The following is a 114,770-nucleotide window of genomic DNA, read 5'->3' as shown; positions in this document are numbered from 1 at the left end:
CCGATGCGATAGCGCTGCGTATCGGAATAGGAGAACAAACGGCCCTGCAAAAGACGGTCGGGAGAAGCTTCGATGCCAGGGACCATCACACCAGGTGAAAAAGCGGACATTTCGGTTGCCTGGAAAAAGTTCTCCGGCACACGGTTGAGCGTCATGGTGCCCAGTTTGACCTCTTCAACACCTGGCCAGATCTTCGTGGCGTCAAAGGGATTGAAATCCAGCTTCTCAATGTCTTCCGGTTTGAGGATCTGGGCGTAGAGATCCCACTTGGGAAAATTTCCGTCTGCAATGTTTTGATAGAGGTCCTTGGTCGCGAAGTTAAACTCCGCCGCCGCAGCTTCTTCTGCAGTCAGGGTCTTAACACCCTGTCGGCTTTTCCATTTGAACTTGGCAAAGACGTAATTGCCCTCGGCGTCAACCAGCTTCAAAGCATGCACGCCGTGTCCATCCATCTCACGCAGGGATGCCGGCGTTCCGAGATCCGAATAAACCAGGGTCAACATGTGTGTTGACTCGGGGATGTGCGAAAAGAAATCGAAGAAGCGATTGGGGTCCTGAACATTACTGACAGGAGACGGTTTCAAGGAATGCACCATGTCCGGAAACTTGATCGCATCGCGGATAAAGAAGACAGGCAGATTGTTGCCTACCAGATCCCAGTTACCTTCGTCGGTATAAAACTTCGTGGCAAACCCGCGGGGATCCCGCAGTGCTTCCGGAGAGCCCTTGGGGTGAATCACGGTGGAAAACCGCACGAAGACGGGTGTGGTTTTGCCCGTTTGAAACAGCGAGGCTTTGGTGTATTGGGAAAAATCGTGACTGGCCACGAATTCGCCATGAGCACCGGTACCACGCGCATGAACAACCCGCTCGGGAATCCGCTCCCGGTCGAAGCGCGCCAGCTTCTCAATGAGATGAAAGTCCTCGAGCAACACACCACCGAACGCACCGGCAGTTTTGGAGTTTTGGTTGTCGCCGATCGGTGCGCCGCTGTCCTGGGTCAGGTTGGGCAGGGCTTCGGCACCGGCCTGCCCCGGCATTGCGAACAGCATTCCTGCGGCGAGTAATCTGGATATCTGTTTGACGAACATGGCTCATCCATTTCCTGTTGGGATTATGGGGAGCGGCCAACGTTATGCGCCATCACTGGTAGAGTCTACTTTAATTCGACTAATTCTAAACAATATCACAGTTTATTGATTATAAATACTTTTAAAATATAATTAACTATACATTTTAATAATTGAAACCAGTGTAAGTAGAAATATCCTCCCGTGAACACAGCGATGATCACACTGGGTTTAAAGGCCAAATAACACTCTTTGGTTGCTTTTTCTTCACGCTATCCCGTGATCGTATTGAAAGAAATGGACCGCAATCACAATGCCATGTGATGAATTGTCGTTGACCGGAACGCCATTTCTATTACTGACCACGAGCTGCATAAGGAGCCGATTTTGTAGGAACAACGTCACGACGCCAGAGTCGAAAACATAGATTCATCGAAAAGGAATGACGCGAAAATTCTTTTATAATTACTCTTGATGGGTGCTGTTCATGTTGCGATCCGACCTGACGGTTTGTCTCACGTGCCAGTGGCGAGTGACCTCGGCAGCAATTTGGAAAGCAGGTGCGGCGAGAAGCGTTTTGCGGCAACCTCTCACACAAGAACAGGTGAGCGACAACAGCCGGATTTGCCCTCACGGTCGCCGAAAGCACCCGAACCTGCACCAGAACAAGCAATTTGGGGGTTAACGCGTCAAAAACACAATTTCAATTCAGGTGAGAACTACGCGAAGCGTTAATGCACGGATCGGGAGGATCTGACAGCTTTCCAACAGCAGCCGAGATAGGCGCGCGCAGGAGATGGCGGCAGGAAGGAATCGGCCACTCCTCCCAAGATCGAAGGCACAGACTTCTCATGGTTCCGATCTTGGGTCCCGCTAACTATCGACAAGCGAACGACTTCTCACCTCGCGGTAGGTATCTGTCGTTTCGTTGGCTTTCGCACTGTCGATGCCGAGGATGCCTAAGCGTCCTTAGACCGATCAATTGGGAAAAGACAATTCCATCACCTTCTCTATCCCCCAGAGACAGTGCATCAATATACAAAAAATAAAGCGATAATTTTCTCTATCATGAGTTTGAACTACGTAGAATCCCTAAGTTGTCTTCGGTCAGGAGCTCTATCGACTATGGCCTCCAAGAGCTTCGACACCCCCTGCACTGCCGGTGCAGAGGAAAGTCGTTGTCGAGAGGTATTGATGGATAAATATTGCCCGGGCCCACACGACATGAAATCGATGGACGCCATCATTGGCCATCAGATGAAATACATTCGTCAGGTGTTCAAAAAGACGCAAAAGGACGTCGCTGAACACCTCGGAATATCTTTTCAGCAACTCCAGAAGTACGAAACCGGATATAATAAAATTTCAGCCAGCCGCCTGCTCAAGGTGGCGCAGTTCTATAACATCGACATAAAGTATTTTTACAATCTGGATGATTCCATCTCCCGTAACCAGTCGACACCGGTCACGCTTTCCCTGAAGGAAATCCGACTCGTCCAGGCCTTCAACAGCATCGCGAATGAGGATCTGAAGGAAACAACCTTTCAACTGGTCCGCGCGGCCGCCTCGGTGAAGTAACCCGTTTTTTTAGATCCTCACCGTTTTTCATTGTTTCAAGGACGAACTTGAAACAGCACACCCGAAGGTTCAGCCATCAAACTGCTCCCGGGCGATGATATTCTCGACGAAATACCGCGCATTCTCTTCCATGGCAAAACGCTGCAGGGGGCCGAAGTACCAGGCCGGATCCAGCAGACGACGGTAACTGATCGTCAGAGCGATTTCCGTGAGTCCTTCGCCGAGATCGGTAAAACGGATCTCTGTCCCCTGGACTTCGAGATAGTTGGCCAGATAGCTGGTGTTTTCGATGACCCTGGTGCGTATGTCGCGCTCTCCCACATGCTCGATGAGCAGGCGCAAACGGCCACGATGGAGGTTGGTGAAAAACCAGCGCTTATAGACAAAGTCCAGTTCGTGGACGTCACCCGATGCCAGGGACCCAGCCCTGATGTCGACCGGCAACGGGAAGATGGAGAGAAACCAGTTGCGTGGCGCGTCGAACCGGATCGGCCGTGCCATGTTTTCCTTCAGCTGGCGGATATCAGTCTCAACCACGGCTACATGCGTCACCGCATTCAAACGCGGCAAGGATGTCGTCGGCACAACACCCTCCAGCGACAGAACCATGACAATCAGGGGAACAGCATAGACCCCCACACGGGATTTGCGCCGCCTGTCCCGCCTCTCGTTGTAATCCGCGTACACAAACCCGATCGTTATCGCTAGGTAATAGATCGGCATGAACATCAAGACGCAAATAAAGCCCTCGAAAAGCAGGGCCGAGGAGCCAAGCATCACGACGGTCGCATTTCGCAGATGGTTCAGGTAGCGGCCAAGAGCCGACTGGTTCTTCGAATACCCGATGAAATGATGGAGCATCAGGGAAATGACGAAGGGAAGACCGAGATAAAGCAGGGAGCTGTTTGCAAAACCGGATAAGAGAAGGCCCCGCGCCGTAAGCGTCGCTGCTCCGATCAAATATATCAGATAGATCCACTTTGGCGCTCTCGGTTGCAGCAGAGACACAACAGATTTCATGAACTTCTAGGTCTCCAAGAGAGCTATTCCTGAACGATCGCACAGGGCAACAGACAGATAGGTTCTCATCACACACCGCATTTTTTCTTCAGACATTGCCGACTCCAGCGAGCTGGAAGCGCGGCATGGATTAGAAGGCTTTCCTTCCAGCTTATCCATAGTTATTTTCCTAACAAGGAAAATATGAAAATACAAGTTAAATCGAAATACTGATTTGGAACAGCAACTTAATTGAAAAGATGGTGGACAACAGAATTGGCTTCCTGCCGCCCCGTCAGCGTGTCAGCCCTTCGGATAGCTGACCAGAGTCAGGATATTGCCGTCCGGATCAAAGAAATGAGCGGTCGTTCCGCCCCAATCCTGACGAACCGGCAGATCCTCGAACCGCACGCCGAGCTGCTGCAATCTCTCATAAGCTTGAAAGGCATCCGGAACCAGGAAGGATACACCAACGAAACGCCCCGTCAGGCTGCGGACTTCAAGATCACCCAGATCCAGGTGCTCCAGAACCAAGTCGCAGTTACCGGTCCCAAACACTGCAACGCTCTCGCCTTCATGCAGCAGGGCAAAGTTCAGAGTATCCCGGTAAAAACTCAGAGCCTCATCAAAGCGCTGAGAAAAAACCCGCACCGCCGCGACCGGACCCAGAAGAGCCTCCGGAAGTGCCGCTTCACTTCGCGACCCCGGGTCTTTCTTCGACTTCGTCTTTTTGGCCTTCTTGGCTTTCATCAATCCCCCTTGGCCGCAGGCCACACCACGGCCACTCCAACGCCGGCTCCATCGATCCTGCAAAAAGACCGAATGGGCTAGAACTTCAGTTTGCGGCCTTCGACCATGGAAAAGGGTGAGTGATACCCTTCCCCGACCCAGTAGTAACGGGTGCCATCGGTTGTGATGTCATAACAAGCCCAGCCACCGCGCGCCCAGAGTGAGCAATACTGGTTCTTGGCATCATCGACCCGCCATTTACCGGGATCCACCTGACCGCCACGCTCGACATAGTCGGTCCGCCCCGAAGCATCGAAATACTGTCGCGTGTCTCGTCCCCGGTTCTCGCCAAGTGCGGTCTGCCCCGTCAACAATGCCGTAATCTCAGCAGCCTCAAGCCTGCGTTCTTCCACGGCCCAGCCTGACGTACCCGACAGCACGCAGGCAACCGCGAGAAGCATCCCGGTCATCACAAACCAGCTTCTTACAGTTCGGCTTCGTGCATTTCCAAGCTGCATTCGCTGAATTCCCTTCAAACCGCCGTATCCAACTTGCATGACAGGGTGAACGCCCAATCCACGCCCCGAATCAGATCATCTTGCCAAACAGGAGGCCGAGGCGCGATCCTTAATGTCGCTTCGATTCGAAATTTGTGCAGGCCCATGTCCAATCCCCCCTCCAACGATCATTCCGCAGTGGCAGCAGCTCCGTTCTCTAATGCCGCCTCGCTTTCCAACAAGGAAGCCCGACGTATCGCCTTGACTGCTCAAGGCTTCGCGCCTGCAGAGCCCAAACGCAAACGGCACGACCGACGGCATCTGGATTTGGTTCTCGACAAGGTCGGCCTGCTGCAGATCGATTCCGTCAACGTACTGGCACGGGCACACTACTTGCCGCTTTTTTCCAGACTGGGTCCCTACGCAACGGACATCCTCGACAAAGCCGCTTTCGCGCCGGAAAAGCCTGGCGCGGCGAAAAAGAACCGCCGCCTGTTCGAATACTGGGCACATGAAGCTTCGCTGCTCCCTTTCGATGTCCAACCGCTTCTGCGATGGCGCATGGAGCGTGCCTACAATGGGGACGGGGTTTGGAAACGCATTGCCGAGTATGCCCGTGCCAACCCGGACCAGATCACATCCATTTTGAAACAGGTCACGGATCGAGGGCCGATCAAGGTTTCCGATCTCGACGAGAAAAAACTGCAGAACGGTCAAAAACGCGATCGCGCCTGGTGGGGTTGGGATGACTGCAAGCAGGTGATGGAGTGGCTGTTCTGGACCGGTCAGGTCACGGCTGCCGGACGGCAGAACTTCGAACGGCTCTACGATCTGCCGGAGCGCGTCTTGCCTGATCACGTCGCTGCAGCCCCGACACCCAGCCAGGACGAAGCCCAACGCGGCCTGCTTCGGATCGCATCCCGAGCCCTGGGCGTCGCCAGCGAACCTGACCTGCGTGATTATTTCCGCCTCAGCGCAGTCGATTCCAAACAGCGGGTCGCCGAACTCGCCGAAGCGGGCGACCTGATTCCGGTTACGATCGAGGGCTGGGATCAGCCTGCCTTCCTTGACCCATCTTTCACCGACTTGGACACCCTTCCCCGGCGCATCCATAGCCGCGCCCTGCTGTCGCCATTTGACTCCCTTGTCTGGGACCGTCCGCGCACCGAGCGGCTGTTCGGCTTCCGCTACCGTCTGGAGATCTACACGCCGGAGCACAAGCGCCGTCACGGCTATTATGTACTGCCCTTCCTGCTTGGCAACCAGCTGGTGGCGCGGGTCGACCTGAAGGCCGACCGGCAGTCAGGCTGTCTGAAGGTTCAGGCGAGTCACGCGGAAAAGGGCGCCAAACAAGGCGCAGTCGCAAGCGCGCTGTACCGGGAACTACAGTCCATGGCTCACTGGCTTGGTCTGGAGCGGATCGAAATTCGCAATCGCGGGGATCTCGCGGCAGCTTTGAAAGACGCTGCCGAAGTTCGCTCGAGTTAGAGGCCGCTGATCCAGAGTGGATTGCGTTTTTCTGGAATCGCTGAGCCTCAGAACTTGCGCCAGGGTCGCCGGGCGGGATCAGCAGCTTGCTGATTGAGAGGCGGCGCATTTTGAGTCCGTTTAAACGTAAAATGCCTAACGTCCTGGCAATTGACCCTCCAACTGCGCATTGAACTTAGCCGGATTGCCGCTGATAGTGCCTGCGCGCCTTCGCGCGGTTACCGCAGGTCTCCATTGAACACCAGCGCCGGCGCCTGTTCTTGCTCTCGTCCAGAAACAGCCAGCCGCAATCTGCAGATGGGCAGATTTTAATCCGCGCAAGTTCCTGCTGCGCCGTCAGGACGCCGACCGCGGACAGCGCGAGGATCTGCTCAAGCGATGTGTTTTTACTGAAAGATAGCTTACCCTGACGCGTTGCCAGCGGCGTCTCGTCTGCGCCGCTCTTGAGCACCCGGTTCAGGTGGGCCAGGTCCTTCTTCTTTGGCTTTTCACCCGTCATGGCCGCCAGGAAAACTCGGCGCAGGCATCCCCTGAACATAAGGATTGTTTCCGTCGTAGACAGTGCCTTGGGACCGCTTTGACTGCCCAAATCAACCGCCCGGCACCAGGTCGAGAGATCCTGGACATCACTCAGCTTTTCGTGAAGCACCTCTCCTTCGGCCGACCAGTCGGCAGTGTTCAGGAAATCCAGGCAGAGGCGGCCGCCTATAAGCCTGACGGGAGTGGAACGATAGCTCATGAAAAATTCTAACCTGTGTTCCGGTTGACGCTCATTGCCCAACAAAGTAATCTAACCACTATACCAGTTATATCGGATTGAATCGATGCTTAATGCTGAGACCCCCAAGGTCCAGTTGACGATGGCCGGCGTGATGAAGGGCGCAAAGGGCCTCGGGCCGATTTCGCTTTTCACGATTCCTTTCGGCATTGCCTTCGGCACCGCCGCCATCGAGCGCGGTGTTACGTCCGATCAGTCAATCGTCATGAGCCTTTCTGTCTTTTCAGCAGCGGCACAGTTTGCCGCTCTGGACTTCTGGGAAGGACCGCTGCCGGCGATTTCCCTGCTGCTGACGGTCCTCGCGGTCGGCACGCGGCTTATCCTCATGGGCGCAACACTGGCGCCCTGGCTCAATCGTTTGCCTCGCCCAAAACGCCTGCTTGCTCTTTCCGTCCTCAGCGACGTGAACTTCGCGGACAGCTATAGCGCCCTTCGCCGCGACGAGCGGGATATAGGCAGGCTTGCCGGGGGCGGACTGGCGCTCTGCACTTTTTGGGTTATCGGCACCGCTATCGGTGTCATCGCCGGCGCCAACCTCGGAGATTTAGGGCGCTTTGGGATCGATGTCGTAATGGTTGCCTTCTTTACGTCCATTGCGGTCGGGCAGTGGGAAGGCCTCAAGGATATTTTGCCTTCGATCGTCGCGGCGGCCGTTGCAGTCCTGGGCCTCACCTTGCTGCCACCGGGATGGAACATCGTTCTTGCCGCCGTCGCAGGCGGTATAGCAGGAGTCCTTTGGCATGAGCGCTGAAGCCAACGCCTATCTCACCATTTTCCTCATGGCCGCTGTGACCTACGGCACACGGATCGCCGGGGCGGAGTTGATGACCCTGATCCGCATCACGCCCCGGATCGAAGCCTTTCTGAAATCCATGGCGGTCTCGGTGATGGTTGCTATTGTCGCCTCTGCCGTAGCCCAAAGCGGATTTCGCGAAAACACTGCGACCCTTGTGGCAGCAGCCGTCATGGCGGTCACGCGCAGTTCCATCGCCGCCGTGACCGCGGGCATGGTTGTCGCTGCCGCCTGGAATTGGCTGGTGTGAACTTCGAATAGGCCCCTTTGCGATTGTCAGCTCACAGCTTTGATGGCATCCGCGATATGGAGCAAGGCCAGCCGCGTCGTTTCGTCGGCCGGAAACATCAGCTCGATTTTCAACTCGGCCAGTGCAATATCTTCGGCGGTACCGAACTGTGCGATGGTCGAAAAGAGCGATAGTGTTCCCTCACTTGCCAGATAGCGTGCGGGAACAACGGCCGGCAACACCCCTCGAAGTCCCGGTAGCTCATCACCGAGACCCCTGGCCAAGCGACGGGAAGCTGCATCTAAAACCTCGTCGCCGCCGAAATGACTGCTCTCTGTCTTGAGACGGATCATCATATGCGCCGCGACTTCCTGCCAGTTTTCGAACATGGCTTTCATCTTCTCGATATCTGTCAAGACTGAGAGCAGGCTGTCTCCCTCCGCCAGATCGATTGCACCTAGCAGAAAGCGCGCCGAATCGTTCACCTTGACCAGCGTCCAATGCCGATCGAGCGCCATGGCCGGATAGGGGTTATGACGCTCCAGGGTCCAATCGACGGCTGCGCGCACCTGTGTCATTTCGGCTTCGTCCAACTCCCGCTGCCGATAGGCCGGTGCCAGACCCGCTGCATTTAAAAGCGAATTGCGCGTCGACCGCGGCGCCTGCAAAACTTCACAGAGCTGCAGGACCATCGAGCGGCTTGGCTTTGCCCTCCCGGTTTCCAGAAAGGAAATATGCCTGGCCGAGACATTGGCGGTCAGGCCGAGTGCAAGCTGGCTCATGCGCCGCTGGTTGCGCCAGTCCTTCAACATGACTCCGAAGTTCTTGTCCATACTAAACCATCATTGCTGGGAAGCCGTTGCGTCATCATACGCACAAGCGCAGGCAAAACACTTACCTCCGAGGTAATTGAGAGTAATCCGGCACGGCGGCATGCTCCGATCATTCCAGACAATACGGGAGATCAGCTAATGCCCCACGAGAAAACAATGAACCGGCTTAAGATTGCGTCAGCCATCGTGATCGTTTTTGGTATCGCAATGGTGTCGGCCGCAATCCCGGCAACCTCGGCATCGACAGCGTTTCTGCTCGACCTGATCTTTTGGCCGCTCGACGGTCAGCAAAGCGCGGCACGACCGGAAGTCCACCTGCTCTTCGCGATTTCCGGCGGTATGCTGATGGGATGGGGCCTATTGCTCTGGCAGATTACGGCGCGCCTTTTCCCGCGGGATCCAGATCTTGCCCGCAGCCTCATTCTGACCAGTATCGGCACCTGGTTCGTCTTCGACAGTCTCGGTTCCGTCGTAGCAGGCGCTCCTCTGAACGCCGTCTTCAACATCGGCTTTCTGTTGCTTTATGTCGTTCCGCTCTGGCGGACCGCAAGACCGGCGCACGGCTGAAGGATTGCGAAAGGACAGATTCAGGCGGGAACTGGGCATATACGAGGCAGCCCGCTTCCCGCCTTTTTTAATTCATTCCGGCAAGCCGGCCTCTCGCAACAAGCCGACAAAGCGATCAAGATCTTGCGGATTTTTGAAGGGCGTGTAACGCGGCACATGTGCGAGCGAGAAACTCGGATTGACTTCCAACAGCGCCGGTACGACCTGACGCGCCTCATCGGTAAGTCCAAGCGCCGAATAGTTGGCGATCATCTGCAAATAGCCCGGCAGCGTTTCGACACCGGAATCGATCAGCCTTCGGAGCAGCGGAAGAGTCTCGCCATGGCGCCCTAGAAGATAGAGAGAACGGCTCCAGGGCAGCAGGTACCAGTCAGGGTGGTGCGGATTGAGGCGGACCGCCAGTTCGATGTTCGCCAGGCCTTCTTCAGGGCGATCCAGGAAATTCATCACCACGGCATAGAGCGCGCGCATATCGGCGGAATTCGGACCTAGCGCTACGGCGCGCTCCAGCGCCGTTAGAGCGCGGTCATGATTTCCCAGCCAGAGTTCCGCGCCGCCAAGCGCGCCGAAGCTCCAATAGTCGTTCCGGTCAGTCTCAATGGCTTTCTGCGCTTCCGCCCGCGCCTGTTTCAACCGCCCCAGGGGATCCGCTTGCTGGCCGAGAAACACCCGGTGAATATGCGCCCAGGCCATCGCCACATGCCCACGGGCATAGTGAGGATCGGCGGCAAGGGCGGCCTTGGCCGATTCCTCCGCCGCATCGATGTCGGCGCGCGTCAAACGGTACATCAATCCGAAGGCCCGCAGAGAATGGCTGTAAGCATCCATATCTGCCGGCTTCTGGCGCACCGACTGCTCAAGTCCCAACCCCATCAGCTTTGTCAGCAGCGTGCTGTAGATGGCTCCGGTCAATTCGTCTTGAACTTCGAAGACATCTTCGAGGCTGCGGTCGTAGCGTTCCGCCCAGATGTGGCGGTTCGTCTCGGCATCAATCAGTTGGGCAGTCAGCCGGACGCGGTTGCCAGCGCGCCGCACGCTGCCTTCAAGCACATAGCGCGCTCCCAGTTCGCGCCCGACATCCTTGATGTTCTTAACCTTGTCCTTGTAGACGAAGCTGGAATTCCGCGCGATTACGTAAAGATCCGGTTCGCGGGCCAGTTCCGTGATGATGTCTTCGGCCAGGCCGTCGGCAAAAAAGTCATCGCCGCTCCCACCCGACATGTTGTCGAAGGGCAGGATTGCTACTGAGGGTTTATCGACCGAGGAGCGCAGGGCGACCTTTCGCGCCGTCTGGAGCATGGCATCGGCCCCCGAACGGTCTGTCGACCATTGCCAGGCCCGGATTTTACGATCGATGTTTTTCAGCGCCAGCTCGCCCAAATCGGTAAAGCCAAGATCGACTTTCTTCAGCAGGCTTTGATAAACCATGTCGGAGACGCAGATGCCGCCGGGCGCCGATACGCTTTCCAACCGGGCGGCGACGTTGACCCCGTCTCCCAGAATGTCATCGCCATCGACGACGATGTCGCCCAGATTGATGCCGATACGATAGCTGATCCGCAGGTCATCGGGCACCTCGGCCTCTTGTGCCACCACCACCGCCTGGACATCGGCAGCACATTGCACCGCGTCCACCACGCTGCCGAATTCGACGAGCACGCCGTCACCGGTCGTCTTGACGATACGGCCGCCGAACTGCGCGATCTTCGGATCGATGACAGTTTCGCGAAGTGCTTTTTGACGCCTGATGGTCCCCGCTTCGTCGGCTGCCATCAGGCGGCTGTATCCGACCATGTCGGCGGCTAGAATCGCGGCTAAGCGACGTTCCATCCCATTTCTCCCCTATGCGGGAAGATAGCGGTGTAATGCTGTGGAATCTATGTGAAAAGATCGGATTCAACGGTCTTTCCTCTGCAGCGCCCACCAACGGTAGCGCTGTTTCGGCGCGTTCGTGGTTTTCGCGAATCTCTCCGCCTGAAAAAGCGAAACGAATCGGTCGTCGGACCCGCCGAGGTTTTACAGCCGCGGCGGACTTACACTAAGGAGCGTTGATAACGCCCCTTGGTATTATCCTCCGATAGACAGAAAGCAGACCTCGGGTGGGCAGTTGAAACGCAGAGGTATCCCGCTGGTGCCGAGGCCGCGCGACACGAAAAGATGTCGTCCATCTTCAACAACGTGGCCTGAGGTCCAGCGAAGCGGTGCCCGGCTGGAATTGACCAGGGGGCCAACAAACGGCAGCCGCACCTGTCCTCCATGGGTATGGCCACAGAGCGTGAGGTTTGGGCCGGTCGGTATATCGGCAAAGGTCGCCGGATCATGCGCCATGACCAGTTTCAGCGCGGCATCAGGTATAGGTTCCAGGGTCTTTCTGGCTTCGGGACGACGGGTTTGATCATCTGCCAGTCCAACGAGCCAGAAATCACCAGTCTGATCCTTGATCTCCAGGCTGTCGTTTTCCAGTACCGTAATACCTACAGCTTCAAGTGCCCGCCAGACGGCGCGGCCGTCGTAGATCCAGTCATGGTTTCCAAGGATCGCGTAGGTTCCCAGCCGGGCCTTCAGCGGGCCCAGGACATGTGCAATCACATCGGGCGGGATATGACCGCGACCGAAAATCTGGGTGTTTATGAAATCACCCAACAGCAGCACGATATCCGGCTGCCAATCATTGACTTCAGCAACGATCTTTTCGAAGCGTGCAATGTCGTTCGTGTGACTGCCCAGATGCGGATCGGCCAGCACCGCTGCTCTCAGGGGAGCCATCCGCGCCTCCCAGCCCGGCGGTGAGAGGGTGGCCTCTGTCCGTTGGTGTGCTTGAGCGTGAGAAAGAACAGTCAACCACCCCTTAGCTCCGCTCCGGTTCGTGAACGGCGACCGTGGTCTTAGATGACTGAACAAAGAGTGGGACACCAACTTTGCACCTTCCAGCTGTTACGAATCGAATTCATGCCCTAACCTCGCCACACGGCCCTAGTGTGGTGGACTCAACTCAGGGCCGTGTGACCGGCCTGAATTCCTGCGGGGAGATGTTGTCACCTTTGTGACGAGATCAAAGCAGAGTGATGAAGGTATTTTCGTCAGTCTTGCGGAATTGACGACCCAAAGTCACGAACAACAAGATAAGTCACAGAGAAGAATTGGTCGAAATGTTCCAAACCGCGAGAGAAGTCAGACGAACATTCCAGGCTTTCACAGCGGTCGCATTCGTTTCAAACTGCCTAGCCGGGCTTCTGGTGTTTAACGACGGGTTGTATCGACGATATCGCCGCCCGATCCAGCGCATTTTTTATAATAATTGTGATTGTTTTCACTCTCGTCACAATTCAGTTCCTGTTTATCCCCGCGGTATATCTTCGAAAGTGGTTTAGCACAGTCGTTGCAGCAACAATTCCGTCTGGCCTCGCCACTCTCTTGATCGCGACACTTTTCTATCGGAATGATGTCCAGGGTTTGATTGGCACGGCATTGCTTTCGGCTTCAATCTTCGCGACCTGGAGCGCTGCAAACCTTGCCGGGCTGAAGGTCCGCTTCAGAGAGGAAGCGGACCACTACTGACTTCGCTCGGCCAGTCATCAGCGAATGAAGGAAACTAAATTTTCTCAACCTCTTTCAAGAAGCAGCTCAATCTCTCCCATGTCCGCGTCCGTCAAGGGTCCGAATTCCGCAGCACCCAGGTTCTCCTCGACCTGCGCGACCGTGCGGACGCCGGGTATAGCGATCGTCCGTTCGCTGCGGGCCCAGATCCAGGCCAGAGCACCCTGCGCCGGCGTGCGTCCTTTGCTGGTCAGGATCTCCCGGATCACCTCCAGCCGTTCGCCCCATTCCGCCTTCGCACCGCCTCCTGTTTCGAAATAGGGCAGCCACGCCGGTGGTGTGGCGCGGATGTCGGTCGATGAAAGCCGGCTGCCGCTGGTAAACTTTCCGCTGAGGAACCCCATGGCCAGGGGCACCCGGGTCAAACCCGCACAGTTGTACGACTCACAGGCCTCGATCATTCCCGGCGCATCGGAAAAAACATTCAGATCGAACTGGACGGCAGGAACACGGTCGCGTTTGCAAAAGATCGCTGCTCGTTCCGGGTCGTCAGTGCTCCAGGCGAAGGATCGGATCAGACCGTCATCGCAAAGCGCATCAAGGGCATCGGCGACCGCTTCCGCCTGATCCAACGGCAAGTCCCCGGCATGAAGCTGATAAAGATCGATCCAGTCAGTCTGCAGGCGTTTCAACGAAGCTTCGCAGGCTTTGCGAATATAGGCGGGCGAAACATCGAGGCCCGTAAGCTCCTTCGTCGTTTCGTCATAGGTATTGCCAAACTTGGTGGCGATGAAGACCTGGCCTCTTTTATCCTTCAGGGCCTCTCCCAGAATACGCTCGCCGTGGCCGGCGCCATAGGCATCGGCCGTGTCGAACAGCTTCGCACCCAGATCGACGGCGCAGTGTAGAGCACGGATAGATTCCGCATCATCGACCGCGCCGTAGCCGAGCGGCGCACCGGTGGGATAGCGGCAAGCTTCACCGCTGAAAAAGGGACCGCCGATCGCCCAGGTGCCGATCCCCATAGGGCCGACTTTCGGGCCGGATTTACCGATACGGCGCTCTGAAAGTACCTGTCTCATTCCGTTTCCTTTCAAAAAAGCGAACTTCAGTCATAGGGCTGAATCCAACGTTCTTTTGCTAGGATCTGCGGAATTTCTTGATTCAAAAAGAACCGAAGTCGAAAAAACCGTTTCAAAATTGAAAGGCTTAGCAGGCGTCAGAACTCACGCGAACTTCAGTGTCTGCCCGATGCCGAGCTTCTTCGCCTTGGCCATCATAGCCCAGCCAAGCGCGATATCGGACGAGCTCAGGCCGCGGTGCCAGAAGAGGATGGTTTCCTCATCGCTTTCCCTGCCGGATTTCCTACCCGCAACGATCTGCCCCATCTCGGCGTGCAGGTTTTCCTCGGTGACCTTGCCTTCGTCTACATGACGCCGGAGTGACCCAAAGGGCCGGCCCGGCTTGCATTGACCCCAATCGTCGACCACCACCTTGTCCATGATATCGGTGAGCGAGAACTCGATGGCGCTCATGGTGCCATAAGGCACGACGAAAGCCCCCTTCTTCACCCATTCAGTCAGGAACAACGGCTGTGGCTCCGGCAGGCGGGAGGCCTCGACCATGATGTCCGCGCCTTCGAGACAATCCTGCCAGTTATCGGTCACGCGCACGGGCTTGCCCAGGTCCGCCTCCAGGCGTGCACCGAAAGCCTCCCTGCTCTCGGGCCGGCGCGAATGCACCCGGATCTCATCGAAGTCGAAGAGATGGTCCATCAGGCGCACGTTCCAATAGGCCGTGCCGCGTGCCCCGATGTGCCCCAGGATCTTACTGTCCTTGCGCGCCAGGTATTTGGCACCGATCGCGGTCATGGCACCGGTGCGCATGTCCGTAATGGCACTGGCGTCGATAACGGCCTTGGGCATTCCGTTTTCCGGATCGAAGAGGTTCAGGATCGCCATCTCCGACGGCAGGCCCTGTTTATAGTTGTCGACGAAATCGCCCACGACCTTCACCCCGGCAACCCCCAACGGCTTGACGTAACCGCGCAGCACGTTGAAGTGCCCCTTGTCGGAGGATTCCGGCACCAGATGCACACGCGGCTCGATGACCGTCTCCCCTTCGCCCTGTGCCCGCAGCGCCTCCTCCACCGCCGCAATGATCTCTGCGTCGGTCAACGCCAGCGCCTTGACGTCAGGGCCATTGATATAGGTGATGTCGATATCGGGCATCAGGATCCTTTCAGTTCATGGATCATATAGTCGGAACCCCAAGCGGTGGATTCCTAAAGGGTACCGCCGTCGGGCCAGAAGGACCAATGAGTGTTGGGCGGCTGGCTCGGGTTGTAGGCCTTTAAATCGCCCGTTTCCACTACCTGGGCCAATTGTTGGAAGGTGGGAGACTCGCTCGGCAAGCTCTCATCCGCAACATCTGGATGATGCCATTCTTCCAAGGTCAGAATCAGATTGAGCGCTGGATCTAAATGGTGACGGCACTCCTCCGGGCGCGCGAGAACGTAATCTCGGTGATGATGGGCAAGAAACCGGCACAATTCGAAAGTCTGAACCCGCGGCTGCTCCAACCGAATTCCGGCATCGGCATATGCACTTTTTCCCGGCAAAGGAACGGCCCGCCCACGTAAGGGTACAGTGGCACCGTTTTTGGAGACGAATTCAGGATCATCTAAATCTTGCCAGTCTCCTTCGTCAACAGGGAATATGACGTGAGATTCGTTAAAAGGATTAACGGCCAAAAAGCGATCGTAAGCATCGTGCCGAACAAAGTCATTGGCCGTACGTCGACCGCTTAGTTTGCTCGAAAAGCTGTAGATTTGCGTATCCGGAATCCCGGAGCGAGGAGAGAAACCAAAAATTTCAATGGTCATTGCCCAATCCAGCTCGGAACGAAGCAACGAGAGACGGGTTGCAGCCAGATAGACATAACCATTGTCGAGCATCGGAAAGGTGAACTGACCGCAACAGTCGTCCAGGATGCCGAGAATTTGAGCCGCCGTATGGTTCATCAAAATACCGCTGGTTTCACGATCGCACTCACATCGGATGGTAAGGATTGCTATGGTGTCACCGGGTTCCGGCTGTCCGCCAAGATGCGGCCGCCGATGGCAACGAAGCAAACACCAGCGGCGCGCTCAATCCAATGCTGGGCGTTGCGAAAGCGTTTGATCACCGGTGACGACGACATGAAGAGGCTGACGATCGCGTACCAGATCAGCGACGCCGTCACGACCAGTGCGATCATCAGACCCATCAGCCAGAGCGGCGTGGCCTCGGTGACGGCCGTCGCGAAGACGCTGGTAAAGAGCACCACCGCCTTGGGGTTCGTCAGTGTCACCAGAAAACCAAACAGCAGTGGATTACCGTGCGGCTTACCGGCGGTCGCGCCGTTCACGTTGACCAGTTGCGGTTTGGCGAAGATCAGCCGGATGCCGAGGTAGATCAGATAGCAGCCGCCCAGAACCCGCACCGTCCAGGCCAGCCATTGATATTCGACCAGGATCGCCGAGAGCCCCAGCAGGCTGAGAGAAGCGTAGAGACCGAGCCCGATGGAAACGCCCAGCGTGGTCAGAAGGCCTGCCGTGGTTCCCTTGGTCATGGACGATCGGACCACGGCCACAAAATCTGGCCCCGGCAGCATAAGTGCCGGAATGAAGATCGCAAAAACCGAGATCAGAACAACAATTTCACCCATGGCGGATACTCTACCTCTGACTGCATGACAGCCGTCATGAGATCATAAGCAGGGCAGCATTACAATTGAGCGAAACTCTTGCCTGAACAATTCTCTCAGGCGTTCTTCTGCATCTCAAAGGCGCCATTCAGATCCTGCATGGTCAGGGTCCCTGCCACCTCCAGATTCTCATCGAGGATCTCGAACAGCAGATCGCCATCCGCGCGGATGCTGTAAAGCACGATAGCGCCGTCCGCACCGCCGCCTTCGGTATGTGGGTCCGGGTCAGCAGGAGTCGAGGTATAGCGGCCCACTGGGCGCACATCCTTTAAGGTCCCGTCCGGCTCGTAGAAACGATGCTCACCCTGCAGGACCATGGTGTTGGTGTGCTGGATATGCCGGTGCATGAAAATTTTCTGGTTGGGCTCGTACTTTAGAATTGCATCGACGATCCGGCGATCGTTGTCGACATCGAGCACGGCAAAGACGAAATGCTTGAAGTCGCCGAGAGGGAACCAGGTGATGTTGCTGTCATCAAAACCGTAAGAGGAATAATCGGCGGCAGCGGAAGTTGACATGGGCTCTCTCCTGAAATTCAGGGTGTAACGCCTAGAGGATGAATGATTGACCTCACGACGAGATTAAACATCGCTTCACTACCCTGGGTAAATTGGTCAATGGTCTCAGCCATCCCGACTGTCGCAGCAATTCAGGCGGGCCGGCCAGTCGCCGGTATCAGTGGTCAAAGCAACCAAGCGTGGACCGCAAACCCCAGATTCACGATCGCCCCGGAGATCAACACGAAAAAAGTGGCCGCCATGCCGACCACGCGAAAGCGTAGATTCTCCGCCTCCTGCCCCACACCGAAAGCATGTACCGCCCGTGCCGCAATCAGGATCGCCCCCAACAGATGAACGTTCCAGGCCGGCGCGCCCTGTAGTTCGGCAAATCCGATCAGCAAGAGTGCCAGGGGTGTGTATTCGGTGAAGTTGGCCTGCACCCGCATAGCCCGGCGCAGAAGAAGATCCTCACCGTCTCCGATCGCCACCTTCTGCGACCGCCGCGCGCGGATGACGCGGATCGAAAGAAGGACCAATAGAAATGCGGCAAGGGACGCATAGAATGCCGTAATAGTGATTGAGGTGCCCGCTTCCGACATATCCGCTTCCCGACGCTGCTTTAACTCCGGAAACAAGAATATGGTAGAAAGCCCGAGAAAGCACAGGTCTCGTTTCGCATGCCCTTCCGGCCATCATAAGATCGCCCGGCATCTAATCGGAAAGGGAACATAATTTACCCTCGGAATTGCAGGCCTATGCCCGGCTCAACTGCCGGAATGCAGTCGGCAAAAACATATGCGTCGCCAGCGGCCTCGTCATTCCCTTCAAGTCGATGCCCTTCTTAACGCGCAGGGCTATCGTACGCTTGGATGCCGGCGCGCCTTTCGTTGGGCTCGGGGCCACCAGAGAGCAATCCCCGCTTTTCACCAACACTGCAAAAAGCGATCAGGCTCTGGACAGCAACATTATTGCTGCAGCATGAGGCGCGTGCCGTAACCCGCAAAAATCACTCCGGTCGCCCGCATGAGAACACGGCGCACCCGGGCATAAGTCCGTTGAAAAGGCGCGGTCGAACCTACCACGGCAACGATCGTGTACCAGACCAGAGAGATGGCGCAAACCAGAACCACGGCAAGGAGCGACAGGCCGACTGAAGCGTCTGCGGGCAGCGCCACGGCGAAGATAGAGGCGGCAAAGGCGGCCGTCTTCGGATTCGCAAGATTCGTCGAGAGGCCAAAAAGAAAGGCCCGGCCAACGCCACCCTCAACCGGCTGCACGCCGGCGCCTGGTTTATGCGCACTGCGCCAGAGTCCGATTCCGACCCAGATCAGGTAGGCACCACCAATCAGCTTGATTGCGGTCGCAGCAGAGGGAAAGACGGTGAAAAGTGCCTGCAGGCCAAAAAAGCCCGCCAAGGCCCAGGCCACGGTGCCCGCGACTGTCCCCAGGACGGCGGCCACGGCAGCACTACGGCCTTTTTCGACGGCAGTATGAATCACCGCAAAGAAATTCGGACCAGGCGTCATCGCGGCAATCAGCCACAGCAATGCCAATGACACAAAGCCCTCAATCATAGCGTCCATCCCTTTTCATATTGCCTGCCCGTGTCCAAAACTTAATCAGCCATCAGGACACATATCAGATCATCCTACGGGCGGAGTCTCCTCTTGAGGTACGCGAGATTGGTATGGCAGCTTTGCCGCAAGTGGATGTCGACCCGGCCGGGCAGGCATGAAAGAATGGCATTCGATTTCGACTCGATATCATTATTGACATTCCCTGCGAGGATTTCTTCATGCGCCTTCTCGTCTTTCAACACATCGACTGCGAGCATCCCGGCCAGCTGCGCGAATACCTTAAGCAGGACGGCATCGACTGGACGGCGGTCGAACTGGACGAAGGGGAAGCCATTCCGCCACTGGAGGACTACGACGTGCTCTGGGTCATGGGCGGCCCCATGGACGTCTGGGACGTAGAGCAAAATCCCTGGCTGGTCGCGGAAAAACAGGCCATCCGACGTTGGGTGCGCGATCTGAAGAAACCCTACCTCGGGCTCTGCCTTGGGCATCAGTTGCTGGCCGACGCTCTGGGCGGCACCTGTGGCCCGCAGCCCGTCCCGGAAATCGGTGTGCTGGAGGTTGTACTCACGGCGGAAGGTCTTGCCGATCCCCTGTTCGCGGGCATGCCGGCAAGTCAAAAGGCCCTGCAGTGGCACTCGGTGCAAGTGGCCCAGCCGCCGGAGGGTGCCGTCGTTCTGGCTGGCTCCGACGTCTGCCGGGTCCAGGCTATGCGGATCGGGCAGAACGCCTGGTCGATGCAATATCACGTCGAAGTCGAGCCTGATACCGTTACTAACTGGGGGGCGATCCCGGCGTATCGCAGCGCCTTAGAATCGACGTTAGGGGCTGGTGCGTTGGAGAAGCTTAAAGACGAAGCAGATGCCAATATGACCGGCTTCGTCGGCAACGCCGAAAAACTCTACCGCAACTTCATGACCGCGATTTCATAACGCGCGTCACACACTTCCTGCAGACGGCTTGTCGGGGGCCAGGGCTTTAAGGGCCGACACCATCTCACGCAGACCGAGATGCAGAGGTTTGTCGAGCCGAACCGCCACCGCAAGCTTTCGATGAAGCCTGGGGGACAGAGACCGGACCACGAGCGGCGCCGTGCCGCTTTGTCGGCTCTCAACCGCCATGCGCGGCAGTACGGCGCAGCCCAGACCGGCTGCGACCAGTTCCTTGATGGCCTCAACGCTGCCCAGCGCCATCACCGGCTTTAGTTCAACGCCGCTGCGTGCGAACCATTTATCGACGATGCGTCGGGTGTTCCCGCCTGGTTCGTAGAGTAGGACCGGGAGTTTGGCGAGCGCAGCAGCCGTCACTTTCTGCGGAAACCCCTTCTGCTCGGCCGGTGCAATGGCAACGAACTCGTCTTCCAGGACCGGCGTCACCTCAAGCATCCGTCCTGTCGCCGGGAGAGTCACGAAGCCGATGTCGATCCTATTCTCCTCCACGGATTTTAGGATATCCGCCGTATTTCCGGTACTGACCGTGATCTCCAGCGATGGAAAGCGTTGGCGCAGCCCACGCAGAATTGGCGGCAGCAGATAGATGCAGGCGCTGGCACCGGTCCCCAGGCGGACCCGCCCGATCGTACCGGTCGAATAGCGGGCGATATCGTTGAGCGCAGTTGTCACCGTGGCATCGATCGCTCGGGCATGGGCCAGGAGCTCGCTGCCCGCCGCCGTCGGCATGGCCCGGCGCCCGACCCGCTCTATCAAACGAACGCCCAGACGCTTTTCGAGTTGCCGGATCTGCAGGCTGATTGCCGGCTGCGATAGGTTCAAGCGCTCCGCCACCGCCGAAAAACTGCCAAGTTCGATGACCTCGACGAAGGCGCTGAGATGATCAAGATTCAATCCGCGCATACCAAAGTTTTCCTTATGGTTTGGATAGTTTTCCAAAGCTTTATGTATAGTACAATTAGCGGCAGAGTGACGGTCTCACAACAGCAATCGGTTACCTGGTGATCCAGCCCGACAGATTGGAAGCCCGCGTTATGACAGCCCCGACACCCCTCAATTACTTCAAGACCGCCCCCGACAGTCTCTGCGTTCGGAACTCGGCGGAGAGCGATATGCCCGCAATCCAGGGAATCTACGCCCACCACGTCCTGACCGGCCTCGCGAGCTTTGAAGAAACCCCGCCCGATACCGCAGAACTCGGGCAGCGCAGGGCCGTCATCCTGCGGCTGGGCCTGCCCTATTTGTCCGCCGAAATCGACGGCCGGGTGGTTGGCTACAGCTATGCCTCCCCCTACCGGCCGCGCCCGGCCTATCGCCACACCATCGAGAACAGCGTTTACATCGCCGAGGGCTTCGCCGGCCGCGGCATCGGCAAAGCGTTGCTTCGGGAATTGGTCGCGCGCTGCGAGACAGGGCCCTGGCGGCAGATGCTCGCGATCATCGGCGACAGCGGTAACGCCGGATCGATCGGTCTGCATCACAGCCTGGATTTCCGGCTGATCGGTACGCTGCGGGCCGTCGGCTTCAAACACGGACGCTGGCTCGATACCGTCCTGATGCAGCGAGAACTGGGCGCGGGCGGCAGCAGGCCACCGATGCCGCAGGCCTGATCCCGCGCTGTTCCGGATTGCAAAACCGTGATCACCCGAAGAACCGTCCTATGTCTCGGACTGTCCCAGCTCATCTGCTGGGGTGTTTCCTACTACCTCATCGCGGTCTTCGGTCCGCTGATTGTGGCCGACCTCGGATGGAGCGAAGCGCTCGTCTATGGCGGGCTTTCGGCGGCCATCGTCACAATGGGGCTGGCCTCCCCCATGACCGGCAAGCTGATCGACCGCCACGGCGGCCGCAAGGTTATGACCGCCGGATCGATCCTGACTGCGGTCGGCTGCGGTGCGCTGGCGCTGGCTGAAAGCCTTCCTTCTTACTTCGGCGCATGGCTTTGTCTCGGCTTTGCCATGCGGCTGACCCTGTACGATGCGGCTTTCGCGGCGCTCGCGCGGATCGGCGGGCTGAGCGCCAAGCAACCAATCGCCCAGATCACCCTGCTCGGCGGATTGGCCTCGACGATCTTCTGGCCCTTGGGTGCCTTCCTTGCCGAGCTGTTCGGGTGGCGCGGCGGTATGATGATCTATGCTGCGCTCGCCCTGATGACCCTGCCGCTGCATCTGGCCCTGCCAAGGCATCGACGGAACGACTGCAGACACAGTCCGAAAGTCCAGGACCGGGCGGAACTCCTGCTCTCTCAACACTTAACGCCCCGGCAACGCCCACTGCTTGCAGCCGGCCTCTATGGTGTGATGATGGCAGCGCTCACTGTTCTGAGTTCGGGCCTGTCCGCTCATATGATCGGTCTGCTGACCGGTCTCGGCCTGACGGCTTCGGCAGCCGTTTGGGTTGCGGCTCTCCGAGGGGCTGGACAGTCTTCGGCGCGGCTCTGTGAAGTGCTCTTTGGGCGCAGGCTTGATCCCCTCTCTCTCAATCTCGCAGCCACGTCTCTCTTGCCCGTCAGCTTTATCGCCGGCTTCTTTGGCAGCCAGTTTCTGGTGTCCGCCGCCGCACTTTGCTTTTTCTATGGTGCAGGAAACGGTCTCGCGACCATCACACGCGGGACCCTGCCACTCGTGCTGTTCGAGCAGCGCCTGTACGGCGCCGTAGTGGGATGGCTGCTGGTTCCGAGTTTCTTACTGGCCGCCGCCGCTCCCATCACCTACGCCCATGTGATGACACGTTTCGGCAGCCAGGGTGCGCTCTACCTTTCCATCGTGCTCGCGGCCACGGCCCTGACCGCCGCACTTATCCTGAACGGCCTGTTTCGGTCCCGGGCCCGCGTCCGGGCAGCGTAAGAACATGCCTCTTCACAAGGAGAACAGCTCTGAAGGTCCACCATCCTTAGGCAGTCAGGCGCGTGAGAATCTAAAGAAGCGTTTCGTAAGCGAAGAGCGCCGCCGCCCCACCGCTGTGCAGAAACACGACGGTATCGCGCGACGAGAAGGCCCCTTCGCGGATCCGCGCGATCAGACCCGCCATCGCCTTGCCGCTATAGACGGGATCCAGCAGAATCGCTTCTGATACGGCCAGCAGGCGGATCGCCTCCAGGGTTCCCTCGTTGGGAATACCGTAGCCGGGCAGGTAGAAGTTTTCATCACAGATCACGTCGTCAAGATCAGGCAGCGCAAGACCGAGCAGACCAAAGGTCTCGGCGAGCACCGGGCGCAGCTTCGCCTTCTGCACCTCTTCGGTTGCGCTGACATTGATGCCGGTCAGTGGAACCTTCGACTGCGCCAAGGCCAGACCGGCCAGCAGCCCGGCCTGGGTTCCGCCGCTTCCGGTCGCCATCCAGATATGGTCGGGCTCGAGCTCCTGCGCCTGGCATTGTTTGATCAGTTCCAGTGCGCAGTCGGCGTAGCCCAGGGCGCCGATCCCGCTTGAGCCGCCAACCGGAACAACGTAAGGGGTTCGGCCTTCCCGCCTTAACTCCTCGGCGCGCGCCTCCATGCGCGTCAACAAAGAGCCGTCACCCGGACAACGCTGCACGCCCGCCCCAAGAAGCCGGTCGAGCAGCAAATTGCCGTTCCGGTCGTAGTCACTGCTCGGCGTGCCGGGAACGGACTCGAGAAAAAGTTCGCAATCCAGGCCAAGCTTTGCGGCGGCAGCAGCCGTCTGGCGCGCGTGATTAGACTGCAGTCCGCCGGCGGTCAGGATGAAATCACACGCCTTTTCCAGCGCGTCCCCCATCAGGAACTCGAGTTTACGGGTCTTGTTACCCCCGCCCGCCAGGCCGGTGCAGTCATCGCGCTTTATATAGATCCTTGGTCCGCCAAGCATCTGACTCAATCGCGTCAAAGGTTCCAGTGGCGTCGGCAGGTGAGCCAGTTGAACGCGGGCAAAGGACGAGAGAGGCATGGATGAACCGGACACTCTTATTTACTTGGATGCGATGGCTGCCGCAGCACCGCCCATGACTGTCGCTCCGACCCGATTGGCGATCCGCATGGCACGCGGACTCTTCATCAGTTGGCGCGCCCGGCCCGCAAGCACAATGTAGCCAAGATCGATGGCGGCCAGGACGATCAGCATCGTCACCGTCAACTCAAGCCAGGCGACAAACGTGATTCCCGCCAGATCGATGATGGTCGGCAGCAGGGCGAGATAGAAGACCATGATCTTGGGATTGCCGAGGGTTACCGCCAGCCCGGCCAGGAACATGCGCAGCGCGGACTTGGGCCGCGTCGCAGAACTCTCCGCCTCGATATCAACCGGCGCGAACCACATCTTCCAGGCCAGATAGAGCAGGTAGGCCACGCCCAGGTACTTGAGGGCGATAAAGGCCCAATGCAGTGTTTCGGCCAGGGTCGCCAGCCCATAGACCGCCATGGTCAGCCAGATCGCCTCTCCGATCCACATGGCGGCCGCAAAGGGCAGCACGTCGCGCCAGCCCCGCGTCAGCACCCGCGACACCAGCGCGGCAATGCTGGGCCCGGGAGACCCGGCGGCGATCAGCAGGGCGCCGGCAAATACCACAAGAGCTGCGAGATCCATGGAAGCCTCTTCAGATTTTCCAGCAGGAAAGAATGATGACAGCCGGTATCATTCCACCACCGGCACACCGCCGTCCAGCACCGTCGCGAACCAGGCGCGGTCAATGTTCTGTCCGCAGAGGATCACGCCGGCCTTTTTGCCCTTCATGGTCCCGCGTTCCTGTATCAAACCGGCGAGCGGCGCAGCCCCAGCCCCCTCGGCAATGTTGTGGGTCGCGCAGTAGTAAAGGCGCATGGCATCCGCGATCTCGGCTTCGCTCAAGCGCAAGACACGCGCCGCGCCGCGGCAGACCACATCGACCGCCGCCGGATCGGGCGTTCGCACCGCCATACCGTCGGCGAAGGTCAGCGCAGCATTGGTGCTGACCGCCCGCCCGGCCTCGAAGGACAGCGCATAAGCCTCGGCGTGTTCCGAAACCACGCCGACAATCTCGGTCTTAAGGTTCAGCGCGTCGCGCGCGGCTATAAGGCCCGAAATGCCCGAGCCCAAGCCAATGGGCACATAGACCGCATCCAAGTCCGGCTGCGCCGTGAAAAGTTCCAGCGCATAGGTCCCCACACCCGTCACCAGGTCCCGGTGATAGGACGGCACGAATTCAAAGCCCTTTTCGTCGACCAGATCGGCGGCATGCCCTTTGGCTTCGTCGAAGTCCCGGCCCTGGATCACCAATTCGGCCCCGAAGGCGCGCATGGCGGCATTCTTTTCCACTGAGTTGCCGTGAGGCACGAAGATCTTACAGGGCAGGTCGACAGCACGGGCCGCGAAGGCAAGGCTCTGACCGTGATTTCCGCGCGTGGCGGAGACAATGCCCTTGACCTGTGGCCGCTCCCGTTTCAGGCGGTCCAGATAGACCAGTCCGCCGCGCACCTTGAAAGCGCCGGTGGGTGTGTGGTTCTCGTGCTTGACCCAGACTTCGGCCCCGACGGCCTCCGCCAGCAAAGGCCAGGCATAAGCCGCCGTCGGCGTCATGGCACGGTGAACCAGCGCCGCCGCCTGTTCCAGTTCTTCCCTCGATATCGCGTTTGCGGAAATCGAATTCATAGACTCCTCCTGCGCCGGGAGGATAGGGCAAGACGCCGGGGCTTGGTCAATTAAAACATTGTTCTGTTACAATCGGCTACGGCATCAGGCGACTATTCAGCGAGAGTATCACCCCGGTTTCAATGACAGCAGCCATTCCCTTCCTGGATCGGCGGACAGGCGACGTCGCCATAGGAGCAGAAGACGCAGCAGTCACCTTTCAGCGGCCTGAGCAGTTGGCCGCAGCCCTTGCAGTCATAAAAATACTGGCAGGCGTCTGTCGGCATTGTCTCGGTCTCGGCGTGACGGCAGAGCGGACAGACGATGGTGGACCTGAGTTCGATCATGACCTTCGCCGCTGGATTAACGCGTAGGCCGTGATCAAAAGAAAGATGAGCAGAGCAGGCAAAAGAACAATGTCCAGCCAGCCGATCAGCGAAGCGAGACCAACGGCAGTAAAGAGGACGACCAGGATCGGCGTGAAGCAGCAAAGCGCCAATAGAACGGAGCCAATGACGCCGGTGCGAAGCAGAGAGCCTTTAGCCATGCCTTCACTTTACCAGACTGCAGGCACCCGACCAATCACAGTCCCGTTGGCAAAAGAAGGGCGGGCCAAAGCCGCGGCAAAAACCCTCGGCTCTGGCCCTCCGTGTCTTACGAAGCCTGTTGCAGGGTCAGTGTCTGGATCTCTTCCTGCATCCAGGACATGCTTTCGTGAGTCAAGGGCAGTTGCAGGACGATCTCACCTGATTCGGCCGTCGCAACACGTGCCGTGACAGACTTGCTGAGCGCTTCGCAGCGCACCTCGACAGCCGTGCCCGCCGGCTTGGCAACACCCGGCGTGACCCGCAGATGTGTACTGGAAAGCTCAACGACAGTGCCATTGTGTTCCGCCCCATCGATCGTAAGACTTGCTGGCAGATTCACGCTGTGGCTGGCGAGGCTCACAGCATCGTCTTCGGACTCGGCACCACGCAGTGCCGACAAGAAGGAATCGACTTCTCCGCTCAGCGATGTTGCCTCGCTGTAGAGGCTGCTGGAACGCCCACCCAGTTCGTCGGCACGCTTGCCGGTCGACTGCGCCTGGTCGCGCATGCCACCGATCGACTGACTGACTTCGGCCGCACTGGCGGCAACTTCCGTAATGTTGCTGGAAATCTGCTGCGTGGTCGCTTCCTGCTCGGTGATGGCCGAAGAGATGACCGTTGAGAATTCATGCAGCTTGTTGATGATATCACCAATGGACTGGATCGATTCCGCCGAATTACCAGCCGCCTCCTGAATAGAGTTGACCTGGCTGCTGATCCGCTCTGTCGCCTTACCGGTCTGATTGGCCAGGGACTTCACCTCGCTGGCCACCACGGCAAAGCCCTTGCCGGCTTCACCGGCCCGCGCCGCCTCGATGGTTGCGTTGAGCGCCAGCAGGTTTGTCTGCTCGGCGATGTCGGTGATCAATTCGATGACCGCCCCGATCTCTTCCGCGGCCTTCTTTAGCTCCAGCACCTGCTGGGAAGACTTCTCGGCTTCCTTCTGTGCCTGATCGGCCACACCCATGGAGCCGCTGGACTGACGGGCGATCTCCTTGATGGATGCAACCATCTCCTCGGTTGCCGCACTCAAAGTTTGCGCATTTTCCGACGTCCGGTCCGACTCTTTCAACACGGTCCCCGAAAGATCCACCGTGGTGTCGGCCTCGCCGCGCATTCCTTCAGCGTTGTCTTTCATCGCAGAGGAGGAGTCCGAAATGATGTTAAAGATGCCACCGATGCTGGCACCGAAAATGCCGACGAGTTGATTGACTTCTTCCTGGCGTCGGTTGCGTGCAGCCTGCTGCTCTTTCGCCTCTGCTTCGGCGTCATGTCGGCGCTTGGCATTCTCGCGGAAGACTTCGAGCGTCTGCCCCATAGTCTCGACCTCGTCCCGGTACCAGGAATTGGGTGTCTCGACATCCAGCACGCCGTCGGCGAGGCGCTGGGCGGCGGCGGTCAAAGCGCGCAGCGGAAGGGCAACGGAAGCGAACAGCCAATAGCCCAGCGCCAGTCCGAGAATAATCGCAACGACGCTCACAATCGCCGTGACGACGAGGCCCTGCTGCTCGTGAGCCAGAGCCTGTTCGGTGGCGGCCCTGGTGAAGGCCGCCAGCTCCAGCAGCAACTCTTCCACCGCGTGATCGAGCTCTTCTTCCTCGGCCAGGATCTGTGTTTCCATCGCCGTCAGTTCGTCGTGGCTGGCGGCTTTGCCGGTATCAATCATCTCCAACACGTGGTGATCGAAATCCGCGTGCTGTTTCTCTATTTTCTTCAAACGCACCAGAACCGACTTGAATTCCTCGACCACGTGGGGATCACGGGAGTGGGTGATCGCGTGCTCGGCAATCTCCTCGCCCTCCTTGATTTCACCATCGACCTGATGTGCGAGCTTTTCGAACCGCTCGCGGATCTCGGCGAGATCGAAGCGGCTGTGGCCGCCGGCATGCTCCAGTTCCAACACCGCGATCGCCCGCTCGGTCAGGATTGTCTGTTCGAGCTGATGGATCGTAATCTTGCTGAGCAGCTCGGTGAGTGGAATATCCTCCTTCGCAATATCGGTGAGCTTATCACCGATCATCTTCATGGTGAGCACGCTGGTAAGCGACAGCACAGCCATCAGCAGCGTCATCGAGCTCAGCAGGACGACGATGCGGCCCGCAATGGTGAGGTTTTTGAGCTTACTCATTGTTCATTTCCCCTGTGATTCGGCAAACACGAGGCGTCGCCCAGGATCAAAAAGTTGGTGGTTTCGAAAATTTAAGCTTTAGAGTCTGCGGCTCACGCGGTTGCGACGTCCGCAATGCCGGGCCCCACAAGCTCATCGACGGCCTGCAGGAGGTCGCCGCGCGAGAAGGGTTTCGATAGAACCGCATCGGCCGTGCTGCGCGCCAGCATCAGCGCTTTCTCGGCGTTGACGGTCGCGCCACCGCCCGAGATCGCAAGGATCGGCAAAGTTTGCGACCGCGTCTTGAGTGCCAGAATCACCTCGGAACCATCAACCTTCGGCATGATGATATCGGTGATCACCAGATCGAAGGATTGTTCGCCAGCCTTCTGCAGGCCAACCTCACCATCTGCCGCTTCCACGACCTGATGTCCGGCGGTCGTCAGCACCGTAGTGAGCGAGGAACGCACACCATTCATGTCATCTATCAACAAGATCGTCGCCATTTTAACCTCACGCGTTTGAAGTGATCGGCACCAGGACCCGGAAGGTCGTTCCCTTGCCGGGCGTGCTGTGGGCGGCAATGCGGCCACCCCAGCGCTCAACGATGCCGTAAATCGTCGAAAGCCCCAGCCCAGTACCCTCGCCTGGCGCTTTCGTTGTATAAAAGGGTTCGAAAATATGCTTTAGCGTCTTTGACTCGATGCCATGACCATTGTCGGCAATCGAGATGACGACGTAGTTCTGCGGATCATCCGAATGCCCACTTCTTGCAGCTGGGTCTCCAGACAGCCAGAGGGTCACGACGATGCGGCCTTTGTCACGAGTGGCATCGGCAGCATTCTTGAAGAGATTGGTCATGACCTGGAGCAAGCCGGTCCGGTTGATCTTGATCTGTTTACCGTCCAACGGACCGCCAGGCTCGAAACCCTGCCGGTCAAAGACAATACTGGACGGCAGATATTCCGCGGCAAAATCCACTGCCTCGCCGATGATTGTGCGGGCGTCGTAGACAAGGTTGGAACTACTGTCCCGCCGTGCAAAGGACAGGACTTGATTGACCACGTCGCTGGCAAAGCGGGCGTTCTCAAAAATACCCTTGCTGCATTGGTTTAGCATGGCCGGATTCCGCGCGTCCTCGTCGGCCAATAGCTCTGCATAAAGCAGAATAGGCTGCAGCGCGTTATTGAGTTCATGGGCAACGCCACCGGCGACCCGCCCCAGCGTCTCGAGCTTCTGGCGCTCGTTTTCCATCCCGATCCGGTCGATCTCTTCGGTGATGTCGACCTGCATGCCTAAGTAAGCGCAGAGCTTACCAGCGTCGTCGTTAACGGGAGAGAGTTGGAAACGATTCCAGAAACGACTGCCATCCTTGCGGTAATTGAGTAGCAACACGGTCGAAGCAACGCCGCTTTTCAGCGTCTGGCGAATCTTGGCCACGCTTTCCGGGTCGGTTTCGGGACCTTGTAGAAAACGGCAATTCTGGCCGACAACCTCCCGGGCGTCATATCCGGTCATCGCCGTAAAGGCGTCGTTGGCATAGAGCAGGGGATGATCCGGCTGCCTGGCATCCGCGAGCGTCATTCCGAACGAGCTGGTCGCCGCTGCACGCAGCATCAGGGCCGCAGGCAAACCATCGGTTTCGGTCGCTTCGAAGGACATCCCAGAGATAGGCGCCATTTTTTCCTCAGACAACTATAGGTATTTAGACAAAAGCCTATAAAATACAACGAGTTACCCTTTTCTATCGAACCGCTGTTTACAAAACATTACTAGCCGTGTCTGCCGGCAGTACTTTAGTATTGAACACTTCGCGTAGAAAAATAGCTTGCGCCACTTAATCACACTTAAGTTATGGGTCTTCTTCATTTAAACAAATAAACATAGTGAAAACTAACTCTATGATATTGTTGAAAATAAGCTCTCGAACAAATACAAATACAGAAGAGATTTCTGGGCAAAACGGCGGCAACACTGCTGTCGGTTGTAGCGGGCAAAGAGCTGAAAATTTATCTGATTTTTTGGAATGAATGGCGTGGGAATACAGCCACCGCGGGATATTCCAAAGTAGAGCAATAGCTAGAAGACGCAAACATCGCGACCAGCATATTATGGTATGCCTGAATGCAACGAGACGCGCCTGATGTTCAAATGATCATGGGCACAATATTTGTAGTGACCAGATTTTAACTACACGCGCAGCGGAACCAGCGGCGCATAGAGAGGCCTGTTTCGGAAGTATAGGAGCGATCGCCCGGACTACGGCTTCTGGGAAAAGCGCTCAATTTCCGCAATGAACACTTCGGGCAAGGCGAGCCTCGCGGCCACGGCTGCAAGCTTTCTCGCGTAGTCCCGATTGGGGGCGCTCTCTTCCAGCCGCATTAGATTGTAACAAAGTGCCGGCACTGGCGTGCCTTCGGCGCTTTTGACCAGAACCGCCTCCGGCCGGTAGGCCGATACCGAAGCTCCCGAATAGAGACGTTCGATCTCGCCGGCCGGCAGTGCCATCATCATTCCCCACGCGGTTCGACCGGACGAAGGCACCAGAGTGGCCCTCTGTCCGATATGTAATGCGTAGCCGCTTAAAGAAGCCAAGACCGCTGGGCCCGGGTGATAACCCTCTGTCAGCAGGGCTTCGCGATCCATGAAGAGCCCGTAGAAAAACACTTCGAGTTTGCGTTCGCTCACGTTCTGCGCCCCCAGAAAACTATTGAGTGAAAAGAATTCGCTGTTGGGCGCACAGACACTACAGAGCCAGCCTTACGCTGGCGATAAAGAATTTGCTTCGCCTCCATGCGGGCCATCATGATACGTATTGCACACAGGACTTAGAATTCAGTATGCCAAATGTGGTATTTTATACTTCAATCTGAGGACGGCGGATTGTCGCAGCCCTGCAGGAAAACGTGCCTTGCCCGCCGCCTGTGCAATAATAGGGGCCATAGTAGTCAGCGATAACAGTCGGCCCAATAATGGGCATGTGGGCACCTGCCTCTTGCGGTCACGGCATGGGGTCACGATAGTTCGAGGGACATGACTCATATAGATATCTTCGGCGCTGCCCAACAGCCCGCCTACAGTTACCGGGACGACACAAGGGTTCCCACGTTCCCCGACGACAAACCGCTGATCGTATTCGACGGCGTCTGTATCTTTTGCAGTGGCTTTGCCAAGTTCATTCTGCGTCACGACCGAAAGAACCGACTTAACCTCTGTACGGCGCAGTCGAAGTTAGGTCACGCGCTCTATATCCACTATGGACTCGATCCGGAAAACTATGAGACCAACATCGTGATCCGCGACGGCCGCGCGCACTTCAAATCGGACGCCTTTTTCGAGGTGATGAAAATCCTGGGATCCGGCTGGCCGCTCCTGGCGTTTCTGCAGATTTTTCCGCGCCGTCCGCGCAACTGGCTCTACGACCGGATCGCCAGCAACCGCTACAAGCTCTTCGGGAAGGCGGACAGCTGCATCCTTTTGCCCCCTGAACACAAAGCCAAGATCCTCGATTACCTATGACTCTCTATCAAAGGGTGCTTGGGGAAAAATTCGCGATCTTGCCGGATGCCGTCAGGCGCGCGCATTCCTTCGAAGACCAGCAGATACTCGAAGGCGAAGCCGATGTGCTCTGCAGCGAAAGCCTTATCGGCCGATGTCTTCTCTGGCTGTTCGGCCTGCCCCGAGCGGGCAAGGGCCTGCGGACCCGTGTCCGGTTCCAACAGGAAGGCAACGGCGAACGCTGGGAGAGGAGCTTCGGCAGTGACAGCTTTTCCACCCGCCTGACGCCGCTCGAACAACAGCCGGGCTGCATCCTGGAGACCAAAGGCTTGGTCTCGGCAGTCGTCAGACTGCTGCCTGCCAGCGATGGACTGATATGGGAGGTCGAAGCCTTCCGCCTTCTCGAACTCCCTCTGCCTCAATTTCTGGCACCCAAAACGACGGCGACCGAGAGCGAAGCAAATGGCCGCTATCACTTCGACATGACCATCAGCCTGCCGGTGATCGGCCAGTTCATTACCTACCGGGGCTGGTTGAAACCTGCTTAGCGCCTGTCTCTCCGAATAACCAGCTTCAGACCGGACCAGACGTCATCCACGGCACAGACTTTGACATCGACGAGATCACCTTTCAGCGCGACGTCCCGGATCACATCCTCCGTCACCGTTGTCGGCACCATCGAAGCCTTCTTGGGCCAGGACACCCAGATCATGCCGTCGCGGGCGATCGCTTCCTCCAGACGGGGCAGCAGGCTTTGCAGCTCGGTCCGCTCGATGACAAATAGATGTATTAGGTCGAGCTCTGTCCCGGGCTCTGAAAGAAACACCACATTGTCCGGCAGGGGAGCGACAAGCGCCTGATAGTGGTCCGGCGCGTTCAGCACACAGGCACGCATCCCGGATTTATAGCCAAGCTTGCTGGCCAGGGGCGTTCCCGAATATCCCGACATGAATGCGTCTCGAATCAATACAGCCCGAACAAGTCTGTTATAGCAGAGTTCATCAGGTGGAGAGCCGTGGAATTGGAACTGCGGAATTGGAACTGCGGAATTGGCTCTGCGGAATTCACGCCGCGAATATCTAATCGACCGCCTGCATCGCCGTCGTCAGCAACTGCCGCAGCGCCGCAGTTTCGTCTCGCCCCATCGACTTCCGAAGTTCACGTTCGGCTTTCTGCCAGGCGGGGAAGGCCTGCTCGACCAGGACGCGCCCGGTTTCGGTGATTTCGACGGCGCGGCTGCGGCGGTCGGGGCCTGCATTGACCCTCAGCCATCCGGCCGTCTCCAACGGCTTCAAATTTCGCGTCAGTGTCGTGCGTTCCATGGCCAGCCGGTCGGCAAGATCGGTGATGCTCATACCGCCGCTGCGCAGAACGCTGGCCAAAAGAGAGTATTGGGTGAGCCGCAAGCCAAGTGGCTTGAGCGCCTGATCATAGGCGAGGGTCACGCGCCGGCTGGCACGCCGCAGCATTGCACAGGTGCAGTAACTGGCCCGGGGATCGTTGCCCGCGCCAAGAACAACTTCGCTTTCCTTTGGACCCACCGGGGGTTTCGCAGGAAGGCCGTCCTGTTCCAGCAGGCGCAGTGCCGTATCTCGAGCCTGCCGGCTTTCCTGAGTGCGTCCGGTCTTTCGGGTTCTCGTTCCCCGCCCTCGAGACTGCTTCTGAGCACCTGTCACTATCGTTGACCAATCAATGTATATACACTAGTGTAATTACACGAGTTTACATCGAACAACGCCGCTTGTCCATCGCCGACCCCTTAGCACTTTCGTAGCGCTGCAGGCCGTTCCCGCAATTTTTGCAATCTGGATGCCATAAATGACCTCTTCGACCTCCGAATCTGCCGGCTCTTTTTGGCGCACGCCGATCGTCGTGATTGTCATCGGCTGCCTGATCGCGATGGTCGGATTCGGCATCCGGTCGATTTTCGGACTGTTTCTGGAGCCGATGACCCTGGCAAACGGCTGGGACCGGGAGACCTTTGCGCTGGCCATGGCGATCCAAAACCTGCTTTGGGGCATCGGTGTTCCCATCGCAGGCGCGGTTGCGGACCGGTTCGGCCCCTCCAAGGTGCTCGCGTTCGGCGCGGTCGTCTACGGCCTGGGGGTCTGGGGCATGGCCTCGGCGGAGAGCGGTCTGGAACTACATCTCTTCGGCGGGCTCCTGACCGGGCTGGGCGTTGCCTTCACCGCCTTTTCCATTGCGATCGCCGCGATCGCCAAGGTCGTCGGGCCTGAGCGGCGGTCTCTCGCGCTGGGCCTGGGAACAGCAGCCGGGTCATTCGGCCAGGTCGTCTTTTCGCCTCTGGGGCAGGCCTTCATCGCCAATTTCGGCTGGCATTCCGCTTTGTTGATCCTGGCGGCCTCCGCCCTGCTGATCGTCCCCCTCGCGTTCGGGTTGCCCCACATCACGACCGGTAAAGGGGAAGCCCCGAGCGACCAGACATTGGGGAACGCACTGCGCGAGGCAAGCGAACACAAGGGTTTCGTGCTGCTGACCATTGGTTTTTTCGTCTGCGGCTTCCATGTCGCCTTCATCACAGTCCACTTTCCCGCCTATGTGCAGGACCTGGGGCTGGGCGCGGAGGTTGGTGCCTATTCCATTTCGCTGATCGGCCTGTTCAACATTGTCGGATCTTTCCTGTCCGGCGCTGCGGGACAGCGCTGGAGCAAAAAGTGCGGCCTGAGCGTGATTTACTTCGCGCGGGCCATCACCATCGGCGCTCTGTTACTGCTCCCAAAAACCGACGTCACGATCTATGCCTTCGCCGCGGTGATGGGCATTCTCTGGCTCTCGACCGTGCCGCTGACGACCGGGATCGTGGCCCAGGTTTTCGGCGTACGCTACATGGCCACTCTGTTCGGCATCGTGTTCTTCAGCCATCAGGTGGGCAGCTTTCTGGGCGTCTGGCTCGGCGGATATCTCTATGACACCATCGGAACCTACGATCCCGTCTGGTGGGCCGGAATCGTGCTGGGCTTGCTGGCGGCCGCGATTCATCTACCGATCGACGAGAACCCTCTGATCCGCAAGGCGCCGGCTCCCGCACAGTAAAATCAAGAGGGGTGACAGGCTGGTTCGATTGCGCTAAGAATCCCTCGCGCCGATTTGTCTCAGCTTGCGGGCGCTGAAGAAATGCAGCTAAACCGAGGGGCAAAACCCGCCCTTTTTCAGCCGACATTCCTTTCCCCGCAAAACCTCTGTTCAAGAGCTGTGTCTTTTGGCGCGATCGTAAACCGAGAGCCCGAGAGCAGCCATGAATGCGCCGAACATTTCGATCCCTCCATCGCCCCTCAATCCTGGCCATAAGCCCGAATCCGGATTAACCGAGAATGGCCAAGGGCTGGACGACGTCGCCCTGCTTTTCCCGGAGATGGAGGTCTTTCACGACCTGCGTATTTCGGGCGACGAAGACTGGCACCTTCTGTCGGCCGTCACGAATAGACTGGGAGGCCAGGGCGCAAGGATTGTGAGCCTGTCTCTGCGCAAAGGCGACGGCAGTCAAACCTGTATCAAGTGCCGGCTTGCCGGCCTGACGTCAAAACGGGTCAACGAGCTCGTCGGTCAGCTCGCACAGGAGGAACGAATCACTTCGGCCCGCGTCGAGCATGTGATTCTGAAGTCCTAGTGTGAATTCCAGTGGTGATAGTGGAGTCACCGGTACGCAAGCCGCCGGGTTGCCATCCAAATTGGAGTGGTTTGACGTGCTGGCTTCGTCGGGTAGGACCGCAGGATCGCTCAGCTCGTTCAAACGTACGGACTCTGCCGTGATCTTGGGTCTCTGAGGAGGCTTCGATCCATCACCGTCATTCATCCTCATCTCCCACGTCATCAAGTTAAAATAGCGCTCGCCTGAACAGTAATCCGGCATCGCAGTTCTGCGAAGCGCTTAGTGGCTCAGTGCCGGGAGGCAGTGTCCTCGTCGATCAACATCCGGGTCAGCCAGCCGGTCAGTTCCGCCTTGATTCCAGCATCGATCCGGCCTTCGAAACCGGCCTCGCCCGCCTTGACGGGTTTGAGATTGTGGCTGACCTCGGGCGCGATGAAGGCGGCACTGCCGTCATCCTTGCTCTGCAAAACCGCCGCCAGCGGCTGAAAGTCGCGTTCGGGCGAAACCTGCTGGTCCCGGCCACCGGCCAGCAGAAGCGCCGGTCCGGCGTAACCCTCCAGCGCTTTCGCCGGGTCAAGCTGCAGCAGCGGTTGAAAGTACAAACCGAGGTAACTGGGATAAAGCGCCTGTAGGCCCGCGGGGACATCATCCGGCACTTCGCCCGTGGCCAGGATCGCCGCCCGAATACGCTGATCCTCGGCCAGGAAGAAAGTCCGTTGCCGCGCCGTAGCGCCCTGGCGATCCAGCAGCCCGTTCAGTTGATCTCGCAGCACCGCGCCAAAGGGGCGCCCCGGTGTTGCCAGCAAAACCAGGGCGCGGGGTGAGACTTTGCGGCGTTGGGATATTTCCAGAGCGATGAGACCGCCTTCGCTATGGCCGGCGACACCAACCCGCTCGCCATCGATCTCCAGATCCGATGCCAGCCAGCGGTAACCCATCTCGGCATCGGCAACAAAATTCTCCCACGCCATGAAAGTCCGCAGTTCGGCGGGGCCCTGGGGTAGATCCTTGGCATTGGCATGCAGGCCGCGTTTATCGAAACGAAGCGAGGCGATGCCCTCTTCCGCAAGGTCGCGGGCTATCTGGCGCAGTAGATTTGTCCTGATCTCCGGCAGCTGATTACCGTCCCGGTCGGTCGGTCCGCTTCCCTGCAACAGCAGCATTGCCGGGAAAGGCGCCTCGTCCTCATCCTCAGGCAGGGTCAAAAGGCCGGCAAGCATGGCATCGCCTGCGCCCTTGAACATGACAAAGCGCTCGACCGGGCTCGCGGAAACTGCGAAGGATCCGGACAAGGTGAAAAACAAAACAGACCAGAGAACGGCCAGAAACCGGCGCATTTAGAACCCTACGGAAACAACAAGAAAGCGAGCAGAGAGATTCGCGGCCCACCCGGGAGACGCGGCGGCACGCCTTCGGCAACGGGGCTTAACACACTGATTTAGGGAGAAACTTCTCAGTCGCAATAGATAAAATGCACGATTGCCAAAGATAATTTACACGCGGACTGGTTGCAGCGTCTTCTCATGCGCATAGCGGTCACGGTTTTAATGTTCAATGGCGGGAAACCGCTCTAGGGCCAACTCCCGCGTAAAATTCGGTGTTATCTTCTGACGGCGGATCAACAGGCGAAAATAGATTGCAATAAGGAGAGCATCGATATCGAGGCCAACGTCCCGATGACTCACCCCTCGTGCGTCAGAGGGTGAGTCGTCGCTTGACCGGATCCGCCAAGATCGAGCGCAGTTTATGAATTCCCAACCTAGGTTGAGGGCTCCTATTCCTTGATGGCCTTGATCGTAATTTGGGCGACAAGATTATGAGTTCTGGGAACCACGTTCTGAACAGCGTCGCTTCGTCAGTCCAATTCTGGCAGAGGCACGATGCATCAGCACCGCTCCTGACTTCTTGCAAGAAAACATGATTTTGTCGTCAAGGTCGTCAAGGAATAGGAGTTCCAACCTAGGCTTCCATCTTCTGCGTCTCGGTTTCGAGCGCCTTGAAAGGTGCCGGCAAGCTGGCTTCAGCCTCGTGCATGTAATCGCGGGTCAAGGGCGCGGCGAGACACTCCTTCGAAAGCTGCACCTGCAGCACCATCGATGATCCCCTGCGGAAGGCCATCTCGGCGGAAATCAGATAGAATTCCCACATGCGGCAGAAGCGTTCATCATAGATCCCGGCAATTTCCTGCCGGTTGACCTCGAAGCGGTCCCGCCAGGCCTTTAGCGTGTCGGCATAGTGCATCCGCAAAACTTCGACATCCGTGACCCAGAGATAAGCCCGCTCAGTCGCGGCACAGACCTCTGACAGGGAAGGCGAATACCCGCCGGGGAAGATGTATTTGCGGATCCAGGGACCGGTCGTGCCCGGCGGCGACATATGCCCGATCGAATGGATCAGCGCCATGCCGTCGTCCGCCATCAGCAACTTCACCTTGGTAAAGAATTCGTCATAGTGGCCGACGCCGACATGCTCGAACATGCCGACCGAGACGATGCGGTCGTAGGGACCGTCAAGGTCGCGGTAGTCGCGCAACTCGAACTTCACCCGGTGATCCAGGCCCAGTTCCTTTGCACGCGCCTGCGCGACCTCCAACTGTTCCTTGGAAAGTGTCACGCCGGTCACCTCGACCTCGGCAAGACTGGCGAGATAAAGCGCCATGCCACCCCAGCCGCAGCCGATGTCGAGCACCTTCTGGCCATCCTCAAGCCTCAGCTTGGCAGCGATGTGACGCTTCTTGTTGGCCTGCGCCTCTTCCAGAGTATCCTCTGGCGTGCGGAAGTAAGCGCAGGAATACTGTAGGTCTTCATCCAGGAAGAGCTCGTAGAGCCGGCGCGAAAGGTCGTAGTGATGGGCGACGTTTTTCTGCGCTTTCTTGGCCGGATTGTGCTGCTGAAGCGTCCGGAAAGCCTTCCAGACCTTGCGTAGAACATTCTGCAGCGGATAACTGCCCAGGCTGTGCCGGTTCTTTCCAAAGAGAGTCAGAAGATCATAGACCCCACTGTCTTCAAAGGTCAGGGTCCCGTCGGTGTAGGCTTCACCGGTGTGCAGCTCCGGATTCTTGAAAATCTTGAAGGCCAGCGATTTGTCGTGAAAGCGCAGGGTCACAACGGGTTCGGTCTCGTCACCGAAACTATAGAACTTGCCGTCGGCGTCGTAGATACGCAGCGTGCCGGTGCGAATGAACTTTTTCAGCATATGAGACAGCAAAAACACGGCGATCGGCCCCCGGACAAAACGGATTCAATAAAGAGCCGCTAGATTAACGACTTCGCGGGTCTCTGCAAACGGATTGGGAATCGAAGTGAATTGCCGTTGTCCCTAGGAGACTATAACGTCACTCTATCGTGTAAGCTTTGGGCGAACACGCAGCTCATGAGCCTCGGTTCAACCAAGATTATTGCGCGGATATGTTCATTTACTTTTTTGGCCCTTCTATCATCGGGTTCCTTGTTGGACTGGTCCTAGCCGTCAACCATCGCGAAAACAGAAGTAAGTGTCTTAAAGCGGCTAAAAGGGAGTTGGCGGAGCTGATTAAAGGCAAAGAAAGCGAACTTCCAAGCCTTGCCGATGAGATTATCGAAATCTTTGAGCGTCACGATCATCAGCTTATCGAAAGATCACACACGGAAATCGCTTTCCGATATCCACCGCTGTTCGACGGCTGGGTCGCCCTGGGCGCCTATTGGGCGGCGATGGCGATGATGTCGTTGGGCGGAGTCGTTGCAGCCTATTTATCGGCCCTTCTTTTTTGTGGCTTCAATCAGAGAATCACGATGAGGCTGTATTAGCATCTCATCTTGGTATTACATCGCCCGGCGCAATGCCCCTATGCCTCAGCCTTCGCGAGACCGGGGTAGTAACAAAAACCGTACCATCCGGCTAACGCCTTGAGCTCTTCGAAGCCAAAGGCATCACGGAGATCGTTTCCGAGCAGCAGTTCCAGCAGTCTGGATCTTTCCGTATCCGAAAGGCTATGAAGGCCAAGTGCCTCAATATGCGTTTGCGAAGTCCCCTGCCGGGCAGCCGGATCAGGTACCGTACCCTGGTCCAGGAAAGCCAGGCATTCGTATAGTGCGTCTTCGCTCTCTATCACGCGTTCCAGCAGTGCCGGCCACTTCTCAGCCAGGACCAGCAGGCGTGCAAGCCGATCAACATCCCGGCCGCCCAGACTGCCGGAAGCCGTGAGATAGGTCTGCAGGCGGAAGCCGTTGATGAAGCGCTTCAGGCGCCGCGGGTTCTGAAAATGCCGGCTGCCGTAGTAGGTGGCGACCTGGATCACCAGAGAAGAGTCCCGAATCTGATCTTCGGGACGGAAGGCACTCATCGCACCGGCGGTCTCGAGTACGGATCTCACGATACCTTTTTCCGCGTCTTCCGGGAGTTTGGTCGTTCCGTCCTTCTGGAGATCGGGTTTGGCAACGCTTACCTGGGCGGTCGCCGGTAAATCGGGCTGCATGGCGGTGGCAATCAGCTGTCCGATCTCTTCGGGACCATAGTCGGGCAGGCTGAGCCTGGCCTGGATGATCTTTTCAAGAAACTTATAACCGCTGCCATGTTCCAGCCTGCCGTTACCGCTATCGACCGACTGCGCCAGTTCCTGTCTTTCCTTCTCGATCACATTGGCCACGATGTTCAGGTCCATCCCCAGAACGAAGATGCAGCTCTTTGAGACATCGGCAAGCTGAAGAGCCTCGACAATTTCACCCAGAACAGGGCCTTTACAGCGGTCCAGGTCGTCGACGAACACAACAACCTTCATGTTTGAAGGTACCGCGGCTGTCAGCCGCCGCATCTCATCCTCGAATTGGGACAATGTTCCAATCTTGTCCTTGAAGTCGGTCTTCTCAAGATAGTCCAGCAGGTTCAGTCCCAGCTTGTTCGCAAAACCGATGTAAAGCGCCGCAACACCGAGCAGAGCAGCTAGGCTAAGGGCCAGGTACCCCAGCCATCCCGCTATACCTGCAGAGTCAGATGAAGCCAGGGCGGTTAAAATGGCATTGAGAAGTGCGTAGTCTTTCTTGAGCGCCTCGAAAATGACCGGCCAGTCCAGAAAGAACATCAATCCCATGAGCAGCACGAACAGCACAGCGACAAAGACCCGAACCCCCAGGCCGAAATCCGCATTGCGCTTGATTTTTGCGATCAGCCGTGTGAGCCAGAACTGAAATCGCTGACCGGGCGTCAAGTTGTCCCGGATACAGCGCGCGACGTTGCCGACGAAAGCCGCCCAAACCTGTTCGGCCTCGCTGTACTTCCAGGGATTGAAGCGCGTAGTGGCAACGCGCATGCCGGTGCTTTGCGCCGTCTTGCGCAACTGGTCCTCGATCATGTTCATGAATGAGGTCTTGCCGCGCCCCCAGGGCGCATTGATCGCCAGCGCAAGCGGCGCACGGGTCTGTTCTGCTAAAAGAAAGCGCGCGACGGCCTCTACGTAGGGCTTAAATCCCAAGCGATCACCATCAATGGACTCCAGCGCCCGGTCGCTCAGCGCGACAGGTTTCGCGGTGAGGCCTTCTGTGTCTGTTTGCCCTGGTGTTTCTTCCTCATCCTGCTGGCCGCTGACAGAGTCTGACTTTTCTACTTCAGCTTCTTCGGCTTCGGAAGCGGATACCCCGGCTCGCTTTGCTTCGAAACTGTCGACAATATCCGGCTTCTCTCCGAAAAATGTGGCCTCAGTATCGGCTTCAGCGAACGACTCTGTTCCACGGGCACCCGTGTTTTCCAATTCCTGCTGAGAACGAAGCGCCTTGAGAGTACTCGGTCCCATAACGCCGTCAGCAAAAACTTGATGCCCTAACTTGGTCAATTGTTCTTGAAGATTGCGAACAGAGTCCGACCGGTCGAAGTCCGTACCAAACTTCCTTTGAGCCCAGGCCATAACCTGATCGCCGAGCATCCCGGTTCCCCTATCGGCAAACTTCGAAGCCGGTCCTGTTTGATCGGAATTGTCCACGGCACGCCCTCCCCATGGAATCCGCCCACTTGGCCCCATGCTTTTGGAAGTACCAGCATGGGCAGACGCTCGTCAAAAGGCGATTATAGCTCAGGGCTGGAGAAAAACGAAAAGCTGCCTGCGCAAGAAAATTCTACTTCGCCCGTTCGCCCTGCCCGTTCAACTTGGCGACGATATCAACCATCTCCGAAATGTTCTTTTCTTCATATCCCATGGTCTTGCCCAGCTTCAGAAGTTGCAGGGCCCCGTCCGACATGAAGGTCGCTGCGTCGTTGCGTGTCGCGAGGCGCTGATAGTAGCTGATATCTTTCAGGCAGTTGGACAACGCAAACTGATGGGCGTCAGGGTCGCCGTCGCAGACATATTTCGAGTAGTTCTGAAAATTGCCGCAGTTCATACCGGAATTGCTCACGATTTCGCGGAAGGTTTCCGGGGCCACGCCGATCTTTGATATCATCGAATAGCACTCGGACCAGATCGCCGCGTAGCCGATGGCAATCAGATTGTTGATCAGCTTGGTCGCATGGGCCGAACCGACCGGACCCTTTGCAGGAATGACAACGCTGGCCCAGGTCGACAGCAGCGGGGTCCACTGTTCAACCAGTTCCTCCGGCCCGCCGACATAGGTGGTCAGTTCACCGTCCCAGGCATGCGCAGGTGTCCGCGACAAGGGGGCATCAAAGAAAGTGATCCCCCGTGCGCCGAGTTCCGCATACAGGCGTTCGGTCAGATCCGGTTCGGACGTCGAGGTATCAATGATCGTCAGACCCTCACGCGCGCCAGCCAGAATACCGTCATCACGCCGCAGAAGATCCTCGACCTGGGGCGCCCCCGTCACGCAGAGCACGATCACGTCCGCCTGCTCGGCCATCCCTTTCGGCGTTGACACTTCACTGGCGCCACGGCCGATTAAATCGTCGACGGCCTCGCGCTTTCGGTGCGCCATAACCCGAAGAGGATAACCCTTTTCAACGACATTCTTGGCCATACCCCAGCCCATCAGGCCAACTCCGATAAAACCAACAACAGGTTTATCTGACATTGCGCGCTCCCATTTTTCAAAGATTTAGCGGTCTTCCTACAACAGCAGCCGCTTTAGGCAAAGAGGGGAACCCGCAGCAACCGCCGCGGATCGCAACAACGTGACACTTCTGCGACCCGCGGGCGTTTCTTCAGTCGTCGCGGAAGGTGCGCGCGAAGCTATCAAGCAAAGGCTTCATCAAATAGGAAATGACCTGCCGTTCGCCCGTTTTAATCAAGATCTCGGCGGGCATGCCGGGCACCAGTTTAAGATCACTGATCTTGCTCAGTTCGGCCTTGGGAATCGAAATCTGCGTCCGATAGAAAGAACTTTCGTTAGCTTCATCGTAAACACTGTCCGCAGAAATGTTGCGAACCTTGCCATTGATTTCCGGCGTCGTGTCCTGATTAAAGGCGGTCAGCCGGATGGTTGCATCCAGTCCCGCGCTGACCCGGTCGACGTCTGATGGCGGCACCTGTGCCATCAGCACTAGTTCATCGTCGGACGGGATGATGTTCATGATCGGCTCACCGGCGATGATGACGCCGCCCTTGGTGTGAACGCGCAAGTCCAGAATCCGGCCCGACTGCGGTGCGCGGATCTCTCCGCGTTCCATGCGGTCCTCGGCGGCGGCCCGCTGTTCAATCAGGGTATAGAGCTGAGCCTGAATCGTCGTGAGATCTCGGCTGACCTGCTCACGGAAGTCTTTATCGGCGCGGGCGATCTGCGCTTCGGCTTCATGGATCTGAGCCTTCAGACTCGCGATCTGCGCCCGTCCGCCGGCCCGCTGGCCCTCCAGACGCGCGATGCTCCGTTGCAGCTCCAGAACCCGGGTCACCGGAACCAGTTCTTTCTTCCGCAAGCGCTCCAAAACGATCAACTCGTTGCGTGACAACTCCAACTCCTTGGCAACGGAACCGCCTTGCTGCTTCAGGCCTTTGATCTGCTCGCTGAAAGCGGCAATCCGCTGACGCACGGACGCTGCTTCTGCGGCCCGCGCTTCACCCCGCGCAGCGAAAAGCTGATCCTGTGCCGACATCATCTCGGCCACTTCGGCTTCCGCCCGGCGCTCGGCAAGCTGCCGCGGATATTCAATCGTGTCCCTACCGGTCAACTCGGCAGTCAAGCGCGCCCGCTGCGCGGTCAGGTCGCTCTGCTGATTGACAACAATGGAGAGATTGGCCTGACTCAAGGTGTCGTCGAGACGCATCAGCAGTTGCCCGGCTTCTGCGTAATCGCCTTCCTTCACGAAGATTTTCCCAACGATCCCGCCCTCCAGATGCTGGACCGTCTTGCGGTTGCTTTCGACCGCCACCATACCAGGCGCGACCACCGCACCGTCGATCTTGGTTCCGATGGTCCAGCCTGCAATGCCGCCGAACATCAAGACGACGACAAGCAGTCCGAAAACAATCTGACCGGACATTCGGTCGGCCTGTACCGCCTTCACCGGCGGTTGGCCCGTTTTGAGTTCCGTGGTGAGCTGATTCATGACGCTCTCCTTTGCTGAGAAACAATTCTGGGTCCGCCGAGGGCGTTACCGCTTTTGACAGTCTTGCTGTCGCCGGCCGCACGATCGGCGAGTGCAGCGAAGACCTGAGCTTTGGGTCCGAAGGCCGCGACTTTTCCGCCATCGAGCACCAGGACCTTATCGGCTTGTGTGACGGCCGAGGGGCGATGCGCAATGACGACAACCGTCTGCCCGCGCTCCTTCATGCGTTTGATTGTCTGACTGAGCGCTTCCTCGCCAACCGCGTCGAGGCTGGCATTTGGCTCGTCCAGAACGACGAGTGCAGGATCGCCGAAAAGCGCGCGCGCCAGAGCGATCCGCTGCCGCTGGCCGCCGGAAAGGAGCCGGCCACCGGTTCCAACCATCGTGTTGTAACCGTCTGGAAGGCCCAGGATCATCTCATGGGCGCCGGCATTCATGGCAGCCGCCACGACACTGCTGTCGTCGGCTTCTTCGCTGAAGCGGGAGATGTTCTCCTGAACCGTACCGTTGAACAGCTCGACGTCCTGCGGCAGGTAACCGATATAGTGTCCCAACTGCTCCCGGTCCCATTGCCAAAGATCGGCGCTGTCCAAACGAACATGCCCGTGATCCGGTGGCCAGGCGCCGACCAGCAGGCGGGCAAGCGTCGATTTACCCGATGCACTCGGCCCGATGACGGCTAGGGCTTCACCGGCGTTGAGGTGGAACGAGATATTGGAGAGGATCAGAACGTTTCCATCTTTACCCGGAATCCCCGCGAACATTTTTTCAACGCTCAGCTTACCTTTCGGTGCAGGTAGCTGCGTGCGCTGTTCAACAGCAGGGATTTCGTTCAAAAGTTCTTTGGTCCTACGGTAGGCGCCGCGCGCGGCGATAAAGTGACGCCAGGAACCAATCGCCTGTTCAACCGGGGCCAGTCCACGCCCCATGATCAGAGAGGCCGCAATCATGCTGCCAGGGCTGATTTCTCCATTGATGGCAAGATAGGCGCCCGTGCCCAGGATCGCCGACTGCAGCATCAAGCGGAAGGTCCGCGACATGGAAGAGAGACTCGCCGAACGGTCGCTCGCCTTGCTCTGCAGTTGCAACGCCGAATGCTGCAATTTCTGCCAGCGGCGATAGATGCCCGGAAGCATATGCATGGAGGAAAGGACCTCTGCATTGCTGCGGCCGTCCGCGACGATTTCATTGCTTTCCGCGAGCACGCGCGTCGCCTTTGCAAGATTGCTTCGGGTCACAAACTCGTTGATCACGGCGAGCAACATCAGCAGGACAGCGCCACCGGTGGCAACCCAACCGAGCAGCGGATCCAGCAAGAATACGACACCGATGTAGATGGGTGTCCAAGGTGCATCGAACAGCGTACTGGGTCCGGTACCGGAGAGGAACTCGCGCAGGGTCTGAAGATCTCTGACACCGTCCTGCCCCCTGGTGCCGCGCAAAGCCGATTTTTTGATCTGGGCTTCGAAGACACGCTCGCTGAGCCTCAGGTTAATGCGGCTGCCGACCCGCACGAGAATCTTGGAGCGCACGGCCGAGAGCAATCCCATGATCACGAACAGGCCGGCAATTAGCAGAGAAAGCGATATCAACGTGTTTTCGCTCTGGCTGGTCAGCACGCGATCATAGACCAGCATCATGTAAAGCGGGCCGGTCAGCATGAGGAGGTTGATGACCAGACTGAAAACACCGGTCATGAAAAATCCGCTGCTGCAGCTTCGGAATGCAGCCTGGAGTTCGGAGGAACCGCGTCGGTTCTTGCTCATATCAGACCTCTGTTGCGAGGGTTTATTCAATAATCGAATGAAAGAAGATGGGCCCGGCCAAGATGCCGGGCCCATTTCATGATGCCTAGATGGCGACGTCGTCCTGGCTCAGTTCAGCTTCGGAAACGCCAACCAGCGTCACCGAGTCACCATTGCCAAGATCGATAACGACATCGTCTCCATCGTCCTCCGCCGCAGCCTGCACATCCGCGAAGGACGCGAAGCCGAAGGCGGTCAGGTCGAGTTCGTCACGGCCGGTCTCGAAGTCGAGAACCGTGTCATCCTCGGTGCCCGTCTCGAACACGAAGATGTCCGCACCGGAACCGCCTTCAAGGCGGTCGTTGCCCGTGCCACCGTTGATGATGTCATCACCCGTGCCGGCGCAAATGAAGTCGTTTCCTGCACCGCCATTGATGTTGTCATCGCCACGGCCACCTTCGAGCACGTCGTTGCCCGCGCCGCCGTTGATGTCGTCGTCACCACGGCCACCGTCGATAACGTCGTTACCGTCACCGCCTTCGACGTTATCGTCTCCACGGCCAGCATTGATGACATCGTCGCCGTCGCCACCGTCGAGCTCATCGTCGTCACGACCACCATTGATCTGATCGTTGCCGTCGCCACCATTGATAATGTCGTTGCCGCGTCCGCCATTGAGCTCATCGTCGGCAGCGCCGCCGTTGATCTCTTCGGCACCACGGCCGCCGTCCACGACAATCGGGTCGATCTCCACCGGTCCTTCACCAACAATGAAGCTCTCAGCGTTGAGATCTCCAACGTCGACGCCGATCAGAGTGATTTGATCGCCATTTCCCAGGTCGATAACCGTGTTGTCACCGTCCTGCTGAGCAGCGGCGATCACCGCATCTCCGTCAGCGAAGTTGAAGTCACTGACATCGATGAAGTCACCGGTCTCGACAAAGGTATCGAAGTCGAGAACCGTGTCCGAACCGGTACCCTGCTGGAACACGAAGGTATCGCGTCCACCACCGCCTTCGAGGCTGTCGTTGCCGGCTCCGCCATTGAGGATGTCAGCGCCGCCTTCATTGGCCACCCGATCCACCACAATGCGCAGTAGCTGCTCATTGCCGCCATTGCGGGTGAAGTCACCTTCGGTCTGATCGACGATCGTCCCGGCAGCCGTGGTTCCGCCCAGAATGTTCTGAGGCGTTCCATCGGGATTACCTTCGGAGCCGTTAAAACCGGGGTGAGACCCGACAACGCCACCTTCGGTCGTGCCTTGGTTGGCAGCCGTCTGGTTAAGGAATGCAGCCGCCACCTCGTTGTTCACCTCGGTGCCGGCGTCGAGAACGTCGTTGCCGAAGCGCTCGATGACCAACGGGCCCAGGAAGTTGCCGTTCTCGTCGAAGATCGCATCGGCGCGAGCATCGTCGGGAGAAGCAAGGAAAGCATCATTCGAAGGAATGATCATGGTTGCCCAGGTGAAGAAGCCCTGGCCGACCTGACTTGGGTCCACATCCAGAACAAAAGATGCTGTCTCGCCCGGATCGATCGGACCGGGTGCACCCGCGCCACCGATGATCGTGGCATCGACACCACCGTCACCGGCCTGTGCATTGAACTCGGCCGCAATGCCTTCGACGATACCATCTTCGGCCAAACGCTCGAGCCCCAGGCTGGCCTGTTCTCCGGCGCTGAAGAGGTCGAAGTTCTCGGCATTGTGGAAACCGAACCAGACCGGGGTCAGGAAGGTTCCACCTTCACCCAAGGTGTTGGTGACCGATACCCGGACGGCTGTTCCGGAGCCGACTTCGTCACCGCGCAGGACATCATTGCCGTCACCGCCCGAGAGTTCATCATTTCCGGCACCACCTGCGAGCAGGTTGTCTTCCGAGTTTCCGGAAAGCGAGTCATCGTTTTCCGAACCGGTCAGGTTTTCGATGCTCGTCAGGCTGTCCTGGACAGTGTTGCCGTTGACTTCATAAGAAGCCACGCCAGTTCCGTCGTCTTCCAAGGTCGCCGTCACAGCAACGCCGATGTCCTGGAAGTCAGCCGTGTCGACACCTTCACCACCGTCAAGGGCGTCGTTGCCGCCACCGCCTTGCAGAACGTCGTTGCCTTCACCACCGGAGAGGTCGTCGGCACCGCCGCGTCCTATCAGCAGATCGTCACCGTCATTGCCGCTCAGGGCGTTGTCACCACCGTCACCGAAAAGCTGATCGTCGTTCTGGGAGCCGTCGAGATTTTCGAAACCGTCGAACTGCTCGAAGACCGTCACACCAGGCGCCGGCTGATAGCTGGCCGTTCCGGCAGCAAGGTTGGCAACCACCGGAGTTCCGATGTTGATGAAGCTGTTGGTGTCAACGCCTTCGCCGCCGGAGAGGTCATCAACCCCACCACCGCCAGCGATAAAATCGTTGCCGGCACCACCGTCAATTGCGTTCGGCGCACCACCGTTAGCAATGATGGTGTCGTTGTTGGCCGAACCTTCCACGTTTTCGATGCCGGTGAAGGTATCGGTCACTGTGTTGCCGTTCACGATGTAGTCGGCGGAACCACTCCCGTCAGCATTCAAAGTGACATTAACGTCCACGCCGATGTCGCTGAAGCTGATGGTGTCGATCCCTTCGCCACCGTCGATGACATCATTGCCACCGCCGCCACGCAGCAGATCGTTTCCCTCGCCACCAAGCAGGTTGTCGCCACCGCGGCCGCCGCTCAGTTCATCGTCACCCTCCAGGCCGGAGAGTTCATTGGCTGCATCGTCACCGACGATGATGTCGGCGTCGTTGGAACCCACGACATTCTCGATGTTCGTGAGTTCGTCGGTTTCGCTCACGGCAACGATCCCCTCGGGACCGGCATCGCTTGCAATGTCGACGACCACGGCACCACCCAGTCCAACCGGCGCATTATGCAGGTGGATCGGGCTGAGCGTACCGTTGCCAATGTTGACCGGCAGCAGATCAGCCTGGTTCAGGCCGGAGACCGACAGCTCGGTCGTGTAACGAATGCTGCCGTCTTCCAAGAGCGTGAAAACGACGGAAGCTTCACCCGACGCATCTGTATCGACAGGAGCAGGTGTTTCCTGCGCACCATCCAGTGCAGCCGAGAACACAACCGTACCGAAGCCGAAGGCATCCCGATTGTCTTCCGCCAGGGCAAGTTGTCCACGCAATTCACCGCTCGGGAAGTCGCTCGTGTGGATGTTGAAATAGAGATTTCCGTCCACGCCTTCGCTGACAATCTCTGCCGGATTGATACCGCCATTGGGGTTTACCAACAGCAGGTTTTCAATGGTGGCAACGAAGCCGGTGTCGCGCACCGCTTCACCTGCCGCCAGATCGACAGATACACCGACATCGATGTCGTCAAAACGCGCGGTATCAATGCCGTCGCCGCCGTCCAGATCATCTTCACCCAGACCACCGGTCAGTTCGTCATCACCGGAGCCAGCGTCGATCACGTCGTCGCCGGATTCCCCGTCGACAACTTCGGACTGGCCTTCGGCTGATGAAACGAAATCATCGTCACCGCCACCAAGCCTGACCGTGCCGTTAACTTCACCGCCCTCGATCTCAACGTTGTCGTCGCCGGAACCAAGACGGACTTCTCCGCTGATTTCGCCTTCGGACTGTTCGAGGTTGGTCGAGCCTTCAGACTCGGTCGCATCGATCGCAACCGGCCCGCTGATGGACCCGCTGTTGAGAATGTCGGTCTCTTCGCCTGTGACTTTAACTCCGACTTCTCCGCCGGATAGCTGGCCTTCATTCGAGAGGGTTACGCCGTCACCCGTGACCTTGGCGCCGGTTTCGCCGGCTTCAACCGGACCTTCGGTGGTAACGTCAGCGTCATCGCCGGATACGAGAACGCCGATTTCATCGGCTCTGACGCGACCCACCGTAACTTCCGCTTCGTCTGCGGCAACGATGATGCCCGCCTCTTTATCGTCGTAAGCCATCAAAATGCTCCTTAAGAAAGTGTTAACGACGGGCAGACAACACCGCTCAAGGGGAGTTTTATTCATTTATTTTCAGTCACATAATTGTTAATCTGGATTGATTACTGATCTAAACAACTCAAGACTCCGTACAAGCGTTACAGAGTAAATTTCCTACAGCGTTTCGAGCGCTCCCCTGCCGCGCCCAACAGCACCCGTCAGACCAAACGCCATCGTGTGATCGCACAGCCGCACCTGCGGAGATCACGCTTGAACAGCCCCCACCACTTCAGCAATAACTATGAAACAGCGATGCGGCGCCCCTGCTTTTACGCAGGCTCATCGCGCAACGGGGTCTTCGTCCCAGCAGCGCCAGAGAGAGATCGTTCATGATTCAAGCAATCAGGAACATGAACCATCCCCTTACTGTAATGGTTAGAGGCTGGATCACGTTTCCACTGATGCAGTGGAAACGGTCGGGCTTTATAGGAAAAGCAAGTAACAGAGAGAGCGAAAGATCATGAACCAGGTTCAGTGGGGCATTGTCGGCTGTGGCGAAGTGACGGAAGTAAAGAGCGGTCCGGCACTGCAAAAGGCCGCGCGTTCAAGCGTGACGGCCGTCATGCGGCGCGATGGTGAAAAGGCCGCCGATTACGCCCGACGGCATGGGATCGGAAAGTCATATGATTCGGCGCAGGAACTCATCGACGATCCCGATGTGAACGCCGTCTACGTCGCGACACCCCCAGCCAGCCATTGTGAACTGACGCTTGCAGCCCTGAAGGCTGGTAAACCGGTTCTCGTCGAAAAGCCCATGTCTTTGTCCCTGAATGAAGGCAAGATCATGAGCGCGGCGGCCAGGGAAGCAGGACAATCCCTCGTGATCGCCTTCTACCGTCGCGCTCTGCCGCGTTTCGAACGGATGCGCGAAATCATCCAGGATGGGACGATTGGCGTTCCACGCTGCGTGTCGGTAGTTCACCGCATGAAACCGGACCACAAGTCTGCGGACAACTGGCGTCTGGACCCCAAAATCGGAGGCGGCGGCTATTTCGCCGACATGCAATCCCACACTATCGACTGGCTGAGCTATGTCTTCGGGCCGGCGAACAGCGTTCAGGCACAGGTACGGCGACAGAGTAGATCCCACGCCGCCGAGGACCTGGTTGCCTTCAGCCTGGGCTACGACGACGTGGTGGCATCCGGCCTCTGTACCTACAGCGTCAGCGAACAGGCGGAATCGGTCACCGTGCTCGGTGACAAAGGCTCCGTCTCGATGGGTTTCTTCCGTCCCAGCAAGATCACCCTGACAACAGCAGAGGGCGTGCAGGAACTCGATCTGCCGGATCCACCGCATGTGCATCAACCCTTTGTCGAAAAGATGGTTGCCCATCTGCTTGATGACGCAGCAAACCCCTGTTCCCCTGAAGTCGGCCTGCGGACCATGGGCGTGCTCGACCAAATTTATCAAGGTTTCGACGGAGGATAGGCGGGTATGGTCTCTGCGATCTATCTCGGTCACATTTCCAACAATATTGGCTGCGACTCTTAACGCACTGGCTCAGAGTTCGAGAGTGGTCGAGGCGTGTCCAAAGCAAAATTCAATAGTCACAGGCGACTGTTCGTGACCGGTGCCATGGCCGCGGCGGCAACGCTTGGCGTGGGGAGCTTTTATGCCTATGGACGTCCCCACTGGGTACCGTTAATGCGAAAAATTCAAGGCAGAGAAACTGTCACCTCGGTCATGCAGCGCTACGAAGAGTCAGCTCTCGAGCGCCTAGAGCCCTACTTTAAGAACGCCTCGGTTCCCCTCCCGCCTCGGAAAATTACCCTGCTGGCTTTGAAGCAAGAGCGAAAGCTCGAGCTTTGGGTGCAGGCTGACGACGAGTCATCCCCTGGCTCCTACACCTTTATAAGAGACTACGACATTCGCAAGGCAAGTGGTGTCGCGGGCCCGAAGCTGCGCGAGGGCGACCAGCAGGTGCCTGAAGGCTTTTATCAGATCGAAGGCCTTAATCCGAACAGCAGCTATCATCTGTCGATGAAACTCAACTATCCCAATCTCTTCGACCTCAAACATGCCGTGTCCGAGGGCAGAACCGAACCCGGCAGCAACATCTTCATCCACGGCAAAGCCAGCTCCGTAGGCTGCCTCGCCATGGGCGATGAACCCATCGAAGAACTCTTCGTACTTGCGGCAAAGGTTGGTCATGAAAACGTAAGGGTCGTGATTGCCCCCCGGGACCCGCGTCTCAAGGTCATCAAGGCCGATCCGAAAACCATGCCTGTCTGGACCCCGGAGCTTTACGAAGCGATCATCACAGAATTCCGGAAGTTCCCCCGCCCCATCTGATTCCCCCATTTTTTCGATCATGACACTTGAAACGTGATCCGTCTCTTGTAGGCTCGCGCGAAAGCTCCGGCTTGCAGCAAAGCCGGCGCCTGCATCAATGGGAGGCAATATGGCAAAGAATCTCGATCTCGATAGTATTGGGCCGCGTACCTGCGCCGTGCATGCCGGGGAGTTTCCGGATCCCGTCACCGGCGCATCCAGCCCAAACATCGTCATGTCGACGACCTTTGTCACGGACGGGCCTGAGGGCTTCTCGGCCTATGAGCTCGATGAGAACAGCCCATTCGTCTATACCCGCCTGGGCAACCCGACCGTCCGTCAGTTGGAGAACAAGCTCGCGGCATTGGAAGGGTCGGAGGCGGCACTTTGCTTCGCTTCCGGCATGGCAGCAGCGGCGGCGATTTTCATGACTTTGCTGTCCAACGGCGATCATGTGATCGTTTCAGACGTCTCCTATGCCGGTATCGCCGAGTTGGTGCGCGATACCCTGCCGCGCATGGGTGTGGAAGTGTCGCTGGTCAACACGGCCAAGATTGAAGATGTCGAGGATGCCATAAAAAGCAACACCAGGCTGATCTTCATCGATACACCCTGCAATCCCCTGCTGCGGCTGACCGATATTGCCGCGGTCGCGGCCATCGCCAAGACACAGGGTGCGCTGGTGGCTGTCGACAACACCTTCGCCACACCTATCGGCACAAAGCCGTTGTCACTCGGTGCCGACATCGTCATGCATTCGGCCAGCAAATTTCTCTGCGGTCATGGTGATGCCATCGGCGGCGCCGTTTGCGCTTCGTCTGAGATCGTCCGCAAGCTCTCGATCGAGGCAACCGTGCACTACGGCGGGATTCTCAGCCCCTTCAATGCCTGGCTGATCGCACGCGGCATCGCCACCCTCCCGCTTCGGCTCAAGGCGCACGAGGAAACCGCATTGGAAATCGCCGCTTTCCTGGAAAACCACCCGAGGGTCGAACGCGTGCTTTATCCCGGTCTCGAAAGCCATCCGCAGCACGAACTGGCAAGACGCCAAATGCAAAATTTCTCCAGCATGATGTCGTTTCAGGTGAAGGGCGGGGAAGCCGAAGGCGCGGCAATGGCGCGCCGCATGGCCGAAGAGCTTTCAATCATTCACTACGCCGTCTCACTCGGCCACCATCGCTCTCTCATCTGCTGGATGCCAACGGCAAGCCTATTGCAGACATCGTTCAGAATGGATGACGCCGGAGAAGGAGACTATCGGGCACTCGCAGGCGATGGGGTGTTCCGTTTTTCCATCGGCCTTGAAGATGCACAAGACCTCTGCCGGGATCTGGACAATGTGATGTGAGCCGCGATCCGGCTACATTTAGCGCAAGAGCGATGGTGAGGGAGACGTTCAAAATCATGAAACGCCTTTCAGGGAACCAATTCAGCTCCTAGCCTCGCATAAAAACGACGTCGATCTGCAATTGCCTACGGAGTGTCTTGGAAAAATTGGTCTCGACAATCATATGCGGTTCCATGCCGAGCCCGTGTAGGTCCTGCAAAAAGGAAAGATAGGTTTCCTCTCCTTTGTAGAGGGAGAACAACGACAGTTCCATCTGCACGCCCTTGACCACATTAAGAGTTTCCGGTGCCCCGTTAAGCACGCTTCGTTCAAAGCCCTGCGTGTCGATCTTCAGGAAAACACTCGCAGCCCCCTCCAAAAGACCGGGCAAAATGCTGTCGAGACGTCGTGACACGACAGTCAGCTTTTCGCGCACCTCGGTTTTCGGCAAGGCCTCCATCAAAGCATCGCTTGCCTCGAGCGCGCTGCTCATGTCGCTCGCTTCTGAAACATTCAGGGTAATCTCACCGTCACAGTCCCCAATTGCCATAGGCGGAGCAACCGTCCAGAGCGGATCCGCAGCCGCCGCCTGCTGCAATGCCGCGTAAGCCGAGGGAACCGGTTCAAAGGATAGAATACGCCCCCGGTAGCCGGCATCACGAAGGGAACGGCCGGTTTGCCCAACGTTTGCGCCGACATCCAAAAATAGATCAACGCTCGAGGAATTCAGGACCTGAACCAATTTTCCCGGCGTTGTCTTACTGATCTTCTTTTTAAAGAGACGGAAAGGCACTTGGATCCGCTCGCTTGAATTTGTTGCCGTGAGGAAGGTGACTCCTTCTCTCACGCCGGACCAGCAGCACTCAAGCCTTTCCTGCGTGAACTCATCGAGTTTCTCAGATGTACAACCGGATGGACTACCGACCTTTCCAAACGGGATCGCGTTTTTCGGCAAAAGCCCGTGCCCCCTCCAGGTTATCTTCACTGTCGTAGAGAACGTCGACCGTCGGGAACTGGCGCTTGGTGATCTTGTTCATGGCATCCTGGAAGGTCATGGCCTCGGCGGCGCGGGCGACTTCCTTGATGGAAGCGAAGACCAGGGGCGGACCGGCAGCCAGCATCCGGGCGGTTTCGCGTGCACGCTCCATCAATTTATCTGCTGGCAGAATCTCGTTCACCAACCCCCAGCGATGGGCTTCCTGGGCGTCCATCCAGCGGCCGGTGAACAGCAGATCCATTGCCACGTGATAGGGAATGCGTTTCGGCAGCTTCACGGTTGCGGCGTCTGCCAAGGTTCCGGCGCGGATTTCCGGCAGGGCGAAGGAGCTGTGCTCGCTGCAATAGATCATATCTGCCGAAAGCGCCAACTCGAACCCGCCTCCGACCGCCATCCCGTTGACCGCCGCAATCACTGGCTTGTTCAGGTCGCGCAGCTCCTGCAACCCGGCAAACCCGCCAACGCCATAATCGCCGTCCACGGCGTCACCCTCTGCGGCAGACTTCAGATCCCAACCGGCACAGAAAAATTTCTCACCTGCCGTGCTTACGATCGCCACCCGCAGGTCGGGATCGTCGCGAAATGCTTTGAAGGCCTCTCCCATTTCGCGGCTTGTCGCAAGATCGATGGCATTGGCCTTGGGCCGGTTCAACTCAACTTCCAGCACCGCCCCGTCGCGGCGCAGTTTAATCACATCGCCGTTGCACACATCGCTCATGCTTCTTCCTCTCTCATTCTCACCAGGGCATCGACAGCATAAGCGCCTTGCCCGACTTCACAGACCATCAGCGGATTTATCTCAAGCTCTTCCAGCCGAACCGCGTTGGCAAGAGCGAAGGTCTGGGTGGCTTCTATCGCATCAACAAGTGCCCGCCAGTCTGCAGCCGGCCGGCCGCGCCATCCGCATAACAAAGAGTGTATCTTCAAACCAGCCAAAGCCGCCTCGATGTCAACACGCGAAGCCGGCAGCATGAGGGTCGCCGTATCCTCCAGCAACTCGGCCAGAATACCGCCGGCACCAATCAGCAGGTGCAGCCCGAACACCGGGTCGCGGCGCACACCAACAATCAGCTCTGCCACAGGCTGCTCGATCATCCGCTCGACCAGAACCGCGTCGCCAAGCGGTAGCAGGCGCGCAAAAACTGTGCGAACTTCGGCCTCGCCTTTCGGGTTCAGGGCCACCGCACCGGCCTCGGTTTTGTGGGTGAGGTCCGCATTCACCGCTTTCATAGCGACGGAACCGAGTCTGGCAACGGCTTTAACCGCCGCGTCCGCATCCCGGCAAAGTTGGGAGTCAGGAACAGCGAGACCCTGCTCCGCCAAAGCGCGTTTCGAATGCGCTTCATCCCAGGCGAAGATTGCGCCGCCACTGACCGGTATGTCATGTACTGCAGCAGGCACCGCCTGCCCGATGAAGGCTGCAGCCGCAATGGCATTCAACGCTTCTTCCACGCCGAGGAACGGCAGAATGCCGCGTGCCATCATGGAGTTCGCACGTGCCTCAGGGAGGCATTCAGGCAGAGTCGCGATCACCGCTGCGCGCCCGCGGGTCTTCGCGGCGGCCGTGGCGAGCGCATCGACGGTGATTTCCCAGGAATCGGCCCTGCCCGCTTCGGGTTTCGGGAAATCAAGAACCAGGGCGGTCACTTCCTGCGGAGCCCGCATCACTGCCGTGAAGGTCTCGCTCAGACGATCACCATCGCCCCAGTCAAAGGTATGATAATCAAAGGGATTGGACACGGTAACCAATGGCTTTACAGTCCCGCGTATGCGGGCAATGTCTTCCTCGCAGAACGTCGGCATCGGAACGCCGAGGCGTTCCGCGCTATCCGCAATGATGGAAGCTTCGCCGCCGGAACAGGACATGGATACCAGATCCGCAGCCGGCAAAGCCCCCCAGAGATGCAAGAGCTTCAAACTTTCAAGAAACGCTGGGATCGACGACACCCGAGCCAATCCGAGGCGACGAAAAAACGCGTCCGCGACCGCATCGGATCCCGCGAGTGAGGCCGTATGAGAAAGCGTCATTTCCACCGCCTGCGCCGAGCTGCCGGACTTCATCACGACGAGGGGCTTGCCGCCCGCCCGGGCTGCGTGCGCGGCCTGCGCAAAAGCAGCGGCGTTTCCTACGCCCTCGATATGGAGGCCGATGGCGCTCACCCGTTCGTCGTCAGCCAGCGTGCGGATCACATCGGCCATGCCAATCATCGCCTGATTGCCAAGGGTCAGCATATAGGCAATGGGCAGGCCGCGACTTTGCATGGTCAGATTAATGGCAAGGTTCGAGGATTGAGTGACGATGGCGACGCCCCGCTCGACACGCTTGCCCCCGTGGACATCGGGCCAAAGCAAGGCGCCATCAAGGTAGTTGATCAGGCCGTAACAATTAGGCCCGATGATGGGCATGGATCCCGCGGCTTCGAGTAAGCGGTCCTGCAGTTCGGCACCTTCTGCGCCCGCTTCGGCAAAACCCGACGCAAAGCATACCGCTCCACCCGCGCCTTTGGCGCGCAAGGCCGCGACGATCTCAATCGTCAGCAGGCAGTTGACACCAACAAAGGCGACATCGGGCGCCGCCGGCAATTCTTCAATTGAGCGGAAACAGAATAACCCTTGCATTTCCCGTTTCTCAGGATGCACCGGCCAGATATCTCCGGCAAAATCCATGCGCCGGCACTGGTCGATCATTGCGTGAGCCCAGCTTCCGCCCAGTACGGCGATGCTGCGTGGCCGCAGAAGCCTGGTCAGATCATGCTGCTGAGTCGACGTCATAACGGCGCGAAACCTCAAGCACCAAGACGACGCAGAATATCCCGGCTGATGATGTGCCGTTGAATTTCGGACGTCCCATCCCAGATACGTTCGACTCGAGCATCGCGCCAGAAACGCGCCAGCGGCAGGTCGTCCATCAAACCCATACCGCCGTAGATTTGGATCGCCTCGTCAGTGACCCGCGCCAGCATCTCGCTGGCATAGAGCTTTGCAGAGGCAATCTCGCGGTTGGCCTCCAATCCTTCATCCAACCGCCAGGCCGACGCCAGGGTGAGCCAGTCGGCCGCATCGATTTCAGTGATCATGTCGGCCAGCTTGAAACTGACCCCCTGGAATTTGCCGATCTGCTGACCGAACTGTTTGCGCTCGGCCGCATAGGAGACGGCGTAGTCGTAAACCCGCCGTGCCCGGCCCACACACATGGTAGCCACGGTGATGCGGGTCGCATATAGCCAGGTGTTCATGACTTCGAAGCCGCCATCCACTTCGCCCAGCACCTGCCCCTGCGGCAAGCGGCAGTCGTCGAAGCTCAGGATCACATTGTCGTAGCCACTGTGCGACACCGAGTTGTAACCCGGACGCACTTCGAAACCGGGATGCCCGCGGTCAACCAGAAAACAGGTGATTCGCTTTTTCGGTCCCTTCGGCGTCTGATCTTCTCCGGTCGCGACAAAGACGATGAAAAAGTCAGCGTGCGTTCCGCCGGAAATGAAATGCTTGGTGCCGTTCACGATCCAGTCGTCGCCGTCCTTGCGTGCAAAGGTCTTCATTCCACGCACATCCGAGCCCGCATCAGGCTCGGTCATGGCTAAAGCATCCATCTTTTCACCGCGTACTGCAGGCAACAGATAACGCTCCTTCTGCTCGCCATCGCAGGCCATAAGAATATTCTGTGGCCGCCCCCAAAAGTGGTTGAGCGCCATTGATGCCCGGCCCAGTTCCCGCTCCAGCAGGGCAAAATCCAGATGACCAAGCCCGCCACCGCCAACTTCAAGCGGAAAGTTCGGCGCATAAAACCCCAGATCGATGACCTTGCGCTTGATCTCTTCCGCTATCTCGGTCGGAACCGCACCCAGTTTTTCCACCTGGTCCTCGTGGGGATACATTTCGCGCTCGACGAAGCTGCGCACGGTCTCCACGACCATCTGCTGCTCCTGGGTCAATCCGAATTGCATCTGCCCTCTCCTTCCGCGCTTAGCGCCCACTTCACCAAAGAGCGAACCCTGGTTCTAATGATCTTTTCATGCTTTACATTTTTCGAAGTTTTATTGATATTTTCCGAAATACCATGACAATCTTTTCCGCCACATCTCCTGATCGTGACCACCCGCTCGAGCTGGAGCTTCTGCTTCTGCCGGACACCTCCATGCTGCTGCTGGCCGCTATCGTCGAACCCCTGCGTGGTGCCAATCGCCTGATGGACCGCCAGGTTTACAACTGGCGCCTGTCGTCGCCTGATGGCATGCCAGTCACGACAATCTCCGGCTTCCCGATCTCTGTGTCCGGCTCCTTTGACCCGACAGCCAAGAGGGACGCATTAATCGTCATCGCCGGCTACAACATTGCCAGCCACGCCAGTCGCGATCTGATCGGGAAACTCCGGAAAGCCGGGCGCAAGCCGGCAGTCATCGGGGGCATCGAATCAGGTGCCTGGCTGTTGGCAATGGCGGGTTTGCTGGACGGCTACAAGGCAACCACACATTGGGAAGATCTGGAAGCTTTTGAGGCGCGGTTTCCCAAAGTGGTTCTCCAACGCGATCGTTTCGTCATCGACGGCAACCGCTTCACTACCGGTGGCGCAACCCCGGCGCTCGACATGGCATTGGAACTGATCCGCCGTCGTCAGGGACACGCCCTCGCAATGGATGTGGCGAGCCTCTTTATCTATGAGGACGCCAGCCTACCCAGCGACCCGCAACGCAGCATTTCCCTGGGGCAATTGGCAACGCGAGAACCGCGTGTGGCCACCGCTGTGCGCCTGATGGAAAGCCATATTGAGGATCCACTCACTGTTTCCCAGATCTCGGAGATCGTCGGTCTCAGCAGCCGCCGGCTGGAAACCCTGTTCAAAAGCGAACTTGGACAGGGCCCGCGCGCCTACTACCTGGCGCAGCGCCTTAACACCGCGCGGCGGCAACTTACCGCCGGTGCCGCAAGCGCCATCCAGATTGCCACCTCCTGCGGCTTCAACTCGGCAGCGGCCTTCTCACGGGCCTACCGCGCTCGCTACGGCGAAAGCCCCACCGATACGCGGCGCAAAGCCCGGCAGGCGCAGAGTTAAGATCCATATCAGGGCGGCGACACCAATGCGTGAGCTCAACTATTCTTCGTCGGACCTGCGCGAAACCTCTCGGTCTTGGTGCGGTTTCCACAGGTGTTCATCCGGCACCATCGGCGCCCCCGGCCCCGACCGTGATCGAGGAACAGGCCGGTACAGCGCCCGCACTCCTTAAGGCGTTGCAGGTCCTGAAGCGAGATCAAGTCCGAAACGGCCAGGGCAAGGCGCGCGCGTACAAGTTTGAGTCCAAACTCGGCTTCGCGAACGGACCACCGGAATGAGCCTTCGTTCAGATCGAGGAAGGATTGCGCAATCGCCCACCTGATCTCTCTGCTTAGCGCAGCCGTCTCCTCTTCATCGGGAGTCTGCTTAGCGGCAACCGAGCTGAGAACGCACCACGCCGACTCCCTAAAGCGATGCAACTTCGCCAGTTCGCCCTGTGCAGCTGCGTCATCATCCTGCCGCGCCAACAGCTTTGCTTCCTCGCAGCTCAAGATCTTCGCCGCAAGCGCCCAGTCCAGGACCGTCGCCCAATCGGGAATCCCGCTCAGGGCGCGTGTCTTCTCTACGTCATCGATTGTGTTGATGAAATCGAGCCCGGCATGACCGCCGAAGAATCCGAACTTTGTCCAGAAATGTTTATCCATAAAAAACCTATTTATAGAATAATAATGGTTACATCTAGAAAAAATTGTGCAACCTTTAACTATCCTATTAACGGTTACACAGGAAAACAACAATGCTACCTCTCGACAACCGCTTTCAGTTCAATGGCCAGTCCGTGGCCTGGGGATGCATCGGCCAAGGCGATCCCCTGGTAATGGTTCATGGATTTCCCTGGTCATCACAGGCCTGGCGGCACATTGCTCCGCATCTGACCGATCGCCGGTCAGTCTACTACTTCGATATGATCGGTTGCGGGCAGTCTGAAATATCAGAGGGGCAGAACGTATCGGCGGCCGTGCAGAACGATCTACTGGCGACCCTTCTGGATCACTGGTCGCTCGATTGCCCCGAAATGGTCGCGCACGACTTCGGCGGCTTGGCCGCATTGCGCGGACATTACGTCAACGGACTTAGGTATCGCAGGCTAACCCTCATCGACGCGGTCGCGGTTCTTCCTTCTGGATCCCCCTTCTTTGCACATGTCCGCGAGCATGAAGAGGCCTTCGCGCAACTCCCCGCTTATGCCCACGACGCGTTGTTCCGCGCCTACATACAACGGGCCGCCCATAAAAATCTCCGTGAGGAGGCCATAGAGATCTACGCGCAAGCCTACCAAGGGGAAATTGGGCAACCCGCGTTCTATCGGCAGATCGCCCAGTCGGACACCAGATACATTGAGGAACTTCAAGACCAGTACGGTCCCATGGACTGCAACGTCGACATCGTCTGGGGTGAGCAGGACAGCTTCATTCCTCTCAACCAGGGCGAACAGCTGGCGGCAGTGTTAGGCGCCAACAGCCTGACTCGCGTCGGCAACGCCGGACACATCCTTCAGGAAGATGCCCCGGAAGCCATTGTTGCTGCATTGCTGAGGGCGTGATCTGCAGCCAACATCTCGCCGGCGTACCACTTGGCAAATGCGGCGACATTGGCTTCCAGGTGCGGTGAAAATCGCCCCTGAACGGCAAACGGCGAATTCAAACCACGCTGCTGGTTTTCGAGCACAGGTATATCCTCTGCAATCGCCGCATCGAGGCGGTGATAATAGTGCTTTGCCCGGGCCTCAAAGTCCGGCCACTCCGTCACTTCCTGTGGAAAACAGATAGTCTGGGTGACACGGCAACTGCGCGCGTCGATCGGATTGGCTTCGTAGATCCACAAGGAGTCGCTGGCGGCTGCAAAAGTCATGTTTGGGAACAGCCAAGTATAGCGGACCCCTTTGCTGGCGGCGTCCTCAAGGCCAGACATGGCGGGCAGGGCGTGGTCCTGCTGATGCTCCAGCAGACCACCCGTGCCATCGGTTGCGCCGAACTGACTGGCGTAGGCACCGCGTGCCGGGCTTGCGACTTCGGGCCGGTTATAAACTCCGTCGATCGAATCCCGATGCACATAGGGCAGGTGATAATATTCGTTAAAGACGTCCAGGAAGCTCTTCCAGTTACAGCGCACCTCGAAGGAATGCCGGCGAGTCGGCACCAGATTATTCAAGGGCCAGGGCGAATGGATTTTCGCAAAATTCCCAAACTCTTCACTCAGCGATGGCGTCGCATCATTCAGACACACAAAGGCAAAGCCGCCCAACTCTGCCGCCCGAAACGCAGTCAGGCCGTAGTCGGCCTTGTCGAAACCCGCCGCATCCTCCATGTGCGGAACGCCTATCAAGCGACCGTCGAGCTTATAGCCCCAGCTGTGGAACGGGCACCTGATGTTGCGGCAGTTCCCCTCACCGTCCAGCAAACGCGCGCCGCGATGACGGCAACTGTTGGCAAAGGCCCGCAACACACCGTCCTTGCCGCGAATGACGATCAGCGGCACCCCGCCAACTTCGAGAGCCTCGTAGTCGCCCGCCGCCTTGAAGCGTCCGCTGTGACCAATCCCGATCCACTTGCGCCGGAAGAAAGTCTCGATCTCCGCCTGCAAGACCGCTTCCTCGGCGTAGCACTGCGGCGGCAGACAGAAAGCCTCGGCAGCCGGTGCGATGCAGTTTTGCAAATCTTTTGCGAGGGCATAGCTCTTCGGTGGGCCGGCGGCGAGGTCAGGGCGATGCAACATCTGGTCAATTCCCGAGCGATCAAGTTTGGATTCAGTGGTGCTTCCGCGCGGCGGCGGCCTTCGCATCGATTAACGGCATCCGGACGCCGGGCTGTTGTACAGCAGGGTCGTTGGCCCGCCGCGCAAAGACTTGTCTTACCAGTGGCCGGAAAAACTCGAGCGGAAGGTAGTCGTAGGTCGGGTCGAAACTGGCCTGATCCCAGCGTGCGCAAAATTCGACGCAGTCATTGAAGTAAGGATTGCCCCGATAGCGATCTCGAACATTTGGATCTTCGCCAAGTTTTTCCGCGTAATAAACTTTCTGGAAATCCGCATGGACCTCTACCGTCCAGACACACTGTTCCCGCAGAAAGGGCCTAAGCACCAGCGCGGCATATTCATCGTGATTGTAGGGCGCGTGAAGATCGCCAACGTCATGCAGCAAAGCCGCCACCACCCAGTCGGCATCTGCACCGTCCCACCAGGCCCTTGTCGCCGTCTGGAGCGAATGATCAAGCCGCGTCACCTTGAAGCCGGAAAATCCCTCTTCAAGTTGACTCAGGGACTCAAGCAGACGGTCGCCGACTTTGCCGGCATATTCGACATCACGGTCGCGCAGAAGCTCGTAGTCTTCCCGGTCGCCATGCTTCATCTGCGAAAACTTGACCGTTTCCATGGTTGGGCTCCGCCATTACTCAAGTCAGAAAATCGCCGACCTCCCGTGGCCGCTTTTGCTCATTGTTCCCGGCATGAAAGCCTCGCGCCGAACGCTGTGCGGCACAAACAATGAATCTGCAGCCATTGACAGTAGAGAATCTAATGGGTCACTTTTGTCAGATGAACCGCGCCCTGCCCCCACTCACCTGGTTTCGCGCATTCGAGGCCTCGGCACGTCATTTGAGTTTCACCCTGGCGGCTGGGGAGTTGAACGTCACACAGTCGGCGGTCAGTCAACATGTGCGGGCTCTGGAACAAAAGTTTGCAGTGATGCTTTTCGAACGCAAACCGCGCGGACTTGCCCTGACCGAAGCTGGGCGCAGGCTGTTGCCCTATGCTGCCAGTGCAGTGGACGAGCTTGCCAAAGCAACGGCGATGTTCCTGCCGCGCGTGCACGCAGAACGCCTCGACATTGCCTGTACGACGACCTTCGCGGTCGTCTGGCTGGTGCCGCGGCTGGAGCGATTTCGCCGGGCAAACCCCGATGTCACTCTGCGCCTGCTGAGCACCCTCTGGCCCGACGATTACCTGACGGAAAAAACCGACATCCAGATCAGGTTCGGCAGCCGCGCGCTGTTAAACGACGAACCGGCGCTCACAATCGAGGATAACATTATTCCCGTCTGCACGCCGGACCTTGCGCCTTCAATTGACCGCACAGATTCGCTTTGGGATTTGCCGATGATCGAAACCATCGGCGCCCTCTACAGTTGGGAGCGCTGGTCACAGGAGGCAGGTCTCCCCACGCCACCTGCGCCGAAATTCGTGGTGGATTCGATGATCCTGGCTAAAACGATGGCCGAATCCGGGGAAGGTGTGGCGTTGGCCAGCCGCTTCATCTGCCGCGACTCAATCAGCCAAGGTCAACTGATAGTTCCCATCGATCGTCCCGTAAGCAGCGACGACTGTTTTTCCGTTTCCCTGTCAGAATTCACCACGGAAAAACCAGCCGCGAAAGCGTTCTATGACTGGCTGCTGTCTGAGATTGGTGACGAGGCTTTCCTTGTCACGGCACTTGACTGACTGTTGCGGGGAAGCCCGGCAGAAAACCGGGCTTCCATCACAGGATGTGATTGCTGTTTTCGAATCAACAAAAAACGCCGATCGACCTCCATCTCACGCTAATGATCAGATAAAAAACGGCGAGCGCATTTGCCGGCTGGCTTCCTCCGCGACGCCTGCATCGAAAACTCGGGTATAAAAGGCTGCGTTCATTTTTGCGATCTGCGCCGGGAAGTCATTCAGTGCAAAGGCCTTGGCGTTTTCGATCGTGTCAAAGGCATCGATGCCGCCCAGCGTATTGGTGTGCAGTCCGCTGAGCCATGTCTTCGCCATCAGGCCAGGTTGTTGTTTTAAATGCGGATTGCGGTCTCGCCAGGGCGCTTTCTCGAAGGGTACGTTGATCTGAACTTCTGTATAGACGAAAGCACCGGGCTTGCTGTCGGGCGTCACGCCGAAATGCGGTGAGTCCATATCGCGGCTCGCCGCCTCAACAACCGCAGCATCGAAGATCCGTGTGTTATGGGCCGCCCCCACTTGCCGTGCTTCCTGCGGGAAGTATCCCGTGACGAAAGCCTGCGCGTTTTCGATGCTGTCAAAAGCATAGATCCCCCCGAGCGAGTTATTCCCCACTCCGGCCAGCCAGGTCTTGTTGAGCAGGCCCGGTTGCTTCAGCAACGCGGCGTTGATGTCACGCCAGGGTGCATCGGCGAAGGGAACTGAGATCTGAACTTCGGTATAAACAAAGGCTTTGGGGGACATCTTTTTCTCCTCTTGTGTCGACAGTGTTGCAGCCAAGCTCATCCGGCTGCCGATACCACTCGCCAGCAAGGCGCCAGCAGTTGCGCCGGCTGTCAGGCCTAGAGCCGCACGGCGGGTTACAGAGTTCTGGCTTGGGGTGGCAGAGGGACGATCTACGGAGCTCGCCGTGGGTTCATCGACTCTGCTCAATTGATCCTCGTGCATCTTCACGACCTCTCTCCAAACGGGCCGCCGAAACCGGCGGTATGTTGAATTTTGATGAAAACTTTAATATAACGATCGCTATATAAAAGCAGATAGATAACGATCGCTATGCTGTCAAGCATTAAATAACGATCGTTATATTAAAGAGGTGTGCGATGCGCTATAAGCCCGGCCAGAAGGAAGAGACGCGGCAAAGAATGCTGGAGGCCGCAAGCCGTGGGTTCCGAAGCCAGGGCTACGCCGGCATCGGTGTCGACGGCCTGGCCAAGGCGGCCGGCGTTACTTCAGGCGCCTTTTACGCGCACTTCGGATCAAAGGACGCCGCTTTCGAAGCAGCCTTGGTCCTTGGATTGGATGAGGTCATCGAAGGAATCCCGGCATTCCAGCGCGAACACGGCGCCGGCTGGATAGAAGCCTTTGCTGATTACTATCTCGGCAAAGCGCATCGCGACGACCACGCCTGCGGCTGTGCCATGACCGCCCTCACCCCGGAAGTGGTTCGTGGCAGCCGCGAGATGCAGACGCTTTATGAGGAAAAGATGATTAAGATCGCGAAGCTCATGGCGAGGGGACTGAGGGGCGGCTCAGAACAAGACCGCCTCGCCCGCGCCTGGTCGACGCTGTCTGTACTCATCGGAGGCCTGACGGTCAGCCGCGCAATGCCCGGCACAAACACATCTGAAAGAATTGCCGAGGCAATCAAGGCGGCAGCAATTCAGGCCGCAGGACGGACGCAGGAGTCCTGAAGGCCTAAGACCGGAAGGTTGGCAATAAAGCAGTCCCGTTTCTGACCACTAATCATGGTGTCGGGAGTTGAGTTGTCACAGCAGGACGACGCCTTGACGAAAACACGGATTTATCGAATAGCTGGCCGTCTTTGCCAGTCAGCAACAAGCTTTGAGTTGGCTTAAGGTTTTCCAAGCCGGCAGACGTTTCCGAATTTCCACAGCGATATCCAGACGTGAGGCCTCTTCGCAGCCAGGTTCTAAACCCGCTTGCCTGTTTTGAGGTTTAATTACAAACCCACAGGCCGGTCGAGTGTTTCACCGCCTTGCCGGCCTTTGCGCAGTTCCAAACCTTCACGCCTTGTTGGCCATAGTGATCGGCGTAGCTGACCACCTGTGTGCCCCCTGAGCCTTTGTAGAGAGTCTTCGACGCACTGACGAAGGGCACCATACGGGAGATGGCATCGGCCATGGAAATGCGGCCGCGGGACAAATCATTTGCGATCCGTTCGACTTTCTTCTCCGTCGACTTTCCGGGCTTGTTAAGCGCAAACACCGGTGGCCGGGCCTTTCCGCTGGCAAGGAAGGCCTGGCGCGCCAGAAGCGCGACAATCCATCCTTCGGCTTCAAAGCGAAGCAGTTTCTGCTGGTACTCGAACGCCCAGTCTTGCAGACGCTTCTTTGCCGGATCAGACAAACCTACGGATGTCGTTGCGTGAGCGATCTCCTCGAGAAGAATGCGCAGAAGAACATCCTCGCTCTCGGTCTGGAGCGTATTGGCTGAGAGCTTTATCTGATCGCTATCGGGTACGAACGCAGCCGGATAAGTGATGCCCAGGCAGGTCACGATCAGACCGCCACGGCGACTGAAATCATTGAACCTGCCTTTTACATCTGGGATCCCGGCAGTGCGCAACCTGTTCATTACGACAGTAAGCGCTTGCGGCACGTCCGGCGCACGGGTGCGAATATCGTAAATGCCGCACCCATTGCCGGACCACCCCGTGACCCGATAGCGGCTCTGGGCTTTACCCTTACCATCCGTGCAAGGCGCGCAAGTGATCCAACGGTCGAGCAGTGCCGACAGGATGAACTCGTCTTTGTTGGTCCTGTCGTCATCGAAGACCAAGAGCGTCAGCTTTTTGTTGCCTTTTGGCACCGGAATCCGGGCCGTGCAACTTCGCGCGTCCCGGCATACAGGCGCGCAGGCCTGTTGACCCGTATCCGGATCCTGAGCACAGATCTTGATATCCGGCAGGATATCCTTCGGATTGCCTAGAAAAATACTTCCGAGCCCCGTATCCCAAGGCAAGCCGTTCTTGCGCACTTCGCCCGGCTCGACCTCGACCGTGATCGTCTCGGCCAGGACTTCCGGCGCCGTCAACATCAAGACGGCAAAACAGATTGCCGCCTTTACACCCATTTTCATCGTCACTCCCCCAAATGCAGCATTCCCTCTGCAGCTCAGCAAGCCCGGCCGCGCTGTTACAGTGGATCAATCCTGATACATTTTGGACAAAATTGCGCGCGTTCCGGACAAACTGCGCGCCGTCCCTTCCCAATCGTCACGCTAGCTGACCAAATCAGTATGAGTTTACGACAGTAGACGCGCGCTGATCGGGTTTGAACGGCTGAACGCTCGTTGCAGCGCGTCGGTAACCATTGCGATTGAACCTCATCTGTACAGGAGCGTCAGAGATGGCATCCGTTACGCGGAGCAAAAAGCGAAGTATCGACGAGATCAACCCTAACTATGACGAAAAGCCGAGGGTCAGCAAACGACTTAAACTGGAGCCAAAAAGGATCGTAACCTGGAACCTTCAGGGTGCAGGTGGAGACGCGGCTAAACCTGCAGAGGTAAGGCGGTTAATGGGGGTTCCGGGAATAGATGCGATCTGTCTTCAAGAGTGCGGAGATCTGTATAACTGGAATGATGACGATTTGCCGTTTGGCTGGAAGATAGCCAAACACCGAAATTGGAATGCGGGTGGTGGAAACAACCGCTGTTCACTTGCAATTCTTGCCCGATCTGGCGCTCACCGGACAAAAACGATTGAGGCGACATGGGATCAGGGACGACCGATGATCGGTGCAAAGATCGATGGAGGGATATGGGTGTGGTGTGTGCACGCACCACATCATAGCCCGAACTACGTGTTATCAGCTGTCGGTGCTGCCAGATTAAATTCGTCAGACAGCGGAAAATGGATCTGCGCTGGTGATTTCAATCTGGAGCCTGGAAATGCGATGCCTTGCGATGGCGCCGCTGTAGTCAATTGCGGCAACAAAACACACCAGGGTGGATTAGAGCTCGACTACGCCTTCGTATCGACAAGCCATGCAATGAGACAGAATACCCTGCGCGGCAATGCTTTAATATCTGACCATTTTTGGGTTGAATTCTGGCTGAACAACAGGTGATGCGAAAAACAGCCTCTTCCGGTTGACCCGAAGCTAACAGCTGTTCCACGAGTTGGCGAAGTGCCGTCGGCAAGTCTTCGTATCTTGTGATACTGCTGGCGAGCCTTTTCGTTTTCCGCGTTTCCTCCACCTTGGCCAATTCCGCCAAAACCCAGAGAATACCGGCACTGTCCGACAAACCTGCACTGGGCCTGCTAAGGGCAGGTGAAATCGCTTTTCATGAGCGCGGCAAAAGGGCGGCGTTTCAGGTTGATTTGAAACGCCGCCCTGATTCTTTGCCGATGGCTTCCATCAGCATCCTGAGTGTCCCTAGGTTGAGGTCACTCAAGATAATCTGAGCGGATCACCGGGACGGACGCGAAGCCCTCTCCTTAGAGATCAACTCAGATCAAAACGATCCAGATCCATAACCTTGCCGAAAGCGGCGGCGAAGTCGTTTGCGAAATCCTGCTGCGCATCGTCACAGGCATAGACTTCCGCGATCGCACGGAGCTGGGAGTTCGAACCAAAGAGCAGGTCGACGGAGGTGGCGGTCCACTTGACGTCGCCAGTCGAACGGTCCTTGCCCTCGAAGACTCCTGCATCAGCGGCTGACTTTTCCCACTTCGTGCTCAAGTCGAGCAAGTTGACGAAGAAGTCGTTGCTCAATGTCTCTGGCTGTTTGGTAAAGACACCCTGTGCCGACTGTCCGCTGTTCGCATTCAGAGCGCGCAGACCACCGACAAGCACCGTCATCTCGGGTGCAGTCAGCGTCAGCAGGCTCGCCCGATCAATCAGCAGTTCCTCCGCCGAGCGGCCATTTCCGCTTCCGAAATAGTTGCGGAAACCGTCGGCGGTAGGCTCCAGTACAGCGAAAGACTCGGCGTCGGTCTGATCCTGCGTGGCGTCCGTGCGGCCTGGTGAGAAGGGAACCATCACATCGTTGCCGCCTTTCTTCGCTGCGCTCTCGACAGCTGCGCAGCCGCCCAGGACGATCATGTCGGCAAGGGAGACCTTCTTACCACCGGATTGGGAAGCGTTGAAGTCCTGCTGGATGCCTTCCAGCGCGGACAGAACGCCACCCAAGTCGGCCGGGTTATTGACCGTCCAATCCTTCTGCGGTGCCAGACGGACACGCGCACCGTTGGCGCCTCCGCGTTTGTCGGAGCCGCGGAAGGTGGAAGCCGAAGCCCAGGCGGCGGAGACCAGCTGGGAGACGGTCAGACCCGACGCCAGGATCTTGCCCTTGAGATCTGCGGCGTCCTGATCGTCGATCAGGTCATGGTCGACCGCGGGAAGCGGATCCTGCCAGAGCAGCTCTTCGGCCGGAACCTGAGCGCCCAGATAGCGGCTGAGTGGTCCCATGTCACGGTGGGTCAGCTTGTACCAGGCCTTGGCAAAGGCCTCGGCGAACTGGTCCGGATTCTCGTAGAAGCGCCGGGAGATCGGCTCGTAGATCGGGTCCATCTTCAACGCGAGGTCGGAGGTTAGCATCATGGGCGCATGACGCTTCGCCGGATCGTGTGCGTCCGGTACGGCATCCGCCAGGGCACCGTCCTTGGGTTTCCACTGCTTCGCGCCGCCGGGGCCTGTCTCCAGTTCCCATTCATACTCGAAGAGGTTTTCGAAGAAGTTGTTGTCCCACTTCGCCGGTTCAGTGGTCCAAGCGCCTTCCAGGCCGCTGGAGATCGTATCGACGCCCTTGCCGCTGCCGTAGCTGCTCTTCCAACCCAGGCCCTGATCCTCGATGCCGGCGCCCTCAGGCTCCGGGCCGACGTACTGGTCCGCATCGGCCGCACCGTGGGCCTTACCGAAGGTGTGCCCACCGGCAATGAGCGCGACGGTTTCCTCGTCATTCATCGCCATGCGCGCAAAGGTCTCGCGGATATCGCGGGCCGACGCGAGCGGATCCGGGTTTCCGTTCGGGCCTTGCGGATTCACGTAGATCAGGCCCATCTGAACGGCACCGAGCGGATTGTCGAGCTGCCGGTCGCCGCTGTAGCGCTTGTCGTCGAGCCAGACAGTCTCCGGCCCCCAGTAGATGTCTTCTTCCGGCTCCCAGACGTCTGCGCGGCCACCGCCGAACCCGAGGGTCTTGAAGCCCATGGTCTCCAGGGCGCGGTTGCCGGCGAAGATCATGAGGTCGGCCCAGGAGATCTTGCGGCCATACTTCTTTTTGACCGGCAGCAGCAGCAAGCGCGCCTTATCCAGGTTTACGTTGTCGGGCCAGCTGTTGAGGGGGGCAAAGCGCTGGGTGCCGGAGGCGCCCCCGCCGCGGCCGTCCTGGATACGGTAGGTGCCGGCGCTGTGCCAGGCCATGCGAATGAAGAGCGGACCGTAGTGGCCGTAGTCGGCCGGCCACCAGTCCTGCGACGTCTTCATCACTTCGTCGACGTCCTTGGCCAGGGCATCGAGGTCAAGGCTCTTGAATTCTTCGGCGTAGTCGAAGCTCTTGCCCATCGGGCTGACCTGAGGGGCGTTCTGGTTTAGAACCTTCAGGTTGACCTGGTTTGGCCACCAATGCTGGTTCGCCGTGCTGCCGGTCGCCAGGTGTTTGTGTGACCCGTGCATTACCGGGCATTTGCCTTCACTGCTTCCGCTCGATCCGTCCATGGTTTTCTCCAATCGTCTTCTGATGGTTTGCCCTGTTCGGATTGGAGCGCGACCCTTCTCGACAGATGGTGCCAAGAAGCTGAACCGCCCTCCAACCGTATGTTTTAGAGGCTGATTCAGGTTTCCCACTGCTTCAGTGAAAACCGATCAGGCTCCAACGCCGAATTCTGTCCGAGACCTCAGCCTAGAAACGCTGCCAACGAGGGGGATCCCCTGGAACTGCTCCCATTCTCGATCTCGGGCCCGCCTGCTCAGCGAACCTCTCCACATATTAGAACGTTTCTAAAAAAATAAACATTAGAATATTTCTAAAATGATCGAAATTCTCTATCGTCACGATAAATTGTTTGCATGACGGCTGTAGCTCGACGTTTTTGGCTCTCCTGAAGCGAAGGAACCACGCGAACCGCCATCGCCGACAAAGATTTCAGCCAGGGTCGGCTTGAGAGGAGTTGTCACGGGCGAGTTCGTTTTGAGCCATTCGTTTCGAGCAGGCCCGTTTCCGGCACCGCAGGCTCCGCTTCGTATCATTGATGTCGATCACTTGAAGCGCAAAGCAAGACCCGGCCCCATTTGACTCAGATATCCTACCCACTGCCGGCGAACAAAGACGCGGGCAGATTAATCACCGTACTGACCGAAGGCTTACCCAACAAATTCACCGACTGGATCGACGACTTATTGGCGGTACCCTGTCTGCCCGTTGCCAACCCCTGCCTATAGAAAGCCTGAAAGGATCCGGCTCTCGGCTCGCAACGTCACACGTTCCTAGCCGAGAGCCGGAGAAAGACGTCTCTATGACTCGTTATCAACGATCCTTGGTATTAGCATGTCTCAAAGCGGGTAGCTTTCAGGGCAGTCTCATGACCATCGGGCATTCCAAAGTACTCTTGCCGTATTTATGAAGCGAGCGTGACAACGACGCTTAGGCTGATACTCTGCGGGGGTATCAGATCATCAGATATCCCGCCGGATACGGGTGCATCCTTAAATGCCTTCGCCCATCTTTACATTCCACCCGCTGGAACACGCTTCTTTCGGCATCTTGGCCGACTTCACCGCGCAATCGCCGGCCACAGCTATCGACACCTTTATCGCCGCCGGCGAAGAGATCCGCACACGTTTTAACGCGGCAGGCGGGTTGATGCTGGTCAGGGGATTGCACGCCCTGGAGCAAATGCCCGAGGAATTTGTTCGCCTCTCCAGGGTCTTCGGACCGGAGGTCGAGAACTATCATGAGACCCTGACTTCGCCACGCTTCTTTCACGAGACCGTGCCGGAGATCCTCGTCCTGTCCAATCTACCACCCTGTAATCATCCACCGCCGCCGAAACCAACCGGGAGCGAGTCCGAAGGGCTGCCGGTGCAGTTTCCGCAGCAGAAGAACTGGCACACGGATCAGAGTTATAGGCGGCCGCCACCTGATATCACACTGCTGTACGGTGTCACGACACCACGGCGCGATCAGGGGCAAACGCTCTATGCAGACTGTACTGCAGCCTACGCTGCGCTGAATCCGGCATTGAAGGAGAAGATCCAGCATCTGAGCGGCATTCATGCACCGAGTTGGATCGGCCGCACGCCGGACGATGTCCGCGCGGGCGTGCAACCGAAAGACCTGTTGCCTCATCAACAGCCGCAACGCCAACCATTGATAAGGTTTCATCCAGATACCGGAAAGCCGGCAGTTTATATTTGCGAGGAGAAGCAGATGGATTTTGTCGAAGGGCCCATCGCGGGCCTGGAACCCGGTCCGGAAGGCGAAGGAGCTGAACTTTTGCGCTCGCTGTTGCGGCACGTCACAGGGCCTGACTTCACCTACGTCCATGAATGGGCGCCGGGCGATCTGGTGATCGGGGACAACCGCTCGCTGCTGCATGCCGCCACCTGGTACGACGCCGACTGCTATCCGCGACTGATGTGGCGCACCACGGTAATGGGCAATCCGGGCACGGAGTATGCAGGAGAGGCGAAGAGTTGGATTCCGCCTGAAGGCTATAGACTGATGGAAGGAATGGAGGATGCTTAAGCGAGCTGCAATTAGCAGTCAGCGGTCCTGCAATTTAGTGTAAGCTGTCTGCCATCACGCATGCACCTGCAGAGGGAATGTTGTCACCATGCTTCGTTTCGGTTTGGTAGTTGCACTCTTCCTCCCGCTCACCCTGACTCTGGCTCCCGACGCTGCACTGGCCAGCAAGTGCTTTGCCTATGTCGAACGGGAACCTGAACAGCAAACAGCAGGTCTTGTTCCCGTCGGCCTCTTGGACATTCAGGCGGCACCGGCAGTCGAGATCACCTTTGTCGCTCATTCGACTTTTCGCCTGAAGACTCCCGCAGGTGTGGTTATCGCGACTGACTACGCCGGCTATGCCGGGACCGGGTCAGTGCCGACGCTGGTCACCATGAACCACGCGCATGAAACACACTTTACCTCCTTTCCCGATCCGGCGATTGAGCACGTACTGCGCGGCTGGAACCCTCAAGGCGGGCCGGCCAAGCATGCCCTGACGGTCGCGGACGTCCACATCCGCAACGTGCCGACAGATATCCGCAGCTGGGACGGCGGCAGCGAAGCCTTCGGCAACTCGATTTTCATCTTCGAGGTTGCGGATCTCTGTATCGGTCACTTGGGGCATCTGCACCACAAACCTTCACCGGAGCAACTCGCCATGATCGGCCGCCTGGATGTGGTCTTTGCGCCGGTCGACGGCAGTTATACACTGGACTTGGTTTCCATGATCGAACTGCTGAAGGAACTGAGGACCAGTCTCGTAATTCCCATGCATTATTTCGGAAGTGAATCCCTGAAACTGTTCCTGCTGGGCATGGCCACGGATTTCGAGATCGACATCGCCAAGGAAGCGACCACGGAGATTTCGTTGACCTCCCTGCCCCGGCGGCCAACCGTTCTGGTGCTGCCGGGAAACTGACACGCCGCTGTTTCGCCAACTCCCAAGTTGTTGATTAGCCAAGCCGAAAATCTTTGATAGGTTTTGCATCTTCACGCCAAACCGCAGAGGAGTTCACCATGGCAAGACTGACGACAGCAGGGCGCCTCACCACACTTACAGCAGTGGCCATCCTGACAGCCGCGGCGCCATCGCTGGCACAGGACCGCGATTTTTCCAAGGTCGAGATCAAGACGGAGAAAGTCACAGATTCAATCTATGCCCTCTTTGGAGCCGGCGGTAATATCGGAGTTTCGGTCGGTAGCGACGGCGTCTTTATTATCGACGATCAGTATGCGCCCCTGAGTGACAAGATCCTGGCGGCCGTGCGCGAACTGAGCGATAAGCCGATCCGCTTTGTCATCAACACCCACTGGCACGGCGACCACACAGGCGGCAACGAAAACATCGGGCGTGAGGGCGCGGCCATTGTTGCACATGAGAACGTCCGCAAACGCCTGTTATCGCCGCAGACGATTCCGGCTTTCAACCGCACTTTCGAAGCAGCCCCTGCGGGAGCCTTGCCACAGGTCACCTATGTCGATGGCGTGACCCTGCATCTGAACGGCGAGCATGCGCGGATCGCTCATCTACCCAACGCACATACCGACGGTGACTCCTTCATTCATTTCACCGAGGCCAACGTCGTTCATACAGGTGATCTCTTCTTCAATGGCTTCTACCCCTTTATCGACGCCTGGAGTGGCGGCTCGATCGATGGCGTGATCGCGGCAGTCGACGTCATCCTCGGCATCGCCAATGACAAAACCAAAATCATTCCCGGTCATGGCCCCTTGGCCACCCGTACGGACCTGGTCGCCTACAGGGACATGCTGCAACGGGTGAACGATTTAGTCACGCAAGGCATCGCCGATGGTAAGTCGGCCGAAGAACTGGTCAAGTCGGGCGCCTTCACCGACATCGAAACCACCTGGGCGGACGGCTTCCTGAACACTGAAAAGTTCATCAGCATCGTTTACGAAGGCAAGCGCTCTTAATCAGAGACCCAAAGTGCAATCGGCTTTCGCTGTTCGGCTTGCGAACCTCTGCGTGCGTGATCATTGAGTGAGAGCACGGTCGCTCTTGCCTGGTACCGTCAAGAACGATCGTGCTCTGAAACCTTCGCGGATCGCATCCGCCATCGCGGTGACGGCGTCGCCCGCCATGTTCTTTCGCAGATACATGACGACGTTGGATGCATCGATATCACCAAAGCCATCGGCTGCAGTTAACTCACGGCAGCCGGCGGGAATGTTGCTGCGCGACAGCGGTGCAATCGCCAGTCCCGAGGAGACAGCGAGCTTAAGCCCGGCGCTGGTGTCGCTGCGATAGGCAGCCCTGTAACTATGCCCGCGGCGCTCCAAAGAGCGGATGGCGAAGTCCATGCACCAGCCGTCGTTCTGATACAATGCAACAGGCAGCGGAGACCGCTCGTGCATTCTGTGCACCTCCGATGTCGCCCAAACCGTGGGATCGACCATCAATACCTCTCCCCGTGGCGCCTTCGCCCACTCGAAGATCACGGCCAAATCCAGTTCGCCGCGTTCCAGCGCCTCCTTGTGCACGGAGGAGCAGCCATAGCGGACCATGATCTCTACATTGCTGTGCACCTTGCCAAAGGCGCCGAGCGCCCGCGACAGAACGGATGCGCCATACTCTTCGGGAATTCCTATGCGCACCTGCCCGTCAAGCGGCGGTGCAGTGAGCGAGGCCGCCGTTTCGTCGAGCAGGTCGACAATCCGCCGTGCATTTATGAGCAGCGAACGGCCTCTGCGCGTCAGCACGACGCCACGTGGGCCACGCTCAAAGAGCGGATCGCCGACCAATTCCTCGAGGCGTTTCATCTGCATGCTCACGGCAGATTGGGTCCGGCCGAGGGCATTGGCTGCGCGGGTAAAGTTCTCTGATTCAGCAACCGCGACGAAACTTCGCAGCAAATCGCTTTCGAGTTGAAGCGTCATTGATAGGCATTCCAAACATTGATGTCTGACATCATGGATATTCGTTGGTCAAATGTCAAAGTCATCCCCTAATTTAAATTCGATATGGGAATGGAGAGTGCCGTCATGACGATGATCACAGAGACATTTGGCCCTGCCGTGCAGGAAGAACGAAACGATCAACCAGACACACAGGACGTCAATTTACCGATCGCGCATGCCCCAAAAGAACTGCTGGAGAAGAAAGACGACCGCCTGTTGCGTGACGTCGGCCTGGCACGTGACAGCGCGTCCGGCGAAATTGCCCGTTTCTGGTCCGAGTGGTCGCGGCGGCGTGGTCCCGGGATGCTGTGAGGAGAGGAACCAGGTCTGCCGCGATGCCAATGTTGCCGAGGGTCCCGGTTTCGTCGAAAGCCGCAGTGCGGCAAATCGTGAAGAAATAGAGCGCAGTCTGGGCGAAATCCTATCTGATTCACGCGAATCCGTGTTCAACGCCTGCCTATCAAGCCAGATTGCAGGGAGAACGCGCCAAGCGGCGCAAAAATCCATTCATGGTTTGAACCTCACCCGCCAAGCACGATCCGATCTTGCGGGCAGGCGTTCGCGTATCTATGTTTTCAAGCGAAACGAAACCTCGGATTTGTGATCGCGCGCGGGCGAGTGCGCCGGATGCGCCAGAGGTTCGGCGTTCCCGAACACACGAGCTAATTTGCGGAAAACAAACATGTCGAGCACCCACAAAACCAAAGTCCTCATCATCGGATCCGGCGCTGCCGGCCTAACCGCCGCAATCTATGCTGCGCGCGCCAATCTCAGCCCGATGCTGGTGGCCGGCCTGCAGCCTGGCGGACAGCTGACCATCACCACAGATGTCGAAAACTATCCAGGCTTCGCCGACGTGATTCAGGGTCCCTGGCTGATGGACCAGATGCAGAAGCAGGCCGAGCATGTCGGCACACAGATCATTTCCGACCTGATCACGGAAGTGGATTTCTCGGCCCGCCCCTTCGTCTGCAAAGGCGACAGCGGCGACAGTTATATCGCGGACGCAGTCATCATCTCGACCGGGGCGCAGGCACGCTGGCTGGGCCTGCCGAGCGAGCAGCATTTTAATGGTCGTGGCGTTTCGGCCTGCGCAACGTGTGACGGCTTCTTCTATCGCAACAAACCGGTGGTCGTGGTCGGCGGCGGCAACAGCGCCGTCGAGGAATCGCTCTATCTGGCGGGCATCTGCTCCAAAGTAACGCTGGTCCACCGCCGTGACAGTCTGCGCGCAGAACAGATCGCCCAGGAACGGCTGTTCAAGCATCCGAAGATTGATGTGGTCTGGAACGCCGTGGTCGACGAGATTCTCGGCGGCGACGGACCGATGGACGGTGTGGATGCCGTGCGTTTGCGTTCGACCACCAGCGGCGAAACCAGCGACCTCCCGACCGAGGGCGTCTTCGTTGCGATCGGACACGATCCCGCGACAGCGGTCTTCGCAAACCAACTCGACATGGACGACGAGGGCTATATCCTCGCCGCACCCAACTCGACCGAAACCTCGGTGCCAGGTGTCTTCGCGGCAGGCGATTGCGTCGATAAGATCTATCGTCAGGCGGTGACGGCAGCCGGCCTTGGCTGTATGGCGGCCCTGCAGACGGAAAAGTTTCTGGCGGAGAATGAGGCCGAACAATCCGAAGCGGCCGAGTAAGGTCCAAGAACATCTGCATCTAATCTGACGCAGGCAATCAACTCAGTTTGCGGGTTGTAGTTTCAGAGCCTGATCGTTTTCACGGGAATGATGACGACCGTGAGTCAGGCTCTACGTGATTGTGTTTGAGATCGCTTCACGTTCTTGATTGTTTCCATTAAGAACGATCCTGCTCTGAAGAGCAGTCGAAATTTAACGCCGAACTTAACCTCATCTTAGGGGTCATGGCGGGAAATCTATCCTGTCTGTATAGTAAGGTGGGATAATAATGCGGGCCAAGCGGTTGGTCCGGATCACGCGGATTGGCAGATTCAGTCTGGCTTGTGATGGTGGATGAGAGAAGGGGGTGGCTATGGCAGCGGCAGGGGAAACGATGCGGAAAAGCGCGCTTGGTGCCTCCATCATGGACTGGGACAAGCTGCGCATCTTTCACGCAGTTGCGGAAGCCGGCAGCTTTACACATGCCGGCGAGCTGCTGAATCTCAGCCAATCGGCGGTCAGCCGGCAGATCAGCGCGCTTGAAGACAGCCTGAAAGTGGCGCTCTTTCATCGGCACGCCCGCGGCCTGATCCTTACCGAACAGGGTGAACTGCTCTATCGCACCGCGCACGACGTCTTTGGCAAACTCGCCATGACCGAAGCGCAGCTGACAGAAAGCAAGGACCGTCCTAAGGGGCCTCTGAAGATCACCACGACAGTGGCTTTCGGATCGACCTGGCTGGCACCGCGCATGCGTGAGTTTATGGAGGTCTATCCTGAGATCGAGGTGCAATTGCTCCTCGCCGACCGGGAACTGGATCTTTCCATGCGCGAAGCGGACGTTGCAGTCCGTCTGACCCCGCCGCGGCAGCCAGATCTGGTCCAGCGCCACCTGCTGACCGTCCATATGCACATCTATTCGTCGGTCGGCTACATCAAGAAGCACGGCATGCCGAAAAGCCCGGAAGATCTCGATGATCACCGAATCATCGTCTACGGCGAGGAAAACCGTCCACCGGTCCCCGACGTCAACTGGCTGCTGCGGATCGGCTATCAACAGGGGCAACTGCGGCGCCCGGCAATGACGGTTAACAACGTTTACGGCATCATGCAGGCGTTGCAATCAGGCGCGGGGCTGGGCGCATTGCCCGACTTCATGCCGCAAGGAAATAACGAACTGGTTCAGGTTCTGCCAGAAATCGAGGGGCCGCAATTCGATGCCTACTTCGTGTATGCCGAAGAAATGCGGGCTTCCAAACGGATCTCGGTGTTCCGTGACTTCCTGCTGCGTAAGGTCGCAGACTCAATCTTCTAGATATCGCTGCATGAAGCCATTGCGGACAATGCCTAGTAGAACCTGGACTTTCCTATGCCTCAATCACTCGGAGGCGAAGCCTGTGCCTGCTTTTCTATAGGCTTCACGGGGCGGACTGAATATGTCCAGAACGCGGGCACCGTCGCCACCCGCCTTGAATCCATGGGGGACCTCGCCGGGCGTGCGCCAAAAATCCCCGGCTTTCACCGGAAACGCCTGTTCACCTTGAAAGCGCACGCCGCTGCCTTCAAGAAGCACGCCCCATTGTTCTTCAGAATGGCTGTGAACCTGTCCTTCCGCGTTCGGCTCGAAGCTTACCACTGAGAGCATGGAGTGATCGCCCACGAATATTCGGGTCTTCAGTCCGGGCGCAAGATCGCGCTGCAGACCTTGCGCGAGGTCGTTTAAATTGTAGAACTCCTGTGCCACATCCATCGTAGTCTCCCCACTAAAGTTTTGTTTTTGCTTGAGTAAAATACGAGCACCTGCACGTCCTCGACCTGTCCAATGAAAGCAGCGAACCTGCCCCAGAGAGCGGGTGGATTAGCATACATCGGCCAGCGTCCGGAGTGCTTGATCTTGGTGGCACAAACCGAGCGCCTTAGCGATCTGGCTGGACTTCAGCCTTGCGGACTGCAACTTGTCGTCCCTTGATTGACTCTCGATAGAAAACGAAGAGACCGCCTCCGACGATAAGCAATATGCCTGCAACCGACACCAGATCCGGCCAATCGCCCCAGATTACAATGCCCCAAATAATGGCGAGCGGTAGTGCACTGTATTCGAAAGGCGCGATCGATGTCGCCTCGGCCAAACGATAAGCCTGTGAGATCATGTAACCGCCGATCGCCGCCAAACTGCCGCATAGAAGCATTAATAATGCGTCCTGTTGGCTCGGCATGACCCACGCGCGAAACAGGAATTCAAGACTCGGATTGCTGCTGCCGGCAAAACGGCCGTCACCAAGCGCCAGACCGATGGTCCCGCTCGCAATAACAAAGGTGAAATGGATATAAAATGCCAGGGTCGATGCTTTGTAGGTGATCCCGATTCGTCGCGTGATGATCTGCATTGACGCGTAGCAAAATGCCGCGAGGACCGGCAGCAACGCGATAACCTGGATCACACCGTCGCCGGGACGCAGCATAACAATCACGCCGGCCAAACCCATGATAACTGCACACCACCTGACCGGGCCAACCTTTTCCCCCAGAAAAGGCACTGATAATATTGTAATGAACAGCGGCCCGATGAAAAAGATTGCCATGGCCTCGGCCAGCTGCATGGTCGCCAGGGCCAGAAAATAGCTCATATTGGCGACTACCAGAAGAAGCCCCCGGCCGATCAGCGGCATCAGGTGTCTGGTTTTCAATCCCCCAAGACCGCTTTCGAAGTGAACAACCACCAGAGTCAGGGTCATGGCTATGCTGGCACGTGCCAAAACAATCTCATGGAGCGGATAGGTGCCGCTCATCCACTTGATAACTACATCCTGCGTCGATAGAGCCCAAGCTCCCAGGATGATGCAGATAATACCCTGAATCTGCCTGTCCGCGCGGATCCGGCTCAGCACTTGGTTCGTTTTCTGTCGCCCATCATTCCACCTCTTCTTAAATTTTTTCGGCAAACGACCGTTGCCATACGGCCTTTATGTGGCGTCGGGCCAAATCTCAACGCGAGAGACGGATCGGGGGTTTCTGCTTGGTTAAGATGATATCCCGCAAATGGGAGCCCCCCAAGCGTTTCAAGAGGCATCAATGCAACAGGCATGAGATTTCGCTGTTCACCTAGGGAGTGAGCAGAAAAAGCCGTTTTTTAACAATATGTTATAAGATATGCAGAAGCTGCATATCTCCACTGCCTAAATAGACATCGACACTTGGCGAGGAATGCTTATCTTCTACTCATCGATGTTGCGACGCAGCATCAACGAGTTTCCACCTCCCCCGGTGGACTCGTGTTTCCGGACCCCCCTGTCCGGAACTAGGGTCTTCGGACCCCACGTCTCCCAGACGTGAAGCCTCCCTGTTCAACTTGCCGGGAACTACGGTTCCCGGCATTTTTTTTGCCAATCGCCCTTTTAAACGAAATGACGGCCGTCAGGCAAGCCGCCCGTCAGCCGTCAGGTCTAAAAGTTCGTATCGATTGGATTCATGATCTCAAGCGTACTCTGTTCGACTAAATGAACAGGCGCTCGCCCTTCATACCGCTATAGAGGTCTGCAACGAACTCGCCGTAGCCGTTATAGAGCAGCGTGGGGACCCGCTCATCAAGACCCAGAACGCGCTCACTCGCCTGACTCCAGCGCGGGTGGCTAACCTCAGGGTTCACGTTGGCCCAGAACCCATATTCAGAACTTTGGATCTCTTCCCAGAAGGATACCGGGCGCTTGTCGGTGAATTCAAACTGCACAATGCCCTTCACGTGCTTAAAGCCGTATTTCCAGGGCACCGCCAGACGAAGAGGAGCACCGTTTTGCTTGGGAATGGGCTTGCCATAGAGGCCGGTCGCAATGAACGCAAGCTCGTTGGTCGCTTCTTCAATCGTCAGGCCTTCCACGTACGGCCAGGGATACCAGCTTGCCTTCTGGCCACTGGCCACAGAGTCATCCTGGAATGTCACCATCTTGAGGTACTTTGCCGAGCCAAGCGGCCGTGCAAGATCGACGAGAGCCTTAAGCGGAAAGCCACTGTAAGGCACCGCCATGGACCAGGCTTCGACGCAGCGGTGCCGATAAACGCGCTCCTCAAGCGGAACCTTCGCTAGCAGGTCATCGATTCCGATTTCCATCGGCGCTTCGACCATACCGTCGATCTTCACCGTCCAGGGCCGGATCGAAAGGGCTTGTGCCTTCTGCCAGATGTTCTTCGAAGAACCAAATTCGTAATAGTTGTTGTAGGTCGTCGCCAGCTCTTCAGACGTTTCGTCCCGGTCGAGACGGTAGCGCAGATTGCGCTGGACCGGGTAAAGCTTCGCGGATGGATCCTGCTCCACACTGTCGTCGCTCGCTGCCTGGGCGGTCTGTGTGCTTTCGCCGTCGCAACCTGATACCAAACCAGCGGTCGCCGCCAGGATCGGTCCCGCAGCCAGCCCCTTGATCAATCGCCGCCGGTTCAGGAAGGTCGATTCCGAGGTTACTGAAGACTCCGGTAACTCCCAGCCCTTTTTGATCTTGATCAGCATGATGCAGCACTCCGCAATTACGTTAACCAGCTAGATAGTCCGAAACCGCTTCACAGGCAAATCAAGGACCCGCGAGGTGGAAGTTCCATAGAAAAAGGCCCGGTTTTTGGCCGGGCCTTCTGTATAACAAGACTTTCTTTCGGGAGTGTTAGGCCAATCAGGCGATCATGCTGCGCAGCATCCAGGCGGTCTTTTCGTGAACCGCAAGACGGTCCGCCAACAGTCCCATGGTCACTTCATCATCACCGGCATCGGCAATCGGCAACACGCCGCGGGCGGTCTTTGCGACGGCCTCATGAGCTTCAACCAGTTGCTTGACCATTTCACTGGCATTGGGCACATCCTCGGACTCCTGAATTGAACTCAGCCGGGCAAAAGCGGCATAACTGCCGGGGGCTGGTTCTCCCAGAGCACGGATACGCTCGGCAATCTCATCTACGGCGGTCGCCAGCTCGGTGTAGTGCTCCTCGAACATGGCATGCAAGGACTGGAACATGGGTCCGGTCACGTTCCAGTGGAAGTTATGGGTCTTGAGGTACAGCGTGTAGCTGTCCGCCAACAGGTGCGACAAGCCTTTCGCAACATTCTTCCGTTCTTCCTCGGGTATACCCGTATTGATTTCCATGATCCTCTCCTCTCTCCAGCATCAAGGGGTTATCTAGATTTTTTAGAATCGTTCTAATTACATGAATGATATAGGGAGAGGTTTCCTGAATATCAAGCATTTTTAGAATCATTCTAATTTATTAAATCACGCAAAAATTATTAGTTAATTCAATACCCTGAAGGACTCCCCAAACAGAATTTGGCCGACGCGATGAAGTTAATCGATCGCATCGGCCAAAAGGTCGTCGTTTTGTTGGATGTTTGTCCTAATTTTCCATCAGTGTTCGATTTGCTGGGACTCCAGGACGCGGTCAGCGAGCTTACCGGTAAGTTCCTGCAAATGGTCAAACTGCGATTCGAAACTGCCGACACCGATGGTCAAAGAACGAAGTTCAATGATCAGATCGTGCAGTTCCGCCTGCGGCATGTGGCATTTGAATTCGTCCCAGCTTTCCCAGCCTGATTTGGCCTCGAAGCCAAGAATCTGACCCCTTCGACTGCTCACCAGGCCATGAACCCTGGCCGTAAATTCAGCCGGTACGGAGATCACCACCTCATAGATGGGCTCGAGTAAGACAGGACTGCACTGCGGAAAACCTTCGGACATCGCCAGACGCGCCGCCGATTTGAAGGCTTGGTCAGAACTGTCGACCGAGTGATGCTGTCCGTCCACCAGAGTGACCGAGACGTCAACAACTGGAAAGCCGAGCGGCCCACAGGTCAGATACTCTTTGGCACCTGCTTCGACTGCCGAGATATACTGCTTGGGCACTGATCCGCCAACGACCTTGTCGACAAACTCAAATCCTTCGCCACGGCGCATCGGCTTGATTTCAACCTGGACATCTCCAAACTGTCCGTGACCGCCGCTCTGGCGTTTGAAGCGCGAGCGCTGACTGACCTGTTTCTTGATCGTCTCTTTGTAAGCCGTCTGCGGTGAGGCCGCGTCAACTTCGACATTGTACCTGCTTTTCAGTCTGTCGATCACGATCTTCAGATGAATCTCGCCTTGCCCCCAAAGCAACATCTGGTGCGTATCGTGATTATGCTGCACCGAAAGAGTAGGATCCTCCTCGATCAACCTTGCAATGCTCGCAGACAGCTTCACGTCATCCTGTCTGTTTCTGGGCGTAATCGCCAGCGCATACACCGGCCTTGGAACCTCCGGCCAAATGATGTCTGGGTTTTCAGAAGGGCCGGCCAAGGTCAAGAGGTTACCGGTCTTTGCGTCTTGCAGGCGTCCAAGTGCCACCAATTCACCTTCGCGCGCGACTGTGATTTTTTGGCAGTCCCCACCCATCAGGGCGTACAGCCCTGAAGGTTTGACATCACCGATCATTGCCGTTTCGGTAACTTCACCACGCCAAATCCGTGCCACAGAAAGCTTGCCGGTGTGCTGCTGATTGATGGTCTTGATAACGCTGGCGCTTAAGCCGCCGTTCACGGGGATTCCCATGCGGTTGGCAGCAACACTCGGCGGCGGCACATCATGCCGGAGCGCCTTGAACAGGCGCGTGACGCCATTGCCGTGTTCGCCCGATCCCATGAAAACCGGGACGATAAGATCCTCGGCAAGGTCCTTCGAGAGTTGGTTATAGACTTCATCGGATCCCGGAACACGGTCCTCAAGCAACTGCTCAAGCAGATCGTCGTCAAAATCAGCCAGGGATTCGAGCATCTCCTGCCGGGCTTCGCCCTCGCGCGATTTAATATCTTCGGGAATCTCGATCAGATCGGATGGTCCACCTTCCTTATACCGATAGGCACGTTCGCTAACGAGATCGACAAATCCGGTGATGCGGTCATCGTCGCGGATCGGCACCTGGCGAAGGAGCAGCGGACGCGTGGAAATACTCTGTAAGGCTTCCATGACATCGCGGACGCGGGTTGAGGCCTTGTCCGTTTTGCCGATAAACAGCAAATGAGGAATCTGGTGGTCGTCAAGAAACTTGAACAGCGGGGCCATCGCAAGGACGCGGTCCACCTCGGGAGGAATTACGACAATCGCGACATCGGCGGCCATAAGCGCGCTCTGGCTCTCATATGCCAACTCGATCGAACCCGGACAGTCGATGAAAAACCATCGCTCCCCAAGGTATTCGCAATGCGCAAAGTTGGCTTCGACCCCCATGAGCCGGTCGCGGGCCTCGGCCGAGGCGTCGCCAACTGTGTTGCCTTCGGTGATGGAACCTTTTCGTCCGATCGCCCCTGCCGCATGCAGCAGAGCTTCCATAAGCGTTGTCTTGCCGCTCGTGTAAGGTCCGACGATAACGGCACAACGTGCCGGTTCAGCAGACTTAGACGTCATTTTGTCCTCCCTTTGGCGCCCTCGTGGTACGACCAAAACGGATGATTCCCATTTGCTTGGCTACGTCACCCCAAAGGATCAAAAGACCTCTGGGCAGATTCGCCTGTTGCTTGGGAATCAAGCATCAGGACCGGACCACTCCGCGCTGGTTATGGTTAACGGTGTTCGATAAACGTCCTCATGACTTTTTCGGTTGATTTGCCATGGTCCCAAAGAATCTCCGAATCATGCAACAAGAAATCTATCGCAACCGCATTTGTCTGCAGATGAACACAAGACCGGCCCATAAAAAAACCGCCCGGGCCAGCCAGGCCATGGGCGGTTTTCGCGTGTGACACCAGGAGCTTGGCGCTTCCGGCGACGAATCTTTTTGCTTCTGTCGTCAGCTCAGGGCTTCACAGGCCTTTTTGATACGGGCGCAAGCCTCGCGCAGCGCTTCGGTGGAGGTCGCGTAGGAAATCCGGAAATAGGGCGACAGGCCGAAGGCCTCACCTTGAACCACCGCAACCCCCTCCGATTCCAACAGGTAAGTCACGAAATCACCATCGGAGGCAATGGTCTTCCCATCAGGCGTCGTCTTGCCGATCGTCCCGGCACAGGAAGGATAGACGTAGAAGGCTCCTTCCGGCGTAGGGCAATGAAGTCCCGGACAGAGATTCAGCAGCTCGACGACCATATCCCGACGCTCGCGAAAGACCTCGTTGCGCTCACCAATGAAATCCTGTGTGCCGCTCAGAGCCTCGACGGCCGCTGCCTGGCTGACCGAAGAGGGGTTCGAAGTACTCTGAGACTGAATTTTCGACATCGCCTTGATCAGGGCTGCCGGACCAGCAGCATAACCGATCCGCCAGCCGGTCATGGCATAAGCCTTCGACACGCCATTGATGGTCAGGGTCCGCTCCTTGAGTTGCGGCTCCACCTGGGCCGGGGTGACGAACTCAAAGCCGTCGTAGACCAGATGTTCGTACATATCGTCGGTCATCACCATCACATGGGGGTGACGCAGCAGCACGTCGGTCAGCGCCTTCATCTCGTCGCGAGTGTAGGCGGCGCCGGTCGGGTTGGACGGCGAGTTCAGGATCAGCCACTTGGTCTTGTCAGTGATCGCCTCGTCCAGGTCTTCAGGGCGCAGCTTGAATCCGTTATTCTGGGAGCAGGGCACCGCAACGGGCTCGCCTTCCGCCAATAGAACCATGTCGGGATAGGACACCCAGAACGGCGCCGGAATGACGACTTCATCACCGGGATTCACCGTCGCCATCAAGGCATTGTAAAGCACCTGCTTGCCACCGGTGCCCACGGTGATCTGATCCGGGGTGTATTCCAGATCGTTCTCACGCTTGAACTTCTCGCAGATTGCAGCCTTCAGGGCCGGGGTACCGTCAACGGCCGTGTATTTGGTATCGCCAGCGCGAATTGCCGCAATCGCCGCTTCTTTGATGTTGTCGGGCGTATCGAAATCCGGCTCCCCTGCCCCAAGACCGATGACGTCACGGCCTGCGGCTTTCAGCTCGCGTGCCTTAGTGCTGACGGCAATCGTGGGAGAGGGTTTAATTCTTGCGAGGCGATCCGCAATCTGCGCCATGACCTGTGGCTCCCTGAAAAATTGAATTGGGGTCACAAAGTGCGTGATCCCGAGTGAACGATAATGCTTGGCGAACGTAATAAAGCATCCACGCCATAGCAACCGCGAAGCGGCACCGAAAGCAAAGTTTCAGCCAATGTTCAGGAATCCGACAGGATTTGTGGTGCACCGCAAAAAAGTATCGTGCAAGAGCCCTTGAGCCCCCTGCCGATAAAGCTGACGCAATGCTGACACCTTTGGAGGCGGGATGTCGCACGCGCCCCAATGATGCCACAAAGAACCTTGGAATCGCCCCCTTCCCGCTCTCTCTCCGCCGCCGGCGTCCGGTGTTATGGCGAAATAGAGATGTTTCCAGAACCTGGTGAAGGACAGTAGCCATGCCCGCGATCCAAGCTTTCAAGTTTTCCGCCCCTGTCGACGCCCGTGCAGTACCGGCCGGCATCATTCCGCCGCGCATCGCCGCAGGCTGCGGTAAGGCCTTGACCGTGGTCCTCTTTTCGCTTTTGACCGCAATGGCCCTCCTCATCGCGACCCTGGTGCTTCTACCGGCGCACAGCATCGCGGCTCGGGCGGCCGGGGTTCCCGCAACGCAGGCTCCGGGCCAGATGGAGGATGAGGTTCTCTACGGCCTGTTTTTTCCTTCCAGCCCCGATGGAATGGCCTTTGAAGCGCCTCAGTTAAGCAGCGACGTGCGCATCGACGTCACCGGGATGGTTGCGCGGGTTAATCTGCGCCAGCGTTTTACCAACCCATCGGACAGCTGGCAGGAAGGAATCTACGTCTTCCCCCTTCCCGAGCGCTCGGCGGTTGACCGGCTGGTGATGACTGTCGGTGACCGGGTGATCACGGGCCAGATCCTCGAAAAAGAGGACGCAAAACGGGCCTATGATGCTGCAGCGGCCGCAGGCAAGCGGGCCAGCCTCTTGTCGTCCGAACGGCCCAATGTCTTTGTGACCTCGGTCGCCAACATCGGACCCGGCGAAGAAATCATCATCGACATCGAATATCAGGATAGTGCGGTCTATCGCGACGGTACTTTCTCACTGCGCTTCCCTATGGTGGTCGCGCCCCGCTACACACCGCGCGACGACACCCCGCAGGACCGGCCGGAGACAGTTGACAATAGCGGGACTCAAACATTGCGTCCCGAGCCCGCAGTTTTCGAACCAGAGGCACGTGACGTCTTTGGGCCGGTCGGCAGCGAGACCAATCCTGTCACCTTGAGCATGCGCCTGGATCCGGGTTTTTCGCTGGCCAACCTGACAAGTCTCTACCATCCCGTCGATATCGAAACACTGGATGAGCGCCGGAAAGTCGTCACACTGCGCGACGGCTCGGTCCCGGCCAACAAGGATTTTGTCGTCGAATGGCGGCTTGCATCAAGCAACATGCCCCAGGCGGCGGTCTTCGTGGAGGAATTCGATGGTGAGAGCTATGTCATGATGATGGTGACGCCGCCTGTACAGGAGTCCCATCCTGAAAACCTGGAGGGCCTGGACAACCACCCAGCACTGCCCCCTATCCCCTCACGAGATATCGTCTTCGTGATCGACACATCTGGTTCGATGCACGGCGCCTCGATCGAACAGGCACGGGCCGCCTTATCCCTCGCCGTCTCCCGTCTGCAACCGCAAGACCGTTTCAACGTCATCCGATTTGACAATGAGACCTATAGCCTGTTCGACGGAATCGTTCCGGTAAACGCAGATACCCTCAGGCGCGCCCAGGCCTACGTAAACGCACTGGAAGCCGATGGCGGTACGGAAATGCGCCCGGCACTGCTTCAAGCCCTGGAGATGAACACCGACGCCGAAAGCTACGGTGCCGATGCTCAGTCAGACGGCCGGTTGCAACAGGTTGTCTTCCTGACTGACGGTGCGGTCGGCAACGAAGCCGAACTCTTTAAGCTGATCAATGAGAAACTCGATTCCACCCGGCTTTTCACCGTTGGTATCGGTTCGGCACCCAACAGTTACTTCATGCGCAAGGCCGCCGAGGCCGGACGTGGCACCTTCACCTATATCGGCGATCCGAACGAAGTTTCGCTCAAAATGTCTGAACTGCTTCGTAAACTGGAGCGGCCGGCCCTGACCGATATCACTCTCGGTTGGCCCGGCTCCGCCGGAAAAAAGATCGAGAGTTATCCTTCGATCATTCCCGATCTATACCAGGGTGAGCCGGTAGTGGTGATCGCGAAGGTCGGTGAAGTCGATCTGGAGGCCCTGAGCGGCCGGGTACTGGTCAGCGGCAGGCAGGGCATTGACTCCTGGCAACGCCGCGCGTCGCTGGAACAGCCGAGCCAAGCTCAGGGCGTCGCTTCCCTCTGGGCCCGTGCCAAGTTCGAGGAAATTACCGACGGCCTCTATCTCGGGCGCGATCCGGTGGCCGTCCGCATGGACGCGCTCGAAGTTGCCTTGGAGCATCAACTCGTCACCCGCTACACCAGCCTGGTTGCAATCGACGACGAACCGGCGCGGCCTGACGACGAAGCGTTGCAGAGCCATGAAGTACCGCGTGAACTGCCCGAAGGCTGGAGTCACGAAAAGGTCTTTGGCAGCGAGGAAAGTTTGCTTGAACCTGAGCCAGAGCCTGCCGCGCTGCCTGCACCACAGCCCGCAAAGAGTAAAATAATGCCCGCCCGCAAACTTCCGGCATCGATCGCAGGCATGGCACTGGCTGCAAAAGGCGAGGCAGTCCAGTTGCCCCAGACGGCTACGCCGGCGGCACTGAACGCGATGCTCGGGATTTTCTTCATACTGCTGGGCGGGCTGCTCTTCGTAGCAACCGGCCGCAGGAGCAACGGGTTTCGCGATCATGCGTAAGCCCTTCAACCTCAAAAGCGTATCGCGCCGAACGGCAACCGTCTTTCTTGCCTGTGCGATGATCGGGCTCGGAGTCTGGCAGATCGGACAAGCCGGCTATATCCATCTCAAGGCCAAGGTGGCGCAGGTTCTGGTTCAAGATGCCTGGGCTGAAACCCTCACGGGCCAGAGCCAGGTCCGTCCTTGGCCCTGGGCTGATACCTGGCCTGTCGCGCGCCTGCAAATCCCAGAACTAGACGTCGACCTGATGGTTCTCGCGGGGGCCAACGGGCCAGCACTGGCCTTTGGACCGGCCCATCTCGTCGGCACGGCAGCGCCCGGAACAGCCGGCCACAGCATCCTGGCCGGGCACCGCGACACTCACTTCGCATTTCTGCAAAAGGTTGAAGATGGTACTCAGATTCGAGTCCAATCGCCGGACGGCGCCTGGCGGGATTACAGCGTGACAGACCGGCAGGTCATTGACTCCCGCTATGCGCGCCTGGCATCAGGCAACGGTGAAGCCGCCTTAACCCTCGTGACCTGTTATCCCTTTGATACGGTTGTACCCGGCGGGCCCTTGAGGTACCTGGTTTCGGCCTTCGAACAGCAAGAAAGTGCATGGATGCCGCCCGATCTAAAATCCAGATTAGACAGCAAAGGTAGCACAAGCACACAACCCTTAGGAGAGCTCTGAAGCCCTAAGTCTTCACGCCGTATTAATAAGCTGTTCGTAAACTGACCTTTCCCAGTAACGCAGGCTGAATCCGCAATTTCGTGCAGGTTCAGCCCGTTTCGGCAGAGTAATTATGGCCAACACCCCTTCGCAGCTTCAGTCAGAGAAGCAGCTGCGCCAGGAACGCGATCGCTTTCTTGCGTTTGCGTTTTGTCGTGCCGATCTATTGCTCGAACTGACCACCGGTCGTGAAATCGTGTTTGCTAGCGGCGCCTGCCGGAGTGTTTTCGGGCTTTCGGCCGAGGACCTAACCGGACGCGATTTTCTGGAGCTCGTGATCGAACAGGATCACCCGGTCATCATCGAGACTCTCGCTGGCATGACTGGTGGCATCAGGCCCGAACCGATCAATATCACCTGCCGTGACACTGAAGATGCGAAGCGCGTTCTGTCTGTGACCGGATACTTCGTCGAAGACCTGCAAAGACACTATTTCCTCTCCTGCAAGATTCCAACCACCACAAGGGCAAGTTCACCTGCGGACGAACGCGAAGCTGGTGGCGCAATCATGCACGACACGGCCAGTTTCAGTCAGGTGATCGAAGGGAGCCTGGAAACAGCGGGCGAGCATAAATTGACCCTTCTCGATCTGGGCAACTATGCGGCGGTACTGGATCAACTGGACTCCTCCTCCCAGGAGGAACTGCACGAGACAATCAACAGCTATTTGCGCGCCAGTTCAGATAACGCAAATTCCGCCGCAGCCTTCGGCGAAGGGCGATTCGGCCTGGTCCATCGGCCGGAGTTGGACATTGAACATCTGAGTTTGGAAATCTCGGCCCAAGTAAAATCTGCTGATCCAAGCGGCCTTGGCATCGAGATCGAAAAAGCCAGTATCGTTCTTGCCGAGGCGGGTGTCGCTGGCGGCAACCCGGCCCAGGCCTTCGATTACATGGTGCGCCAGTTCGCCCGCGGCGGCGAAGACGGTATCAAACTCAACGATCTTCAGAATGGCCTGCCTGAAGTCCTGAACAGGATCCAGAAAACCGCGACCCAGGTCAGATCGGTGATTGCCGACGAATCTTTCAAGATGGCGTTCCAACCAATCGTAGATCTGACATCGCGCGAAATCCATCATTACGAACTCCTCGCCCGCATCGATGGCGAGATCGGCTCGCCGGCAAAGTTCATCGAGTCTGCAGAAGACCTCAGCCTGATCCGCGGATTCGATATGGCAGTCTGCCGCAAGGCCATAAGCTGGCTGCGCAAACAGGGCGATATGGCGGCGCAGCGCTCCGTCGCTGTAAACCTCTCGGCCCAATCGATCGGTGATGTGGCTTTCGTCGGGCACCTCAAGGAGCAACTGGTCGCGCTTGAAGACAACCGGCAGAATCTGCTGTTCGAGATCACCGAGTCCTCCCGCATGGAGAACCCGGAGGCTGCCAACAAGGCCATGCAGGACCTACGAATGGCCGGCCACCTGGTCTGCCTGGACGATTTCGGTGTTGGCGAAGCCTCGCTGCAATACCTTCGGCAGTTTCAGGTCGATATTCTGAAAATTGACGGCAGCTACGTCCGCGAATGCCTGAGCGACACGACCTCGGCTCATATTCTCAAGGCCATCGCGGAGCTTTGTTCGGACCTGGAGATCGACACAGTCGCGGAGATGGTCGAAGATCAGGAAACCTGTAAGTTTCTGATCAACTGCGGCATCACCTTCGGTCAGGGCTACTATTTTGGCCGGCCCTCGCAGGAGATACACGTATTTGAAGAATCCGAGAAACAGCGCCCGGTCGCCAGGCGCCGCGGCGCAACCGAATCCTGGGGCTAGGCTCCACCTTAGGTATTATGGCGCTTTACCGACCCCTCAAGAGAGCGGGCGGTCCTGCCCCGAGAGCGCGCTGATTTTGTGGGAAGCGAGTCAGTCAAGACTGGCCCTCGCCGCCGCCGCGAGTCATAAATACGATCATGAGCACAACACTGATCGAAGCCCTGCCCGACTCCTTTTCCAAGGCCGACTCCCGCCCCTTCCGGATCGATTCCGAATACGAACCGGCTGGAGATCAGCCCAAGGCGATCGAGGAGCTGACCCAAGGTTTTATCAACGGTGAGCGGGACCAGGTACTGCTCGGCGTCACGGGGTCCGGCAAGACCTTCACCATGGCTCATGCCATTCAAAACCTGCAGCGTCCGACGCTCGTGTTGGCCCACAACAAAACCCTCGCGGCTCAACTTTACTCGGAGATGAAATCCTTCTTCCCGGACAATGCGGTCGAGTATTTCGTCTCCTACTATGACTACTACCAGCCCGAAGCCTACGTCCCGCGCAGCGATACCTATATCGAGAAGGACTCCTCGGTCAACGAACAGATCGACCGCATGCGCCACTCGGCAACCCGCGCCCTGTTTGAGCGCGACGACGTTATCATCGTTGCCTCCGTGTCCTGCATCTATGGTATCGGCTCGCCCGAGACCTACGCGCAAATGATCATCAGCCTGAAGCCCGGACAGATGATCGACCGGCGCGAACTGCTGGCTTCTCTGGTCGAGCTGCATTACTCCCGCAACGACGTTGCCTTTGGGCGTGGGACCTTCCGGGTCAACGGCGATACCATCGAGATCTTTCCTGCTCACTACGAGGATCGGGCCTGGCGGGTCAGTCTGTTCGGTGACGAAATCGAATACATCCACGAATTCGACCCTCTGACCGGTCAGAAAACCGACGCGCTGGAACAGATCAAGGTCTATGCCAACAGTCACTATGTGACACCACGCCCGACGCTCCAGCAGGCAGTCAAGCAGATCAAAGCGGATCTCAAGACGCAGCTGGCGCATTTCCGTACCACTAACCAGCTTCTGGCGGCGGAACGCCTTGAACAGCGCACGACCTTCGACATGGAGATGATCGAGGCCACCGGCTCCTGCGCTGGCATCGAAAACTATTCGCGCTATCTGACCGGACGGGAACCCGGCGAACCGCCGCCGACCCTCTTCGAGTATTTGCCTGAAAACGCGATGATTTTCGTCGACGAGAGTCACGTCACCACGGGTCAGCTCCATGGCATGTACCGAGGCGACTTTGCGCGCAAATCGACGCTGGCCGAATACGGCTTCCGCCTGCCCTCCTGCATCGACAACCGGCCTCTGAAGTTCGAGGAATGGAACGCGATGCGGCCGCAATCGGTCTATGTTTCAGCGACCCCTGGCAAGTGGGAGCTTGAGCAAACCGGTGGCGTCTATGCAGAGCAGGTGATCCGGCCGACGGGCCTGATTGATCCGGTCTGCGAGATCAGGCCAACCGAAACCCAGGTCGACGACCTCATCGGCGAATGCCGCCTTGCGGTGGATGCGGGTTTACGGGTCCTGGTGACGACCCTGACCAAGCGCATGGCCGAAGATCTGACCGAGTATATGTACGAGGCCGGGATCAAGGTCCGCTACGTCCACTCGGACGTGGACACACTGGAACGCATCGAGATCATCCGCGATCTGCGTCTTGGTGTGTTCGATGTCCTGATCGGCATCAATCTGCTGCGCGAAGGGCTCGATATTCCTGAGTGCGGCCGGGTCTGTATCCTGGATGCGGACCGTGAGGGTTTTCTGCGCTCGACCACTTCGCTGATCCAAACGATCGGCCGCGCGGCCCGTAACGTCGATGGCAAGGTGATTCTTTACGCCGATGTCATGACCGACTCTTTAAAGGCGGCCTTGGGTGAAACCGATCGCAGGCGGGAAAAACAGCAGGCCTACAACGCGGCCCACGGCATCACGCCTGAATCTATCCGCAAACAGATTACCGATATTCTGCAGAGCGTATACGAAAGCGACCATGTGACCGTCGATACCGGCGATCAAACAACGCCGCACCTGATCGGCAACAACCTTAAGACCCACCTTGAAGACCTTAACAAACGCATGCGCGCCGCGGCCGCCGATCTGGAATTCGAGGAAGCCGCCCGTCTTAGAGATGAAATACGGCACCTGGAAAACAGCGAGCTTGAACTAACGTCCAAACACCCTAAGTCGGGAAGTGCAGACTTTACCGGTCGTATTGCTCGTGCCGACGCCGCGTCGAAGAGCCGGAAAAAGTCCAAGGGTAAAGCGCGCCGACGCTAAGCGGCTGCCAATAATATACGCTGCGAGCACACACAACCTGTGAACGCCAAGGACTTAGCCACTTCAAGCTTCACGTCCGAAGTTCACGGATAAGGGCGCGCCCATCCCCAGATCGGCTTACGTGTATCTACGGATATTGGGAGCTGCCAACTTCTCGTACAGTTATGCAACTTGGCGTTTTTGCCGGAATCATGGATGTGCCGCAGTTAACTCACTTTAACGATCATACCGCTATCAGGAAGTATGATGCGCTCCGTACACCGATCTGGGTGTTCGATGTCGAACGCCACGGGATGTGGTGGGCGAACAAAAGTGCATTGAAATTCTGGGATGCGGGCTCTCTCGAAGAACTCGTCTCACGGGATTATTCCGGTGATTCGGAGACCGTCCGGCTGCGACTGAGGCAGATCGTCGAAACGACCCTTGACGGCGATTCAGTGATGGAGACCTGGACTCTCTATCCAAAAGGCCATCCGACCACCGTCGTTTTGGACATGAAACCGGTCACTATCGAACAAGATATCCCGGCTATCCTCATAGAGGCGACTGCGCCAATCGATCTTCGCCGGGAACCTGAAGCTCTGCGGATCTTGGAGGCCGCGCGCTACACTCCACTCATGGTCAGTATTTTTTCGCTCGAGGGCGAATTGCTTGCTCAAAATCCAGCCGCCAGTGTCGCATACAATCTCCCGCAGGATGGGCAGGCGGGGACTTCAAGTGCGTTGGGCCAGCGCTTCATCAAACCGCAGGCCGTCGATGCACTGGTGAAATCTTGCCGGCGCGGACATCGGCATAGCGGCGACTTCCGGGTACGGACCTCGAAGGGCAAACGCTGGCATCACCTGGATGCCCGGCCCGCCCAGGATCCCATGACCGGCGATCGCTCGATTGTCATTACCGAGGAAGATATTTCGTCGCGAAAACGCGCGGAACGGCAGCTCGAGAGTCTAAATCAGACCCTGGAACGCCGGGTTCAGGAACGGACGCACGAACTAGATACTGCCCGTCTTGCGGCAATCCAGGCAAATCATGCCAAAAGCGACTTTCTGGCCACCATGAGCCATGAGCTGCGAACACCGCTCAATGCAATTATCGGTTTCACGGATCTGTTGCTCAATGGCGTTTACGGCGAGTTAAACGGCAGGCAGAGCGAAATTCTCGAGGACATCGGCGCCAGCGGCAACCATCTCTTCAATCTGATTTCTGACCTCCTGGACGCGTCGCGCATCGAGGCCGGACGCCTGGAGTTAAAAGAAACACAGGTCAACCTCAATGCCATCCTGGAAGAATGCACAACCGCGTTGGAGCCGGCTTGTAAAGGAAAGAACGTTAACATTACCCGGCAAGGATTGGATGCATCGACTGAACTGTACGCCGACCATACCCGCCTGAAGCAGATCTTGCTGAACCTGATCTCAAATGCAGTGAAATTTACGCCGGGTGGCGGAACCGTGAAGCTGCAGGTCGAACTTAACGCCCACAGAGATTATCTAATATTGAGCATCACCGATACAGGGATCGGTGTCCCAGAAGAAATGATCCCGGCCTTGTTCGAACCCTTTTCCCAGGCGAGCCCTGATCACAGCAGTTTGCAGCGCGGTGCCGGTCTTGGCCTCTACATCGCCAAGAGCCTGGTCCAGCTACATGACGGCGACATTTCCTTTCAGAGCCGCGTTGGCGAAGGCAGCTGCGTGACCGTATCCCTGCCTCAGGCAAGATTGATCGCAAGCTAGGGCGCGATCGTTCTTGACGAAATAGCGTCAAGAACGGGAATCGCCCTCACACTCTAAACCGGGACACCGCGATCAGGCGACGGGATCCTGAGGCTTCATTTCGAGAATATGCCGCCAACCTTCACCACTCGACATCAGACAGCTCTTGCCGCCTGGCTGCGTCATCAGCAAGGTCCAAGAGCCGGAAGGCCCGGAAAACACTTCAAGCAAGCGACCGTCGGCAGTGATTCCGTAAGCAGTGCGACCCTCGTGGTAGCGGTCTTTCAAGCTATCCAGGATGGCTTGACGCTCTCCACAGGAGACGGCCTGCGCGGATGCCGGCGTTGCTGCGACGGCACCGGAGACGAGCATCATCGCGAAAGCCCCCGGCATCGAAATCTTCTTCATCGCTTCAACAAAATTCGACATTGCATCCTCCACCTCGACCTTGCCGGATCCTTTCTTTGCACCGGCACGTCGGGTAATCAGTTGACTACAGGACCTCTCCCGTCTTGCTTTAGATATGGTTAATGCTTTAGCAACATCAATAAATAACGCAAACGTGATGTATAAAAACTCGCTGTTGGTTCTTCAATTTTTTGTGTCAGGGAATATATTTTTTACATATGCAAATGTTTTGTTTCCTGACAAATATCAGCGTTAAGAAAGACTTACGCGGAACGCGTTTCTTTTAAGCCAAAACAGATTCTGTGCATGACAGTTCACGAGAAAGAGTGACAAATTAATGGCTGCAAAGCCATCGGATTTAGTGACGCAGGTACAGGAATTGGTTCGCCTCTGTATATAGGCTTCAAGTCTATATATAGAGTTTGGTTGAGAATGGAGTGGAGAAACGCGTTGGGCGCGAGCGATGGCATTCTTGAAATGAGGGAGAATTAGCGGATGAGCGAAAAGATCGAAAAGACAGATGCTGAATGGCGTGCTCAGTTGAGCTCCGAACAGTATCACGTGACCCGACAAGCGGGTACAGAACGTCCTTTTCAAAACTTGTATCATGATAACAAAAACCCGGGCACCTATGCCTGCATCTGCTGCGACACACCGCTTTTCCGATCAGGTGAAAAATATGATTCCGGAACTGGATGGCCGTCGTTCTGGGCACCCGTTTCAGAGGAAGCCGTTGCAACGAAGGTTGACCGCAAGCTCTGGATGAAGCGGACCGAGGTCCTCTGCGCGCGCTGCGATGCCCACCTCGGACATGTTTTTGAAGATGGCCCCGCTCCCACAGGTTTGCGCTACTGCATGAACTCGGCATCGCTGAACCTGAAACCCGGCGATGGCGGAGATGATAACGCCTGAGAAACCCTCGACGGCTCAAGTCGAACGTTTCGAGCACTGCGCGCGAGATGAAGTAGGAGGGTGAGCGTGAATTCGCATAGCAGGGGTTACCAATACTGCAGAAATCCGATAAATATTGAAAATTCCGGGGGGAAGACGCATTTACCTATCCATTCCACCATCGACCTGATTATGCACCTCGATAAGGAACACCCTTAAGAGCGCGAAGGCGGTCCGTGCCGCGCACAACAGATTGGTTGACATGTTTTTTGCCATCACAGCCCTATCCGGCGGGTCGTACGTTCCCGCCCGCCCCAAGATCATGCGCCGGAAAAGGGTTTAGCCACTGTGACGCCATTAGCCTTTATGATGACCGGCGCCGGACTGCTGCTCCTTGCATTTGGCGGTGAGGTTCTGCTGCGCGGCGCCATCGGCGTGGCCAACAACCTCGGCCTGTCGCCCATGCTGATCGGCCTGACGGTTGTGGCTTTTGCGACGTCTATGCCTGAACTTGTGGTGACAATAACCGCCGGCCTGGAAGACGTTACAGATATCGGCGTCGGCAACGTGGTCGGATCCAATATCGCCAACATCCTTTTGATTCTGGGTGTGGCGGCCATCATCTCGCCGATCGCCACCAAACCAAAACTGGTGTTGCGGGACTGCCTTGCTGTCCTCGCAGCGACCGCGATGTTCGTGGGCTTCGCCTATTATGGCGAACTGTCTTTTTTACACGGCGTTGTCATGATTGCCGTTCTTATCGGCTATGTCTGGTACAGCTACCGTACTGATGCCTCCAGAAACGGAAGCGATGCGCCAGAGGACGTCCTGGCCGGGCTGGACGAAGAGGTTACAGAAGAAATCGAGAGTGCGCCGAAATCGGTGATGGTCGCGGTCTTGCTTGTGCTCGGTGGCATCACAGGCCTGGTTTTGGGGTCCGAACTACTGGTTCGGGGCGCGGTGCAGATCGCCCGCGCAGCTGGCGTCTCAGAAACGGTTATAGGCCTGACCCTGGTGGCCTTCGGAACTTCACTGCCTGAGCTCGCAACCTCCATCACCGCAGCCATACGCGGGCACACAGAAGTCGCCCTCGGCAATGCGCTGGGATCGAACCTCTTCAACATTCTACTGATCCTGGGTGTGCTGGCGATGGTGACGCCGTTTCATGTCGATGCGGCCGTTCTCGGCTTCGATGTCTGGATCATGGCGGCAGTCTCCTTAATGGTCGTTCCGCTGATCATGTTCCGGGGTCAGATTGGCCGCCGTTCCGGTCTGATCTTTTTGCTGCTCTATGGTCTCTACATTACTTATCAGTTCGGCGTGGTTCCGGCTGCAGTCTAACCGCAATGCCCCGTTGTGCCTGTTCTGGCGGCCAGTGCGCCACCAATTTTGACTGCAACTGGCAAGAGCGAAAATTGCCCTGTAACCCGCCAAATCAGAGTCCGGTCGCTTTTCGACGCAGACCCTATAATTTGCGTCGCGGCGGAACTTGTCATTACGCGCCCTCTTCTGCATGCTCGCGCCGATGAATGAACAGAAAGCCTTAAGCCATTCCACCAGCTATCCGCGCGCCGTGCTGATAACCGGTGCGGCAAAGCGCATAGGACGTGCGCTTGCATTGGATTTTGCCGCCCAGGGCTGGGCTGTCGCCGCGCACTACAACACCTCGGATGCGGAAGCTAAGGCACTGGTCGAGGAGATTACAGCGAACGGCGGCAGAGCGGTGGCCATTCAGGCCGACTTGGCGGACGAGCCAGCGGTGCAGGACCTGATTCCGAATGCGGTCGAGCAAATCGGTCCGCTGGGATGCCTGATTAACAACGCCTCGACCTTCGAATTGGATTCCATCGAGACAGCCTCAAGACAAAGCTGGGACCAGCATGTCGAACCCAACCTTCGTGCCCCGCTGGTTCTCATACAGAGCTTCGCGCAAGCACTTGCAACCGAGGTGACGCGAAACGGGCACGATCCGGAACCTTTGGGCGGAGTTGTCATCAACATGATCGATCAGCGGGTCTGGAATGAGACGCCGCACTATCTGAGTTACTCTCTCTCCAAAGCCGGCCTGTGGGCACTCACAAAAGCACTCGCGCTTGAGCTGGCACCCAGGATCCGTGTTAATGGTATCGGACCCGGCCCGGCCCTGCCCAATGCCAGGCAGAGCGATGTCGATTTCAAGGCACAGTGTTTGACCCTTCCTCTTGGAATCGGGACATCGCCAGAAGAAATATGCTCTGCCGCACGGTTTTTGCTGGCAGCAAAGTCGATGACAGGTCAGATGATTGCACTGGATGGCGGCGAACACCTTGGTTGGGCGCAGCCGGCCAAAGATCATAAATTTTTGGATTAATAACTGTAACCAAAGGAATCGCCATGTCGGCATCTACGCGCGTTGAGTCGAAACCCGAAGACTCCATGCTCGCTCAAACCGCGCTGACGTCGCAACGGATCGTGGTCCGCGACATGACTCTCACCTGCTGGATCGGATTGACCGACGAGGAGCGCGCACGCAGTCAACGCCTGCGTCTCAATCTTGAAATCGAGATTCAGCCCTCGGCACCGGACGACGACGAGATTTCCGAAGTGGTTCATTACGGACATCTGGTTACGCGAATCCGCCGCACCTGTTTGGACAGCAACGTCCGCCTTCTGGAAACACTGGCAGACCAGGTCATCGAAGCCTGTTTCTTCGACGAGCGTGTATCTGCCACGCGCGTTCGCATTGAAAAGCTTGATCGCTATCCAGATGTCGGCGGAATCGGCATTGAAATCGAGCGGCGGCGTAAAAGCTAATCGTGGCCGATACGGCGTCGTGGACAGGACTCGACACGACGAAGCGAAACATCAATGTCACAATTCGTTAACGTCATCGTAAAGACTCAATAGTGGGCCATAAACCCTTGCGAAAACGTAATCTATCATGTCGGAAGGTGAAAGTTTTGCACAACCCTTCCGAGGCCTCTTTTAAACCGAACGGAGTCAATGTCGATTTTTCTTTCGTTAAGGTTTCTTTACACTTGACTTAGTTTTTGTTTATAAATTTCAATAAGTTATATTTTTTTGCCTATTTTTTAGGCATACCAAGCAAGGGCTTGATTCCTCTAGGGCTAAGGCATCGCAACCTTCATATACGCACAGAGTTATCCACAGATTCCGTGGATATGTTGGTTAACGACAATTTAAGGCGTAAAAAACCCGCCAATGAGTACCCGCGTGGCTGGTTCCACATTTCTGTCACATCTATGTCACTATTGTCGGAGGAGCAATTTGGGCAGCCATTTATGCATCCGCTACCTTTCTTCGAAGGGCCTGGCAGGCGATACTACGGCGGCAACACTCATAACGGGCGATTGTGAATTTGGATGTGTGATGCGCCGACATATGACTTCGACAATCCCTGATATGGCTAAGCGATGGTGAGATCTTCCGGAAAGCGGCGCCGCAACGATCCATCACAGGGTGGTAAGCGCTCTGCCATGCCGAATCAGGACGCTCTTGACCGCGAGGCCCTGACGTCCGGCCTCTCGGAGCAGGCTGCGCCCTGGAATGTAGAGATCCGCCCAGGGCAAGCCGAGGTATCGGCAAACGATCCTGCTACATCACCGGAGGCCGCCCCTGTAGGATCGCAATCTGATTCCGAAGAGAACGTGGGCAACCGTCTGGAACGCGGCGCTGCCGTGATTGCAACGGCCGTCAAGACACTGCCGGGCGCGCCCGGCGTCTATCGCATGCTATCTGCCGAGGGCGACGCACTCTATGTCGGCAAGGCAAAGAATCTGAAAAAGCGGGTCAATTCTTATACCGGTGTCGGCAAACTGCCTTATCGCCTGAAACGCATGGTCTCGGAAACGGTGTCCATGGAGTTCGTTACCACCCACACCGAAGTCGAGGCGCTGCTTCTCGAAAGCAATCTGATCAAGCGCTTGATGCCGCGCTACAACGTGCTGTTGCGCGACGACAAGTCATTTCCCTATATATTCGTCACGGCCGACCGGGAAACGGCACAGATCACCAAACATCGCGGTGCTCAGAAGAGGGACGGCGACTATTTCGGCCCCTTCGCCGATGCCAAAGCGGTCAACATGACCATCACCGCCCTGGAGAAGGCGTTTCTGCTGCGCTCTTGCAGCGACGGGGTCTTCAACAACCGCAAGCGCCCCTGCCTGCTGTATCAAATCAAGCGCTGTTCCGCCCCCTGCGTCGATAGGATCACGCCCGAAGCCTATGGCGAACTCGTTGATCAAGCCCGTGCCTTCCTGTCGGGACGGTCACAACGGGTACAGCAGGACCTGGTCAAACAGATGGAAGCAGCATCCGAAGCCATGCATTTTGAGGTCGCAGCAGAGTACCGCGACCGCATTCGGGCGCTGGCCCATATACAGTCGCGCCAGGATGTAAACGTTGCAGGGATTGACGACGCCGACATCTTCGCCGCCCATGCCGATGCCGGGCAGATTTGCATCCAGGTGTTTTTCTTCCGGGCCGGGCGCAACTACGGCAACCGCGCCTATTTCCCAAGTCACGACAAGACACTCGAAATCGGCGCTGTTCTGTCATCGTTCCTGTCCCAGTTCTATGACAACAAGCCGATTCCAAAGCTTATCCTGACAAGCCATCAACCCACGGACCTCAAGCTCCTCAGCGAAGCCTTGTCGTTCCGCTCCGAGCATCGCGTCGAAATCGCGACCCCTCTGCGCGGAGCCAAACGGAAGATCATCGAGAACGCCCTGAAAAACGCCCAGCAGGCTCTCGCCCGCCGGCTGGCGGAAAGCGGTAGCCAGCGCCGGTTGCTCGAAGGCCTGGCCGAGGCGCTGGGACTGGAATCCACTCCTGAGCGGGTCGAGGTTTACGACAACAGTCACACCCAAGGCTCCAATGCTTATGGTGGGATGATCGTCGCCGGACTTGAAGGCTTTCTCAAATCCTCCTACCGGAAATTCTCGATCCGCGGCGCTGCCAATTCCCCGGCAAAAACCCCGGAAGCCAGTTCCGGAACCGAGGAAGAGAGCGTGGAAAACGAGAAGGCATCCTTGGGCGGTGCAGTAGAATCCCAAAATTTGGAAGCTTTCACCCCGGGTGACGACTACGCGATGATGCGCGAGGTGCTGCATCGCCGACTGACGCGGGTGATGAAGGAGGATCCTGAACGCCGCAGTGACCAATGGCCAGACCTGATCCTCCTCGACGGCGGCAAAGGACAGCTCACCGTCGGCCTTGAGGTCCTCGATGAACTCGGCATCGACGACATTGCTATTGCTGCCGTCGCCAAGGGACCAGAACGAAATGCCGGCCGGGAACGCATATTCCTGCCAAACAAGCCGTCCTTCATGCTCGGCCCCAGGGATCCGGTACTCTACTTCATTCAGCGCCTGCGCGATGAAGCGCACCGCTTCGCCATTGAGACGCACCGCAAAGGCCGCACAAAGAGCCGCCTGCGCTCTGTGCTGGACGATGTGCCGGGGATCGGCGCCAAGCGAAAGAAGGCGCTGCTTCTCCATTTCGGCAGTGCCGGTGCGGTCTCACGGGCAGGGCTGAGTGATCTCGAAGCGGTCGAGGGCATTAATAAGGCCGTTGCGCGTAAAATTTATGATCATTTCAACACCCTTGGATAATTGCCCTTTAGTCTCAGGCTGAAGGAGTTTAGCTTAGGCGCAATTCGCCTAATCGGTGAGTTGGGGTCGGGTAATCCCAGGACAGGACACCCGACACAAGAGTGCGGTCGTAATTGACTGAAGCAGTCAAGAACGTGAATCGCGCTCTCACTATATGATGAAGAGACTGATTCACGTTTTTCACCGAATCCAGTGAAAATCGTTCAGGCTCTAGCAGGATCGCACGACGTCGATGTTAACAACGCTGCCCAATCTTCTGACACTATCGCGCATCGTTTTGATTCCTGTGATGATCGGTCTGATGTACGTCGACACGCCGACAAATCGTTGGCTTGCCTGGGGTATCTTCACACTGGCCTGCGCAACTGATTGGCTTGACGGCTATCTGGCGCGCAACATGAACGATGAATCCTCACTTGGTCGATTTCTTGATCCCATTGCCGACAAGCTGCTGATTGCATCGGTTATTATCATGCTGACGGCAGTTGGCCGCATTGAAGACCTTGTGGTCATTCCAGCGATTATCATTCTCTGCCGTGAGCTCCTTGTATCGGGCCTGCGCGAGTACCTCGCGGAAATCAAGGTGGCGATGCCCGTCAGCAAGCTCGCAAAATGGAAAACTGTCATCCAGATGATCGCGCTGGGCACCTTGATCGTCGGTGATGCCGGGCCAGCCTCCTGGCCGGTGCAGAGTGCCGGTGAGTGGGGACTGTGGATCGCCGGGGCTCTGACCGTGGTGACCGGCTACGACTACATGGCCAGCGGCTTGAAGCATATGCTGGACAGCCGTCCCGGGGCGTAGCGGTATGGCCATGAAAGTCTTTGGGCTCGCCGGTTGGAGCGGCAGCGGGAAAACCACGCTGGTCTGCCAAGTTATCCCTGAGCTGGTGTCACGTGGATTGACGGTTTCGACCATCAAGCACGCACATCACAATTTCGACGTGGATAAACCGGGCAAGGACTCTTATGAACACCGCCAGGCTGGCGCCAACGAGGTGTTGATCTCGTCCGGCAAGCGCTGGGCTCTGATGCATGAGCTGCGAGAGGCCCCGGAACCAACCGTCGCGGATCTGGTCGGTAAGATGTCGCCCGTCGATCTGCTGCTGATCGAAGGCTTCAAAAAAGCGCCGCACCCAAAACTCGAAGTCCACCGCCCCTCCGTCGGCAAGCCGTTGCTTTGCACGGAGGATCCACACGTCGTCGCGATCGCCAGCGACGAAAAAGTGGAGGGGATCGATCTGCCGCAGCTGCATCTGAACGACGTCAAAGCAATTGCCGATTTCATCATCTCGCATTGCAGCCTGCCCGATGCATAGCCATCATATATGGAAGCAGGTGGAACCGACGGACCCGAAGAATTGGCAATCTGTCAGTAAGCTGTTCCATATCAAAGGGTTAAAGTATCTTTGACACGTCAAGAACGATGGAACTCTAAATCATGACAGCAGGGAATTGAGGCAGAGGCTCCGTGGCACAGCTATCTGATGACTGTTTTGCGCATGGCGGCCGCTTGATGCGGACCGATGAGGCGCTTGCTTTGCTTGCGGAAAAGCTCGACAGCGTGACGTCACCTGAATCTCTTGCAACAACCGATGCGCTTGGCCGGATCCTTCTGGAAGATGTTACGGCGCCGTCGAACATTCCTCCGCATGATAATTCTGCCGTCGACGGTTACGCGGTCTACTTCGACGACCTGAACCCGGACAGCACAACCCGCCTGCGTATTTCCGGCAGGCAAGCGGCCGGACAGCATCCGACCTCGCCACCTCAACGGGGAGAGGCTCTGCGTATTTTTACCGGTGCAGTGATGCCCCAGGGGCCCGACACAGTGATGATGCAGGAAGACTGCACGCTGGAGGACGGCTGGGTCGTCATTCCCGCCGGTATCAAGCGCGGTGCCAATCGTCGCGACGCCGGAGAAGACGTACGTGCGGGCAGCAGAGTCTTGCGGAAGGGACAGCGTTTGCGTGCGCAGGATCTGGGTCAGGCAGCAGCCGTGGGACGTGCGGAGCTGAAAGTCTCCTCCCCACTAAGAGTCGCACTGTTTTCGACCGGCGATGAGTTACGCGAACCAGGCTGCACCCTGGAAGCAGGCGCGATCCACGACTCCAACCGCTATACCCTTAACGGCCTTCTGAAATCTCTAGGCTGCCAGGTTTCGGATCTTGGAATCCTGAAGGACGACGCGGGCCTTATTGAATCGGCTCTCGCCCAGGCGGCGAACAGCCATGATGTCGTCGTCACGTCGGGCGGCGTTTCAGTCGGGGAAGAAGACCACGTCAAGCAAGCCATCGAGTCTCTGGGTGTGATGCACGCCTGGCGCCTGGCGATTAAGCCGGGGCGCCCCATTGCACTGGGTCAGATCGGCCGGGTGCCCTTTGTCGGCCTGCCGGGCAACCCCGTGGCCGTTTTGGTGACGTTCGTCGTGATCGTCCGTCCCATGCTGATGCGTCTGATGGGAGGCAGTGTGACGGCGCCGCAGAGATTTGCGGTCCGAGCCGATTTTTCCTACAGGAAAAAGAAAGACCGGCGTGAATGGCTTCGGGTGAACCTGCAGCCGGGCACGGACGGCGTCTTGCACGCACGGAAATTCCCACGTGACGGAGCCGGTATTCTCTCATCGCTCGTGGAATCCGAAGGCCTGGTCGAGTTGCCTGAGGAGATGACTCAGGTGGAGCCAGGTACGCTGGTGGACTATCTGCCGTTCAGTGAGGTAATTGGATGAAACTGCTGTATTTCGCGTGGCTCAAAACCAAAACAGGGGTCTCGGAGGAGACGGTGTCACCACCCTCCGAGGTCAAAACTGTCGCCGAACTGCTGGTCTGGCTTAAGCAACGCGGCCCAGGCTACGAGGACGCGCTTGCGGACATCGATGCCTTGCGTATCGCAGTGAACCAGGAATACGCCGACTTCACCGATCCGGTGGCTCCCGGCGATGAAGTCGCATTGTTTCCGCCCGTAACCGGCGGATAACACCGATGATCAGAGGATAGGCTCATGATACGTGTCCAGCGCGAGGACTTCGATCTCGGCACGGAGCTGCGTGCTCTGACGGAGGGCAATCACGCCATCGGCGGCCTGGCGAGTTTCGTCGGATTAGTGCGCGACATGGCCGGTGGCGAAAAAGTCGGCGCCATGACGTTGGAGCATTATCCCGGAATGACGGAAAAGATGCTCGGACGGATTGAGGCGGAAGCCCTGGAACGCTGGCAGCTCGATGCAAGCCTGATCATCCATCGCTATGGCCATCTGGAACCGGGAGATCAGATCGTACTGGTCGCGACCGCGAGCCCGCACCGTCAGGCCGCACTCGAAAGCTGTCATTTTCTAATCGATTGGCTGAAGACCAAGGCCCCATTCTGGAAGCTCGAGGATACACCCGACGGCGGAAAGTGGGTCGACGCGCGCGACAGTGACGACGAAGCGGCCGCCCGCTGGGCAAAATAAGCTGCCGCATTTATCTCTAAATAGAACGGCGCCCCGAATGGAGCGCCGCAATATTGAAAACCTGCACTTTAAAGCTGTAGTTAGCGGGCCGATTCTTGTGGTTCCCTGAGGCTGCGAAACCAATCAGACGTTATGCGGCACTGGCCGCAAATCCCGGTTGCTGAACCAATTCATCATAAGCGGTCAGAAGGTCGCGCGTGATGTCACCAGGTGTGAACTTGTAATCATCGATCTCGGCAACCGGGGTCACTTCAACGGCCGTTCCGGTCAGGAACACTTCCTGCGTATTCGCCAATTCCTCAGGCATGATAGCGCGCTCGATCACCTCATAGCCGCGCGCCTTTGCCAACTCGATGACCGTTCGGCGGGTAATACCGTCGAGGAAACAATCCGGCGTCGGCGTGTGGAGTTTGCCGTCCTGGATCAAAAAGATATTGGCGCCTGTCGCTTCAGCGATCTGACCACGATAATCAAGCATCAAGGCATCGTTAAAGCCCTTGGCCTCCGCCGCATGCTTGGAAAGCGTACAAATCATGTACAACCCGGCGGCCTTTGAACGGGTTGGCGCGGTGTCTGGTGCGGGGCGGCGCCAGTCAGCCAGTGTCATGCGAATACCCTTCAGACGGGCTTCCGGCGAGAAGTAGGCCGGCCATTCCCACGCCGCGACCGCAACATTGATTCGGCTGTTCTGGGCTGAGACTCCCATCATCTCACTGCCGCGCCAGGCGATTGGCCGGACATAACCGTCAACGATACCGTTCGCCTTCAGGACTTCGGTCGCTGCCTGATCGATCGCAGCAACGGAATAAGGCAGAGAAAAACCCAGGAGTTCCGCTGAGGCTTTTAATCGTTCGTGATGTTCGGTCATCTTGAAGACCCGGCCGCTATAGGCGCGTTCGCCCTCGAATACGGCGCTTGCATAGTGCAGTCCATGTGTCAGGACGTGCAGCTTAGCATCCTGCCAAGGAACCAGCTCGCCGTTAAACCAAATGACGCCGTCGCGAGCGTCGAAAGGGATCATGGACATTACGTTTCCGCCCTAATAAGTTCTTGTGCGCGCAAAGATAAGCTTGCTCAATTCGGTCTTCCGGTCGCCCAGAATCAGAAATCTATCTGTTCGGCGTCACCCAGACTCACTATGGTCAACATATCTTTGCGCTGAGTCTATGCATTTTGTTACTTTCTAACAAAACATCGAAGCAGTGTGTAACATTAGTAATTATATATGTCAATATGGCTGACGTAAAAAGCGGTGCGAACCCTCTCTTCCTTCGTGAAGAAGAATTGCGCCAGGCGATGGAACTCCTTTTCTTCTCCTACAGGGATTTCACGGCAGAGCCGGATCAGATCTTGTCGCACTACGGTTTCGGCCGTGCGCATCACAGGGTGATCTATTTCGTCGGCCGTCACCCCGCCATGACGGTGAGTGAACTGCTCGATATTCTGCGAATCACCAAACAGAGCCTCTCTCGCGTCTTGAGCCAGTTGGTGCGTGAAGATTTCATCCAGCAAAGACCGGGGACCGAGGACCGACGACAGCGCCTCCTCGAACTTACCGAGAAGGGCAAAAAGCTGGAATCGGAACTGATCGAAAACCAGCGGCGCCGAATCGCGCGCGCCTATCGCGCTGCAGGAGCGGATGCCGTCGCCGGTTTCCGCACGGTACTTTACAATCTGATGGACGAGGATGGTCGCAAGCGCTTCGACCACATCGAAACCCTTCAGCCCGCAACCGTCCGCCGATAGGCTGCCTCAAGTCGGCAGGAGCTATTGTGACGCGCATGTTCCCGGCGAAACCAGTCAAGAACGTGAAGCGCCCTCTAACTCTACAAGGAAAAGGCTGATTCACTTTTTTTGCCGATTCAGTGAATATCGATCAAACTGCAGAGTATCAATCGTCATACCGGGCACTGATAAATTCTCTAACTCTTTGAAGTGAGTAACTTATCGTCAGACAATTGATTATGGTTAACTATCGTTTGCCCTAGGCGGAGTCGCAAGAGTTACCTATAATTCTGCTTCATTTGGAAACGCGACAGTGATGGATGAGCCTGCACATATTCTGGTAGTCGATGACGACAAGCGGCTTCGGGAATTGCTGCGCAAATATCTCAGTGACCAGAATTTCCGTGTTACCACCGCAGGCGATGCCGGCGATGCACGGCAAAAACTGTCCGCCTTCACATTCGACATCATCGTCCTGGACATCATGATGCCGGGCGAAAATGGCCTGGAGTTGACCAGTTGGCTGCGAAGCTCGAACAAGGTCCCCATCTTGCTGCTCTCCGCTATGGGAGAATCCGAACATCGGATCTCCGGCCTCGAATCCGGCGCGGACGATTATCTGTCCAAACCCTTCGAACCAAGAGAGCTGGTACTTCGTCTCAACGCAATTCTCCGCCGCGTGGAGAGCACGGCGCCCCCGGTTTCAGGGGAAATTAATTTCGGTGGCTTCTGTTTCGATCTGGCGCGCGAGGAACTCAGACAGAACGACGAATACATTCGGCTGACGGCCGCAGAGGCCTCGCTATTGAAGGCGCTTGCGCGAAGCCCCGGCGTCCCGATCAGCCGCGAGGCTCTGACCTCGGAGAGCCCAATCAACGCCAATAGCAGAACCATCGACGTGCAGGTCACGCGGCTGCGGCGAAAAATCGAAACGGACCCCAAGTACCCGAGATATCTTCAGACGGTCCGCGGAACGGGCTATGTACTCATCCCTGATTGATTGTATATGAACCTTCGCATGCCAGACCCGGCGTCAAGCGATGACATTGGATGAAAAATGGCTTCTCAAGCAAACGTAGCCAACAGCGATATTACTGACGATCAACCGGGCGACAAGAGCACGGCCGCGGCAAAGTCTTCGTCGTTCAAGCGGATCATTCCGCGCACGCTGCTAAGCCGTTCACTTCTGATTATCGTCACGCCTCTTGTCCTGCTGCAGGTCGTTTCCACCTGGGTATTCTACGACCGCCACTACGATACGATCACCAAACGCCTATCCCAAGGCCTCGCCGGCGATATTGCAGTGGTAATCGAGCTAATCCAGCGCGACTCGGGCGACGTGCAGCGTGCACGCGCCTTTCGACTCGCCCGCCGCTCGTTCGCGCTTGAAATCGAACTTGAAAAGGGCGCTTTTCTTCCTGGTGACGCGAAGTCGCCCAGCTACGGTGTTCTAAACCGAAAGCTCAGTGAAGCCCTCGAAGACAGGTTCGGGTACCCATTTGTCATCGATACGGTCTCTCTGGAGGAACGGGTCAAAATCGATGTGCAGCTGCCGGATGGCGTCCTTCGCGTACTTGTACCCCGCAAACGACTTTTTTCCTCCACTACTTATATATTCATCATGTGGATGGTCGGGACGTCGGTCATCCTGTTCGGTGTCGCTGTCTTTTTCATGCGCAAACAGGTGACGCCCATCCAGCGATTGGCGCAGGCCGCCGAAAGCTTCGGCAAGGGCCGCGACGTCGAGGGCTTTAAACCGGAAGGTGCCGCAGAAGTCCGGCAGGCATCGGCCGCTTTTCTCCAAATGCGATCGCGAATTAAACGACAGGTTCAGCAACGCACCGACATGCTGTCCGGAGTCAGCCATGATCTGCGGACGCCATTGACCCGAATGAAACTACAATTGGCGATGTTCGACCAGTCAGGTGAAGTGGAAGACCTGAAGTCCGACGTCACGGAAATGGAGCGCATGATTGAGGGCTATCTCGCTTTTGCCCGGGGTGAAGGGACGGAGCAGCCTCAATCAACAGAAATCATGACCTTGCTGCGTGAAGTCGTGACACAGACAAGTCGGGACGGCGGGATTATCGACCTACACACTGAACAGGACGTCGTTCTACCGTTGCGCCGGGAAGCCACGAGACGCTGCTTTGCCAATCTTCTGGTCAACGCCCAACGATACGGCAAGCACGTGTCCGTGCGTGCGGGGCAGCGCGACCAAGCAGTAGAAATCACGGTAGACGACGACGGCCCCGGTATCCCGCCAGAGCGGCGCAAGGACGTTTTCAAGCCCTTCTTTAGACTCGATCAGTCACGAAATCAGGCAACGGGCGGGATCGGCTTGGGTCTCACGATCGCCCGCGACGTCATCCACAGTCACGGAGGCGAATTAAGCCTCGACGACGCGCCAGGCGGAGGTTTGCGCGCCCGAGTTCGCCTGCCGCTTTAGGTTACGATCTGCCAGAGTCCGCCCGAGTTACCGCCCCATGTGTCCGAAGCCGCAAGCTCGTCACTCGCTTTCGATCTCTACGCTTTCGGCAATTTCTGGATGAGCGATACCAGCGTGAATCGTCAGCATGACAATGCCCGCGTCGAAGTCGTTGCTCCCCTCGGTGGCGGCGGTAATTCGCGAGTATTGAGACCTGGCCAATTCTGCAGAGTTTGCCTCGATGAAGTCTTCATTTCCGAGAACACAAAACGCCAGTAGATCCGCAGCCGAAATCTGCAAGTCCGCGCGTTGTCTGTTTCGCTCTTCAGGATCATTTGAAGCCTCCACAGTCACCATGGTTTCGCGAATCCACTTGTTGATCGTAAACTTGGTCGCGTCGTTTACTGCCCGTGGATTGACACCTCTTTGACTCAGATGACGCTCAAGCGACCTCACTTCACGGCTTTTTCCGAACATCTCAGCGAAAAACGAAAACATCCTCGACCTGCTCCAACATGGTCAAATCCACCAGCGATAATGCCATGACGGGGCGTTTCATGTCATCCGAACCACGTAACCAATCTCGTCCATTGTGCGCTGTACCTGATGCACCGAAGAGTCCCATAAGCTTATGGAAACGAGCACGACGACACTTGGATGAAACGACCAAGAGCGTGAATCGACCGCTCCTTCAGGAAGGCGAAGTACGATTTACGCTCAAGGAATAGTATATCTCGATGTGGGAGTCGCGAAGCGCCGGTATCGCGGTCGCTTCAACTCACTTGGCTTTTGTGCAGCTGCGCAAATCGCAATGCTGCACGCGCGCTAGTTAGGCATAAGCTGCTGCGTCTTCCCTGTATTCAGTAGACGAACCGCCAAGCCCGCAATGTGCCGACCCAAGGAGCGCTCGTAACTACTGGTATAACGGAATTGTTGGCGCAACTGTTCTACCGCTTTGCGGTTTTGGATTTTGTTTTACGCGAGCGTTTATTGCTCTGGCCGAGACCAATCTCTTTCGCCAGATTACTGCGTCGCTTTGCATAGTTCGGTGCGACCATCGGATAGTCGGCCGGAAGATTCCAGCGTTCGCGATACTCTTCGGGAGTCATTCCGTACGCCGTACTCAAGTGCCGCTTCAGCATCTTCAGCTTCTTGCCGTCTTCCAAGCAAACAATAAAGTCAGGCTGTATCGACCGCTTAATTGAAACAGCTGGCTTCAGACGCTCCGGCTCAGGTTCCACGCCGGTACCACTTAAGGTGTCAAACACACTCGTGATCAAAGCTGGCAGTTCGCTTTTTCCGACACTATTGTTGCCCACATAAGACTGCACAATATGCGCAGTTAACCTAAGCAGTTCAGGCTTTTCCGCAGTTTCAGACATTCAAGTCTCCCGAATACAGTATTGACGCCAGTGATTTCAGTAACGCACCAAAGGCGAGAGTGTCGGCTCAATGAGGTAATTATAACAAAAACCAATTTTATCTAAGCACAACAAAAATCGCCCGCAATATATCCGACAACTGATCCTTAGTCATGTAAAAAGATAATGGTATTTTCAAATTCTTGAACGAAAGATCCAATAAGGCCAAAAGAAGAAAGCGTCTGCTCACGCATATTGGAAACATACAATAGATAGAAGAGTGCCTGTTACTTACAAGGTGAGCGGCGATTCCAGCAGTGGTAATTTTATGTCATTGCAGCTAGAGCAAGAATTCTCAACCGCTGACAGCATTGTCACAGCAGAAACTTCAAGACATTCGGCCGCCGTTTGGAATGATTCGGTCAGGTTCGAGCAACACGATATCACCGTTTTCATCGGGAAAACCGAGAACTAAAACTTCCGACATGAACTTGCCGATCTGCTTTGGCGGAAAGTTGACGACGGCTGCCACCTGCCGACCGGGCAGGCTTTCCAAACTATAGTGAACCGTAATTTGCGCAGAGGTTTTCTTGATTCCAACCTGGGGGCCGAAATCCACGAGGAGCTTAAAAGCTGGCCGACGGGCTTCGGGATATTCCTCTGCTTTGATGACAGTGCCGACGCGAACATCAACCCTCAAGAATTCGTCATAGCCGAGTACTTTGTCCTCGACTGTAGTATCTCCACCGGACATCGCTAAATCTCCCAAAATTTGATCAATTTTTTTGGGCCAGAGAAAGCCGGCACCAGTCTTTAATTTAAAGTGATAGAGAAAACGACTCGCCCCATCCTTTCCGGTCAAGAACGATCACCCTCCGATCCCCATTCGGACCGGGATGCGACGCTAACACCACAGCGGCGCGCACGACAAGTTGCTGCGAAGCGAGCAGTAGAAGCTGGAGTGAAAACTAAAGAGAAGCCGGCGGAGCGCTGCGGCCCTTGATAACGGCAGAGCTCGCTGCGGCGGCTTCACAGCTCGCACGAGAACCAGCCGCGACTTCGAAGTATTTGGAGATTAGGCAATGAAAAAGGGCCGCTTGAAATAGCGACCCCTGTTCAATCAAAAGCGAATAAAAGACGTAAAGTGGAGCTTACTTCTTTTTCGTTGCCTTGATCTGCGATTTCAGCTCTTCGAGCGAGTCCGAAACGCGCTGGTTCAAAACTTCTACAGCTTCCTGATTCGACTTCGCGCCCATCTCTGCAAGTTCGCGAACGTTGGAAAGCGTGCGCTCAAACGCCTCTTTAACCAGCTCAGCCTGCTTGGACATAACTTCGTCAGCAGTGCCGGCAGTCGAGAGAGACTGAACGGCGCGGGAAGCCTCTTCCACTGCCTGACGGACAATCTCGCCCTGGCGGTGCATCAGCGCCTGCGAACCTTCGAATGAAAGCCGGTTGGCCTGAACGATGGCTTCCATGTTGCGCTTCTGGCTTTCCATGATCGCAGCAGTGTCAACGCCGGGGACGGCGAACTGCTCGGTCAGCTTAGAAAGATCCGGAACCTCGAACTGTTTTGCGAACTTGGAAACGTCCATGAAGGCGTTAAAATCTCCATCGAGGAACGGGTTCCCCGTTTTTGCAGCATTGGCCATTGACCCAATTCCTTTTCATAGATTGTGATATTGTGCACTGCACAAATGTCTCTGATGACCGGAATATAAGCGCAAAATTTCTGACGTCAAGCATTTTGTTGCAGTGCAACATAATTGTATTACTCAATCGCATCGAAGTCAGGGCCGTCCGCTCCGATTGGGTGGAATCGGTCCGATCGCCTCGCAACCCACTCGTAAGGCCACCTGTCAGGCTGCGGCAGCTTCCGGCCGTTTTTTCGCGAAACGGCGGGCACAGCCGTCAATGCGGGTAAGGTAACGGTCCAGCGAGGCCATGGTCTTCGGCAGATCCTCAGCATCGTCCTTGAACCAGACCCGCAGGGTTGCAAGATAAACGCCCGCGAGCGCCTTGACCCGAACCATCCCACGGACGCCGCCGGCCGATAGCTGGGCCGCCTCTAGCATGCAAGCCATAGAACGGTGCAGGCGGCGAGCACTACAAGCAGCGGCAAGCGGGTCTCTGCCTTGATCATGTGCGATTGCTGCCAGCGCATCCTTATAAGGACCGAGTGCATCCAAGCGGCGCATGATGATATCGAACAGGCGATCCTTCGCCGGTTCATTACCAGTATCGCTGTCTTCTTCGGCAATGACTTTGGTGTCGATCATCCTGGCAAACCCCTTCAGAATGGCCTGCTTTGAAGGATAAACATCATAGACTTGGGACAACGGGAGCTTGGCTGCTTCGGCAATATCCGTCAGCGACAGTTCGCGCCAACCCTTCTCACGCGCCAGGTCCATCGCAGTATCGATAACATGTTGGGGAATATCCGCCTTCTTTACCATCGTATCCTCCGATAACCCTGTGCCTGCAGTTAATCACTCCGGCCAGGAGCAGGCATCCTATCTATCTGGTTTCGATCATAATGAGTTTCGAGCGCAGTATCGGCAAATTCTTGTTTTTTGCGCTCATCGCGACAACAAACCTCAGCTTAACACTACTCTTTCTTGATATCGACGATCGTTCCACCTGTCAGCCCCGCCAATTGCGCGGATTTTAACGGAAAAACCGCGTTCGGTGTGCCGGCCGCCGCCCAGATCGAATCATAGTTGAGAATATCCCGATCGATAAAGGTGACCGGCGCCTCCCGATGTGCGACGGGAGGAACGCCCCCGATCGCAAAACCCGTCTTTTCCCGAACAAAATCCGGATCCGCCCGCCCGATCTTTTCTCCCAACAACGCCGCAAGCCGTTTTTCGTCAACGCGGTTGGCACCACTGGCAATCACAAGAATCGATCGATTGCTCTCCTTCGCCCGGAAAATCAGCGACTTGGCAATCTGCGCCACTTCACAGCCGATCGCCTCAGCAGCTTCGGCCGCTGTCCGAGTACCTTCGGGAAACACGCGAACCTCAAAGTCTGCCCCCGATGTGCCAAGAGCTTCCTGCACGCGGCGGGAACTGGCTTTCAACTCCATTTACAGCTCCTTTAACGATAGGATTGGAGCGCGGTTTCAGAGGGTGCCTCAGGTGGGATCTTGGCGTCCAAGCTCCCGACTACGCTGTGTAGCCGCCGCAATGGCGCGGGTCATGAGGGGTTGCAGTCCATCTGCCGCCATTAGGACGTTGAGAGCCTCCAAAGTGGTCCCGGCAGGGCTGGTAACGTTTTTTCGCAGTTGGCTCGGGGACTCGCTGGCCTGATAAACCAGCTCGCCCGAACCGGCCACCGTCACGCGGGCGAGCCGTTGTGCCAGGTCGTCCGGCAGCCCCGCATCTATGGCGGCCTGAGCCAGACATTCGATCAATAAAAAAACATAAGCCGGCCCGCCACCGGAGACGGCAGTCACAGCATCGAGCAGCCCTTCGTCCTCAACCCATGCAGTCTCGCCAACCGTGGAAAGAAGCTGACTGCAGGTTTTCTTCTGCATCGCGGAAGCGGAGGCGTTGGCGCAGAGCACGGTCATCCCGCGGCTTACCGCGGCCGGGGTATTAGGCATCGCACGAACGATAGCGCTGTCATCGCCCAGGGCCGCCTGGAAGTAATCGATTGTCTTACCTGCGGCTATTGAGAGAAACACGGTGCCGGGATTAGACAATGTCCGGTATTCCCTGATCGTACCGTCCATCATCTGTGGCTTGATTGCCAATACAACAACGGCAGGGTCGTAATCCGCCACCAGATCCGACACCACACTGATAGCCGTCACGCCACGTGCGCGCAGTTGTTCGAGAAA

105 protein-coding genes (2 of these 105 running past the window's edge) are annotated in these 114,770 nt (G+C 57.3%); 45 read left to right on the top strand and 60 right to left on the bottom strand.

What is annotated here, in order from left to right; genetic code table 11:
• Positions 1 to 1,091 carry the 5' portion of a catalase gene (locus QMZ18_RS18215; protein WP_282607755.1) on the bottom strand. It extends 436 nt beyond the left edge of the window, so only the first 1,091 of its 1,527 coding nucleotides appear in the window; it begins with the start codon at positions 1,089 to 1,091; the stop codon falls past the left edge of the window.
• A 1,104-nt stretch (positions 1,092 to 2,195) separates the two neighbouring features.
• On the opposite strand from QMZ18_RS18215, the gene QMZ18_RS18210 reads away from it, so the two are divergent.
• On the top strand, positions 2,196 to 2,648 hold the full coding sequence (locus QMZ18_RS18210) for a helix-turn-helix domain-containing protein (RefSeq protein WP_282607754.1): 453 nt from the start codon (positions 2,196 to 2,198) through the stop codon (positions 2,646 to 2,648).
• A gap of 69 nt (positions 2,649 to 2,717) precedes the next feature.
• On the opposite strand, the gene QMZ18_RS18205 is transcribed toward QMZ18_RS18210, so the two are convergent.
• From QMZ18_RS18205 to QMZ18_RS18195, 3 genes are all read right to left on the bottom strand, one after another.
• Complete coding sequence (locus tag QMZ18_RS18205) at positions 2,718 to 3,668, bottom strand: hypothetical protein (RefSeq protein WP_282607753.1); 951 nt, start codon at positions 3,666 to 3,668, stop codon at positions 2,718 to 2,720.
• A gap of 282 nt (positions 3,669 to 3,950) precedes the next feature.
• Positions 3,951 to 4,397, bottom strand: coding sequence for a VOC family protein (locus QMZ18_RS18200; protein WP_282607752.1), 447 nt, complete (start codon positions 4,395 to 4,397; stop codon positions 3,951 to 3,953).
• 77 nt (positions 4,398 to 4,474) lie between these two features.
• Positions 4,475 to 4,846: a hypothetical protein gene (locus QMZ18_RS18195; RefSeq protein ID WP_282607751.1), complete on the bottom strand. Its 372-nt coding sequence runs from the start codon at positions 4,844 to 4,846 to the stop codon at positions 4,475 to 4,477.
• 192 nt (positions 4,847 to 5,038) lie between these two features.
• Between QMZ18_RS18195 and QMZ18_RS18190 the strand changes: the two genes are divergently transcribed.
• On the top strand, positions 5,039 to 6,361 hold the full coding sequence (locus QMZ18_RS18190) for a winged helix-turn-helix domain-containing protein (RefSeq protein WP_282607750.1): 1,323 nt from the start codon (positions 5,039 to 5,041) through the stop codon (positions 6,359 to 6,361).
• A gap of 175 nt (positions 6,362 to 6,536) precedes the next feature.
• Here QMZ18_RS18190 and QMZ18_RS18185 read toward each other — a convergent pair whose 3' ends face one another.
• The gene (locus QMZ18_RS18185) at positions 6,537 to 7,100 is read right to left on the bottom strand and encodes a CGNR zinc finger domain-containing protein (RefSeq protein ID WP_282607749.1); all 564 of its coding nucleotides are present in this window, start codon (positions 7,098 to 7,100) and stop codon (positions 6,537 to 6,539) included.
• Positions 7,101 to 7,185: 85 nt separating this feature from the next.
• On the opposite strand from QMZ18_RS18185, the gene QMZ18_RS18180 reads away from it, so the two are divergent.
• Complete coding sequence (locus QMZ18_RS18180) at positions 7,186 to 7,890, top strand: AzlC family ABC transporter permease (RefSeq protein WP_282607748.1); 705 nt, start codon at positions 7,186 to 7,188, stop codon at positions 7,888 to 7,890.
• A complete protein-coding gene (locus QMZ18_RS18175; protein ID WP_282607747.1) occupies positions 7,880 to 8,182 on the top strand; it encodes an AzlD family protein in 303 nt (100 codons plus the stop codon). Before QMZ18_RS18180 ends, QMZ18_RS18175 begins: the two co-directional genes overlap by 11 nt.
• A gap of 26 nt (positions 8,183 to 8,208) precedes the next feature.
• On the opposite strand, the gene QMZ18_RS18170 is transcribed toward QMZ18_RS18175, so the two are convergent.
• Complete coding sequence (locus QMZ18_RS18170) at positions 8,209 to 8,994, bottom strand: helix-turn-helix transcriptional regulator (protein WP_282607746.1); 786 nt, start codon at positions 8,992 to 8,994, stop codon at positions 8,209 to 8,211.
• 138 nt (positions 8,995 to 9,132) lie between these two features.
• On the opposite strand from QMZ18_RS18170, the gene QMZ18_RS18165 reads away from it, so the two are divergent.
• A complete protein-coding gene (locus QMZ18_RS18165) occupies positions 9,133 to 9,561 on the top strand; it encodes a hypothetical protein (protein ID WP_282607745.1) in 429 nt (142 codons plus the stop codon).
• Positions 9,562 to 9,633: 72 nt separating this feature from the next.
• On the opposite strand, the gene QMZ18_RS18160 is transcribed toward QMZ18_RS18165, so the two are convergent.
• The 9 genes from QMZ18_RS18160 to QMZ18_RS18120 all read right to left on the bottom strand — a co-directional run bounded on the left by QMZ18_RS18160 (position 9,634) and on the right by QMZ18_RS18120 (position 18,919).
• A complete protein-coding gene (locus QMZ18_RS18160; protein ID WP_282607744.1) occupies positions 9,634 to 11,391 on the bottom strand; it encodes an adenylate/guanylate cyclase domain-containing protein in 1,758 nt (585 codons plus the stop codon).
• A 237-nt stretch (positions 11,392 to 11,628) separates the two neighbouring features.
• Positions 11,629 to 12,327 carry a metallophosphoesterase gene (locus tag QMZ18_RS18155; RefSeq protein WP_282607743.1) on the bottom strand — a complete coding sequence of 233 codons (699 nt, stop codon included), beginning with the start codon at positions 12,325 to 12,327 and terminating at the stop codon, positions 11,629 to 11,631.
• 836 nt (positions 12,328 to 13,163) lie between these two features.
• On the bottom strand, positions 13,164 to 14,180 hold the full coding sequence (locus QMZ18_RS18150; protein ID WP_282607742.1) for an aldo/keto reductase: 1,017 nt from the start codon (positions 14,178 to 14,180) through the stop codon (positions 13,164 to 13,166).
• Positions 14,181 to 14,324: 144 nt separating this feature from the next.
• The gene (locus QMZ18_RS18145; RefSeq protein ID WP_282607741.1) at positions 14,325 to 15,329 is read right to left on the bottom strand and encodes an ornithine cyclodeaminase family protein; all 1,005 of its coding nucleotides are present in this window, start codon (positions 15,327 to 15,329) and stop codon (positions 14,325 to 14,327) included.
• Between the two features lie 53 nt (positions 15,330 to 15,382).
• Positions 15,383 to 15,982: a hypothetical protein gene (locus QMZ18_RS18140; RefSeq protein ID WP_282607740.1), complete on the bottom strand. Its 600-nt coding sequence runs from the start codon at positions 15,980 to 15,982 to the stop codon at positions 15,383 to 15,385.
• 188 nt (positions 15,983 to 16,170) lie between these two features.
• Positions 16,171 to 16,806, bottom strand: a complete 636-nt coding sequence (locus QMZ18_RS18135) for a LysE family translocator (RefSeq protein ID WP_282607739.1) — start codon at positions 16,804 to 16,806, stop codon at positions 16,171 to 16,173.
• A gap of 95 nt (positions 16,807 to 16,901) precedes the next feature.
• On the bottom strand, positions 16,902 to 17,363 hold the full coding sequence (locus QMZ18_RS18130) for a regulator (RefSeq protein WP_282607738.1): 462 nt from the start codon (positions 17,361 to 17,363) through the stop codon (positions 16,902 to 16,904).
• Positions 17,364 to 17,527: 164 nt separating this feature from the next.
• Positions 17,528 to 17,944, bottom strand: coding sequence for an MAPEG family protein (locus tag QMZ18_RS18125; RefSeq protein ID WP_282607737.1), 417 nt, complete (start codon positions 17,942 to 17,944; stop codon positions 17,528 to 17,530).
• A gap of 366 nt (positions 17,945 to 18,310) precedes the next feature.
• The gene (locus QMZ18_RS18120; RefSeq protein WP_282607736.1) at positions 18,311 to 18,919 is read right to left on the bottom strand and encodes a LysE family translocator; all 609 of its coding nucleotides are present in this window, start codon (positions 18,917 to 18,919) and stop codon (positions 18,311 to 18,313) included.
• A gap of 221 nt (positions 18,920 to 19,140) precedes the next feature.
• On the opposite strand from QMZ18_RS18120, the gene QMZ18_RS18115 reads away from it, so the two are divergent.
• Entirely contained in the window at positions 19,141 to 19,854 is a 714-nt protein-coding gene (locus QMZ18_RS18115; protein ID WP_282607735.1) for a type 1 glutamine amidotransferase, read from the top strand.
• A gap of 6 nt (positions 19,855 to 19,860) precedes the next feature.
• On the opposite strand, the gene QMZ18_RS18110 is transcribed toward QMZ18_RS18115, so the two are convergent.
• Positions 19,861 to 20,775, bottom strand: coding sequence for a LysR family transcriptional regulator (locus tag QMZ18_RS18110; protein WP_282607734.1), 915 nt, complete (start codon positions 20,773 to 20,775; stop codon positions 19,861 to 19,863).
• A gap of 131 nt (positions 20,776 to 20,906) precedes the next feature.
• Between QMZ18_RS18110 and QMZ18_RS18105 the strand changes: the two genes are divergently transcribed.
• Both QMZ18_RS18105 and QMZ18_RS18100 read left to right on the top strand, forming a co-directional pair.
• A complete protein-coding gene (locus tag QMZ18_RS18105) occupies positions 20,907 to 21,482 on the top strand; it encodes a GNAT family N-acetyltransferase (protein WP_282607733.1) in 576 nt (191 codons plus the stop codon).
• Positions 21,483 to 21,509: 27 nt separating this feature from the next.
• Complete coding sequence (locus tag QMZ18_RS18100; RefSeq protein ID WP_282607732.1) at positions 21,510 to 22,718, top strand: MFS transporter; 1,209 nt, start codon at positions 21,510 to 21,512, stop codon at positions 22,716 to 22,718.
• Positions 22,719 to 22,788: 70 nt separating this feature from the next.
• Here the strand turns inward: QMZ18_RS18100 and QMZ18_RS18095 are convergent, their stop codons facing one another.
• The 9 genes from QMZ18_RS18095 to QMZ18_RS18055 form a co-directional block, all read right to left on the bottom strand.
• A complete protein-coding gene (locus QMZ18_RS18095) occupies positions 22,789 to 23,793 on the bottom strand; it encodes a D-cysteine desulfhydrase (RefSeq protein WP_282607731.1) in 1,005 nt (334 codons plus the stop codon).
• Positions 23,794 to 23,799: 6 nt separating this feature from the next.
• A complete protein-coding gene (locus tag QMZ18_RS18090; RefSeq protein ID WP_282607730.1) occupies positions 23,800 to 24,414 on the bottom strand; it encodes a LysE family translocator in 615 nt (204 codons plus the stop codon).
• A 48-nt stretch (positions 24,415 to 24,462) separates the two neighbouring features.
• Complete coding sequence (locus QMZ18_RS18085; RefSeq protein WP_282607729.1) at positions 24,463 to 25,455, bottom strand: threonine dehydratase; 993 nt, start codon at positions 25,453 to 25,455, stop codon at positions 24,463 to 24,465.
• Between the two features lie 119 nt (positions 25,456 to 25,574).
• On the bottom strand, positions 25,575 to 25,781 hold the full coding sequence (locus QMZ18_RS18080; protein WP_322097229.1) for a GDCCVxC domain-containing (seleno)protein: 207 nt from the start codon (positions 25,779 to 25,781) through the stop codon (positions 25,575 to 25,577).
• Positions 25,778 to 25,981 carry a mercury resistance system transport protein MerF gene (merF, locus tag QMZ18_RS18075; RefSeq protein ID WP_282607728.1) on the bottom strand — a complete coding sequence of 68 codons (204 nt, stop codon included), beginning with the start codon at positions 25,979 to 25,981 and terminating at the stop codon, positions 25,778 to 25,780. The genes QMZ18_RS18080 and merF overlap by 4 nt, the downstream gene beginning before the upstream one ends.
• A gap of 107 nt (positions 25,982 to 26,088) precedes the next feature.
• Positions 26,089 to 28,149 carry a methyl-accepting chemotaxis protein gene (locus QMZ18_RS18070; protein ID WP_282607727.1) on the bottom strand — a complete coding sequence of 687 codons (2,061 nt, stop codon included), beginning with the start codon at positions 28,147 to 28,149 and terminating at the stop codon, positions 26,089 to 26,091.
• A gap of 92 nt (positions 28,150 to 28,241) precedes the next feature.
• Complete coding sequence (locus QMZ18_RS18065; RefSeq protein ID WP_282607726.1) at positions 28,242 to 28,634, bottom strand: response regulator transcription factor; 393 nt, start codon at positions 28,632 to 28,634, stop codon at positions 28,242 to 28,244.
• A 7-nt stretch (positions 28,635 to 28,641) separates the two neighbouring features.
• On the bottom strand, positions 28,642 to 29,808 hold the full coding sequence (locus tag QMZ18_RS18060) for an ATP-binding protein (RefSeq protein ID WP_282607725.1): 1,167 nt from the start codon (positions 29,806 to 29,808) through the stop codon (positions 28,642 to 28,644).
• A gap of 579 nt (positions 29,809 to 30,387) precedes the next feature.
• Positions 30,388 to 30,816: a gamma-glutamylcyclotransferase family protein gene (locus QMZ18_RS18055; protein WP_282607724.1), complete on the bottom strand. Its 429-nt coding sequence runs from the start codon at positions 30,814 to 30,816 to the stop codon at positions 30,388 to 30,390.
• A gap of 345 nt (positions 30,817 to 31,161) precedes the next feature.
• Between QMZ18_RS18055 and QMZ18_RS18050 the strand changes: the two genes are divergently transcribed.
• The gene (locus tag QMZ18_RS18050) at positions 31,162 to 31,647 is read left to right on the top strand and encodes a thiol-disulfide oxidoreductase DCC family protein (RefSeq protein WP_282607723.1); all 486 of its coding nucleotides are present in this window, start codon (positions 31,162 to 31,164) and stop codon (positions 31,645 to 31,647) included.
• Positions 31,644 to 32,174 carry a DUF4166 domain-containing protein gene (locus QMZ18_RS18045; RefSeq protein WP_282607722.1) on the top strand — a complete coding sequence of 177 codons (531 nt, stop codon included), beginning with the start codon at positions 31,644 to 31,646 and terminating at the stop codon, positions 32,172 to 32,174. Before QMZ18_RS18050 ends, QMZ18_RS18045 begins: the two co-directional genes overlap by 4 nt.
• Here QMZ18_RS18045 and QMZ18_RS18040 read toward each other — a convergent pair.
• Both QMZ18_RS18040 and QMZ18_RS18035 read right to left on the bottom strand, forming a co-directional pair.
• Positions 32,171 to 32,575: a DUF3052 domain-containing protein gene (locus QMZ18_RS18040; RefSeq protein ID WP_282607720.1), complete on the bottom strand. Its 405-nt coding sequence runs from the start codon at positions 32,573 to 32,575 to the stop codon at positions 32,171 to 32,173. The two genes, QMZ18_RS18045 and QMZ18_RS18040, sit on opposite strands and share 4 nt — an antisense overlap.
• Positions 32,576 to 32,705: 130 nt before the next feature.
• Positions 32,706 to 33,302, bottom strand: coding sequence for a MarR family winged helix-turn-helix transcriptional regulator (locus QMZ18_RS18035; RefSeq protein WP_282607719.1), 597 nt, complete (start codon positions 33,300 to 33,302; stop codon positions 32,706 to 32,708).
• 142 nt (positions 33,303 to 33,444) lie between these two features.
• Between QMZ18_RS18035 and QMZ18_RS18030 the strand changes: the two genes are divergently transcribed.
• Positions 33,445 to 34,680 carry an MFS transporter gene (locus QMZ18_RS18030; RefSeq protein ID WP_282607718.1) on the top strand — a complete coding sequence of 412 codons (1,236 nt, stop codon included), beginning with the start codon at positions 33,445 to 33,447 and terminating at the stop codon, positions 34,678 to 34,680.
• A gap of 202 nt (positions 34,681 to 34,882) precedes the next feature.
• A complete protein-coding gene (locus tag QMZ18_RS18025) occupies positions 34,883 to 35,254 on the top strand; it encodes a hypothetical protein (RefSeq protein WP_282607717.1) in 372 nt (123 codons plus the stop codon).
• 269 nt (positions 35,255 to 35,523) lie between these two features.
• On the opposite strand, the gene QMZ18_RS18020 is transcribed toward QMZ18_RS18025, so the two are convergent.
• The gene (locus QMZ18_RS18020) at positions 35,524 to 36,573 is read right to left on the bottom strand and encodes a S9 family peptidase (RefSeq protein ID WP_282607716.1); all 1,050 of its coding nucleotides are present in this window, start codon (positions 36,571 to 36,573) and stop codon (positions 35,524 to 35,526) included.
• Between the two features lie 622 nt (positions 36,574 to 37,195).
• Entirely contained in the window at positions 37,196 to 38,449 is a 1,254-nt protein-coding gene (locus QMZ18_RS18015; protein WP_282607715.1) for a cyclopropane-fatty-acyl-phospholipid synthase family protein, read from the bottom strand.
• Between the two features lie 194 nt (positions 38,450 to 38,643).
• Here QMZ18_RS18015 and QMZ18_RS18010 point away from each other — a divergent pair, with 194 nt between their 5' ends.
• On the top strand, positions 38,644 to 39,024 hold the full coding sequence (locus QMZ18_RS18010; RefSeq protein WP_282607714.1) for a hypothetical protein: 381 nt from the start codon (positions 38,644 to 38,646) through the stop codon (positions 39,022 to 39,024).
• Between the two features lie 38 nt (positions 39,025 to 39,062).
• On the opposite strand, the gene QMZ18_RS18005 is transcribed toward QMZ18_RS18010, so the two are convergent.
• The 5 genes from QMZ18_RS18005 to QMZ18_RS17985 form a co-directional block, all read right to left on the bottom strand.
• A complete protein-coding gene (locus tag QMZ18_RS18005; protein ID WP_282607713.1) occupies positions 39,063 to 41,189 on the bottom strand; it encodes a P-loop NTPase fold protein in 2,127 nt (708 codons plus the stop codon).
• A 133-nt stretch (positions 41,190 to 41,322) separates the two neighbouring features.
• Positions 41,323 to 42,231, bottom strand: a complete 909-nt coding sequence (locus QMZ18_RS18000; protein ID WP_282607712.1) for an NAD(P)-dependent oxidoreductase — start codon at positions 42,229 to 42,231, stop codon at positions 41,323 to 41,325.
• A gap of 130 nt (positions 42,232 to 42,361) precedes the next feature.
• Positions 42,362 to 43,702, bottom strand: coding sequence for an HlyD family type I secretion periplasmic adaptor subunit (locus QMZ18_RS17995; protein ID WP_282607711.1), 1,341 nt, complete (start codon positions 43,700 to 43,702; stop codon positions 42,362 to 42,364).
• Positions 43,699 to 45,468, bottom strand: coding sequence for a type I secretion system permease/ATPase (locus tag QMZ18_RS17990; RefSeq protein WP_282607710.1), 1,770 nt, complete (start codon positions 45,466 to 45,468; stop codon positions 43,699 to 43,701). Before QMZ18_RS17990 ends, QMZ18_RS17995 begins: the two co-directional genes overlap by 4 nt.
• A gap of 85 nt (positions 45,469 to 45,553) precedes the next feature.
• On the bottom strand, positions 45,554 to 49,390 hold the full coding sequence (locus tag QMZ18_RS17985; RefSeq protein ID WP_282607709.1) for a spondin domain-containing protein: 3,837 nt from the start codon (positions 49,388 to 49,390) through the stop codon (positions 45,554 to 45,556).
• A 499-nt stretch (positions 49,391 to 49,889) separates the two neighbouring features.
• On the opposite strand from QMZ18_RS17985, the gene QMZ18_RS17980 reads away from it, so the two are divergent.
• The 3 genes from QMZ18_RS17980 to QMZ18_RS17970 all read left to right on the top strand — a co-directional run bounded on the left by QMZ18_RS17980 (position 49,890) and on the right by QMZ18_RS17970 (position 53,049).
• A complete protein-coding gene (locus QMZ18_RS17980) occupies positions 49,890 to 50,858 on the top strand; it encodes a Gfo/Idh/MocA family protein (protein WP_282607708.1) in 969 nt (322 codons plus the stop codon).
• A 96-nt stretch (positions 50,859 to 50,954) separates the two neighbouring features.
• The gene (locus QMZ18_RS17975) at positions 50,955 to 51,722 is read left to right on the top strand and encodes a murein L,D-transpeptidase family protein (RefSeq protein ID WP_282607707.1); all 768 of its coding nucleotides are present in this window, start codon (positions 50,955 to 50,957) and stop codon (positions 51,720 to 51,722) included.
• 109 nt (positions 51,723 to 51,831) lie between these two features.
• Complete coding sequence (locus QMZ18_RS17970) at positions 51,832 to 53,049, top strand: PLP-dependent aspartate aminotransferase family protein (protein ID WP_282607706.1); 1,218 nt, start codon at positions 51,832 to 51,834, stop codon at positions 53,047 to 53,049.
• An 88-nt stretch (positions 53,050 to 53,137) separates the two neighbouring features.
• On the opposite strand, the gene QMZ18_RS17965 is transcribed toward QMZ18_RS17970, so the two are convergent.
• The 4 genes from QMZ18_RS17965 to QMZ18_RS17950 all read right to left on the bottom strand — a co-directional run bounded on the left by QMZ18_RS17965 (position 53,138) and on the right by QMZ18_RS17950 (position 57,972).
• A complete protein-coding gene (locus tag QMZ18_RS17965; protein ID WP_282607705.1) occupies positions 53,138 to 53,821 on the bottom strand; it encodes an FkbM family methyltransferase in 684 nt (227 codons plus the stop codon).
• A gap of 124 nt (positions 53,822 to 53,945) precedes the next feature.
• Positions 53,946 to 54,743, bottom strand: a complete 798-nt coding sequence (locus QMZ18_RS17960) for a carnitinyl-CoA dehydratase (RefSeq protein WP_282607704.1) — start codon at positions 54,741 to 54,743, stop codon at positions 53,946 to 53,948.
• On the bottom strand, positions 54,740 to 56,797 hold the full coding sequence (locus tag QMZ18_RS17955) for an acetate--CoA ligase family protein (protein ID WP_282607703.1): 2,058 nt from the start codon (positions 56,795 to 56,797) through the stop codon (positions 54,740 to 54,742). The genes QMZ18_RS17960 and QMZ18_RS17955 overlap by 4 nt, the downstream gene beginning before the upstream one ends.
• Positions 56,798 to 56,811: 14 nt before the next feature.
• Complete coding sequence (locus QMZ18_RS17950) at positions 56,812 to 57,972, bottom strand: acyl-CoA dehydrogenase family protein (RefSeq protein WP_282607702.1); 1,161 nt, start codon at positions 57,970 to 57,972, stop codon at positions 56,812 to 56,814.
• A gap of 113 nt (positions 57,973 to 58,085) precedes the next feature.
• Between QMZ18_RS17950 and QMZ18_RS17945 the strand changes: the two genes are divergently transcribed.
• The gene (locus tag QMZ18_RS17945; protein WP_282607701.1) at positions 58,086 to 59,078 is read left to right on the top strand and encodes a GlxA family transcriptional regulator; all 993 of its coding nucleotides are present in this window, start codon (positions 58,086 to 58,088) and stop codon (positions 59,076 to 59,078) included.
• Between the two features lie 35 nt (positions 59,079 to 59,113).
• On the opposite strand, the gene QMZ18_RS17940 is transcribed toward QMZ18_RS17945, so the two are convergent.
• Entirely contained in the window at positions 59,114 to 59,722 is a 609-nt protein-coding gene (locus QMZ18_RS17940) for a CGNR zinc finger domain-containing protein (protein WP_282607700.1), read from the bottom strand.
• Positions 59,723 to 59,814: 92 nt separating this feature from the next.
• On the opposite strand from QMZ18_RS17940, the gene QMZ18_RS17935 reads away from it, so the two are divergent.
• Positions 59,815 to 60,621 carry an alpha/beta fold hydrolase gene (locus QMZ18_RS17935; RefSeq protein ID WP_282607699.1) on the top strand — a complete coding sequence of 269 codons (807 nt, stop codon included), beginning with the start codon at positions 59,815 to 59,817 and terminating at the stop codon, positions 60,619 to 60,621.
• On the opposite strand, the gene QMZ18_RS17930 is transcribed toward QMZ18_RS17935, so the two are convergent.
• Together QMZ18_RS17930 and QMZ18_RS17925 are read right to left on the bottom strand one after the other, a co-directional pair.
• On the bottom strand, positions 60,573 to 61,793 hold the full coding sequence (locus tag QMZ18_RS17930; protein WP_282607698.1) for an aromatic ring-hydroxylating dioxygenase subunit alpha: 1,221 nt from the start codon (positions 61,791 to 61,793) through the stop codon (positions 60,573 to 60,575). The genes QMZ18_RS17935 and QMZ18_RS17930 overlap by 49 nt on opposite strands.
• A 31-nt stretch (positions 61,794 to 61,824) precedes the next feature.
• Positions 61,825 to 62,448 (bottom strand): HD domain-containing protein, encoded by a 624-nt coding sequence (locus QMZ18_RS17925; RefSeq protein WP_282607697.1) that lies wholly within the window; start codon positions 62,446 to 62,448, stop codon positions 61,825 to 61,827.
• A 143-nt stretch (positions 62,449 to 62,591) separates the two neighbouring features.
• Between QMZ18_RS17925 and QMZ18_RS17920 the strand changes: the two genes are divergently transcribed.
• Positions 62,592 to 63,512: a LysR family transcriptional regulator gene (locus tag QMZ18_RS17920; protein ID WP_282607696.1), complete on the top strand. Its 921-nt coding sequence runs from the start codon at positions 62,592 to 62,594 to the stop codon at positions 63,510 to 63,512.
• Positions 63,513 to 63,617: 105 nt separating this feature from the next.
• Here the strand turns inward: QMZ18_RS17920 and QMZ18_RS17915 are convergent, their stop codons facing one another.
• Positions 63,618 to 64,454 (bottom strand): YdhR family protein, encoded by an 837-nt coding sequence (locus tag QMZ18_RS17915; RefSeq protein WP_282607912.1) that lies wholly within the window; start codon positions 64,452 to 64,454, stop codon positions 63,618 to 63,620.
• A gap of 155 nt (positions 64,455 to 64,609) precedes the next feature.
• Between QMZ18_RS17915 and QMZ18_RS17910 the strand changes: the two genes are divergently transcribed.
• Positions 64,610 to 65,200 carry a TetR/AcrR family transcriptional regulator gene (locus QMZ18_RS17910; protein ID WP_282607695.1) on the top strand — a complete coding sequence of 197 codons (591 nt, stop codon included), beginning with the start codon at positions 64,610 to 64,612 and terminating at the stop codon, positions 65,198 to 65,200.
• 265 nt (positions 65,201 to 65,465) lie between these two features.
• Here the strand turns inward: QMZ18_RS17910 and QMZ18_RS17905 are convergent, their stop codons facing one another.
• Positions 65,466 to 66,608, bottom strand: coding sequence for a hypothetical protein (locus tag QMZ18_RS17905; protein WP_282607694.1), 1,143 nt, complete (start codon positions 66,606 to 66,608; stop codon positions 65,466 to 65,468).
• 269 nt (positions 66,609 to 66,877) lie between these two features.
• On the opposite strand from QMZ18_RS17905, the gene QMZ18_RS17900 reads away from it, so the two are divergent.
• Positions 66,878 to 67,600, top strand: a complete 723-nt coding sequence (locus QMZ18_RS17900; RefSeq protein ID WP_282607693.1) for an endonuclease/exonuclease/phosphatase family protein — start codon at positions 66,878 to 66,880, stop codon at positions 67,598 to 67,600.
• Between the two features lie 378 nt (positions 67,601 to 67,978).
• Here the strand turns inward: QMZ18_RS17900 and katG are convergent, their stop codons facing one another.
• Positions 67,979 to 70,192: a catalase/peroxidase HPI gene (katG, locus tag QMZ18_RS17895; RefSeq protein WP_282607692.1), complete on the bottom strand. Its 2,214-nt coding sequence runs from the start codon at positions 70,190 to 70,192 to the stop codon at positions 67,979 to 67,981.
• Between the two features lie 991 nt (positions 70,193 to 71,183).
• Between katG and QMZ18_RS17890 the strand changes: the two genes are divergently transcribed.
• The 3 genes from QMZ18_RS17890 to QMZ18_RS17880 all read left to right on the top strand — a co-directional run bounded on the left by QMZ18_RS17890 (position 71,184) and on the right by QMZ18_RS17880 (position 74,138).
• A complete protein-coding gene (locus QMZ18_RS17890; protein ID WP_282607691.1) occupies positions 71,184 to 72,221 on the top strand; it encodes a TauD/TfdA family dioxygenase in 1,038 nt (345 codons plus the stop codon).
• Positions 72,222 to 72,309: 88 nt separating this feature from the next.
• The gene (locus QMZ18_RS17885; RefSeq protein ID WP_282607690.1) at positions 72,310 to 73,122 is read left to right on the top strand and encodes an MBL fold metallo-hydrolase; all 813 of its coding nucleotides are present in this window, start codon (positions 72,310 to 72,312) and stop codon (positions 73,120 to 73,122) included.
• A gap of 98 nt (positions 73,123 to 73,220) precedes the next feature.
• Complete coding sequence (locus tag QMZ18_RS17880; RefSeq protein WP_282607689.1) at positions 73,221 to 74,138, top strand: MBL fold metallo-hydrolase; 918 nt, start codon at positions 73,221 to 73,223, stop codon at positions 74,136 to 74,138.
• Between the two features lie 60 nt (positions 74,139 to 74,198).
• Here QMZ18_RS17880 and QMZ18_RS17875 read toward each other — a convergent pair whose 3' ends face one another.
• On the bottom strand, positions 74,199 to 75,101 hold the full coding sequence (locus tag QMZ18_RS17875; protein WP_282607688.1) for a LysR family transcriptional regulator: 903 nt from the start codon (positions 75,099 to 75,101) through the stop codon (positions 74,199 to 74,201).
• Positions 75,102 to 75,206: 105 nt separating this feature from the next.
• Between QMZ18_RS17875 and QMZ18_RS17870 the strand changes: the two genes are divergently transcribed.
• From QMZ18_RS17870 to QMZ18_RS17860, 3 genes are all read left to right on the top strand, one after another.
• Entirely contained in the window at positions 75,207 to 75,434 is a 228-nt protein-coding gene (locus tag QMZ18_RS17870; protein ID WP_282607687.1) for a hypothetical protein, read from the top strand.
• Between the two features lie 370 nt (positions 75,435 to 75,804).
• A complete protein-coding gene (gene trxB / locus QMZ18_RS17865) occupies positions 75,805 to 76,776 on the top strand; it encodes a thioredoxin-disulfide reductase (RefSeq protein ID WP_282607686.1) in 972 nt (323 codons plus the stop codon).
• A 403-nt stretch (positions 76,777 to 77,179) separates the two neighbouring features.
• The gene (locus QMZ18_RS17860) at positions 77,180 to 78,070 is read left to right on the top strand and encodes a LysR family transcriptional regulator (protein ID WP_322097240.1); all 891 of its coding nucleotides are present in this window, start codon (positions 77,180 to 77,182) and stop codon (positions 78,068 to 78,070) included.
• A 63-nt stretch (positions 78,071 to 78,133) separates the two neighbouring features.
• On the opposite strand, the gene QMZ18_RS17855 is transcribed toward QMZ18_RS17860, so the two are convergent.
• The 6 genes from QMZ18_RS17855 to QMZ18_RS17830 form a co-directional block, all read right to left on the bottom strand.
• On the bottom strand, positions 78,134 to 78,505 hold the full coding sequence (locus QMZ18_RS17855; protein ID WP_282607685.1) for a cupin domain-containing protein: 372 nt from the start codon (positions 78,503 to 78,505) through the stop codon (positions 78,134 to 78,136).
• 166 nt (positions 78,506 to 78,671) lie between these two features.
• Positions 78,672 to 79,643: a DMT family transporter gene (locus QMZ18_RS17850; protein ID WP_282607684.1), complete on the bottom strand. Its 972-nt coding sequence runs from the start codon at positions 79,641 to 79,643 to the stop codon at positions 78,672 to 78,674.
• Positions 79,644 to 80,248: 605 nt separating this feature from the next.
• Positions 80,249 to 81,253 carry a protein-methionine-sulfoxide reductase catalytic subunit MsrP gene (gene msrP, locus QMZ18_RS17845; RefSeq protein ID WP_282607683.1) on the bottom strand — a complete coding sequence of 335 codons (1,005 nt, stop codon included), beginning with the start codon at positions 81,251 to 81,253 and terminating at the stop codon, positions 80,249 to 80,251.
• A gap of 157 nt (positions 81,254 to 81,410) precedes the next feature.
• Complete coding sequence (locus tag QMZ18_RS17840; protein WP_282607682.1) at positions 81,411 to 81,878, bottom strand: Dps family protein; 468 nt, start codon at positions 81,876 to 81,878, stop codon at positions 81,411 to 81,413.
• Between the two features lie 258 nt (positions 81,879 to 82,136).
• Positions 82,137 to 84,167, bottom strand: coding sequence for an elongation factor G (locus tag QMZ18_RS17835; RefSeq protein WP_282607681.1), 2,031 nt, complete (start codon positions 84,165 to 84,167; stop codon positions 82,137 to 82,139).
• Between the two features lie 382 nt (positions 84,168 to 84,549).
• Positions 84,550 to 85,752, bottom strand: a complete 1,203-nt coding sequence (locus QMZ18_RS17830) for an aspartate transaminase (RefSeq protein WP_282607680.1) — start codon at positions 85,750 to 85,752, stop codon at positions 84,550 to 84,552.
• Positions 85,753 to 86,129: 377 nt separating this feature from the next.
• Here QMZ18_RS17830 and QMZ18_RS17825 point away from each other — a divergent pair, with 377 nt between their 5' ends.
• The 5 genes from QMZ18_RS17825 to QMZ18_RS17805 all read left to right on the top strand — a co-directional run bounded on the left by QMZ18_RS17825 (position 86,130) and on the right by QMZ18_RS17805 (position 95,078).
• A complete protein-coding gene (locus tag QMZ18_RS17825; protein WP_282607679.1) occupies positions 86,130 to 88,574 on the top strand; it encodes a marine proteobacterial sortase target protein in 2,445 nt (814 codons plus the stop codon).
• On the top strand, positions 88,567 to 89,250 hold the full coding sequence (locus QMZ18_RS17820; protein ID WP_282607678.1) for a class GN sortase: 684 nt from the start codon (positions 88,567 to 88,569) through the stop codon (positions 89,248 to 89,250). Before QMZ18_RS17825 ends, QMZ18_RS17820 begins: the two co-directional genes overlap by 8 nt.
• Before the next feature lie 112 nt (positions 89,251 to 89,362).
• A complete protein-coding gene (locus QMZ18_RS17815; protein ID WP_282607677.1) occupies positions 89,363 to 91,060 on the top strand; it encodes an EAL domain-containing protein in 1,698 nt (565 codons plus the stop codon).
• A 137-nt stretch (positions 91,061 to 91,197) separates the two neighbouring features.
• Entirely contained in the window at positions 91,198 to 93,345 is a 2,148-nt protein-coding gene (gene uvrB / locus QMZ18_RS17810) for an excinuclease ABC subunit UvrB (protein WP_282607676.1), read from the top strand.
• Positions 93,346 to 93,542: 197 nt separating this feature from the next.
• Positions 93,543 to 95,078, top strand: coding sequence for a PAS domain-containing sensor histidine kinase (locus QMZ18_RS17805; RefSeq protein WP_282607675.1), 1,536 nt, complete (start codon positions 93,543 to 93,545; stop codon positions 95,076 to 95,078).
• Between the two features lie 72 nt (positions 95,079 to 95,150).
• Here the strand turns inward: QMZ18_RS17805 and QMZ18_RS17800 are convergent, their stop codons facing one another.
• Positions 95,151 to 95,486, bottom strand: a complete 336-nt coding sequence (locus QMZ18_RS17800) for a hypothetical protein (RefSeq protein WP_282607674.1) — start codon at positions 95,484 to 95,486, stop codon at positions 95,151 to 95,153.
• A gap of 474 nt (positions 95,487 to 95,960) precedes the next feature.
• On the opposite strand from QMZ18_RS17800, the gene msrB reads away from it, so the two are divergent.
• From msrB to QMZ18_RS17750, 10 genes are all read left to right on the top strand, one after another.
• A complete protein-coding gene (gene msrB / locus QMZ18_RS17795) occupies positions 95,961 to 96,377 on the top strand; it encodes a peptide-methionine (R)-S-oxide reductase MsrB (protein WP_282607673.1) in 417 nt (138 codons plus the stop codon).
• A 327-nt stretch (positions 96,378 to 96,704) separates the two neighbouring features.
• Complete coding sequence (locus tag QMZ18_RS17790) at positions 96,705 to 97,697, top strand: calcium/sodium antiporter (protein WP_282607672.1); 993 nt, start codon at positions 96,705 to 96,707, stop codon at positions 97,695 to 97,697.
• Positions 97,698 to 97,881: 184 nt separating this feature from the next.
• Positions 97,882 to 98,706 carry an SDR family oxidoreductase gene (locus tag QMZ18_RS17785; RefSeq protein ID WP_282607671.1) on the top strand — a complete coding sequence of 275 codons (825 nt, stop codon included), beginning with the start codon at positions 97,882 to 97,884 and terminating at the stop codon, positions 98,704 to 98,706.
• A gap of 23 nt (positions 98,707 to 98,729) precedes the next feature.
• The gene (locus QMZ18_RS17780; protein ID WP_282607670.1) at positions 98,730 to 99,149 is read left to right on the top strand and encodes a dihydroneopterin aldolase; all 420 of its coding nucleotides are present in this window, start codon (positions 98,730 to 98,732) and stop codon (positions 99,147 to 99,149) included.
• 854 nt (positions 99,150 to 100,003) lie between these two features.
• Positions 100,004 to 101,968 (top strand): excinuclease ABC subunit UvrC, encoded by a 1,965-nt coding sequence (gene uvrC, locus QMZ18_RS17775; protein WP_322097239.1) that lies wholly within the window; start codon positions 100,004 to 100,006, stop codon positions 101,966 to 101,968.
• A 232-nt stretch (positions 101,969 to 102,200) separates the two neighbouring features.
• On the top strand, positions 102,201 to 102,770 hold the full coding sequence (pgsA, locus tag QMZ18_RS17770; protein ID WP_282607668.1) for a CDP-diacylglycerol--glycerol-3-phosphate 3-phosphatidyltransferase: 570 nt from the start codon (positions 102,201 to 102,203) through the stop codon (positions 102,768 to 102,770).
• A 10-nt stretch (positions 102,771 to 102,780) separates the two neighbouring features.
• Positions 102,781 to 103,284, top strand: coding sequence for a molybdopterin-guanine dinucleotide biosynthesis protein B (mobB, locus tag QMZ18_RS17765; RefSeq protein WP_282607910.1), 504 nt, complete (start codon positions 102,781 to 102,783; stop codon positions 103,282 to 103,284).
• Between the two features lie 152 nt (positions 103,285 to 103,436).
• Entirely contained in the window at positions 103,437 to 104,693 is a 1,257-nt protein-coding gene (glp, locus tag QMZ18_RS17760; protein ID WP_282607667.1) for a gephyrin-like molybdotransferase Glp, read from the top strand.
• Complete coding sequence (gene moaD, locus QMZ18_RS17755) at positions 104,690 to 104,941, top strand: molybdopterin converting factor subunit 1 (RefSeq protein WP_282607666.1); 252 nt, start codon at positions 104,690 to 104,692, stop codon at positions 104,939 to 104,941. Before glp ends, moaD begins: the two co-directional genes overlap by 4 nt.
• 24 nt (positions 104,942 to 104,965) lie before the next feature.
• Positions 104,966 to 105,415: a molybdenum cofactor biosynthesis protein MoaE gene (locus tag QMZ18_RS17750; RefSeq protein WP_282607665.1), complete on the top strand. Its 450-nt coding sequence runs from the start codon at positions 104,966 to 104,968 to the stop codon at positions 105,413 to 105,415.
• 130 nt (positions 105,416 to 105,545) lie between these two features.
• Here the strand turns inward: QMZ18_RS17750 and QMZ18_RS17745 are convergent, their stop codons facing one another.
• Positions 105,546 to 106,442: a branched-chain amino acid aminotransferase gene (locus tag QMZ18_RS17745; RefSeq protein WP_282607664.1), complete on the bottom strand. Its 897-nt coding sequence runs from the start codon at positions 106,440 to 106,442 to the stop codon at positions 105,546 to 105,548.
• 206 nt (positions 106,443 to 106,648) lie between these two features.
• Between QMZ18_RS17745 and QMZ18_RS17740 the strand changes: the two genes are divergently transcribed.
• The 3 genes from QMZ18_RS17740 to QMZ18_RS17730 all read left to right on the top strand — a co-directional run bounded on the left by QMZ18_RS17740 (position 106,649) and on the right by QMZ18_RS17730 (position 109,589).
• Positions 106,649 to 107,161: a MarR family winged helix-turn-helix transcriptional regulator gene (locus QMZ18_RS17740; protein ID WP_282607663.1), complete on the top strand. Its 513-nt coding sequence runs from the start codon at positions 106,649 to 106,651 to the stop codon at positions 107,159 to 107,161.
• Between the two features lie 295 nt (positions 107,162 to 107,456).
• Positions 107,457 to 108,140, top strand: coding sequence for a response regulator (locus QMZ18_RS17735; RefSeq protein WP_282607662.1), 684 nt, complete (start codon positions 107,457 to 107,459; stop codon positions 108,138 to 108,140).
• Positions 108,141 to 108,197: 57 nt separating this feature from the next.
• Positions 108,198 to 109,589: an ATP-binding protein gene (locus QMZ18_RS17730; protein ID WP_282607661.1), complete on the top strand. Its 1,392-nt coding sequence runs from the start codon at positions 108,198 to 108,200 to the stop codon at positions 109,587 to 109,589.
• Between the two features lie 60 nt (positions 109,590 to 109,649).
• On the opposite strand, the gene QMZ18_RS17725 is transcribed toward QMZ18_RS17730, so the two are convergent.
• The 7 genes from QMZ18_RS17725 to proC form a co-directional block, all read right to left on the bottom strand.
• A complete protein-coding gene (locus QMZ18_RS17725; protein ID WP_282607660.1) occupies positions 109,650 to 110,066 on the bottom strand; it encodes a hypothetical protein in 417 nt (138 codons plus the stop codon).
• 449 nt (positions 110,067 to 110,515) lie between these two features.
• Complete coding sequence (locus tag QMZ18_RS17720; protein WP_282607659.1) at positions 110,516 to 110,950, bottom strand: MucR family transcriptional regulator; 435 nt, start codon at positions 110,948 to 110,950, stop codon at positions 110,516 to 110,518.
• 367 nt (positions 110,951 to 111,317) lie between these two features.
• Positions 111,318 to 111,683, bottom strand: coding sequence for a tRNA-binding protein (locus tag QMZ18_RS17715; RefSeq protein WP_282607909.1), 366 nt, complete (start codon positions 111,681 to 111,683; stop codon positions 111,318 to 111,320).
• 397 nt (positions 111,684 to 112,080) lie between these two features.
• The gene (locus QMZ18_RS17710) at positions 112,081 to 112,578 is read right to left on the bottom strand and encodes a phasin family protein (RefSeq protein WP_282607658.1); all 498 of its coding nucleotides are present in this window, start codon (positions 112,576 to 112,578) and stop codon (positions 112,081 to 112,083) included.
• Positions 112,579 to 112,785: 207 nt separating this feature from the next.
• Positions 112,786 to 113,382: a TetR/AcrR family transcriptional regulator gene (locus QMZ18_RS17705; protein ID WP_282607657.1), complete on the bottom strand. Its 597-nt coding sequence runs from the start codon at positions 113,380 to 113,382 to the stop codon at positions 112,786 to 112,788.
• Between the two features lie 152 nt (positions 113,383 to 113,534).
• Positions 113,535 to 114,014 (bottom strand): YbaK/EbsC family protein, encoded by a 480-nt coding sequence (locus tag QMZ18_RS17700; RefSeq protein ID WP_282607656.1) that lies wholly within the window; start codon positions 114,012 to 114,014, stop codon positions 113,535 to 113,537.
• Positions 114,015 to 114,062: 48 nt separating this feature from the next.
• Positions 114,063 to 114,770 carry the 3' portion of a pyrroline-5-carboxylate reductase gene (gene proC / locus QMZ18_RS17695; protein WP_282607655.1) on the bottom strand. 126 nt of this gene lie beyond the right edge of the window, so only the last 708 of its 834 coding nucleotides appear in the window; its start codon lies off the right edge, out of view; the stop codon is at positions 114,063 to 114,065.

Source organism: Pelagibius sp. Alg239-R121 (assembly GCF_947331435.1).
In the GTDB taxonomy this organism is placed as follows: Bacteria; Pseudomonadota; Alphaproteobacteria; order Kiloniellales; family Kiloniellaceae; genus Denitrobaculum.
The sequence above is the reverse complement of the archived record's forward strand: the minus strand, read 5'-3'. Positions and strand labels throughout refer to the sequence as shown.

Coding starts and splice junctions, on each gene's coding strand:
- QMZ18_RS18210 (WP_282607754.1), top strand. CDS start 2,196: ATGGCCTCCAAGAGCTTCGACACCCCCTGCACTGCCGGTGCAGAGGAA.
- QMZ18_RS18205 (WP_282607753.1), bottom strand. CDS start 3,668: ATGAAATCTGTTGTGTCTCTGCTGCAACCGAGAGCGCCAAAGTGGATC.
- QMZ18_RS18200 (WP_282607752.1), bottom strand. CDS start 4,397: ATGAAAGCCAAGAAGGCCAAAAAGACGAAGTCGAAGAAAGACCCGGGG.
- QMZ18_RS18195 (WP_282607751.1), bottom strand. CDS start 4,846: ATGACCGGGATGCTTCTCGCGGTTGCCTGCGTGCTGTCGGGTACGTCA.
- QMZ18_RS18190 (WP_282607750.1), top strand. CDS start 5,039: ATGTCCAATCCCCCCTCCAACGATCATTCCGCAGTGGCAGCAGCTCCG.
- QMZ18_RS18185 (WP_282607749.1), bottom strand. CDS start 7,100: ATGAGCTATCGTTCCACTCCCGTCAGGCTTATAGGCGGCCGCCTCTGC.
- QMZ18_RS18180 (WP_282607748.1), top strand. CDS start 7,186: ATGCTTAATGCTGAGACCCCCAAGGTCCAGTTGACGATGGCCGGCGTG.
- QMZ18_RS18175 (WP_282607747.1), top strand. CDS start 7,880: ATGAGCGCTGAAGCCAACGCCTATCTCACCATTTTCCTCATGGCCGCT.
- QMZ18_RS18170 (WP_282607746.1), bottom strand. CDS start 8,994: ATGGACAAGAACTTCGGAGTCATGTTGAAGGACTGGCGCAACCAGCGG.
- QMZ18_RS18165 (WP_282607745.1), top strand. CDS start 9,133: ATGCCCCACGAGAAAACAATGAACCGGCTTAAGATTGCGTCAGCCATC.
- QMZ18_RS18160 (WP_282607744.1), bottom strand. CDS start 11,391: ATGGAACGTCGCTTAGCCGCGATTCTAGCCGCCGACATGGTCGGATAC.
- QMZ18_RS18155 (WP_282607743.1), bottom strand. CDS start 12,327: ATGGCTCCCCTGAGAGCAGCGGTGCTGGCCGATCCGCATCTGGGCAGT.
- QMZ18_RS18150 (WP_282607742.1), bottom strand. CDS start 14,180: ATGAGACAGGTACTTTCAGAGCGCCGTATCGGTAAATCCGGCCCGAAA.
- QMZ18_RS18145 (WP_282607741.1), bottom strand. CDS start 15,329: ATGCCCGATATCGACATCACCTATATCAATGGCCCTGACGTCAAGGCG.
- QMZ18_RS18140 (WP_282607740.1), bottom strand. CDS start 15,982: ATGACCATTGAAATTTTTGGTTTCTCTCCTCGCTCCGGGATTCCGGAT.
- QMZ18_RS18135 (WP_282607739.1), bottom strand. CDS start 16,806: ATGGGTGAAATTGTTGTTCTGATCTCGGTTTTTGCGATCTTCATTCCG.
- QMZ18_RS18130 (WP_282607738.1), bottom strand. CDS start 17,363: ATGTCAACTTCCGCTGCCGCCGATTATTCCTCTTACGGTTTTGATGAC.
- QMZ18_RS18125 (WP_282607737.1), bottom strand. CDS start 17,944: ATGTCGGAAGCGGGCACCTCAATCACTATTACGGCATTCTATGCGTCC.
- QMZ18_RS18120 (WP_282607736.1), bottom strand. CDS start 18,919: ATGATTGAGGGCTTTGTGTCATTGGCATTGCTGTGGCTGATTGCCGCG.
- QMZ18_RS18115 (WP_282607735.1), top strand. CDS start 19,141: ATGCGCCTTCTCGTCTTTCAACACATCGACTGCGAGCATCCCGGCCAG.
- QMZ18_RS18110 (WP_282607734.1), bottom strand. CDS start 20,775: ATGCGCGGATTGAATCTTGATCATCTCAGCGCCTTCGTCGAGGTCATC.
- QMZ18_RS18105 (WP_282607733.1), top strand. CDS start 20,907: ATGACAGCCCCGACACCCCTCAATTACTTCAAGACCGCCCCCGACAGT.
- QMZ18_RS18090 (WP_282607730.1), bottom strand. CDS start 24,414: ATGGATCTCGCAGCTCTTGTGGTATTTGCCGGCGCCCTGCTGATCGCC.
- QMZ18_RS18085 (WP_282607729.1), bottom strand. CDS start 25,455: ATGAATTCGATTTCCGCAAACGCGATATCGAGGGAAGAACTGGAACAG.
- QMZ18_RS18080 (WP_322097229.1), bottom strand. CDS start 25,781: ATGATCGAACTCAGGTCCACCATCGTCTGTCCGCTCTGCCGTCACGCC.
- merF (WP_282607728.1), bottom strand. CDS start 25,981: ATGGCTAAAGGCTCTCTGCTTCGCACCGGCGTCATTGGCTCCGTTCTA.
- QMZ18_RS18070 (WP_282607727.1), bottom strand. CDS start 28,149: ATGAGTAAGCTCAAAAACCTCACCATTGCGGGCCGCATCGTCGTCCTG.
- QMZ18_RS18065 (WP_282607726.1), bottom strand. CDS start 28,634: ATGGCGACGATCTTGTTGATAGATGACATGAATGGTGTGCGTTCCTCG.
- QMZ18_RS18060 (WP_282607725.1), bottom strand. CDS start 29,808: ATGGCGCCTATCTCTGGGATGTCCTTCGAAGCGACCGAAACCGATGGT.
- QMZ18_RS18050 (WP_282607723.1), top strand. CDS start 31,162: ATGACTCATATAGATATCTTCGGCGCTGCCCAACAGCCCGCCTACAGT.
- QMZ18_RS18045 (WP_282607722.1), top strand. CDS start 31,644: ATGACTCTCTATCAAAGGGTGCTTGGGGAAAAATTCGCGATCTTGCCG.
- QMZ18_RS18040 (WP_282607720.1), bottom strand. CDS start 32,575: ATGTCGGGATATTCGGGAACGCCCCTGGCCAGCAAGCTTGGCTATAAA.
- QMZ18_RS18030 (WP_282607718.1), top strand. CDS start 33,445: ATGACCTCTTCGACCTCCGAATCTGCCGGCTCTTTTTGGCGCACGCCG.
- QMZ18_RS18025 (WP_282607717.1), top strand. CDS start 34,883: ATGAATGCGCCGAACATTTCGATCCCTCCATCGCCCCTCAATCCTGGC.
- QMZ18_RS18020 (WP_282607716.1), bottom strand. CDS start 36,573: ATGCGCCGGTTTCTGGCCGTTCTCTGGTCTGTTTTGTTTTTCACCTTG.
- QMZ18_RS18010 (WP_282607714.1), top strand. CDS start 38,644: ATGTTCATTTACTTTTTTGGCCCTTCTATCATCGGGTTCCTTGTTGGA.
- QMZ18_RS18000 (WP_282607712.1), bottom strand. CDS start 42,231: ATGTCAGATAAACCTGTTGTTGGTTTTATCGGAGTTGGCCTGATGGGC.
- QMZ18_RS17995 (WP_282607711.1), bottom strand. CDS start 43,702: ATGAATCAGCTCACCACGGAACTCAAAACGGGCCAACCGCCGGTGAAG.
- QMZ18_RS17990 (WP_282607710.1), bottom strand. CDS start 45,468: ATGAGCAAGAACCGACGCGGTTCCTCCGAACTCCAGGCTGCATTCCGA.
- QMZ18_RS17985 (WP_282607709.1), bottom strand. CDS start 49,390: ATGGCTTACGACGATAAAGAGGCGGGCATCATCGTTGCCGCAGACGAA.
- QMZ18_RS17980 (WP_282607708.1), top strand. CDS start 49,890: ATGAACCAGGTTCAGTGGGGCATTGTCGGCTGTGGCGAAGTGACGGAA.
- QMZ18_RS17970 (WP_282607706.1), top strand. CDS start 51,832: ATGGCAAAGAATCTCGATCTCGATAGTATTGGGCCGCGTACCTGCGCC.
- QMZ18_RS17960 (WP_282607704.1), bottom strand. CDS start 54,743: ATGAGCGATGTGTGCAACGGCGATGTGATTAAACTGCGCCGCGACGGG.
- QMZ18_RS17955 (WP_282607703.1), bottom strand. CDS start 56,797: ATGACGTCGACTCAGCAGCATGATCTGACCAGGCTTCTGCGGCCACGC.
- QMZ18_RS17950 (WP_282607702.1), bottom strand. CDS start 57,972: ATGCAATTCGGATTGACCCAGGAGCAGCAGATGGTCGTGGAGACCGTG.
- QMZ18_RS17945 (WP_282607701.1), top strand. CDS start 58,086: ATGACAATCTTTTCCGCCACATCTCCTGATCGTGACCACCCGCTCGAG.
- QMZ18_RS17940 (WP_282607700.1), bottom strand. CDS start 59,722: ATGGATAAACATTTCTGGACAAAGTTCGGATTCTTCGGCGGTCATGCC.
- QMZ18_RS17935 (WP_282607699.1), top strand. CDS start 59,815: ATGCTACCTCTCGACAACCGCTTTCAGTTCAATGGCCAGTCCGTGGCC.
- QMZ18_RS17930 (WP_282607698.1), bottom strand. CDS start 61,793: ATGTTGCATCGCCCTGACCTCGCCGCCGGCCCACCGAAGAGCTATGCC.
- QMZ18_RS17925 (WP_282607697.1), bottom strand. CDS start 62,448: ATGGAAACGGTCAAGTTTTCGCAGATGAAGCATGGCGACCGGGAAGAC.
- QMZ18_RS17920 (WP_282607696.1), top strand. CDS start 62,592: ATGGGTCACTTTTGTCAGATGAACCGCGCCCTGCCCCCACTCACCTGG.
- QMZ18_RS17915 (WP_282607912.1), bottom strand. CDS start 64,454: ATGCACGAGGATCAATTGAGCAGAGTCGATGAACCCACGGCGAGCTCC.
- QMZ18_RS17910 (WP_282607695.1), top strand. CDS start 64,610: ATGCGCTATAAGCCCGGCCAGAAGGAAGAGACGCGGCAAAGAATGCTG.
- QMZ18_RS17905 (WP_282607694.1), bottom strand. CDS start 66,608: ATGAAAATGGGTGTAAAGGCGGCAATCTGTTTTGCCGTCTTGATGTTG.
- QMZ18_RS17900 (WP_282607693.1), top strand. CDS start 66,878: ATGGCATCCGTTACGCGGAGCAAAAAGCGAAGTATCGACGAGATCAAC.
- katG (WP_282607692.1), bottom strand. CDS start 70,192: ATGGACGGATCGAGCGGAAGCAGTGAAGGCAAATGCCCGGTAATGCAC.
- QMZ18_RS17890 (WP_282607691.1), top strand. CDS start 71,184: ATGCCTTCGCCCATCTTTACATTCCACCCGCTGGAACACGCTTCTTTC.
- QMZ18_RS17885 (WP_282607690.1), top strand. CDS start 72,310: ATGCTTCGTTTCGGTTTGGTAGTTGCACTCTTCCTCCCGCTCACCCTG.
- QMZ18_RS17880 (WP_282607689.1), top strand. CDS start 73,221: ATGGCAAGACTGACGACAGCAGGGCGCCTCACCACACTTACAGCAGTG.
- QMZ18_RS17875 (WP_282607688.1), bottom strand. CDS start 75,101: ATGACGCTTCAACTCGAAAGCGATTTGCTGCGAAGTTTCGTCGCGGTT.
- QMZ18_RS17870 (WP_282607687.1), top strand. CDS start 75,207: ATGACGATGATCACAGAGACATTTGGCCCTGCCGTGCAGGAAGAACGA.
- trxB (WP_282607686.1), top strand. CDS start 75,805: ATGTCGAGCACCCACAAAACCAAAGTCCTCATCATCGGATCCGGCGCT.
- QMZ18_RS17860 (WP_322097240.1), top strand. CDS start 77,180: ATGGACTGGGACAAGCTGCGCATCTTTCACGCAGTTGCGGAAGCCGGC.
- QMZ18_RS17855 (WP_282607685.1), bottom strand. CDS start 78,505: ATGGATGTGGCACAGGAGTTCTACAATTTAAACGACCTCGCGCAAGGT.
- msrP (WP_282607683.1), bottom strand. CDS start 81,253: ATGCTGATCAAGATCAAAAAGGGCTGGGAGTTACCGGAGTCTTCAGTA.
- QMZ18_RS17840 (WP_282607682.1), bottom strand. CDS start 81,878: ATGGAAATCAATACGGGTATACCCGAGGAAGAACGGAAGAATGTTGCG.
- QMZ18_RS17835 (WP_282607681.1), bottom strand. CDS start 84,167: ATGACGTCTAAGTCTGCTGAACCGGCACGTTGTGCCGTTATCGTCGGA.
- QMZ18_RS17830 (WP_282607680.1), bottom strand. CDS start 85,752: ATGGCGCAGATTGCGGATCGCCTCGCAAGAATTAAACCCTCTCCCACG.
- QMZ18_RS17825 (WP_282607679.1), top strand. CDS start 86,130: ATGCCCGCGATCCAAGCTTTCAAGTTTTCCGCCCCTGTCGACGCCCGT.
- QMZ18_RS17820 (WP_282607678.1), top strand. CDS start 88,567: ATGCGTAAGCCCTTCAACCTCAAAAGCGTATCGCGCCGAACGGCAACC.
- QMZ18_RS17815 (WP_282607677.1), top strand. CDS start 89,363: ATGGCCAACACCCCTTCGCAGCTTCAGTCAGAGAAGCAGCTGCGCCAG.
- uvrB (WP_282607676.1), top strand. CDS start 91,198: ATGAGCACAACACTGATCGAAGCCCTGCCCGACTCCTTTTCCAAGGCC.
- QMZ18_RS17800 (WP_282607674.1), bottom strand. CDS start 95,486: ATGTCGAATTTTGTTGAAGCGATGAAGAAGATTTCGATGCCGGGGGCT.
- msrB (WP_282607673.1), top strand. CDS start 95,961: ATGAGCGAAAAGATCGAAAAGACAGATGCTGAATGGCGTGCTCAGTTG.
- QMZ18_RS17785 (WP_282607671.1), top strand. CDS start 97,882: ATGAATGAACAGAAAGCCTTAAGCCATTCCACCAGCTATCCGCGCGCC.
- QMZ18_RS17780 (WP_282607670.1), top strand. CDS start 98,730: ATGTCGGCATCTACGCGCGTTGAGTCGAAACCCGAAGACTCCATGCTC.
- pgsA (WP_282607668.1), top strand. CDS start 102,201: ATGTTAACAACGCTGCCCAATCTTCTGACACTATCGCGCATCGTTTTG.
- mobB (WP_282607910.1), top strand. CDS start 102,781: ATGAAAGTCTTTGGGCTCGCCGGTTGGAGCGGCAGCGGGAAAACCACG.
- moaD (WP_282607666.1), top strand. CDS start 104,690: ATGAAACTGCTGTATTTCGCGTGGCTCAAAACCAAAACAGGGGTCTCG.
- QMZ18_RS17750 (WP_282607665.1), top strand. CDS start 104,966: ATGATACGTGTCCAGCGCGAGGACTTCGATCTCGGCACGGAGCTGCGT.
- QMZ18_RS17745 (WP_282607664.1), bottom strand. CDS start 106,442: ATGTCCATGATCCCTTTCGACGCTCGCGACGGCGTCATTTGGTTTAAC.
- QMZ18_RS17740 (WP_282607663.1), top strand. CDS start 106,649: ATGGCTGACGTAAAAAGCGGTGCGAACCCTCTCTTCCTTCGTGAAGAA.
- QMZ18_RS17735 (WP_282607662.1), top strand. CDS start 107,457: ATGGATGAGCCTGCACATATTCTGGTAGTCGATGACGACAAGCGGCTT.
- QMZ18_RS17730 (WP_282607661.1), top strand. CDS start 108,198: ATGGCTTCTCAAGCAAACGTAGCCAACAGCGATATTACTGACGATCAA.
- QMZ18_RS17725 (WP_282607660.1), bottom strand. CDS start 110,066: ATGTTTTCGTTTTTCGCTGAGATGTTCGGAAAAAGCCGTGAAGTGAGG.
- QMZ18_RS17720 (WP_282607659.1), bottom strand. CDS start 110,950: ATGTCTGAAACTGCGGAAAAGCCTGAACTGCTTAGGTTAACTGCGCAT.
- QMZ18_RS17715 (WP_282607909.1), bottom strand. CDS start 111,683: ATGTCCGGTGGAGATACTACAGTCGAGGACAAAGTACTCGGCTATGAC.
- QMZ18_RS17710 (WP_282607658.1), bottom strand. CDS start 112,578: ATGGCCAATGCTGCAAAAACGGGGAACCCGTTCCTCGATGGAGATTTT.
- QMZ18_RS17705 (WP_282607657.1), bottom strand. CDS start 113,382: ATGGTAAAGAAGGCGGATATTCCCCAACATGTTATCGATACTGCGATG.
- QMZ18_RS17700 (WP_282607656.1), bottom strand. CDS start 114,014: ATGGAGTTGAAAGCCAGTTCCCGCCGCGTGCAGGAAGCTCTTGGCACA.